This is a genomic window from Paenibacillus sp. HGF5, assembly GCF_000204455.1.
Taxonomy (GTDB): domain Bacteria; phylum Bacillota; class Bacilli; order Paenibacillales; family Paenibacillaceae; genus Paenibacillus_AQ; species Paenibacillus_AQ lautus_A.
Map to the genome: position 1 here is coordinate 1 of NZ_AEXS01000066.1, position 115,343 is coordinate 115,343.

Sequence of the window (115,343 nt, forward strand, 5' to 3'; positions counted from 1 at the left end):
AACAGGGCCTGGGTTCTCCGGCTCTGGAGTAGGGTTAACAGGGCCCGGTCCGCCGCCAGTGTTGATTGGCTTCATTGGCACGTCGTATCTTACAATGTCAAAATCGACAGAAATCGTATCACTCCTGTGCGTCTCGTATCCGTCCTTCGTTACGATCAGATAGTAATCCGCCTCAGGAAACACCATGTATGCATAGAAGCCATTGGCGTCGCTATCCTGCTCCGGGCTCTTGTTGTCATGCGGCGCAAAATTCGGAACCGGAGGGAGCGTTACTTTCGTATCCGGAATGCGGCCGTTATCTCTATTCCGCTGCGTATCCGCATAATACAGCGTAACTTTGGCTCCAGCAATTTTCTTGCCAGTGGTGGCATTTCCTGTCGTTTCATCATAAACCGTACCGTAAGGGTCGACCAATGCCTCGGAAATATTCAGCTCTCCGTTAGCCTTCACGTCCAGCTGCGTCACTTTGAAGAGCAGTTCCTCGCCGTTTTCAGCTTGATAGCGAACTTCCATGGTGTATTGCTGCGCGCTCAGCTCTTCGTCTTCTATGGAGAAGGTGCCGTTCGAAGCCAGCGGGAACGCCTTAGGACGACCGTTCTCCTGAATATAATTGCCGTCCTTGTCCTTCAAATAGATACGCATCTGGCTGGTGAACGAATCGTTGAATAGCGCTGTTGTCCCATCCAACTGCTTGAACAGAACGATCCCTACCGCCGTTATGACCGCCGGAACGGTTTCGTCTTTCACGTTGCCGTCCACATTTGCTTTTTGCGTGAACTCGATAGGCACATCTTTTCCGCCTACCGTATACACCTTCGTATACGTGATCGTATAGTCGGTGTCCGCCTCGGCAGGGACGAAATATTCACCCTTCTCACTCGTCTGAATCGTCTGCTTCTCACCTGTCTTCAGATTGGTCACCGTGATGGATGCATTCGGAATGACTTCTCCTGTGTTGTTGTCACGCAGCACGCCTTCCAGATACGGGCGAGTATTTTCGAAGTGTGCCTCTGCCAATGTTTTCTCCGGAATGGTGCCTGTGTGAACGAGACTTTCAGGATCCGTCACATAGCCGTCTTTCGTATAATCATCCTGGGTCACCTCATACTGAAGATACGTCGGGAGTCCCTGCACAACAAGCGTCTGGCCATCAGTAAGCTCGAAGGTCTCTCCGCTCTTAATCGTGCCCTTGCTGCCGTCCGATTTCTCATAGGCGTAGGATTTGTCCGATCCCTCGCCTGTGAAGATGAGCGTGTACTGGAACGGCTTCGACTTGTCGTCTTCTTTGCCTTTAACCGTGTTGCTGATAAGCAGGCTGCCTTCGATAACTCGCACATTCGTGAACGGGGCAACTTCATCTTTCCCCACCATGACCCCGGTATACTGCCGTTCCTTAGGCGTGGTCACGTATTCGTCGGTTGTGTAGTCCTTCTGCGTCAACGTGTATTTTAGATCCTTAGGCAGTCCTACAATTTCCAGCGTCTCTCCATCCTTGAGTGTGAAGGATTCGCCAGACTTGATCGTGCCCGGTGTACTCGTCGCGCCATCCGACTTCGTATACGCATAGCTTCCATCCTTGCCTGCTTCTTCAAAGATGACAGTGTACTCGAAGGTCTTCGTCTTGTCGCCGCCATTGCCCATGACCGTATTGCTGACGGTCAGCTTGTTGACGGTCCGTTCATTGATGAAGTCCGCCTTATGGTCGCCTTTATTCTCGATTGTGCCGGACAGCTCTCTGGTCCCCGGCGTGGTGATATAACCGTCAACGGTCGTATAATCGGCCTCGGTTACGGTATAGACTAAATCCGCAGGCAACGTCGGGAGCGTCACAGATTCCCCGTGCTTGAGGGTAAACTTGCCTCCGCTCTTGATCGTGCCAAACGTATTATCCGACTTCTTATAGGTATACTCTCCGTCCTTGCCTTCGCCGGTGAAGGTCACGGTGTATTCAAAATCCTTGGAAGCATCGCTGCCGCTGCCTTCCACCTTATTGCTGATGGTCAGCATTCCTTGCGCCGGCGTAGGCACGACCAGCGGTTTATCGGAGGTTACTTTTACGCCATCTACCCAGATAGGCTTGCCTGGCGTATTTCCTACATACACCTGATACACATGGGTGATCGGCAGCCAGGTATTTGTGTCAATATAGGTTTCCTTCAACTCATAATACCCCGGATCCGGGAACAGCAGATTCAGTTTCCCTCCGCTATCGGTTGTACCTTTGGCGATTTGAGTTCCGTCGTCTTTCTTATAGAGCGTAAACTCCACGCCTTTTAGCGGATTGCCATCGGGATCTACCTTTTTCAGGGGCAGCAGGGCATTGGAGCTTGAACTGCCGGCTACGTCTGAACTGTCCAGCGTGCTTTCACTTTTGGCACTGACCGTTTTCAGCTTATCATCGCCCATCAGCTTTACCTCGTTGCCCATTTTATCTCCAGCTTTCGCTTTAGAAGGGTCAACCTCGGTTTGGTACACAAACTGGTAAAACTTATTAGGGTCTTTCATTTTGAATATGAGAACGGTGGTGCCTCCCGCGCCTGGTGCAGCTTCTACTTGAACTTCACCATTCGGGTCGCTGAGGTCCAGCGCTGCGCCCTCTCGTTCCAGAGCACCGCTGGCAGTCAGTTTAGCAGGATAGACTGCCATACTAGGCGCTGTCAGCACAAGCTTTCCGTTTTCTTCATAGCGCAGATTCATACCTGAACCTAGGGTATCCTGCAAATAAACACCCTGCGTCATGTTGAATGGCGGGGTATAGTTCACCGTCCATTCCAGCACGCCTGGAACTGGCTTGGTTACCGACTTGCCCAGAGTCTGAATAGGCACCATAACTTTGCGCTGTTCGGTGAGGACCTTTTCTACCCCACCCCATGTCATATGAAGGTCGGCTTTGTTATACAGCACCTGCTTGTCTGTGCCGTTCGTGGTGTATTCCTCCAAATATTTCTCCAGAGCCGCATTGGAAGGTCTAGCCTTTACTAAAATGACATAAGGGCTCTCCAGCTCGGAGAAGGTGAAGGTGCCTACGTTGCCGCTATGGGAGAAACTCACCACATGTGCACTAGTACCTGGTTCAATAAGTGTTTTGGCATCGTTTCTAACACCATATTCTGTACCCGAACCATTGTCCGAATATCCTTTCCAAAGCTCAAAATCCTTACCTTCAGAAAACGGCACGAATTCCCAGCCTTCGGGCAGTGTGTCCACTAGCTTGATATTGCTAATGACTCGATTACCGCCGTCCTTAGCCATTTCCCCTGTGTTATATCCAGGCATATTTACCCCTAAACGGAATGTGACCGTCTTGGTTCTCCTGTCATAGGCAGAAATCGTCCATGCCTCATTGTTGTCGTTTCTAATGTAACTGCTAACGTGATTCGGAGTAACATTTTCAGGCGTACCATCAGCTTTCAATGGCTTTGACGCAAAAAGCATATCCTTGTTCAGCATACGCAGATGCAGGTTGGTGCTGTTTTGCGCTTGTTTTACGGTTTCGCCGTCAATGAGCAAAGCCCGATTCCAGCTTGTTTTCCCTGCGTTAATATCCTGCCTGAAGAGGATGTCTGGGTTGGTCTCAAGTGCACGGAAGCTGAAGGATGCAGCTTTGTCGGTGTATCCGGTCACCTTGATCAAATCCGCCACCACTTTACCGTCTACGGTTAAAGGAATAGCCTTCATGGTCAGGCCGGTTGCATTGGTCTTCAAGGTGCCCTCATGATACTTCTTCCAAAGCTGCGCGGAATTTACATTTTCTTTGATTTTAGCAACTGTTTCCGCGCTCACCTCGCCGGTTTCATCCACAGCGTTGTCCAAGACGCTCAAATCTCCGTCATGCACCAGCACATCGTATACCGTCGCATTTGACAGGGCATACTGCGGCGTTAGATTAACGGTCCACGTGATGGCGCCCAGGTTATAATCCTCTATCGAAATAGAGCCTGTTTTTGTAAAAGCGTGCGCGCCGACGGTAATGGTTGCCTCGTCAGTTACTGCAACAGGATATCTCCCGGTAGTTACATCATTGTTCTGAATACCGCTTGGTGTATCCAAGTTCCAGTTAGCACGTGGGTCGATTCTGAAGCTGGAACCGCTTTGTACTTTAGACTTAATGATTAGTTCCACTTTACCGTCAACATCGTCAAAGGAATAAACGCCGTTAGAATCTGGTGTAATTGGTGTTTCTCCAGATGCAGCGCCATTCTCCCATGTCTGCCATGTAGCTGAGGTAAACTCCAGCCCAGCAGGCAATACATTGGTGATAGTAAAATCTTTTAACCCTTTTTTGTTATATTGGTTCACCGTGACCTTCCATGTAATGGTTTCATTTGGATGGTCATAAGAGCCCGATGCTTGTATCCAGTCGGGAGCAAAAGAAATCTCCTGACTCGCCTGCGCCAACGTATTATTGTCCTGTCTCAGTTCCACTTTGCCATTCATATCCCGATGGCTGCGACCAAGATTGCTAGGCGGGTTTCGATACTCGTAATAATAGGCTTCCTTTGGAATCCATGTTTTATATTCAACCTTTGGATCTAGACCTGTCCCTTGTGGAAAAGTGTAAGTCAGCGATCCGTCTGCCCCAATAACCGGAGTTACCTTCTGGTCGTTTACTTTGAACGAACCCTCCATATAGATACCGCGGACATTTCCAAAGCCGGTATTATAAGTAGCTGGATTTGTGTAAAATATCTTCCCGTCTAACGGCAATTTAACTGTTTTATCAAACTGATCGTATGCAGATACAGGGGACTCCCAAGTAATTGTGCCTTCAACGAATTGTGCCGGTTGAATTCCGCGATAGCCATACTGATCCCACCTGATCATTCCAGGCGAGCTTAAAGTCATGCTATACGCTGCTGTTACATCCGGGTTTAATAGCTCATACGCCCCCCCGAAAATCGAGATAGGCTTTGTATCACCGTAATTCATGCCCGTTACATCCGAATTGGCCGTGGTTTCAAAACCGAATGTAACCGCACGTCCAATACCGTTAAAAAACCAATCGTCACCATTAAATACAATCTTGATGCTATCCGGGGTGAAATGGGCGATGCCAAGCTGCTTCTGGCCCGTTTCGGTTGTTGCCATTAAGGGTTTGTTAGCTGTTGGCAATATCACATCCGCGAAGTAGTCATCCCTTTTTAGTTCGATCCAATCACCCTTCTGAATGTATAGACCTGGATCCGCATTAGTCGGATCAGCGTCATCACCATTCACCGGCACCTTGAGGCCCTCAGATTTAAGGGTAAATGCCTGTCGGCCCTGGATCGTACCGCCTGGAGCAATGTCCGTTCCCTGCGTCACCATAAGCGGAAAGGTTGCATTGGCATCCATGAATACCACCGTTTTGTCCGTCGGGGCTGCCGTCATCACTATGGAATTGTTCGGCACATCGTACACCGCTTCAGTTACTGACGGCGGTTCGTCCGCGCTCGGCAAATCGGCTTCGCTAACAGCCGCTGCCCCGGAATCGCTTAGCGCGCTATCCGCATATGCAGTGACAGAGAGCGCCACCGTTTGCAAGACAAGCATAATTGCCAAGCATAAAGAGAGTATTGCTTTACCAATGCTGCGTTTTCGTTTCAAGAAACCCTTCTCCTCCATTCCCGAAACTGCTGAAATTGTTAACGACAACAAGATCATCGACCCGATTACGCTCAAGTCGAGTAGACATCTTCCGTTTGCTAGATCCCAGCAGCCCTTTGCATCATCGAAATCTTGCGGAGTTCCCTCCTTTTATACCTCCTCCCTTATTCCGAATGTCCACACTTTCTTTTTCATAGTTTAAAAACCTGATCTCTACAAAATCTCTACAATGTGAAGAATTGCCTTCTACCTTCTCCTTGCAAATCTCAATAATAGATTGTGAGGGATCATGAGGGAGGAACTCCTGAAGCCTTCTCAGTTATCGGAAAATGAAAATGAGCCCGGCATCATGACCGGACTCATTTCATTCAACTGCCTAATACATATGGTGCCGTTCAAACGATCTCATGGCTTCCTCCGCCATGAAGGCAGGAGGGTGCGGCATCTGGTTCGCGCTCCACCACTCCCCCGTTCCGATTAAGGCCGAAGAAGTGAACGGAAGCGTGACTTCAGAATCCATGGTGTCTCTCTCCATATCGATTTGCTTCTGAATCAAGGTTTTTAGCTCATAGGACGAAATCAAGCCATCATACTCTGCCGTGATGAGTACGGTTCCTTCCGACTTCGCCGTTACTACACCGCTAGCGCTGATCTCCGCTATACTTGGATCACTGCTTGTATAGATGACGTTTATCTCTACCTTTTCGCGGCTTCCGTCACTGTATACTGCAGTAGTCACCGTTTGATCACTCTCTCCAACGGCCAGCGTAAGCAGCCCCTCGAGCTCAAGCCCAATCAGGCTAACGGGCTCTTCTTCGTTGCCTTCTGATACCGATTGTAAAACAGGTCGTTTACCCATACCGTCCCATCTCCAAATTGCGTTAAAGTCCCACCCTAACCTGTCTGTATAGGTGGATGGAGTTTCTATTTCAGTTTCAGATAGGCCTAATCCTTTAAGGGTTGTTAATGCTCCTTCAGCGACACCCTCTTTATCAACAATCATGCCGTCAAATGCATAATTATTTTCGAGCGTGGCGGTGTGCCCGGCAAGAACCCGTCCCATCACCCGGTTAGCCATCGTTGGCGCCGTAACCGAAGGGCCCAGGGCAATGACATTTTTGACGACCGTATCATTGTATCCGTATCCAGTTACTCCGCCCGCATTGCTCGTCATCGCCCGAACGGTTCCAGACGCATACACGTTTTCTGTTAGGCTGCCCGAGTTCGTAATTCCGATTAGGCCACCGGCCTGGCTTACCTGAGCGGTTACATCCGCGGTAGAATAGCTGTTTCTTACGATGCCATTGGAATAGCCCACTAGACCGCCGACTGTGCTGGAGCCTGTAATGGAGCCTGTTGAAAGACTATTCTCTATCTCGCCATTGTTCGTGTTGACGAGTATGCCAATTCTGCTCCCGCCAGTGACGCCGGCATCAATCATGGCTATATTTTTAATCACTCCGCCATTAAGATGGACTAAGCCACCGCTCGAGGAATTAAAGTTCACTATTTTCTTCCCGCCGCCATCCAAAACACCGGTGAACGAAACATCTTTAAAAAGTGACTCAGCCGGTTGTCCGGCGTAATCCAAATCATTGTCCAAAATATACTTTTCTGCCGGGAAGGCTTCCATAACATTCAGATCAGCAATGGACTTGATTCGGTAATAACCGGCTTCATTTCTTTCCAAAGGTACGACAGGCTCGCTTGCCTCTTCAGGGTTACTGATCAATACCGGACGCTTTAAAGCATCATTCCACATCCAAACCGACTCAACATCCCAGTTCAGCCTATCGGTATACGTGTTAGGGTCTTCAACCTGTTGCTGGGATAGCCCTAAACCCTTTCTGTTGTCAGCAGCGGCAATACTCTCGCCTTCTTTATCCACAATCATGCCATCGAACGCATAATTATTCTGAAGCGTTGCGGTATGCCCGGCAAGGACTCGTCCCACCACGCGGTTCGCCATCGTCGGCGTCACGACGGAAGGGTTAAGAGCAATCACGTTTCTAACGACCGTATCATTATAACCGTAGCCAGTCACTCCGCCTGCGTTGCTTCTAAGCGCCTGGACGGCTCCGGATGCATACACGTTTTCCGTCAAGCTGCCTGAGTTTGTAATTCCGATTAGACCACCAGCTTGGTTCAGCTGGGCCGTTACATCTGCCGTAGAATAGCTGTTTCTCACGATGCCATTGGAATAACCCGCTAGACCGCCCACGGTGCTGGAGCCTTCGATTGTGCCCGTTACATAACTATTCTCTACCGTTCCGTTGTTCGTGTTAACGAGTATACCGATATTACTCCCGCCAGTGACGCTTGCATCTACCATAGCTATGTTTTTAATGATTCCACCATTGAGATGAAATAAGCCGCCATACTCTGACGTGAAGTTAGTTAAGGATTTATTGTTCCCATCAAAAGTGCCAAGGAAAGGCGTCGCCTTGAATAAAGGTTCAAATAGCTTCCCTTCAAAATCAAGATCATTCTCCAATATATAATTTTCATTTGGGAATTCGGATATCGTCTTTAATTCTTGAATTGAACGGATGATGTAGTACCCATCTTCATTCCGATCAAGCTTCGGCTTTGGAATATGATCTTCGTTAATTTTCTCCAAATTACTTTGCAGTAATGGACGTTTGGCATCTTCATTCCAGATCCAGATCGAATCAAAATCCCAACCGAGAGTCTCCATGAAAAAAGATGGCTTCGTGAATGTTTCTGCACCGACCCCCTGTCCTTTCTCATTGTTCGGATCATTCACCGTAACGTTCTCACTGCTAACAAACATATTTTCATCGGCGTAATTATTGACTAAGGTTGCCGTCTCCCCTGCTAGAACTCTGCCGACAATTCGATTCGATGCCGTACCTGTAACAATAGATGGATTTAATGCCATGCTATTTCGAATGACCGTATGGTTATATCCGTATCCGCTGATGCCGCCAGCATTTGATTCTTCTGCTATTACGGCTCCGGTTGCATAGACCTGTTCTGTTGTACTCCCCCGATTCGTAATCCCGATCAAGCCGCCGGCTTGCTTGCCTCGTGCATGGACTCGAGCTGTTGAATAACTGTTTCTAACGATACCGTTCGAGTAGCCCACAAGACCGCCGACGGTAGAATTGCCTCGAATAGATCCGGTACTGTAGGCATATTCTACGATCCCATCATTCTGATCAACCAGGATCCCAATATTACTTCGGCGAACATCAATGTCAGCATGGGTGATTCCTACATTACGAATCGTCCCTTCATTAATAGCAAAGAGACCCGCGCCGCCCGAGGAGACTATAACGCCTGTAATCGTATGCCCTTGCCCATCAAACGTACCCGTAAATGGCGTGCCACTCGCGCCAATGGCTTCAAAAAACATGCCCTTACCGTCAATGTCTTGAGCTAAAATAAAATGTTTGTCCGGGAACTCATGCATTTTATTGAGTCCACTGGCACTTTTAATTTGATAGGGGTTGCCTTCCGAACCATCGCCCAGCATTCCTTCTTTAGCGATTAACGGTTCCGTTAACGGCTCTTGATCGATTGGATTATTAACTACTTTTACGACGATCGTATGTTCATCGCCAAATGCAAGAGGATTATCAAATAAAATGATTTGTTCACGTCCGAGGTGTTCCAGCGTTGCTTCTTGAATTACCGTTTCCAGCAGCTGTTCACCTGTATGATCGCGCTTTTCCCCGATAACGGTGACACGTTCAGGCGAGCTCGGGTAATTCAGGACCCCAACGCCCTTCAAGACGTTATTTTCTATTATTGCGCTTGTTAAGTTCATATAATTTGCAGGCTGTTTAATCGTAAATGAATCAATTTCAACACCGTCGCTGTTGTAGGCTTTCAACGTGAGAGATTGATCGTTTGATTCCAAAATAACACCGGTCTGCTTATTTTCATCATATACGATATGATCCCAGTCAAACGATTTGTTATCATTGAACGTTGGACCTGATGAACCAACTGTCACAAAGGTTGTACCTAGATTCATCGCTTCTTCCGATATATTTTTTACACCGTTTCGTATGGTTGTCCGTTTATACACATGATCATGACCGCCAATGTACAGACTGACACCAAGCCGTTCAAAGGCTTGAGACAATTTCACTCTCATCATGTCCATACCGGTCTCATCGCCTGATTGACCGCCATAATAAGGATAGTGTCCCATAACGATTTTCCACTTCTTGTCGGTTGCCCGCAAATCTTTTTCCAGCCATGACAGCTGTTTGTCGAAATCCACCACGGAATTCAGAACAGCAATGTGCATATCGCCATAATCAAACGAATAATTCGTCTCCCGATAAGTGCCCTCACCGTTCTTCGGCAGGTTGAAAAACCCGGAGTACGGCCCGAATTTCCGTTCCGTCGCATGTTCACGATCCCCGACAATATGAGCAGAAACTAGCCCCATATCGTTGTTGTAAATGTTGTTAAACACATCATCCCAAGCGTACATATTGCCGCCATTCTCGACCAAGTCTCCGACTTGAATCACCGTCTGCCCGTTTGAATTTTTCTCCTGCAGAACGTCCAGCATATGGTTAAAGAGCTGGAAGCTTTCCGGATTTCGATCCGGAACTCCCAGATCCCCCATCACATACATAACGGCTTCCTCTGAAGCTGGTGCGGTCCTAAAGCTATAACTGTCGCTCCAAGGTCCAGTCGGCGACATTCCATACCGATAGTCATACGTAGTCCCTAAGCCGAGTTCTGTTACATTCGCTTCATGAGCTGCAAGCACCCGATAGTTACTCTTTGCAAATGTATCGCCATACGCGACTTGAAAATAAGAGACTCCCGCTTGTACTACTTCCGCATTGTCCCACGTCGTCTCGGACTCAGGTTTGTACTGAACATACGACGTCTCTAATGCCTTATCCGTCACTACATTTATTCCTACTTCACGTTCATTCCCACCTACATTAACAATGGGTTGAAACTCATTTAAAATTTGTTCGGCATCCAGATTTTGCTGATCAACAAGGATTCGAATAAGTTCAACACGCGTATTTCCTTGAGCGTCGGTTGCTACATACTTAATGAAATACTCTCCATAGATGTCGACCTTGAAATGCTGATTTTGAACCGCTACTTCTCCCTTATCATTTAGAACGATGGCTTCCACCGATAAAGATTGACCGCTGTGATCTGTCGCCGAAGCGCCCAGCACTTCTACTTGATCCCCAAGCTTAATAGTATCCGGATATTGTCCATGAACCTTAATTTCAGGCGCATGCACCGTGCCCCTCGTTTCATCACCAATCCATATTGGAGCACTTATAGCCTCTTCACCGTCCACTTGGAAAGCTCTCACGAGGAAGTAGTCCCCATCTTTACTTGCTAAGGATACTTCCTGATTAAATTGATTGCTGGCAATATTGCCGTACTCCTTGATGATTTCACCGCTGTTTTTGTAAACAACAACTTTATCCAACACATCGTTAGCATCAGGGTCACTTATCTGTATCTTGAGATTAATTTTCTTTGTTTTGGCCGGAAGAATCGACCCCATCATCTGACCTTTGGCTGAAACCGCCATTTCTAAGTTGCGATCAAATGATACATAGGTGCGGTGGTTTCGCATCGCCTCGTAAAGGCCTTCTCTAGTAAGCTTTTTTCCCCACATACCGGTCACATGGGGCTGAACCATTCCCCAATTTCCTTTGTGCTCGTCCCCGCCAAACACAGGAGAAACATGCCAGCCTCGATCTAATGCTTTGGTATAGATTGCAAAATCATTGGAGGACTTGTATTCGATCAGATTAAGGTTTCTGTCAACTTCCCGGTTATAGTGTTTAAATTCATTGAAACTCCAATTTCCTGACGAACGTGGATGATTAAATTGCGCAATCGCATTCGGATCTTGGGCAAGTCTTGCGTAAAAGGTTGGCAGATCATATTTGATGTCGCTCCAGCCCCAAGTGCCGTCCGCACCTACTCCATGTGTTCTTGCAAACCATGGAGCATTAAATAAATTGATATGGCCTGCTTCATCATACCAAGTCACTTCCGTACCAGGCAGCGTAATAAATTCGTGATCACGATTGTGAGCATCTGATTGCTCATGCAGCAGCTTGTATTCTTCTGAATAAGATTCTTGAACATCTGTAATAAAATCACTGCCCGTACTGATGTCATAAGTGACGTCGTGTTCCGTCACTGCAAAAAAATCAAAATCTGTATTACCTTTCACAAAATGGTAAGCATCATTAGGCAGCAATATCCCATCACTGAGAGAAGTATGGGAATGCATGTGACCTTTAAACAGTGAAGTTCCTAAATACTTAGCTCTGTCTTTTTTAGAAACACCCTCTTCTTTATCTGAGGACGCGAATACATTCATGCCGTAACACAGACTAACAACCCCCGCAATAAAACAAGCCATCACAATAAAAGGCAGACTTCCTCTTTGGGACTTCAATTAAAATCCTCTCCTTTTTCGGCTTAAATGGTAAGACAGGTGTCTGACGGATAAACAAACAGCCCCTAAACCAAAAAATACAGTCTGAAGGCTGTTCATATCATCTGTCTTGTTCATCACAGTCGCAACAATCGCTTAATGATAGGTGCAAGCGACTGTGCCATGCGCAAAAATCCGAGGTCCGTTGGATGCGTTCCGTCAACCGTACAATCATTGATGAAATCATCGCCTAGCAGCTTAAAGCCGTCAACGAAATGGATATTACGGTCTCCTTCTGTCTGCCTCTGTTCCACATTCTCGATCTGAATCAGCCTGCGGCGATCATGAAGGCCCCTTCTCTCTGTATAGAACTGGTCTTCGGCAGTGTAAATCCTAGAGACTACTAATATAGGAACTTCAGGATGCCGCTCTCTCAAAATTTGGATGAAGTCAGGCAGCGTTCGTGCGATGTTTCCGGCCTCGCCCGTATTTCCTTCATAATCAAGAATGAACAGCGCCGGATCATCGATTTCCGACATGATATGCGCGAGCTCCGGCTCGCCCTTTCCACTCCCCGAGAAACCAAGATTGACGAACTCCACCGGGATCATACGGCTGAGAATATTAGAATAGGCCATACCCGGCCGGGAGGCACATCCCCCTTGCGTAATCGAAGTTCCATATATAATGACGGGTCTACTGCTTGCATAGGCGGGTGCTTCGCTTATGACCGCATCCTTATCTACACCGATCCACACCTCTTCTACCCCTTGATAGAGGGGCAAGTTTAAGGTGACGGCCACATCTTTTTGGGTATCCCACTGATAAAGCTGTGATTCATATTCTCGTTCCGTTGGCTTGAATTTAGCTGTGGTGATAAAGCTCTGCTCTCCCGGCTCTCCAAGATAGCAGTCAACCCCGCACTGCCCTGTAGGCGGCATATGATACATATTGGCCGGTCCGGCAAGACGTACCCTTATGACCAACCTTGAAGAATTGGTGCGAAAGCGAATTTGCCCGCCTGCCGTACAATAAGCAAGCGTATCAACCGCGGGAGGCAAGACCGCCTCGGAAGCCAAGGGCAGGCGTCTGTATATCCCATCCTGCGCAAGCCAAGGGAAGCCCGCGATGTGAAAGGGCGCTTCCAGCGGAGAATGCCATCTCAACTCTTCGCCATTCGTTGTCTCCGGGTATATCGTTCCGCCCAGTTGATCTAAGTTTATCTCTTTCGATTGAACGGTCATCTATTTCTACTCCCTCATTATATTTACTAGTAATCGTTCGTGTTTACTCCATCTGGAATACATACTTCCGAATCGCCTGAGCAACGCCGTTCTCGTTGTTGGTAGCCGTGATTACGTCCGCTATGGATTTGATATGCTCTTCACCGTTGGCCATCGCCACACCGAGACCTGCCGCCTTCAGGAGCTTCGCGTCATTATCACTGTCTCCCATAGCAATGACATCGGACATCGAGAAGCCCAGCGTCTGACAAACCTCGCACACTCCGCTTTCCTTTGTAATGCCTTTAACTGAGATCTCCATATTAGTAGGAGCCGAATGGGTAACCTCGAGCGTGCCCCAACTGAGCAGCTCTTCCTTAATTTCCGCGAGCCTCTGTTGATCATTGCTGCCAATGCCGAATTTCATCCAATCCCGTTCGAACATCTCAGGCGTCCAATCCTTGTCGCCCGTCAAGCTTTCCACGCTGTAGCCCCAGTACCACTCGCCCCGCTTGGCAGCAATGGTGTGCATATCGCGGACCGTGTCCCGAGGGAGGAAGACTCGCTTTTTAAGCCTGCCCGGTCCCTCCCAAATCTCTGCTCCATTGAGCAGCACCATGGGGGAATCGAGCCCAAGCTCATCCCAGAAGCCCTTGGCAGTTTGCAAGCCTCTCCCGGTGGAGAACATGACTTTAACACCGTGATCTACTGCATATTGAAGCCACTTTTTGGTCTCTTCCGTAATGTGCTTTTCATCCGTCAGAAGCGTCCCGTCCAGATCCAATGCAATCAGCTTATATTTCGCCTTCACTTGCTCTGCAGTATTCATCCCTTCACCGCCCCCATGGTCGCGCCTTCCATCAGAAGTTTTTGGAATAGGATATAAATAATAATGGACGGTACCATCGCAATGGTTACACCGGCAAACAAAGTCACCCAATCCGCAGTAAACTCCATTTGCTTGTTTGCAGAATACATTTGCACCGCAATAGGATATTTTTTGGGATCGCTCAAATAGATGAACGGCGCTAAGAAATTGTTATAGTACCCTAGGAACTTGAATACGCCAACGGTTACAATTCCCGGTGTAGACAACGGAACGATAACACGCCAAAACTTTTGAAATAATGTAGCGCCATCCATCGTTGCGCTCTCCTCAAGCTCCATCGGCAAAGAGCTCATAAACCCTCCGAGCAGCATAAGATAGAACACGCTTTCACCCAGACTGGACAGAAGAATTAATCCGGTCAAGCTATTGGTCAAACTCAGTTCCCGCATAATGACATACTGGGGTACAAGCGCATTGATGCCCGGCAGGAACAGGGACAACATAATCAAGCCCCAAATCAATTTTCTTCCTTTGAACTGCATTCGAGTAAGCGCATAGGCGTTAATTGTCGTGAAGAACAGTCCAAGCACCAGACTTCCGCCAACATAATAAAGGGTATTTAAGAGTGATTGCCCAAAACCGTATTGATTCCAAGCCTTCGAATAATTCTGCCATCTTAGTTCCGCAGGCAGCGCCCATATATCTTTAAAAAACTCAGGATTGCTTTTTAACGATTCATAAATAACCCAGATTAAAGGAAATAATATAGTCAGCGACCAGGCATACAGCACCACACGCCACACAATGTCCATTAACGTTCGTTTTTCCTTCAACTATATCCCTCCGAACCTTCCTATGGAAACTAATACTCGTAGCCTTTGTTCGGCACGAATTTATCGATTAACAGCTTGGCTGTTACTAGAATGACGAACAGAATCATACCGACTGCGGAAGCGTAGCCGTAATTTCGATACTCTACGCCAAAAGCTAAGTTAAACATGTAGAGGCCGATAACATCCGTCGACCCGAATGGCCCCCCATTCGTCATAATGAGGATGATTTCGAAGCCCTTCATCGTGCCGACGACGAGGAATAAAGCGCTGACGCGGATAATGGGCGTAACGAGCGGCATTGTAATTTTAAACAAGCGTGTCATATGTCCGGCCCCTTCAAGAATCGCCGCCTCGTACAATGACTTCGGAATTCCCAGCATCGCATTGGCAAAGATAATGACGTACAAGCCGACACCGCCCCAAACCCATGCCGGGATAATGGAGGCAAGCGCCGTGCTTTCATTGCCCAGCCAATAGAAATTCCCCATATCAATTCCGACGAACTTTAGAATCCCATTCAGCAAACCGTACGATCCGTCATAAATGAAGGCCCAGAGGAGAGCGACTACGACCGTAGATAACACGTTCGGAAAGAAAAACAATACCTTCAAAAATTTATTTTCTTTATACGTTTTATTGGTAATTAAATAGGCAAGGAGCAGGGAGATGACAATAACAAAGAAAGGCACGGTTATCATAAAAATCAAGTTGTGGGTAAGCGCACGCCACACATATTTATCTTGGAATGCGGTGACGAAATTGGACAGCCCGACAAACGTTGCATCCGTAAACCCATCCCAATTGAGCATCGCATAATAAATGGATAAAATGTTCGGAAACAACGTAAAGAGCAAATAGCCGCCAAAGGGAGGCACGATGGCTATGAACAGAAATATCCACTTCTGCGTATTCGCTTTGTCTAGACCCAAGCGCTTGCGCATAGGGGTCTTTAGTGTCGTCACAACGGTTGAATCAGACACAAGAAGTCAACTCCTATCTTACTGGACGTTTATCAGAGGTTGTTCAAAAAGTCGTCTTTTGATCACGAAGTGAGTCAATAAGTAACTCGGCATCGAATCTTGAATTCAGCCGGGCCTTCCGGTGCTCACGTACCCAAAACGTACGCTCCGCTCCTCACTCCCTAGCTTTATCCAACCTTCTCGGTGCTGAAAATCCGACTTTTTGAACACGTACTATAAGTCGCTTTCAGTGTGAAGCCTATAGGATCTCAGAAGTTAAAACGGAAGAGCGGAGATGAGTCCTCCCCGCTCCAACACGTCTTATTATTTCTTCTCAGCCTCTAGAGCTTTCTTCAGCAGCTCTTCGGCTTGCTCCAGAATCGGTTTCGGATCCTGCATACCCATAGCAAATTTCACAATATTCTCATTCATTAATTTTTCGGCTTGAGCAAGATTCGGATCGGAAATGTTGATAGACCGGCTTGCTTTAAAAGTCTGAGCATTATTGTCTGCAATGTACTTCAGAACAGATTGAGCAGAGCTGGAAAGGTTAGCCGCCCTGGAAGGATCCTCCATCAAATCCTTGCGCATTGGCAAAGCACCTGCTTTTTCGGCTGCAAATTGTTGATTTTCCAGCGTAACCAGCCATGCGATCAATTCTTTGGCCCACTTTTTGTTCAGTTCCGGCTTAGCTGCCCAGATATAATTGAAGTTTGAAGTTCCGCTTCGAATCCAAAGCGTTTGATCCGTGTTATCTCTGAAAGGAACAGCCATGAAGCCCCAGTCGAAGTCCTCAGGCGTTGCTTCCTTCATCTCATTCTCGACATGCGTCCCTGTCGATACCATCGCAGCTTGCCCCTGAATAACCTGCATTTGCGATTGCGTATGGTTCAGTGCCGGGAGTCCTTCTGCAAAATATCCTAGCTTGCCAAGCTCATAGAAGCGCGTCCAGGTTTCAACCGTCTCTGGATTTGTGTATTGCGGCAGACCATAGGTTCTATAATCCTCGATAAATTCATCGACATGGCCATTGATATCAGCCAGCTCAAAATTTTTGGCTGTTCCGAAAGCCCAGTTATGGTAACTTGGATGAATGCCCGGGAACGTAATTGGAGCAATGCCATCCGCTTTAATGTCTGCTAGAAGCGTTTTAAATTCGTCCCATGTGTTCGGGTTTTGGTTCCAGCCATGCTCCTCGAATAGCTTTTTGTTAAAAAACAACCCGCCAAAGCTGCTCGCCGTCGTAAATTCATATCTTTTCCCATTGATCAGCGGTGTTGACTCGTACATGCCTGGCATCATAAGATCCTTGACCTTTTTGTCCGGTACGTCTGGAAGAGGGAATTCCCAAATGTCATCCATGGGTTCAAGCTTTCCGGCTTCAGCGAGCCCTATGATACCTCCAGACGGGTCTGTATTGAATAGATCAAACATGTCATTATCATTGCCTGCAGAGATTTTTGTAGAAAGAATCGTCTTCATATCAGCTGAAGCGGTGATGTCTACTTTGACATTGGGATACTTGGCTGTGAACGATTCAACTGCATAATCGAACCACTCCCGGCCATATCCTCCTACAAAGAAGCCTACCTTTAGCGTTACTTCCTCATTCTTCGGCAATCCATTCTCATAAACTTCGACTTCTGCAGATACACCCGGCTTATCCGAACCAGCAGGAGTAGTACTTGGACTAGCCCCGTTCTTTCCGCTGTTTCCACCGCAACCAGCCAGCATGGCTAAAGATAATGCCGCTGCAACACCCGTGCTCATGAATCGTTTCATTTTCCCATTAAACATTATTCCGCCCCCGTTAATTAATAAATAAATTGGATTAACTATTTAAGCATAACTGTGATTTGTTAATCAGCAATCAAATCCGGGTAAATAATTTGTAAACAACTTTTGGCTTATAGCCACTTAAGCATCACCTCCCATATATTCTGTAAACGCTTACATTCTAATCACTTATCGGCCAGTTGTCAACCTTTTTGTCAATCGATTTGATCATTGATGACCCTCTTAATAATGGGGAGAGTTAATCGAAATGCCCGAATCTCCAGAAATGTTAATTTAAGCTGGAATCCCACGATGCTTCTAAGACTTCGATTAGCGCAGAATCCGCCTTTTATGCCAAGACGATGCATAATATACTTCGTGCGGCGGACATGAAATAAATTGGTTATGATAACAAAAGATTTTAGATGGTACTGCTCCATCAATTGCTTGCTAAAGATCAAATTTTGAACGGTGTTGTTTGACTTGTCTTCTTTTAATACTCTTTTTGCTGGGATGCCCTTCTCAACCAGGTACTTCTCCATCAGCTCCGCTTCCGAGCGACGTGAACCAACCGCTCCCCCCGATACAATAATATATTTGTGCCCATACTGCCGAAATAGTTTGTAAGCTTCATCCAGTCTTTCTTTAAGCAAAGGGTGTATTCGGCCGTCTTTAGATACATAGCCAAGTACAATAAGTGCATCTGCTTTACCAGGTTGTAACATAACTGCATGCAGCCAGCATATGTAAGTCAGCACCGTCATCGCTGCTATTGCAATTATCCATCCAATCCATACCATTACTTACTCCTCTAGGCGTCAATTTGTTGTATTTAATCAAATCATTTTACAAATATAATATCCTTTTTTATTACAATGTCAATACAATTGGCTGCGTTTTTTTCAGTGTCTTTGGATTAAAAGATTTCGTGCTGATCGTATCACGCTGCATAATACGGCCATTTATCATTGTTTTTGGACATTTAAAAATGTACGTTAGTTGAATTAAACGAACTTGCAACTTTTATTCGCCTCGTATTAATGCTACACTTGAAGCAAAGTATGTTCCTAATTTGTCAAATGTTTTGAATCTATATTATATAAAACGTTGTTGGAAAGAGGATGCATATTGTGAGTGATTCTGTTAAACAAACCAGCCATATGTTATTAAAATCAATAAATCAGCAGAAGGTTCTTTTTCTCATTTATTCAGAGGGGCCGATCTCTCGCGTAGAGCTTGCGGAAAAGACTGGGCTAAGCAGACAAACGGTAACCAATATCGTCAATCGCCTGTTGAAGGAAAAAATAATCGTGACAGGGGAGCTTATCGACTTGGAGGCAGGCAGCGGAAGGAAAAGAGTCGGCCTTCATATCAACAGCGGCCATTTTTATGCCATCGGGCTTGAGCTCGCCGGCAAATACATTCGCGGAAAAGTGTTCAACCTGCGTCAAGAAGCTGTCGCATCCGCAGAACGCACGAGCAACAAATATGGTTCTATAGATGTGCTGATGCAGCTGTTACATGAAGTTATCGATGAGCTGCTCACCCAGGTGCCCAACACCTCCAAAGTAAAAGGGATCGGAATCAGTATGCAGGGCCTGGTCGATTCTCAGCATGGCATCGTTCTGCGGACACCCGGCATAGGCGTTCATCGCCTGCCGCTCAAGCAGCTGCTTGAAGACAAATATGACATACCCGTGTATATCGAGAACGATGTCAATCTTCTCTCTGTCAACGAGAATATGAACGGCTGCTTGAAGGATTCCAATAACAATATCACCATCAAGTTTGATTATGGTACAGGCGGCGCGATCGTCCATGATAAACAAATTATTGCAGGATCAAGCTTTGTTGCAGGTGAATTCGGGCATTATAAAGGCTTCTATGGAGAAGATGCCTATCCATGCCATTGCGGCAGATCCGGATGCTTAACGACGCTGGCTTCCAGCAGCGGACTTAGTGTCTCCATCAAATGCACACTAGAGGAGTTCGCAGAAGGCATAAGAACAGGAGATCCTAAGTTCCTTGGTTTATACGAAAAAATTGTTGATGGCATCGCGATCGCCGTTACCAATATCATTACATTTATAAATCCAGACAGTCTGCTTATAACGGGCCGAGTCATTCATACCATCAGTCCCGAAATGTTCAATGAGATTAGAGCCAGGGTGATGCACCAGTTGCCTGTAACAGTTAATAACGTACAATTGATCTATCTTCATAACAAACCGGATGAAACCAAGCTTGCTGCCGGGTTAGTTATTAAACGCGCATTTGAAATACCGCTGGATACTTTATCTCTTTAATTGCGCCCCGTTTTTTGATGTCATGCCTAAAATGGATAAGTCGATCGTACTCAATAAACAGAACTCTCCAGACTCGGAGAGTTCTTTCTATGTTATCCATATACTTCGCCCATATCGACAGTACATTGGTATTTCCCCTGGTAGACGCTAGTGCGTCGATTCCGTTTGCGTATCAACTCAGCGTTAGATTAGCCAATCGTCGTATCTCATCGCTTAACCTTCGATTGACGGGATACCCTTCTTCTATGAAATTTAAAATGCGAAGTGCCGATTCGGGAACATGATCATATCCCTGTATCATGTCTCCAATGATTTCCGCAAAACGGGGGTATCTCCTCTCTAACCGCCTCTCATTGCCGAATGGGTCGGGATAGTAGTCCACCTCTTGCTCCAGCAGATGGAGCACGGATAGAATCCTGTCCACTGCGTATCCTTGAACAAACCTCGCCGCGGATAGACGCTCTCCCCTAGCATAGCGACCGAGCCCCACGTATAGATTTGTTAAGGCTTCATTCAAAGGAAAGTCCAAGGAATCCACTTTTAGGCTGGGGACCGGGTTGGAAGGTTTGGCGATTGCCGTATTGGCATACATGGGGTCCTTCCAAATGACCCGGCCTTCCGTATAGGTGGCGTTCGCCAGCTCCCATTCCTCGAATACAGCATATTCCCCGAAAATACCGTCCTCGAACAGTACTTTGTAGCCAATATCCGAATTCTTAAACGAATAGGCAAGAGGGTGTACGTCCTCGAGCCAATCCAACCGGTCTATATATCTGTTTTTCTCTCCGGGCTTTACAATGACAAAGAAGTCTAAATCCGAATATTCATCCAACCGTTCTGTCTCGACCCCAACGGAACCGACTCCTAATAATAAAAGAGCTCCCCCTTTGCGTTCGAGCGACATGCCGATCTCGCCCAGCCGCTGTAACAGCGATTCTGTTCTCAACATTACGAATCCTCCCCTGGTTTTGGAATGCAAAAAGGGTCCAACCCACTTCTCAGCGAGGTTGAACCCGAAGGTTGCATTGCCTTTATTATCCTACCGTGAAATTATCACGTATACTTATTGCTGTCAATCGAAAAACTTGCCGTTACTTGTGATGAGGTTCAGCTTAACGGGTCTATCGGCGAAAAGTTATTCTCCGATCACTGCCGCCCGATACACATGAGTTGAGTTGCCATCTGAAATACGATGTCATTAAAGTACGGTAATCCACTTTCAAAAATGGCTTTCAAATAGTCACCCTCAATCCTGCCAAAAGGCTATCCCTGCAGCAACTCGTCCCGCGCTTCGGTCAGCGCGAACCCCAGCAGGTTTCGGCCCCGCCATTTCACGGGATTCTCCGCATCCGGATTGGACTGGCCCATGCCGATCCCCCATATTCGGTCCCGCGGGCTTGCTTCGACGAGGATGCGGTTCTTCGTCGACTTGAGATAATCGCCGAGCTCCGGATTCTGCGAAAACTTGGCCAAGCTGGCTCTTTTGACGATGCCGTAGCATTCCTTGTCCCAAGTATCCTTGTCAAAGTTTCGGACCGCGCGCCCATAAGCCTTCATCTCCTTGGGATGCTTAGCCGTAAGGATCGACTCCAGCATTTCGTTGTCGCCGAACAGCCTTGCCTTCTCGGCCATCATAAACTGCTCGGCACAGGAATACTCCGTTCCCTCTACCGTGAACGGGCACATCCACCACTGGCTGAAGCAGCTTTTGTCGACGCTCCCGTCCTTAGGCGGCGTATGGCCCCAAAAGAATATATACTTGAACGTTTTTCCTTCGTTATAAGCTTTTCTTAGCTCATCGAGATTGTAAATCATCCTTTAATCCTCCAGTTTTCTCCGATACAACCGGGATGGCCGATGTCCCGCATTTTCGGTGTAATGATCGGTCTCCGCCACGAGATCGGCCACCTTGCGCCGGAAGGCCGCCTTCAATAGCTCTTTATCCATAATAACCTCATAAACCTGCTGCAGTTCCGTCAAGGTAAAAAGCTTTGGCATTAAGTGCAGCGCAATATCGGTATAATTCACTTTTCCCCGCAGCCGCTCGATCGCGCATGCTATAATCTTTACATGGTCGAAGGCCAATCCGTCATTCGATACGATCTTATACTCCGTGCTAGTCGATGTCGTCTTCACGGTCAACGTTCTGGCCACGACCGCCGAAAGCTCCTCTTCACCGCTTAGCTTGAGTTCATACTCCAGCGTCTTGACGTATCCGTCCTCCATCAACTCTTTCTGCTCCCGCAGCAGCCGATAGGAGACCTTGAACCAAGAAGCGTCGGCCGCATCGTCTCCCGCTCTAAGCTCCAACTTGTCGCTGTTGATCAGAGCCATGTAGCTGCAGCTCATCACCCAGGTTCGGGGATCTCGCCCGATATCGCTGAACGTATACAACTGCTCCAAATAAACGTCGTCCACGCCGGTTTCCTCACGCAATTCCCTTGCAGCGGCCTGCTCAGTCGTCTCGCTCGGCTGGACAAAGCCGCCAGGCAGCGCCCATTTACCCAGGAAGGGGTGACCTCCCCGGCGGATGAGCAGGATGCGGAGCTCTTTTTCCGGTAATTTGCGATAACTGTCAGCCTCCTCATCCGTAACCGTGAAGATCACCATATCGGCTGCCACCGAAGGCCGCTCGTAATCTCCTGCCCGGTACTGCTCCAAAAATTCGCGTTCCGTAAGCCCGTTCCGATCCAACAAATCCATTGGGGGCGCCTCCTTATTTTTTGATTCTAATGAGCTGTGGTTATGGGTTCATTTTACTCCCTGCCTGCATCGAATTCTAACCGTTCAGCTCCCCGAAATAGTTTCGATAGGGCTCGAACTTTGCCAGCACCTCGTCTACCTTGCGCATGCGTTCCTCCAAGCTCCCCCGCAGCGTAATGTAGGGAATTCGCCGCTCCTTCAAATCCGCGATGATCTGTTTATGAAAAACATGCCGCTTCTGATCCCCGCTTCGATCCCACGTATCGTCGTAAGGAATATCATCGTCGCACAAGAAGAACAGATCGTAGCGCTGCGCGTTCTCCAGAGCAATTCGGGTCAATAGCTCCGGGACCCGACCGTGGTAATCCAAGGCGAACATATATGTCGTAATCGCATTGGTATCAACGAACAGGAATCGATTCGCCGCAAGCAAAGCCTGCTCTTCACGCTCGATATGACCCACTGCGATTTCATCGAACGCCTCTAGGCCGATTCTGCGGTCCACCTGATGCTCGGTCCAGTAATCGCGTCCGTATTCGCTCGCGTAGGTCGTGTTATACCGTCTTGCCAGCGCTTCGGTGATCGTCGACTTTCCCGTCGACATCGCCCCAACAAATACCACCTTCGTGATTAAGTCCCGGTACACGATATCACTTATGAACTCCCTATATTTATATGGGTTGGAACGGATCATCGTTGCAGAGATTGGAACCCGCTCCCGGGCTTCATCGACCCGCCGGTCGACCGAGCCCAAAGCGAGACTCATATGCCTGCCGTAAAATTCGCTCGAGTAAAAATGCGTGACTTGCTCGCCGTTCAGTAAACCGAGTATATACTGTTCTTCCCGAATCTCATGCGCTCTGTCATTCGAATACCCGTCCGGTCCGTCCCAAGCTTCGATGACCCGGACTGCCGGGTATAGTCGCCGTATCCAATTCGCCCGGATATGAAGCGGGATCGGAGTGACCGTCGTCTCGTAAATGACCACGATCAACTCATCGACCTCTTGCAGCGCCGTTTCGATCATGAACTGATGCCCTTTATGCAGCGGGGCAAACTTCCCCAGCGTTAATCCGAGCGTTTTCATGCCGCCACCTCCCTGGCCCCTTTGTTCCAATTGTAATAGCCGTATACCGCATTGACCAAATACGCGCTCCACATGACGATCATCAGCATGCCTTCGCTGCTGCCCTCCAGCAATCGAATCGCCCACAGCAGCACCGTAAACAAATTCAACACAATATAGACCAGCCATTGCTCCTTGAATCTGCGGACCATTAAGAAGGTGGCTACAACGGACAGCACCGTCGTAGTCGCATCGATGTAAGGCGAGTTCTGTCCCGGGATGAACGAAAGCCCATATCCCAGCAGCAAACAGCCTAATACGCAGACCGCCCCAACGAGAAGCAGACCTCTAAGCTCCATTTGACGCATGATCAGCTTGCCGTCTTGGCGGTTATTTTTCCACATGTAGAAGCCAATGACGTTCATCGGAACGAAGAATAGCAGATTCAGCATGACCTCTCCAAACAACCCGTTAATATAGGCGAGATAAGCGTAACCGACGGTATTGTACATGCCGAAAACATAGCTCATCAGGTTGCCCTTCGCCGCAAGCACCACGCATAGCACCCCGGTAATAAAAACGGTAAATCCGAATAAAGAGTCCTTTGAAATCACCGTAAACCCGACAGCAATCGAGGTAAACAGCGCCAACCAAGCTATTTCGAACAGGTTCCAGCCACTCGCAACCTTCTTCACATTGCATCCCCTCCGTCTTCTCCACTGAGTTTACAGAACGAAAACGCCTAATCAAACTTAGTATCATTTTGTTAATAACATTTTGTTACTATCAAAATAACAGAAAAGCCCGCGTAGGGCAAGTGAAATCTCCCCATTTATCGGAGGCTTGATCTTTTAGCTTCTGTAGTCCCTTCAACAAATAGCGAAAATCATGGGAGAGGACGAACACCACTTGTTACAACGCGGAATATACAAATGAATAGGCACTTATCCCAATCATGCTGTACACTTTGCGAATCGGAATAAGGTACAAAGGAGTGTTTAGGTTGGTAGTAAAATCATCTCACTATTTTGCCCACGGCAACACTGCACGCGGGGCTCATTTCTTGTATAACTCCGCATTTGATGGGCTGAACAAGATTTTTGTCCTTACGGGGCCCCAAGGCACAGGGAAATCGACGGTCATTCAAAGCTTGGCGGATAGCCTGCTGGATCAAGGCTTGCATGTGCAATGCTTCCACTCCCCTCTCCGTCCCGACGAGCTGGATGGCATTATTTTTACGGAATTGAAGGTTGGTATTGTCGACGGGCGGGTCTGCAAGGGGATTTCGGATAGCGGGGCCGGGGAAATCGTCTTTATTCATTTCGAGGAAGCGTTTAATAACAGCCTTATTTTACCGAGAGACTTCATAACGATAGAAGATCTTAGTGGCAAGCTTGAGAGAGCCTATTCAAATGCGTATGAAACGTTCGCAACGGCATTGCGGATTCATGACGAGTGGGAAAAATTTTATATCGATAACATGGATTTCTCGAAGGCCGACCAGATTGCGCAGGAGTTGATTCAAGAATTATACGCCGGTCATGAAAGCGATACGCCAACCGCTCCGCGTCACTTATTTTTTGGAGCTGCGACTCCGAGGGGGGCACTCGATTTTATTCAAAGCTTGACCGCTCAGCTGGAAAGACGGATTTTCATCAAAGGAAGGGCGGGATCCGGCAAATCGACGCTGCTGAAAAAGCTTGCCTCCGCTGCCGAACAGAAAGGAATCGACGTTCAAGTGTTTCATTGCGGCTTTGATCCGAACAGTCTGGATATGCTGATATTCCCGGAGCTTCGAACAGCGATCTTCGACAGTACCGCTCCGCATGAATACTTTCCGGATCGGGACGGGGATGAGATCCTGGATATGTATATACGGACTATAGCTCCTGGAACAGATGAAGCCCACGCTGCCGAAATAGCCGGTATCAAAGCACGCTATTCGGCAAAAATGAAAGAGGCCACCTCCCATCTGGCAGAAGCCGAAGCCATCGATTCTCAAATTAAGGCCTACTATGTTGCGGCCACCGATTTTTCGATCGTAGAGAAATTTCACCTGCAATTACAGTCCGAATTGAATGAACTGATCGGCTCCATTCAGCTTTCATAGTAAGATACCACCCAAAAGCGTCAAGGACATTGAAATGTTCCTTGACGCTTCAATGAATGTGTTCAAACCCACATACGATATAACATACTTACAGCCTAGTTCCTCCGGTAGCATCAATAAATTGCCCCGTGATCCATCGCGCCTCCTCAGATGCTACAAACGCAACTACATCAGCAACGTCTTTAGTGGTGCCAACTCTCCCGAATGCAGACATTGAAGCTGCTTCAGCATGAGCTTCTGGGTTTGCGAGCCAATCCTTGTTCATGTCAGTAGCCGTAGTTCCCGGCCTTACTGCGTTAACAGTAATACCTTTTGCTGCATAAAGTGGAGCTAATGCCAAAGTAAGTGTCTCAATGGCTCCCTTGGAAGCCGAATAAATGGAATGCGTTGGACCGGCAACACGAGTAAAGCCAGTAGAAATGTTAATGATTCGTCCACCGTTCCGTATAAACGGACCAGCTGCTTGAGTAATAAAGTATGGAGCTTTAAGATTAACATTAATGACATCTTCAAACGTTTCAATTGACGTTTCTTCAAAAGGAATGGCCGGTGCAATACCTGCGTTATTGATTAAGATGTCCAATTGCACAGATCCGATTTCCGAGCGAACAGCATCTTCAAATGCGGCCCAAAGCTTTTTTACACCGGAAATACCAGTGGTTAATTCTGCTTCCAGAGCCACAGCCTTTGAGCCCAGCGCCTTAATCTCTTCAACAACTTCTAATGCAGCATCCCTATTACTGGCGTAATGAACGCCTATAAATTCCGCTCCGCCGGCAGCTAATTTTTTGGCTATTTCAGCGCCCATCCCACGACTTGCCCCTGTAATCAAAGCAACCTTACCACTGAATCTTCCTTCATTTGTCGACATATAATCTACTCCTTATAAGAGAATTTAAATGATATTTTGGTTAAAACTTCTCAGCGCGGGTTTAAAATTATTTAGCTGGCGGTACCCCCATGTTGTAAATAAATCTTCGCTTAATCCATCAATGTTTCTACATAAAAAGAACCCCCTTTAACGTTTTCTGTATGAAAAAGAATCTCTATGCACGTCGCTGGACAACCTCGATCTGTGATCCAATTAAATAACGACCATTACGTTAAATTATATTATACCCTCTTATTTCCATTGTCAATATCATAATGAACATTACGTTAAATGGTGTTGTACATTTTGATGCACACTGTCATTCGTTCCTTTACAGGGGCGTCAGGCAGCGTCACGTTAGGACGATGCGCCGCGCTCTGACGAGATAGATCATCAGCGCAGGCCGGGTATGGCGCCTGATACGTGACACTAGATCCAGACGGCCGAGATTTTGGCCGATCGTGCGCTGACGCAGAACCCCGGTGGATTGGCAGCATTCTGTAACGTGTGTTATGATAACGTGGAGTAAATGAAATTTTGGATAGGAACCGTTTTAATATCGATCGTTATAAAAAAAGTTGAGGTGATCTGACTGATGGGACGTAACCGCGAATTCGATGTGGATCAGGCATTGGACGCAGCGCTTTGCGTGTTTTGGCGCAAAGGCTACGAGGGCGCGTCGTACACTGACCTGACGCAGGCCACAGGTGTTGAACGCCCCGCGCTCTACTCGGCGTTTGGCAACAAGGAGGCATTGTTCCGCCGAGTTCTTGAGCGCTATTACGAGCACTATCATGATTTCTTCCCGGCGGCGCTGGAGCTGCCGACCTCGCGGGAGGTGGTCGCACACATCTTTCGCGGTGCGGCCGAATTGCAAACTCGTTACCCGGATCACAAGGGGTGTCTATATGTCCACGGTGACTTGGCTGGCTCGGACGATGCCGAACCTATTCGACGTGCACTGATCGATGCCCGTGCGGACGGAGAGGCTTCGCTGCGTGATCGTTTCGAGCGGGCAAAGCAGGAGGGAGATCTGCCGGAGACCGCAAACTGTGCTGCGCTAGCTGCATTCGTGATGGCTGTGCTCCACGGTATGGCCGTTCAAGCCAAGGCCGGCTTCAGCCGCAATATGCTAGAGGCTGTTGCCGAGCAGGCGCTCTCCACCTGGCCTGCCGGCAAATCCACTCCTTCCACAAAGTCTTCCTAAACCTTAGCGCAGAGGAATATCGTTATATAAACACGCAAGGTTGGCTCCCATGAACCCGAAGTCTCTGCAATCGGAAACAGTGCCATGGGGTTCCATCGAGTATATGGCTCCGCCGATGAACAGGACGGACTAAAAACCATTCACTAGCTTAGCAAGGAAATACAAAAAGGCTACCCAATAAGTGGGAGCCTCTTAACGCTCTTTCATAACGGCTTATAATAGAAGACTCAGCTTATAATTGAGCGATAGGTACAGGGGTAGCGGATAGGTGATTTGCTATTGGACGTGGTTTCTCTGGAGCAGCAAGCTAAATAATGAACTCTTTTGCTCATCGAGCTAACTTTTGATGAGAACGTTGAGGAGTACTTTTAAGCCATTGACCCCTCTATTGATGAAACAGAGAGGTCTTTTTGTGTTCCTAACTTATACAATATGTAGTTCTTGATTGCAGTCTAGAAGTTGTACCTATTGTATTAAGTATGACGAAATGACACATTTTGCCGGGAAAGCACAGAATTGTCGAGAGAAAATCAAATATTTTACGAGGTGTCTGAAATGACTGAAAAAGAAAAATCACATGCTGGCTTGTTGTACCAACCTAATGACCCAGAGCTTGTTGCGGACCGTGATGTCACTGTGAAGAAACTGTACGACTATAACAATCTGCACCCACTGGAGCGCGATTTACGACGTGCCGCTATACGCGAATTGCTCGGTAAAGTCGGCGAAAATTGTGTTGTGGAGCAGCAGCTTTTTTGTACTTATGGGTATAATACCACGCTGGGCAATAATTGCTTCATTAATCTCAACTGCAAACTTATGGACAGCGGATTCATTACGATTGGAGACAACGTATTTATCGCCCCCAATGTTTGTATCATAACGGAAAATCACGCGATGGATGTGGAGCAACGTTTGGCGGGACTAGAATACACAGCTCCTGTCAAGATTGGCGACAATGTCTGGATCGGTGCTGGAGCCATCATATTGCCAGGCGTAACGATCGGCGCGAATAGTGTAATCGGTGCAGGCAGTGTTGTTACTAAGGATATTCCGCCGAACACTTTGGCTGTCGGCAACCCTTGTACGGCAATCCGCTCACTTTAATTGTCACACAGACTTTATTATGCCGCATAGTTTTAGTTGAGCCTTTGTGGCATAAGGTGAAGTAGATACTTGATAAGAATCAGTGCTAGTAAGGAGGGAGGGCGTACACACTCCCTCCTATTTTCGCCCTATTTGTGATACGGTTCCCCCCGATTAATCTTCACCGCCCGGTAAATCTGCTCCACCAGCACCAGACGCATCAACTGGTGCGGCAGGGTCATCCGTCCGAAGCTGAGCTTCGTCTGGGCACGCTTCAGGACGTCCTCGGAGAGGCCGTTAGAGCCGCCGATGACAAAAGCCACGCTGCTGGTCCCGTACGTGCCCAGCTTGTCCATATGGGCCGCCAGGTCCTCGCTGGACCACAGCTGGCCGCCGATCGCCAGGGCGATGACATGGGTGTCGGGCTTGATATGGCCGAGAATGCCGGCGCCCTCCTTCTCCTGCACTTGACGCATCTCCGCTTCACTCATGTTCTCCGGCGCCTTCTCATCCGGCACCTCGTGCACGGTCAGGCGCACATACGGCGCAAGACGCTTGCTGTACTCCGCAATGCCCTGAACCAGGTACTTCTCCTTCAACTTGCCTACGCATACAATCTGTATATTCATGGCGCTGTTTCGCTCCTTAAACTCGACTTTATGACGTTCATTCTAACATGGTGCCACTGCCAATTAAAGGACATACCATACGCATCCCACCTCCTAAAAGAGCGCTCACCCTCATTCGATTCCACTAAACTCAAGCCGCATATTAAAAAAGAGCCCTCTCCAACGGGAGCGACTCTTCTTCACTTCCTATCTATTTTAAAATGACCGGCAGCTCTTTCAGCGCAAACATCATCGTGCTGTCCATCCGTGCCAGCTCTACGGAGCGGTCCCGACGGTATTCGGGGTAACGGTCCAGCAAGGTCTGGAGGGCGATTCGGGACTCCATGCGGGCTAACTGAGAGCCCATGCAGTAGTGGATGCCGCTGCCCAGACCCAAGTGAGGGTTCGGATTCCGATGGATGTTGAATACGTCCGGCTGATCAAACACATCCTCGTCATGGTTGGCCGAGGCCATCCAGATATAAACGAACTGTCCCTGCTTCAGCTCCTGCCCCCGCAGCACCGTGTCCTGCTTCACGCTGCGGAACATCAGCTGAACGGGCGAGAAATAGCGGAAGACTTCCTCGATGGCCCCAGGAAGCAGCGCTGAATCTCCAAGCACCTCTGCACGGACCTCAGGCAGACTGTCGAAGGCGAGCACGGCCGAAGAGATCAGGTTGGTCGTCGTTTCGTTGCCGGCTACGAGAAGGAGAATGCAGAACCCGATAATCTCCAGTTCGGTCAGGTGTTCATTGTCGATGCGGGCCTCGACCAGCTTCGTGATCAGATCGTCCTGCGGATGCCGGCGACGGTCCTCTGCGATCTCGGAGAAGTATTCGCTCATCTCGCGCTGGCATTGGTAATAGGCATCGGGATTGTCGCCCACCAGAGCATCCGACCAGGCCTTGAACCGTTCCCGGTACTCCATCGATACGCCGAGCATTTCCGCGATCACCGTGATCGGTAACGGACTTGCGAGATCAGCCACGATATCCATCTTCCCCTTCTTCTCCGCTTCGTCCAACAGGGAGGTCGTGATCTCCTGGATCTTGGGGGCAAGCGATTCGATCATGCGAGGCGTAAAAGCATGGGATACCAGCTTGCGCAGCTGGCGGTGCTTGGGCGGATCCTGCCGCAGCACACTGGATTCAATAGGGTCATCGGAGGATGAAGAGCCCTGGGAAGAGAACACTTCGTAATTCGTGAAGACCGCTTTGACATCCTCGTATTTAAATACGTTCCAGGCTCCGCCACCATCAATGGCCGCCACCGGAGATTCCGTCCGCATCTGGCGGAACCATTCCAGCGGAAGTAAACCGTTCTTATTCCATTCCATGCTTAACACCTTCGCTTTCCTCATCAAATTTGAACTGACTGGTCAGTTATACACATGTAAAAAAAGAAGGCCTTGCTTATTCTAGCGATATAAACAGGCCTTGGGTAATCATCGTGAATGCAAACTGCTCCAGATCCTGGCGCGAATACCGATCTTGATGATTCAAGTAGTAATTGCAAGTGCTCTCCAGCGTACCGACGATGCTGGCAGCGGCCAGGTTGGGATCCACGGCACGGCACAGGTTCTCCTCACACTGTCCTTCCTCAATCATGCTTGCCAGAAAGCTTAAATAATTCCGCTTAAGCTCCTTTAACTCATCCAGGACATCCTGCTCGATACCGTTCGAAATCTCATTGAATACGATATGCGAGAAATGTCGGGATTCCAGAAACAAATCCAGATGATGGCGAATCGTCCGCTCAATCTTCTCCTTCATCGGCAGCGAGGAATTCAGATCCGCTTCCGTCCGTTGCATGATATCCTCAAAGCCCTGCTTCACCACCGTCTTGAAGAGCTGGGATTTGCCCGGGAAGTTGTAGTACAGTGTCCCCTTGGCAACCTGGGCGCGGGCGGCAATCTCGTCCATGCTTGCGCGGTGGTATCCGTTCTCGGAGAATACTTCAATGGCTGCTTGGATAATTTTTTCTTTGCTCACAATAGGGTCGGCCCCTTCACAGCTAAATTTAGTTCACCGTTCTTATTCTGACTGGTCAGTTCAAAAATAAGATACCATGCTGGCAAAAATTAGTCAACGGATACGCTTTTCCTCCATATGAATGTTGGATTCATATCTCGATCTATTTCGATTCTTAGGTTTATTTCCGTGGTATCCTATACATATGGACAAATACGGTGTATATTTCAACAGGGCTGGTAAAGAATCAGCATATAGGGATAAGAATATAGTGTAACGGAGTGATGGGTTGAGTAAATCCAAGGGCAAGGGCGGAACAGGCAGAGGCACAGGCAAGAAAGGCTGGAGCCGATGGGATGCAAGCGCAAGAAGAGCCAAGAGTAAACCCAAACCTTATACCAGTAAAGGGACCAAGCAGGCAAACAATACAGAAGACGCCGGTAATCATAAGGGTACCCCATAATGAACATATGGTTTTATGAACCCCTGACACAACTATGAAGGAGATGAACGGATTGGACAATCAAGAAGTTTTGACGGACATGCCGTCGAATTATGAGGAACTGAAAAGCTCCGCCAACCGAAACGCCAATTGGAGAGAACGCTTAAATGCCGTTGAAGAGCTGGGAAATTGGAAAAATCAGAAATCCATCGATATTTTGCTGCATAGACTGAATACGGATGCGGTTCACCAAGTGAGGGAGGCAGCCTATCATAAACTCCGGGCCTTTGGCGAGGACGTGCAGATGCCCGATAGACGTAAAGGCGAGCTGATGAAGGACGTTTCGAAGGTGCTCCTGCGCATCAAAAAAAGCCTTCCCCGTGACCACACGTATGAAGACTTCAAAGAGAAACTGAAGAAGATGAGAATCGACATCTACGATACGTACGAGGGCGACAAAGGGGAAGAATTCGACAGCTGGCTGGAGCAAACCTGGTCTTCACTGTTAAGAAGATAACGGTGCACCCAGCCTTCCGGATGCTAACCATGTATATGAGAATTCCGGTTATGTTATACTGAACACAAATATTAATTTATAGGAGTGGTACTCTGAGAAAGCAAAAGCCCATGTCGTTTGATGATCTGCTGAAGGAATTGCAAGGCCAAAAATCGGTACAGGAGGATCCGGATAACATCTCTCTGGAAAAGCTGTTCAATGAATCGTTTATGCGTAAGCATTCATCCCATAGCAGCTTTGGGGATTTTGTCGTAAAAGGCAACTTCCAAGTGGAAACGCACGAAGATATCGATAACATTCCGGACGAACTGTTTGACCGTCATGTTTCCAGAGAAACCGATTTCCCGGATTGGAAATCGATGCTGGAGCAGGCCAAAGCCGATCATGCGGCTGCCATGAAGTAAATAATGATAAATATCGCTGCTATGACGCAGCTATGATCAGGGGCCGAAGGCCCCTTTTTCTATTCCATCCGTTTAAAGTGGTATGCATTCGACATTAACTTGCTTACTTCGACTCGGACTTGGATTCCGATTCCGATCCTGTCTCGGCCTTCTCTCTGAATTTCTTATAAAGCTTTGTAATATTCGCCGTATTGATCTCGATGTTGTGCTCGTAAGCGTACTTCACTGCATATCCAAGCGCCAAGGTTGTAGCACCCGCTACCGTCGCTCCGGCGACCGATCCCGCGCCAGGGAACACCTTCACGATCTGCCGGAAAATGCTCTTCCCGATATTACCGAATATCGTGGCAATGACGAGCTCCTTCGCCGTCTCCTTGCTGATCGGCTTATTGTACAGCACCGCAAGCCGGGTAAGCAGACTCACTTGAATGCCGGTAATCGGAATGATATCCGATCCCGGAATGGGGGATGCGCCTACCGCTCCTGCCGAGATCGAGGCACCGATGATCCACCCGTTGGCGGTCGCCGACTTTTCCTTGATGCTTTTGGCAAAGAGGATGTCTTTAGACTTTTTTTTAAGTATCTCCAGAATGCTGCTCCGCAGCCGATCGATGTTCTGGCCCGTCCGTGAGGACACCGGCACAACCTCATAGCGCCCTTCGGTCTCCTTCCGGATACGCGCCACTAGGCGATCGATTTCATCCGCGGCGTCGATTTTGTTCAGCACGATCAGAATGTTCGAGTTGACGCTTTGAATTTTGTCAAACGACTTCTTCTCCGCCTCCGAGAAGACGGTGCCTGCAGCGTTCAGAAAGAACAGCACGATATCCGCCTGTTTATAGTAATTCAAGGTCACCTCCGAATTGGCGGTGTTCACATCATTCAGTCCGGGTGTATCGATAAAGGATATATGGTCCTTGTACTTGTGCGGATGAATCACCGTCGTTTCCCCGGGCTCGGCCCCGACGCCAGCCACCTCTTCGCCCACGATCCGGTTCATGGTGGAAGACTTGCCCGTATTCACGTCGCCAATCAGTGCAATGAGGATTTCCTGCTTCAGCTGGCGGTTGATTTCATCCATTTCCTTCTCGTAGGCCTCATCGGCTGCCCGCTTGATCTCTTCTTCCCAAGCTTTTCCGTAATCATCCATGTCTGATCGTCTCCATTCACGATAGGTTTTCGCGCCTCCGTGCAATCTATACATTCATCATACACTACGCAGGACTGTCCACCGAAGCTGCGTTTCTTCGATTCCCTTCATGATTCTCTTAAACAAAAAAAGCGTGAATTCATCACGCTTTCCCATTCGCATTATTTATTGAATTAAAAAGTTCACATTACACAATTAAAAATTCAGCATGCTTCTCGCACTCCGCGCACTTCACCGGTGGGTCCCAGTCCGAAAACTCGGTCTCCTTCAGATCAACAATATCCGGGGCATCCTCATATTCATCCACGAAATTTTCGATCGCTAGTTCCACATGTTCCTTGCATACGACGTACATTCTATGCATCCTTTCTATCTTTCGCCTCATGTTGTGTTTTCCTTCAAACCTGTATAGCCACTCTTCTGTTCTACCACACTCTACGAGAAAAAGAAATGTTTTTAACCCAATTGCCCATCCCCGCTGCATTTCAATCCACAAAAGCTTCCGATCCATCCATGGATTTCACATCCCAAGGCCTTCCGCCCAACTTAATTACAGGTGAGCAGCAAAAAAAGAGCGTGTTTCACGCTCTTCTTTCGCGGCCGTTTCAACGGCTCGTATCTAACCTTTTTCAATCTCTCTATATATGGATACTATTCCATGCTAACGATAATATATACCCGCTATTTGTTTCTATAAACAACGAACAAGCACATCTTTGCGGAAAAATGGTACACTCGCGGATTGTCCGCCAAGGGCAGCCTGCGTTATTCTCCAGGCTTCTCTTCCAGCTTGACCTTCAGCGACTGCAGCTTGCCGTCACGATAGAAGGTCACGTTCAGGTCTCCGCCCACCTTCGTGTTGTAGTACAGGTGCTTGCGGAGCTCGAGCGTCGTTGTAATCGGTTTGCCATCCAGCTTCACGATCACGTCGTTCAGCTGCAGACCGGCATCCAGCGCAGGGCCAAGCGCATCCAGCACGACCACGCCTTCGGTTACCGTCTTCGGCAGCTTGAGATCCTCCTTCTCCTTCTTGCTCAGCGGAGCATACGGATTGCTCAAGTCGACGGTGTATACGCCGAGATAAGGGCGGGCAATATGCCCCTTCAGCATCAGCTCGGTTACGACCTCCGTAATTTCGTTGACCGGAATCGCGAACCCGAGTCCTTCGACGCCGGTGTCGGCAATCTTCATCGTGTTGATGCCGATGACTTTACCGTTCAGGTCCACCAAAGCGCCTCCGCTGTTGCCCTCGTTAATGGCTGCGTCGGTCTGGATGACCTCCTGCTCCCAGTCGTAAATGCCGTCCTGGTTCAGGGATACCGGAATGATACGGTTGGTATAGCTGACAATCCCGGAGGTCAGCGTATCGCCCAAACCCAGCGGGTTGCCGATGGCGATTACCGTTTCGCCGAGACGAAGCTTGGAAGAGTCCCCAAACTCGGCAACCTCGCCGATGCCTTTGCTGTCAATCGACAGAACGGCAATATCGCTGACGTTGTCCGTGCCGACCAAGGTCGCTTTTTTCTTCTCGCCGCCTACCAGCACAACCTCCAGGGAATCGGCGCCTTCCACCACATGGTTATTCGTAATCACGAAGGCTTTGCCCTCGAGTTTCTTGAAGATGACGCCGGATCCAAGGGCATCCTCTTGCGAGCCGCCGAAATCTTCGCCGAAATCAAAATCATCGCCGAAGTCGAACCCTTCCGGAAGCTCGAAGTCACCCTCTTCCTCAGGCAGCGTTCCGGATTCCTCTTCCAGACCTTCACCCTCGATCCCTTCCTCTTCAGGCAGCGGTGTCTCTTTATGCGTCAATACGCTGACAACCGCAGGACGCACCTTCTGGGCAGCGCTAATAATTCGTTCATAAGGATCCCCATCCGACGTGGACAGCTGATGACTGCCATTGATCATGGTAATCGGTGACGACGTCGCAGGATGACCTGTAATGAAGCTGAACAGCATCACCGCAATCAAGGCGCTGCACACGGAACTGATCGCGGAAATCTGGAATGTGGATAAACCCTTCCTGCGGCGGGTGGACCGCCACTTCGTTCGCTCAGATCGGTCCTCGCTGGTATTTTTGCTCCGTCTGGAAATTTTAGTTGAATAGAAATCATCGTCAAACAATCCCATTGCGATCCCTCTCTCCCCTTGGTTGCTACGCGTCAAGATACTTTACCAGCTTCAGACCTACCGCCATTACCGACTGACCTACTAAAACCATCTTGTCGTCATAACAACCGCCTTGCACCGCATGTATCTATCTCTCTATGAATCGGCAGCGTGCCACCTGTTAAATATCTCTCTATTGTATGACTCTTCTGCGGCTCAAAAAGTTGCATTTTTGAGCTCTGTCTTTGAACTTTTAGTGAAATATCGCTCCTTATCCAATATTTGAACCCACAGCCAGAAATCTAGTTCCAGAAAAGGTATGTATTGACACCCGACCGTTCAAAAAAGACCCTGTATCCTTCTATTACCACAAACAGGGCGTTTTAAGCGCGAAACATCCGTTTTTTTCTAAAAAAGATGGGAATACCTGGGTCGTCTGCATTTGGCGTATATAAGCACCCCGTGCTCTAGTTCGTTGCTGGTGCTTAACCACAGCCCTCGGACCTTCCGGTGCTCCTATTGTACCACACGAACACAGGTTCACGTCAGCTTTCTTTGGTAAAAACAAATGCTAAATTGATGGCAATTTTAAGAGTCTGTGTAAAGAGAGATTTTACATTTGATCGTAGCGATTGTCCGGGTGAACACAATACCCTTGTATACGAGCCAGACAGCCAAAAGGTTCCATTTTTCGAGGATATTCCATGATCCCCTATTCCCTCATACCCGCAATCCTGGCAGCGGCAGCCCTTGATTCGTGCATTCCCCCTTTAAAGACTATACCGAAGAAATGTGTTAAGAAAATGGCAACAGAGTTGGTCTTTCAGGCCAAATATATTCATTTCGGAATGCCGTTGCCACAGCTCTCCGGCGACCCACACATCATTCCTATTTGGATTCACCGTCACTTATTCTTTCCTAAGCTCTCCGCTGCAAAAATACTTCCCCTTCCCCTCTGCAGTATGCCTGCAAACAAGGCTCACCTACCCTGTTTGACCTATCAAAAAAGCACATTGCCTGCGCAAGCCATAGGATTTCGACCTGCCCCTCCGTCTCCTGGCACTGGTTAGGTTATCCATTCATCTGCAGGTTGCCCGCAGGGAATGTTATAAAGGGGAAATCATATGCAAGGAGGGTTAAGGATGGCAAGAAGATCACGTCGGCACCGGAGTCCCGAAATGCAGCAGTTCATGACAAGCGTGATGCGAAACGAAGGCTATCAAGTCGACCCCCAGCGGCAGCAGGACGTCAAATATGAGGTGGCCAAATCACTCGGCGTGCCGTTGAAACCCGGCGACAATCGAGACCTGACCACCGAACAGGCAGGTAAAGTCGGCGGTGCCATCGGCGGTTCCATGGTTCGGGAAATGGTTCGTATGGCGCAAGAAAGCCTCAGCAAGCGTTAGAGACGATCCGTAACTCAGCATGTGATACGCCCGTAACAGCAAAACAGCCCCATGTCATCAATCATGACCGTGGGGCTGTTTTTTATAAAAATATCCATGTTAAGAATGCTAAATTCGTGTCAGGCAAACGGTCCGCCTAAACTATTCCCCGACTTTATCCCAAGGGGTCGGACGGTCATAATACGTATCGCACAATTTAAATTCGCTGTCCTTGAAGAAGCAGCCGCGGTCTTCCATCGTATCGCGTACGGTCATTCTTGCCAGGTCCATCATGTTATGATCCAGGCTGAGATGGGCCAGATACGTCCGTTTGGTATCGCCCGTCAGCAATTCGCTTAAAGCATCGCCTGCCGAATTATTCGACAAATGCCCCATATCGCCGAGAATTCGGCGCTTGGTATTCCACGGATACCGTCCCATCCGGAGCATCTCGATATCGTGATTGGCTTCCAGCACCAGCACATCCGATCCATCCAGCGCTTTCTTCACCTTGTCGCTGACATAACCGAGGTCCGTGGCAACGCCGAGCTTCTCGTCGCCGTCATAGAAGCAGTAACCGACCGGTGCCGCAGCGTCATGGGATATTTCAAACGGCTCCACCCGCAGCGTGCCAAAATCCTTGACCTCATGACTCTCCAGCACAATCCGGTTCTCTTCCGCAATCTTGCCCAGCGACTTGCTCATCGCTTCCCACGTCTTCTCATTCGCATAGATCGGCAGATTGTATTTGCGCGCCACCGCGCCAAGCCCCCGGATATGATCCGAATGCTCATGCGTGACCAGGATTCCGTCGATTTCTTCTCCCATCATTTCGCGTTCCTTCAACAGCTCATCGATGCGTCTTGCACTTAGGCCCGCATCAATCAGTAGTGTCGTATCCTCATTGCGGACAATGGTCGCATTGCCCGTCGAGCCGCTCGACAGCACGGAAAATGAAATCCCCATAGTCTTGTTACTCCTTTGTCGTATCGCTTTTTGGCGTCAGCACGTCCCCGCTGATGCCTTGTACATAGATCATTTCGCCATGATCCAGCGTAAACCGCCAGGTCGGTGCTGCCAACTGATCCTCTGTATTAAACAACTGCCCATAATAACCAAGCTGAATATCGCGCACCGCCGAATCAGGCGGGATGAAATTACGTTCGATAAGGGTTTCCAAGGCCTTCGATGCAGGGAGAACCTTCTGTTCCTCCATATCGCTGCTTGGCAGAATCTCGAATACGGGTTCGCGAAACGCATGGATCTTCTGGGCTTCGTGGATAAACTCCAACTCCACATTAAACAGCGGCCATTCCTTCTGGACCAACGGCCGGAATATGAAAACATTCTCCTTGTCTGACGGCTCGTCATGGCGATAGTTCCCAAGATCCGCAATCTTGCCTTCCAGCGCATTCCGCAATTCCTTCTCATCGGCATAAATCAGCTTCGTATCCACCGGCTGCTCCAGCCCTACGGGCTCTCCCTGGGCTTCAGCGCTGTAGATATAATTAATTTTGGGCAGCTGCGGCGTTTCCGTCGGGATCGGACTCAGCAATTGAATCCCATTCTCCTCCATCACCTGCTGGGTACTCTCGGAAAGCGAGGTGAAATCCAGATTGGAGCCGACCTGTTCGCGGTAATCCATCCAGAGCTGATAGCCCAGCACCAGATTCAGCAGCAAAAACGCGTAAATCAGAACATTTTTGGCACGGCCCCAATCCATGAATATCCCTCCTTGTGATCCAATGTACCCCGTATGATTACTCGAGTATGACAACCGAGCCGTTCTGGAGCTTTAAAGCCCATACCGGCTTCAGCAGCAGCCCTTCGCCCGTCCTCACCGGCAAATAGGCGGGATCCAGACCCGTAACCACACTCTCCTCGTAAGGCTTCAGCTTCGCTTCCAAGGCTTCGCCTCCCGTAAGCTTTACCATCTGTTTCTTCAATGAGGCCGGCTCGAGATATAACAGCGAGCGCTCATAGGAGGTTACCGTTCCCTGCTGCAAATCCAATTCCATGACGCCATATTGGAAGCCTGGCGTATTCAGGATCGGGAATCCACCGTAGTATTGCTGGAATTTTACCAGTGTCCGATCCTCGGATTCACCCGCTTTAGCCAGCCTGTATGTGCCATTCCAGCCTCCGTGCTGATTCACGAAATCGATAGCGGACAGCACATCCTTGCCGGGACTGCTCTCTCCGGATGGCGGTGCAGCCGGATCCGTATAGCTGATCCATTTCTGCCCCTGGTCTACTTGGAGGCTCCGCTTACTGTCCGTATAAATTTCGGAGCCGTCTTTTTCCCGGATGTTACGGGTGATGCTCGGGTCAAAGAACAGGCTGCGCTGCATTTGATCAACCGTATATTCGCCGATCGGCAGCTCAACACTGACCATATTCAGCTCCTTCTCGGGGGTATAGTACCGGCCATCCACCATCTTATACGGCGTCCAGCTCAGCCCGAAGTCCACCAGCTGATCCACGTCCTGTACGGTCAAATCCGCCTGGGCGGCCTCATAGACGACATCGCCCTCCGTACTGAAAAACATGACATGGATCTTCGCTTCGCCTTCTACGCTGTACAGCCACATTTTGTTGATGCTTTCCCCTTCAAACAGGGTGTCCGGGACGATCTGCATCACTCTCTGGAGCAGCGTTACCGGAATGCCCGAATCAAAGCTCAGCTCAATGCCTCGATTCTCGGAGCGAACCTTGGCCCAATCGATGTTGCTGACCATCCGCCGCTGGAAATTATCAAAGGTTCGGCCTTTAAGCCGATTATACACGAGATTATAGAACGTATCGTTCGGATAGAACACCGTATGCTTGTCTTCGCCCAGATGAATGACCATTTTGTCGGGAAAGAGCAGATTCTCGGGCTTCTCTTCCGGCCCCATCTCCTCGGTTCGGATATAGGCGTCCTTCGATTGCACAACCGAGTCGCTGCCCGGAAAACGGAAAATCAACACATAACTCTGTACCAAGCTGCCAACGACCAACAGGACCAGCAGCACGGTCTTCATTCGCTCCTTCACGCTAACACCCTCCCCTCATCGTCCAGGGGCAAGGTAAAGGTCACCGTGGTGCCCTTCTCCAATTCAGATTGAAGCGTAATGAAACCTCCATGTGCCCTGACAATTTCCCGGGCAATGGACAAACCGAGGCCCGTTCCGCCCAAATTGCGCGTCCGTGCTTTATCCACCCGATAGAAGCGCTCAAAGATCCGGTCCAGATCCTTCTTCGGAATACCGATCCCGGTATCCTTAACGGATAAGGATAACATGCCTTCCTCCGTTATGCTTGCATCCATGGTGATGGTGCCACCGTCCGGCGTATATTTAAGGGCGTTGGATATCAGGTTATCGAGAACCTGGTCAATGCCGTCCCGGTCCAGCATCGCCGTGGATACGCCCGGCTTCACTTCGATAATGGTACGAATATGCTTTTGCTTCATTTGGAAAGAGAATCGGTCCTCTACATCCTCCAGCATTTCCACGATGTCCGTCCGCTCCTTATGCAGAGCGGCCTCCTTGGAATCCAGCCGGGACAAATGCAGCAGGTCCGTCACCAGCCGGATCATCCGGCCTGTCTCATTCTGGATGACGCCGACGAATCTCGGCCCCATCTGTTTATCCTCCAGTGCGCCATCCTCCAGCGCCTCGGTATAACTCTTGATGGTTGTCAGCGGCGTGCGCAGCTCATGGGATACATTCGCCACGAACTCCCGCCGGGATGCCTCCAGCTTCTCCTGCTCGGTGACGTCCTGCAGCACGGCAATCGTGCCCGTGATGCCGATCTCCCGCCGGTGAATCGGCGTGAAGGTCACGCGCATCATGAACGGCTCACCGCCCTCGCGCGGCGTAATCTCAAGCAGCTTGGAATCATGGCCTTCGCCGCGCGCCAAAGCTTCGGATTCGGATTGTTCCAGACCCAGCAGGGACACGATATCGTGTCCTGCCAGCTCTTCCCCCTCCACGCCCAGCATTTCGCCGGCGCGCCGGTTCATCAGGATGACACGCCCCGCTTCGTCGGTTGCGATGACGCCGTCGCTCATATTCGTCAGGATGGAAGCAAGCTTCTCCTTCTCCTCTTCGTTCTGCGAGAGGGCTTCGCGCAGACGGCTGGTCATATAATTGAACGCCTGGCTGAGCTGGCCGATCTCATCGCTGCCGAATACCGGCGTTTTCTCGGTAAACCGGCCGTCCGCGACAGCCCGCGCATGTTTGGTCAGCTCCTTGATCGGATGGGTAATCGTATGCGACAGGATGACGCCGAGCACCGCGGTCAAGCCGAGGGCCAAGAGAATCCCCGATATAAAAATATTGTTGATCCGCTGCATCGTGCTGTACAGCTCGCTCATGCTGGCTACGATATATATCGCGCCGACGATTTTCTCGTTGTACATGACGGGCTTGGCCACCACTTTTTTGCGGATATTATCATCGTCGATGATGTACTCCTCATTATCCTGTATTCCCTGCAGCGCCCGGCTGACAACCGTCTGCGTATTCTTGGTGCTCACATAATCGGCGTGGGAGGGCAACGAGGTGGTCAACACCCGCCCGGTGGAATCCAGCACCTGGATTTCGGCGCCGTTCAGGTTGAACAGATTGTTCACCATGACGCGCAGGCTCTCGATCGGATCCTCTTCCGTATCATTCTCGCCGCCAAGGGTTTTGGCCGCCAGAACCGACATCAGCTCTGCGCGTTCCTGCAAGTCCTTCGTGAAGTTGCTGGTCAGCGAGTTCTTCATCGCACTCACAAAATACACCCCGATCAGCTGCATCGCGATCAGAATGAGAAGGACATAAATGATGATGACCTTCGCCTGGATGGTGCGGAAGAAGGACAGCCACTTCATTACAGGCCTCCGTTTTTCGCGCTGCGCATCAGGTAGCCCAGTCCGCGCCGAGTCAGGATATATTCCGGTTTGCTCGGGTTCTCTTCAATCTTCTCGCGAAGTCGGCGAATCGTAACATCCACGGTCCGCACATCGCCAAAGTATTCAAAGCCCCATACCGCCTGCAGCAAATGTTCCCGAGTCATCACTTTGCCGGCATTACGGGCCAAATAATACACCAATTCATATTCGCGGTGCGTCAGATCGAGCGCTTCCCCGCTTTTGTATACCATGTACATGTCCGTATCAATAAACAGCTCAAACAGCCGCAGGCCTTGTCCGCCTGCACTTGTGCCGCCTGTGTTATCCGCCGAGTTGTCCGGCTTCTGCTGACGTCGCAGATGCGCCTTCACGCGTGCGAGTATTTCTCTCGTGCTGAACGGCTTCGTCACGTAATCATCCGCCCCGAGCTCAAGCCCAAGCACCTTGTCGATCTCTCCGTCCTTCGCCGTCAGCATGATGATCGGGATCTGCAGGTTAGCGGCACGTACCTCGCGGCACACGTCCATTCCGTCTTTGCCGGGCAGCATCAAATCAAGCAGCATCAAATCCGGCCGCTGCGTGAGCGCAATCTCCACGGCGCTAATGCCGTCAAAGGCGCAGATGACCTCATAGCCCTCTTTTTCCAAGTTAAACTTTAAAATATCGGCGATGGGCTGTTCGTCATCCACCACCAGAATGGTTCCCTGCATCTTCCTGTTCACCTCATACCTTCTTAAAGAGGATGTTCAAAAAATCCCTTTTTGAACTCACACTTAAACGGTCTTCTTTACATTTTACCACACCTGCCGCCGCTACACACCCACTGGTCCCGCCATTCGGAGAGCGGCAGCGATCGCCTTTGGATTCGGAAAATCTCATCGTAAGCGGCATTCCTATTTTCCGAATTCAACAGCGACGGAGGAGGACACCGCTTGCGACACCACTGCAGACTATTTTCCCGTTCTGTCCCACCCACACCGCCTCCCCTACGGCCGTCCCGATTCAGGGGGCGGCCTCCCTTCGCAGCTTAGTCGAAAATAAGGGGATGGATCCGACAGATAAGGGAAAACGCCCTCTCCTGCAGCAAGCGGTGTCATTCGGAGAGCGGCAGCGATCGCCTTTGGATTCGGAAAATCTCATCGTAAGCGGCATTCCTATTTTCCGAATTCAACAGCGACGGAGAAGGACACCGCTTGCGACACCACTGCAGACTATTTTCCCGTTCTGTCCCACATCCCCAAACACCCCCTGTTAAAGACGCAAAGATGGCCGCCCCCGTTAAGGAGCGGCCATCTTCACTATTATGATATATGAACCAATAATGGCTTATGTCGCATTGGTTTACCTAGTATAACACAGAACTACAGATATTTCATCGGATTTTGGGCAACTCCATTTTTTTGCACTTCGAAATGCAGATGCGTTCCGGTGGAACGGCCCGTATTACCCATGACGCCAAGCTTGGACCCTTGTCCAACAGACTGGCCGTTGCCGACGGAAATCTTGCTCATATGCCCGTACAGCGTGCGATATCCATTGCCGTGATCGACAATGACGACGTTGCCGTAACCGCTCTGCTGACCCGCGAAGACCACTCTTCCGGAGGCCGCTGCCATAATGGTGCTTCCGCCAACCATATCAATGCCCTCATGGCTTCTTCCCCAGCGATGTCCGAAGGAGCTCGTAATGCGCGCCCCGCTCACCGGCCAAGCGAACATGCTGCCGCTGGACTTCTGGGTCACCGCTGCCGCTTTTTTCTTCGGTGCTACCTTGGTGCCTTTATACACAACCTCCGGCAGGGATTCCTGAACCACCTGTTGGCCTGTCCACTGCTTGGAGATAACCTTGCCGTTCTCTTTGGTCACGATGTAATCCACCGTCTTCACGCCGTCCCGTCCGGGACGGACGACCTTCCGTTTGCCCAGCGGGAGCTCGCTGCTCTTGCGAACAATCGTCTCTGGTTTGCTCGGCTGCTTCACCGACACCGTCTCCACCGTTCGGACCGTCAGCGGCGCTTCCGGCTTCGTCACCTGCAGCTCGGCCCCGATCTGAACGTATTTCTCTTCGAGTCCGGGATTGAGGGCCATGACGTCAGCAGACTTCATGCCAAATTGCTGCGCGATCGAGGAAATCGTATCTCCCTCTTTTACCGTGTACACCACCGGCTTGTCCTTCGTGCCCGTAAGCACCTTGACCGCTTCTTCCACGTCCAGCACCTTGTTCGGGTCAGCCTTCGTGTTGGCAAGCGAAATCTTCTCCTTGATGTCCACGGACTGGAGCCCGCTTGCGTCATCCTTCTTCTGGCTCGATGCCGATGCGGACGTTTTCGTGAAAGCGACTTTCTGCGTCTTCTCCTTCTGCGCAGCAGCTGGAGCGAACTTCAGCTTAGCCGCTTCGACGGCAGCCTTGGCCGTCTGTTGATCCTTCACGATCGCCACCGTCTTGCCGTCCACCTTCAGCTCCACGCCGCGGGCATATGCTGTCAGCATGCCATCCAGCTTAGAAAGCGTCTCCTCGCTGTTCACGTCCGGTTTATAGGAACGGTCGGCCTTCGTGGTGATGCCGTCGGTATGAAGCGCCATGGGCACATCAGGATACTTCTCCTGATATTCCTTCCGCTTCGCTTTCAGCAGCTGGGCAAGCTGGGCATCATCTTGAATGGTACCGATCGATTCCCCATCTACATACACATGATAGAACGGAATTGTATTCGCGTTCACGTAAGCTTTTCCGCCGGTATATATCGATCCTGCTATGAGCAATACCCCTGCCGACATCCAAATCCATCTGCGCGGTGATGTCCACCCCCGCTTTGACGGATTCGACGACATCGGGGACTCCTGATTTGAGTTGTGATTGAGGGTAGAATGATCCGCCGCTTGCTTGCGCAAGATGCTGTCCATCCACCGTTTCCCCTTAGAACCTTTCATGTCTCTCTCCTTTAAGCCTTGTCCATATGTAAGAATCCATTATTCGTTCATCTGAACGTGCTGACTTAGCATTGAATGTGACACAACCTGTCAAAAGGTATCAAAATTTTAACCTTTTCGATCTTCGTATACTTTAACATAGCCTTTACAATCATTTCAAGTTTACGAAAACAGCGAAAAACCCGCGCCCCGCGCGGGTTTCCTGATATTTTCCAGTATGGGGCTTTTGCATGCCGGTGACAAAACGGTGACAGAGCCTGCCTGAAACCCGTCATACCGTTATTCTTTGAGCATGGTGATCAGTTTATCGAATTCTTCCGGATTCAAATATTTGGATATGCCCTGCTCGATATCCGCAAGCTCCGCAGCGGTCAGACCGTCCTCCATCGCCTCGGAGATCTTCTGCATTTCCGATTGGGGCAGCTTGTTCATCAGCATGGTGAAAATCTCTTCCTTCTCCTCCGTTGGCAAACGGTCCTTCCGGTCCACGATGTCCCCCGGTGTCATGACAATCTCCTGATCTTCCAGGGAGGAGCCGCCAGACTCTGTCGTATTCGTGCCCATGACGGGCAGGGAATTATCCGGTGCCTCTTCATCGTTCGAAGTCTCCCCTGACGTTCCCGTTGATCCTGAACTCGTCTCTTCGTCCTCCTTGGCCCCTCCATTCGTTTCGGTGCCGGCTTCCGATTCCGGTTTATCGTCCGCTGCGCCCAGATCTTCGTCCAATTGGCGATTGTCCTTCGCGGCATTGACGCTGCCTGCATCCGGCTTGGTGCCGGAGCCCACGCCCAGCATGGACTTCATAATACCTCCCACCCCCATCGGCTCCGCTTCCAGCTGAATGTTAAAGCTGGATAACACCGATTGAATATAGGCATTGACGACGATGCCCGTGGTCACAATCGTAAGCGTGCTCACCAGGATGGCGGTCAAGCTGAGTTTTAGCAGCCATTTCATCCACTTCATCCGTATCTCCTCCTTCCTCATGCATGCTGCAATGACATGACGATGATTGCTTTCTTTTTCCAGTATTGACCGCTCGGTATCGCTTCAATCGTGGGGATCGCCAATTTTTCTACTTCGATTTGATATATTTCATGATTCGGTTCCTTTTCGGCCACACTACTTCCATGCGATAGAGCGCTCCATCGACCGCACCAGGGAATGTATGATACATATATAGTCATTGGAACTGCATATGAAGGAGGTCAATCTAGCAATGATTCATATATTGATCGCAGATGACGACGCGCATATTCGAGAGCTCCTGCAATATCATCTTCAAACCGAAGGATACACAGTATTAACTGCATCTGACGGGGAAGAAGCTTCTGTCCTTTTGGCGGAAGAACAGGTTCACCTGGCTGTCGTGGATGTCATGATGCCGAACAAGGACGGGTATCAGCTCTGCGAAGAAATCCGGCGTTATTATGATGTTCCCGTCATTCTGCTGACCGCCAAGGATCAGCTTGTAGACAAAGAGAGAGGTTTTGCCGTAGGCACGGATGATTACTTAACCAAGCCGTTTGAACCAAGGGAGCTGCTGTTTCGAATCAAAGCCCTGCTGCGGCGGTATCAAATGGTCAGCGCAGACAAAATCCGTCTGAACGAAACAACCATCGACCGCAAAAGCTACGAGGTTCAAGGACACGGAAAGGTACTGATGCTGCCGATGAAGGAGTTTGAGCTGCTCTCCCAGCTTGCGAGCTATCCGGACCGGACGTTCTCGCGCGAGGAGCTGATTCAGCTCATCTGGGGAACGGATTTTGACGGAGATGACCGGACCGTTGACGTTCATATCAAACGACTCCGGGAACGCTTCGCGGACCGACGCGGCGATTTCCGGATACGGACCATCCGGGGCGTAGGGTATAAATTGGAGGCGGCGCCGAAGTGAAAACCCTCTATTCGCGCATCGTCCTCACCACCATCGCCATCATGGTGATCAGCAGCTTGATTGCTTTTGTGCTGTCTAATCTGTACTACCAGTACAATCTCAAGCCCTTTAACGATCAGAAGGTCACCACCATGGCCAAGGATATCGGGGACTTTTATGACAGCCACCCGGAGACGGACATCCATGATTATCTCCATCACATCGGACAGCTCGGTTATCAATTCTATTTGGTAAACGATCAAGGCAAGGAGTGGTTCTATGGCGGCATGTTCCGTGAACAGGACCTTTCGCCCGAAACGGTGCGGCAGGTGCTGAACGGGAAGGTGTACCATGGCATCGCGGAGTTTCCGTCGGAGCTGTTCATCACCGGCTTTTTCGACAATGTCCTAAGCAACTCCATCGGCATCCCCATACAGGTAGAAGGCAGCCCTCACGCACTCTTCATCAGGCCCGATATTACCGTCCAGTTCGGGGAGATGCGTATCTTCTTCTCCATCATCATGGTCATTGCCATCCTGCTGAGCATCCTGCTTGTCGGCATTATTACGCGCTATATCGTGAAACCGATCGTGAAGTTAACCGAGGCCACCCAGAGCGTGGCGCAGGGCCAATATGACATTAAGCTGAACGTTACCCGGCGGGACGAGCTGGGGCAGCTTGCGGACCATTTTTCCCAGATGGCTAAAGGGCTAGCGCAGTTGGAGCAGATGCGCCAGGAGTTTGTATCCAATGTCTCGCATGAAATCCAGTCGCCGCTGGCCTCCATTCAGGGCTTCTCGCAGACGCTGCAAACGAAGCGCTTGTCCGAGGAACAACAGCAGCATTACTTATCGATCATTGAGGCGGAGAGCCGCCGGATGTCCCAGCTCAGCAAACAGCTGCTTATGCTGGCGTCCCTGGATAAGGAAGAAAATATTCTCGATAAATCCACCTTCGACGTGGCCGAGCAAATCAAGCAGGTGCTGTTCCACACCGAATGGAGCTGGCGCAGCAAAGATTTGACCATCGATATGTCGCTGCCGCCGACCTATGTCTATGGCGATCAACAACTGCTGCATCAGGTATGGACGAACCTCATCACCAACAGCATTAAATTCACCGTACCTGAAGGCGCCATCTCCCTGCGTGTGATCGAACACAACACACAATGCCGCATCGAGATCTCCGATACGGGCATTGGTATTCCGCCAGAGCACCTGCCCCACATCTTCAACCGGTTCTACCGCGTGGATGAGGCTCGCGACCGCTCCGAGGGCAGCAGCGGATTGGGTTTATCCATTACCCAGAAAATTGTCGAACTGCATGGCGGACGTATTGAAGTCACGAGTCAGCCTGGAAAGGGAACCACCTTCACCGTGATCCTCCCTCACGTATAATGCAGCCTAATCTCAAGTTCATGCTCTGTTCATAATCCATTCCTATACTTGGGGCATATCCCGCAGAGATTAAAAACCGAGGGATGTGCTGCTTAATGATTAGGAATGGAGATGGGAAACATGTTTCTTGCACTGCGTGAACTTCAGCATGCGAAGCTGCGCTATCTGCTGATTGGCTTCATTATGGTTCTGATTGCCTGGCTCGTTCTGTTCGTCACGGGATTGGCCCAGGGGCTCTCCTCCGATAACGCCTCTTCCATACAAAATATGAAAGCCGACTACCTGGTGCTTCAGGAGGGATCCGATCATCGGATCAATCGTTCCGTACTAACCGGCGAGATCTGGAACGAAGTGCAGAGCCGCCCGGGTGGAAACCCGGCCACTCCGCTCGGCATACGCATGAACACCTTGACCAAGGAAGGCTCCGCAGCCAAATTCGATGCAGCTTTTTTTGCCATTGATGTGGAGAGCATGCTGGCACCCCGAGTCGTTGAAGGCACCATGATTAGCAATACGGATGCCGACCTTGTGATGGCCGACCGCTCCTTGAAAGAGGACGGGTACCAGCTGGGCGACCGGATCGTGGATCAGGCTACAGGCGCCACATTTACGATTGCGGCCTTTACGGAGGGACAATCCTTCAGTCATGCCCCGGTCATTCACATGAACTTTGAGGGATGGAAGACGCTTCAATCAAACCCGGCAAAGCTAGCGCCTATCTATAATGCCATCGCTTGGAAAGGAACTCCGGAACAGAAGGAGGCCTTGGCCCGGGACGTATCCGGCATCGAGATTATCACGAAAGAGGAAGCCCTGCAGGGAATTCCCGGTTTTCAGGAGGAGCAGGGTTCACTCATCATGATGATTGTGTTCCTGTTTGTGATCGCAGCCTTCGTGCTGGCCGTGTTCTTCTACGTCATGACGATTCAGAAAATGAATCAGTTCGGCGTCCTGAAAGCCATCGGCGCGGGGACCGGCTATCTGGTGAGGAGTCTGATCTTTCAGGTCCTGACCCTTACCATCGTCAGTCTTGCGATCAGCATCGGCCTGACGTATGGGGTTTCGCTCCTATCGTCCGGCATCGTGCCCTTTTCGTTAACGCCTTCGGTCGTTCTGCTCTGTTCCTTGCTGTTCCTGGCGGTTTCCCTGATGGGATCGCTATTGTCGCTATATCGGGTCATCAAGATCGATGCAATCGAAGCTATCGGGAGGGCTGCATAATGACATCATCCAAGCTGTTGATGGATCAGGTGAGCAAAGAATTCGGTGACGGTGACACCTCCGTTAAAGTACTGGACAACATTTCGCTGGATATCAAGGGTGGGGAATTCGTCGCGGTGGTCGGACCCTCCGGTTCGGGCAAAAGCACCTTTCTCTCCATTGCAGGGGCACTGCTATCCCCTACCCGGGGACGAATATGGATGGGCGATCAGGAGGTCACACGGCTCCCCGCCAAACAAATGAATCAGCTGCGGCTGCGCCATATCGGATTTGTCTTTCAATCCTCCAATCTCATTCCGTATCTGACGGTCCGGGATCAGCTGCTCTTGATGGCCAAGCTGGCAAACCAGCAAGGCCAGGAGCCGCAGCGGCGGGCAGATGATCTGCTTCACCGGTTGGGCCTGTCGCATCGAAAGTCTCGTTATCCCGAGAGCCTGTCCGGCGGCGAACGGCAGCGGGTTGCCATTGCCCGGGCATGGATGAACGATCCGGAGCTCATATTGGCAGACGAGCCGACGGCAAGTCTGGATTCCGAGCGCGGCCGGACGGTCGTTCAAATGCTCGCCGATGAGGTGAAGCTGCGCCGGAAAGCTGCTATCATGGTCACGCATGACAAGCGCATGCTGGATCTATGTGACCGGGTCGTCTATATCGAGGACGGCAAGCTGTCCGAACGGCCGCAGCCGATTGTGTTGTAGCACGACAAAAACCGGATTCATCCCTAGGCAGCCTAGTCGATGAATCCGGTTTTTTATTATGCTGGACCGCCGTGTACCTTGTCCAGCGCTCAAGAAGGCCATACGTCTATTCGAAGGTTCGTATGGCTTCTGTCCCCCCTACATGGATCTGACTGCATTCATCCGCTGTTTTTAGCCCCAATTCCAAATGATCAGCGTGCTGCCCTCTATGTCTATCTCCATTATAGGGTGGATGGGCGAATGACTAGGGGATAATATTCTTTAGCTGAAGGGACAAATTCTTCTACCTATTGACCAGCGATGGTATGCTCGAAAGCCATCTCCTAGCCCGGATCTTTCACAGCCATAAAAAAAGCCCGCCGAACCCTATCTTCGGCGGGTGTATTTCACATATCTTAAGGTTGAACTTTCACTCTCTCTATTCTTGGTCCAACGCTTGATTACTTCTCGTAAATCGGCAGCACTTGATTCGTCTGCTCCCGGTTGCGGCCTACGGAGAAGATGGCAATCGGAATGCCGGTCAGTTCGGATACCCGCTCAACATAACGGCGAGTGTTCTCAGGCAGATCCTCCAGCGTCTTCGCGCCGGTAATGTCTTCGCTCCAGCCTGGCAGCTCTTCATAGATGGCTTCGCATTCGGCTAACATTTTCAAGCTGGCCGGGTAGTGCGTAATCTCCTCACCGCGGAATTTATATGCGGTACAGATCTTCACGGTTTCCAGTCCGCTGAGCACGTCCAGCGAGTTCAGGGACAGGCCGGTAATTCCGCTTACGCGACGGGCATGGCGCACAACTACGCTGTCGAACCAGCCTACGCGACGAGCACGCCCGGTTACCGTGCCGTACTCATGTCCTTTTTCACGGATATATTCGCCGATTTCATTATCCAGCTCCGTTGGGAATGGTCCGTCTCCTACACGCGTCGTATAGGATTTGGCCACGCCGATGACTTGTTGAATCTTCGACGGCCCTACGCCGGAACCGATGCAGACGCCGCCTGCAGAAGGATTCGAAGACGTAACAAACGGGTACGTACCTTGGTCGATATCCAGCATGACGCCCTGAGCGCCTTCAAACAATACCTTTTGATTCTCATCGATGGCATCATTCAAGACAACGGAAGTGTCGCGCACATATTTACGAATAACCTCGGCGTACTCCAGGTATTGCGTTAGAATCTCTTCAACATCAAGCGCTTCCCCGCCGTACACTTGGGTAATCACTTGGTTCTTCTCCTTCACCAGATGGCGAAGCTTCAATTCGAACTCTTCCGCATCCATCAGATCTGCGATCCGGATGCCGTTGCGTGCCGCTTTATCCATGTAGCAAGGGCCGATCCCCTTGCGTGTTGTACCGATTTTGTTCGGACCTTTGCGGTCCTCTTCCAGAGCATCCAATACCATATGATAAGGCATGATAACATGAGCACGATCGCTGATTACCAGATTGTCCGTGCTGAACCCGTTATCATGAATATAATTAATCTCTTCAATGAGTGCAGCCGGATTAACGACCATACCGTTACCGATTACACAGGTTTTGTCTTTATAGAATACTCCGGATGGAATCAAGCTAAGCTTGAATTTTTTACCGTCAATCAGAATGGTGTGGCCGGCATTGTTGCCGCCTTGGTAACGGGCTACCACGTCGGCGCTTTCCGCCAAATAATCCGTGATTTTCCCTTTCCCTTCATCTCCCCATTGTGTTCCCACAACGACTACCGTTGACATATTCATTCCTCCGCCCGGGCTGTTACACCCTTATGATTTCGCGTAACACTGATGAAATAAAACTATGCATGCTGATTAAGTTCAACCTCACTGCACTAAAGCAGCAATACCAGTGTAACAGTCCCCATTTTTAAAGTCAAATATAAAAACGAACAATCGCACATGAGTGTGTACGATTGTTCGGAATTAGGACGAGTTTATGGATTGATAACCGTATTATTGGGGAACTGCCATAAGAAAAACGACTGTCGAAATACTTTCTCAGAAGACAGACCGCGGTTAGAGGAAGTTTTTCTTGCGATATCAGGAAGGCTCAAGCTTCGAAGTTTATACTTGATATCTTAAGAAATGCCCTTAACTTACAGCAGCGGCAGGTATCCGCCTGATCTTTCGAACTTTATTAAAGCAGCCTCGTATTTCGTTATGACACCAAAGAACTTCGGCCATCTGTATTGTCGTTACCCGGCCGCAAAGGCATCGGCATGCGTTCGCTCGTAATTGACGAATTTATTAAAGTTCTTCAGGAAGACCAATTCCACTGTGCCTACTGGACCATTACGCTGTTTGGCAATGATGATCTCGATAATATTCTTCTTCTCGGTTTCCTGATTGTAATAATCATCCCGGTATAAGAACGCAACGATATCGGCATCCTGCTCGATCGAACCGGATTCCCGCAGGTCACTCATCATCGGACGCTTGTCCTGACGCTGCTCAACGCCCCGGCTGAGCTGTGACAGCGCGATGACCGGCACTTCGAGCTCACGGGCAATTTGTTTGAGCGTACGCGAGATCTCGGATACCTCCTGCTGCCGGTTCTCTCCGGGCTTGCCTCGCCCATGAATGAGCTGGAGGTAATCGATCAGAATCATGCCGAGCCCCTTCTCTTTTTTCAAACGGCGGCATTTCGCACGGATATCGGCTACCGTGACGCCAGGTGTATCATCAATGTAAATCTCCGCTTCGGATAGAGCGGCAATGCCCATCGTGAGCTTGGACCAATCCTCGTCACCTTTGAAGTCGCCGTTTCGCATCACGCCCGCATCGAGGTTTGCCTCGGCACAGATCATACGCTGAACGAGCTGCGGCGCCGACATCTCCAGACTGAAGATGGCTACCGTTTCTTTGGCGCGAATGGCCACGTTCTGGGCGATATTCAGTGCGAAGGCCGTTTTACCTACGGAAGGACGAGCCGCCACGATAATCAAGTCGTTGCGCTGGAATCCGCTTGTCATTTTGTCCAGATCCACAAAGCCGGAAGGAATTCCTGTCGTATTCCCCCGGTTCTGATGAAGGACCTCCACCTTCTCGAAGACTTCCATCAGCACGTCACGGATCGCAATAAACCCGCTGCCCGTGCGTCGATTGGAGATCTCCAGAATGCGGCGCTCCGCCTCGCTGAGCATACCGGATACATCTTCTCCTCCGGTATAGCCTTCACTGACAATCTGCGTTGCCGTTCGGATCAAACGCCGCAGCATCGATTTTTCTTCGATGATTTGGGCGTAATAATCCACGTTCGCAGCCGTCGGGACGGCATGGGCCAGCTTCGCTAAATAGCTGACTCCACCGATCTCTTCCAGCTGTCCTTTATCTTGCAGAAGAGATGTAAGGGTCACCAGATCGATCGGTTGATTGCTTTCCCCGAGCTGCACCATGACCTCATAAATCATCTGATGTGATTTATCGTAGAAGTCCTCAGCCTGCACCCGCTCCATCGCCGTGATCAGCGCTTCACTCTGCAGCAGAATGGCACCCAGCACGGCCTGCTCTGCCTCAAGGTTCTGCGGGGGGACCCGATCGAAATAGAGTTCTCCTCCCATATTACTCCTCCGTAATTTGAACCTTGAGCGTCGCCTTGACGTCAGGATGCAGCTTCACCGGAACCTGGGTAACGCCCAGGCTGCGGATCGGATCGCTAAGCTCAATTTTGCGTTTATCGATTTTGATCTTCTGTCCTGCCAATGCTTCCGCAATTTGTTTGCTGGTAATGGCGCCGAACAGACGACCGCCCTCTCCAGCCTTGGCTTTCAGGACCACCGTCATCTCTTCCAGCTTCTTGCCGAGGACCTGCGCCTCTTCCTTCTCCTGAGCCTTGCGCTTCTCCTCGGAGGCCTGCTGCTGCTCCAGCGTTTTCATGTTCCCGTCGGTAGCCGGACGAGCAACTCCCCGCGGAATCAGGAAGTTTGTTGCGTATCCTTCCGAAACTTCCTTCACTTCGCCTTTCTTGCCTTGACCCTTCATATCTTTTATGAAAATGACTTTCATTCAAATAACCCCTCTTTCGCTTCGATGTCCTTCAGTACCTCCATCAACTTCTCCTCGGCTTTCTCAGGCGTCGTATCCAGTTGTACTGCGGCGTTCGTTAAATGTCCGCCTCCCCCGAGACGTTCCATAATCATCTGAACATTCATCTTGCCCATCGAACGGGCGCTAATGCCAATCTTGCCGTCGGTGCGCTCGCTAATGACAAAGGATGCCTGCACATCCGTCATATTCAGCAGCATATCCGCCACTTGAGCGATGAGCAGCTGCGGCATGGGCTCCCCGCTCTTCGCCACCGCGATAGCGATATGGTCAAATACCATTTTAGCATGTTTCACGATTTCTGCCTTCGCTATAAATTCTGTCAGATCTTCCTTGAGCACCCGCTGAATCATCATGGTGTCAGCTCCGTGACGCCGCAGGAACCCGGCCGCCTCGAACGTTCTCGATCCCGTGTGGAGGGCAAAATGCTTGGTATCCACCGTAATCCCTGCCAGCAATGCCGTCGCCTCAACCGGAGTAAGGGATACCCGGTCGTGAATATACTGCAGCACCTCCGTCACCAGCTCGCAGGTTGAAGAGGCATACGGCTCAAGATAGATCAGCACAGCGTCATTAATAAATTCTTCGCCGCGCCGGTGATGATCCATCACGACCACCCGGCTTGCGCGATGAACCAGCCTCGGCTCCATCGTCATGGAGGCTTTATGGGTATCCACGACAACGAGCAGCGTGTGCTCCGTCATCATCTGCATCGATTGTTCGGTCGAGATGAATCGGCTCATCAAGGCTTCATCCTTGCGGACCTCTTCCATAATCCTCGAAATGGACGGATTCATTCCCTCCATCACGATATAAGCCTCGACTTTATACATTTGGGCTGCTTTCAGGATGCCGATCGCAGCGCCGACCACGTCCATATCCGGCAGCTTGTGGCCCATGATGATCACTTTGTCGCTCTCCTGCATCAAATCGCGCAGCGCATGGGAAATGACTCGCGCTCTTACGCGCGTTCGTTTCTCTACCGCGTTGGATTTACCGCCATAGAAGGAGAGCCTTTGGCCGGCTTTGACAGCGGCCTGATCTCCGCCCCGGCCCAGTGCCATATCCAAACTGGATTGGGCAAGCTGCCCGAGCTCCGTGATATCGTCTGAACCAAAGGCAAGACCGACGCTTAGCGTAAGCGGTACCTTCAGATCGGCCGTCATCTCCCGGACTTCGTCCAAAATGAGAAAACGGCTGTTCTCCAGTGCATCGAGCGACCTGTGGTTCAGCATCATCAAATAACGGTCCGAGGAGAGCCTCCGTAAGTAGACATTGAACTCCCGGGCCCAATTCGTAATCTCGCTGGTGACCTTTGCAATGAGTGCCGTTCGCTGTTGATCATCCATCCCCTGCGAGGCCTCATCGATGTTATCCATCATGATAATGCCCAAGGCCAGCCGCTCATCCTCGTACCGCTGCCTGAGGACCGCCAGCTCGGTGATCTCATCCAGATAAATGAGTCGCTCATCCGGAATTACCGTAGCTCCATAGAACTTATCCTCATGGGAAATCTCCAGCCGAATTTCCTTCGGCGGCTTCTCTTTGCTATCCTTCTTCTCCTGGATTTCCTTTAGCGCTGTCACCAGCTCGGGGAACAATTCCTGCAATGAAGCGCCGACCAGCGGCTGTTGAGGAAACATATTGACTACGAATCGGTTATGCCATTCCACGGTCTTATCCTCGCTGTACAGCACAATGCCAAATGGCAGCACGCTGACCGCTTCGCCCTCGACCCGCTGAATCCGAAACGACAGATCTCCGATATAATCCACCAGCTCGCGGCGAAACTTCATCTCCGCCTTCAGCATCGCGTAGCCGCCTACCACCGCAAGCAGCAGCCCGACCAGCCCCAGAATCGTATTGTAGAACGACAGAAAAATAACAAGCAGAAGCACCAGCGCAAACGCCCAGACGGTATGATAGCCGTGCCAGCGTTTCTGCAGAAATTTAGGCATGACTCATCACCCTATCTTTTGTTTTTACTAAATGCCTGACGAAGCGGGAACGCCAGATCCAGGATTCCGATAATCATTGCCGGCGGAAACAAAACAATCGGTATGGCCGTCAAAAGCGGCGCGATGGGATGCCACTTCCGCTCGTGTGCCAGATAATAGAAGAAGCTCAGCGCTTGAATCATGAAGCAGATCTGCAGCAACGGCGTAGCGTTGGCTACTATCATCTTCATGAAGGTATTGTCCGAATTGACGGTTGCTATGTTGATGAAGAAAATGAGCAGGTAGTACCAGATCAGGGAACGCGGGAGCATCCATTCTCTGGCCGGCTTCAGCCGCGGCACGGATAGACCCATGCTGTTAAGGGTGGGCCGTGCCAAAGCATGCGTGACCACCGTCATAAGGAACGAGCTGATAATCATCGCGAACGGAACCAAACGCATCGTTTGATCTTTAATGAGTTGTGTATCGAGTTCGGTGCCAAGGAACTGGCCGCCCAGGCCGCCTTCAACCCCCATCTCGGTAAGCGGAGCGGTTGTCATCTTTACGATCTCATCCACATATTCCGACAGATTCAATTGGAAGAAGGCCGTGCTGATCATCAGCAGAACAAGCAGTTCCACCAGCATGACGGCCATGCCATACTTCAACACCTGCATGGCTGCCTTCCGTTTCCGGTATAAATACCCCATCACGATCCCCGGAATCGCAAAATAGATCGCGAGCAGTAAATAAATGGGATGAATCAGGAGCGCAATCAGCCACACCGGCACCACATGCATGATAAATGATTTTGTATTCAAAGCCGTAAACAGAATCGCAACCGGCAGAACCAACAAGAAAGCCGTTACGATCGAAAAGGGTGTGAGTAGTGACAGCAGCAGCAGCAAATATACAACGCTCCATACCGCCGTAGTCCAGCGCAATTTCAATATGTTCACCTCTTACGCAAATGTTCTTCGAGCGCGGAAATATCCTGGTACCAATCCTCCAGCTGATGTCCTTCCTGCTTATGCTTTTTCAATTTCTCCAACAAGAGATCGTCCAAATCCCGATAGGTCAAGCCGAGCCTTCGGCCCAGTATGTAGGAGCTCATCATCAGGCTTGCCAAACTGTCTCCAACCTTTGTAGTGCTGCCTTCCCATAGAGCTTTGAATAACCGGGATACATGATCAATTACTTCGGTTTTAAGCCATTCAATCACTTTGGCGCGTTTCGCTACATCCAAGTCCTTCGGCATATTTGGCATATCCATCTCTCCCTGAAAACAGCTTTATTCTCCATTATAGCATAAAAAAAAGCCGCCCACACAAAGGCCCCGGGGCACCCTGTCCAACCTTAGTCCCCATGGCAGAGATAACTTACCTTCTCTTTGTACTCCAAACGGCTCCCGGTTATTCCCCTGCATGCTGACTGCTGCCCCGCTTCTATAGAAATAGGACGTGTTACCCACGATGTCTCGTGGTCCCACGCCCTTTGTTGTTTGCGTTCCTACATGATTATGTTGCCCCTTGGGATTCCATCGTCTCCTTGGAAACAAAGCGTTCACAGTACTCGATGATAAGGCTTCTGCGGACAATCCCGATAAATCGGTTCATGTCGTCCACCACAGGCACAAAGTTCTGTACCTTGGCCAAATTAATCAGATCCTCCATCCGGGCATCGATCGATACTGGCTTGATATCCATGCGGAACGGAACATCCTTCAGCAAAAATTTCGAAGCGTTCTCAAAAGTGATTTTGCCTTCCGAGTTCTTCATATGCCATAACAGATCGCCTTCGGTTACGGTGCCTGCATATTGACCGTTCTTATCCAGCACGGGCACCGCCGTGTAACGGTGAAACTCCATCCGTTCCAGCGTCTGCCTAAGCGTGGAGTCCAGCGTTAAACAAATCACTTCCTGCTTCGGTAATAGAAAAAAAGCGATATTCATAATGCATTATCCTCCTTATGACTCCAACCTCATGGAATCATGTTAAGTAACCTTCCTGATCCAAAAGCTTGGTATGCAGGTTACTCCTTCCCCTATCCATACTCATACATACGTTAACTCCGTCGTTTCGATTCCCTTGTATAGGGCACAAAATCAGCAGCCAGGCAATCCGGACTGCTGATTGAGATGAAGCAACGTACTATGACATCATCCGGATGTACCGGTGTTTATGTTATTGCAATTTCTGTTTCTCTGCATCTTTAGGCTGCAGCAGCTGGTCTGCCGGCGTATCCGGGTTCATCCAGTTGTCGATTAGATCGCGGGCTTCCTGCACGTCCTCCATGTCGGCCTCATTATAATAGATGCCGTTAATTTTCATGCCTTCTCCCATGATCGTATAACTGGTCATATCCACTTTGCCTCCGGTCAGCATCTGCTTCGCCAGGTCAATAATGAATTTAGGCTGCATATCGGTCTGAAAATTATCTCCCATAATCTCGATCAGTTCAGGCACCTTGCCGATCTGATCCAGCTTCATGACCCGCTTAGCCGCTACATCCAAAAATACTTGCTGTCTCTTCGCCCGATTAAAGTCGCTATCTTCACGATAACGGACATAATTCAAGGCTTCCTCGCCATTGTAAATCGGTTTGTTGGCTTCAATCGTGAACTTCTCATGATCCCTGCCTTTGTTGACGATATCCTTGCGGATCGGCAGCTCGACGCCGCCAAGGGCGTCAACGACATCCTTCAAACCTTGAAAATTAATGGAGGCATAATAATCAAGTTCCTCATCGAAAAATGCTTCCATCGTATCTTTCGCCATTTGATGACCGCCATATGCAAACGCATGGTTGATCTTGTCTTTCTTGTCCTTGCCGATAATATCGACGTACGTATCCCGCGGTACCGAGATTAGGAGCACTTTCGACTCCATGGGACGCACAACCGCATAAATCAACGTGTCCGAACGGGCCGGCTCGTCTTCCCGTTGGTCGCTTCCCAGCAGCATGACCGAGAACGGCTTGCTCTGGAGTACGACCGGCTCAGGCGTCTTGTCGCTCTGGAGCGGCTTATACGATTTCTGTAACGATTCCTCTACGTCCTTTGCCATAAACAGATCAAATGCCACGACCGCAAGCTGCGTTCTGAACAGAAATGCGGAAGAGCCCAGCAATATGACAACAGCGAGCGTAATATATAATGATTTCCTCTTCATGAGTTCAATTCCTTCTTTATTATAAAATAAATTAATGGATAAGTCAGATCGTTAAAGGTCTTTGCTTGCACCCTAAGCTGCTTGGCTCACCCTCCTCTCTTATTAAACGGGAACTCCTCCCGTTGACTCACTTCATACTAGTAGGCCAGTTATAACACATCATCTATTGTAAACCAGAATATTGTCAAATGTGAACCCTTCACGGGCAGTTCTATAAATCTACCAAATCCTCATGGATCCGTTAAACCGGTCTGTTCTCATGCTGAAGAGCGGCTGCGGTTCCCAAATATTGGAACCAGTCGTCCAGCCGCTCTCTCCACGTCAAGGTCTTGGAAAATCCGTAATCGAACAGCTTCCGCGTCTCTTCAAACCTTGCTTCTTTGGATTCGGTACCCATGACAACGGCAATAAGCCGGCTGCCTTGCTTCTCGGCTGTTCCCGTAAAGCAGTACCCTGCATTCGCCGTGTACCCTGCTTTTAATCCATCGGTGCCTTCGTAGGAATAAGGGCCGCCAAGCGAGGGCAGCATCCAATTGGTGTTGCTCAAATATAAATTGCGTCCGCTTATCTTCGTCTGCGTTTTGCTGGAAGTGCTTAGAATATCCGGGTGGCTTCTAATGAGATGCGCGGCTAGTTTAGCCGTATCTTCTGCGGTCATTACCGTTTCTCCATCCGAGGACCAGGCATGACCATTGGCGGTGCCCTGCTCGACGCCTGATGCGTTCACGAAACGGGTCGCGCTGGATAGGCCAATCTCTTTGGCCTTGGCATTCATCTTCCGGACGAACGCTTCCTCGGAGCCCGCAAAATGCTCGGCAAGCGCCACGGACGCATCATTGGCCGAATAAACCGTTATGCTCTGGAACAACTCGCGAACCGTCAAAATTTCGCCGGACTTCAAGGCGATTTTAACGCCTCTGACATCGCTTGCGGTATCGCTTATCTTGACTTCATCGTCCCAGGATCTCTTCCCGGTCTTAATGTCATCCAGGATAACCAATTCGGTCATCAGCTTGGACATGCTAGCAGGCGGTAAGGGTAAATCGCCATTCTCGCTGAGCAAAATACGCCCGGTATTTAAATCCATTAAGACGACGGCTCGCGCGTCGACCTTCGGTTTAAACCCCGCTCGTTCTATATTTCCTATGACAACCGCCCCTATGGGGACGATAATTAGCAACATCATGACCAGCCAAAGCCACCGTTTTTTCATAGAATTAGCCCTCCATAGTTATAGACGGTTGAAAGAGGCATTTGGTCTGCTTTTTTTTGAATTTTCTGTTTAGAAATTTTTGTAAATGAAACGAGCGTGTCCGAAAAACGAAAAAGACCTCCAACCGTCCGCAGACGATAGGAAGTCCTTCTATGAATCTGTAAATCTTAATCATCACGCTAATTGTTGTCAGAAAACCTGGATATGAAGAGTCCTATTAAGCGTAGTGACAAGCAACAAAGTGATCATTACCTACGTTGCGGTATTCCGGCACTTGCTGTTTGCACAGGTCCGAAGCCAGCGGGCAGCGTGTGTGGAATTTACAGCCTGAAGGCGGGTTCGCCGGGCTTGGAATGTCGCCTTTCAGTACGATCCGATCGCGCTTCAGCGTTGGGTCCGGTACCGGCACGGCAGACAGCAATGCTTTCGTATAAGGATGCAGCGGGTTGCGGAACAGCTCTTCCTTGCTTGCCATTTCTACCATCGATCCCAGATACATTACCCCAATTCGGTTGCACAAATGCTCTACAACACTGAGATCATGAGAAATGAACAAGTAAGTCAGCTGCTTCTCGCGCTGCAAATCACTCAGCAGATTGATGATTTGCGCTTGAATCGATACATCCAGTGCAGATACCGGCTCATCCGCGACGATAAAGTCGGGATTCAGAATCAACGCGCGGGCAATCCCGATCCGTTGACGCTGACCGCCGGAGAATTCATGCGGATACCGATCGTAATGATAGGCGGCAAGGCCGCAAATTTCCAGCGTTTCAATCACGCGGTCTTTAAGTTCCTTACGATTAACTAACCCATGGTCAATGAGTGCTTCGCCGATGGCTTCGCCCACTTTGATTCTTGGATTCAGCGAGCTGAATGGATCCTGGAATACGATCTGCATCTTCGGACGCAAGGCACGCATCTTCTCCTTGGATAAGGAATGGATGTCGGTACCATTGAAGATGACTTTGCCTTCCGTTTTTTCCAGCAATCGAAGAATGGTTCGTCCAATGGTGCTCTTGCCGCAGCCGGATTCACCTACAAGTCCAAAGGATTCCCCTTTGTTGATGGTAAAGCTGACTCCGTCAACGGCCCTTACATTGCCCACGGTTCGTTGAAATACGCCGCCGGTGATGGGAAAGTATTTCTTCAAACCGTCTATTTCGATCAGTGCTTGACTCATTAGGCTTTCCCCTCCTCTTCATACAGCCAGCAAGCGACCTTATGGCCGTTAGGATCCGTACCGAGCGGAGGCGTTTTCTCCTTGCAGATCTGCATGCAGAATTCGCAGCGATCATGGAAATGACAGTTGTCTCCAAGATCTACCGGGTTAGGCACTTGTCCCGGAATCGAATACAAACGTTCTTGCGTCTGATTAATGACCGGCTTCGCTTTCAGAAGACCTTTGGTATATGGATGCTTCGGCTGTTTGAACAGCTCGATGACCGGAGCTTCTTCTATGACTTTGCCTGCGTACATAACGACAACATAATCCGCCATCTCGGCAACAACGCCAAGGTCATGCGTGATGAGCATAATCGAAGTGTTGAGTTTACCCTTAATGTCTCGCATCAAATCCAAAATCTGGGCCTGAATCGTAACGTCAAGCGCGGTTGTAGGCTCATCCGCGATCAGCAGCTTCGGATTACAGCTGAGGGCAATCGCGATCATGATCCGTTGGCGCATACCGCCGCTGAGTTCATGCGGATAAGAGTCGAAAATCTTCTCCGCACGCGGGATTCCAACCAAATTAATCAGATCGATGGCGCGTTGTTTTGCTTCTTTACGGTTAACGAGTTGATGAAGCAGGATCGGCTCCACAATCTGCTCCCCGATCGTTAATACCGGGTTGAGCGAGGTCATGGGTTCCTGGAAGATCATGGCGATATCATTGCCGCGAATCAAGCTCATCTCGCGCTTGCTCATCTTCAGCAGGTCCTTGCCTTCATACAGGATTTCTCCCCCTACCGGAGGCGTATCGATCAAACGCATAAGAGACATGGCTGTTACGCTCTTGCCACAGCCCGACTCACCCACCACGCACAGTGTTTCACCTTCACGGATTTTGAAGCTTACATCGTCGACGGCTTTCACGGTGCCTGCGGAGGTTTGAAAATGCGTTTTTAAATTGCGGAATTCTACTAATTCTTTTGCCATATTCGCATCTCCTACTTCTTCATTTTCGGGTCAAGTGCGTCGCGAAGCCCGTCACCGATCAAGTTGATTGCAACTACGGTAACAAGAATACACATGCCTGGCGGTATCCACAGCCAAGGCCGCTTACGGAAATCAATCAAACTGTTTGCGGCCGAGATCATGTTCCCCCAAGAAGGAGTTGGCGGAACGACCCCAACTCCCAAGAAGCTTAACGCTGATTCGTAAATAATGGCTCCGGCTACGCCAAGCGTTGCGGATACGATAATAATCGGAATTGTATTCGGCAGCAGATGACGGAAAATTTTGCGTCGGTCTTTAAGGCCCAGCGCTTCCGTTGCCTGCATAAACTCTTGTTCACGAAGTGTCAATATCTGTCCGCGTACAAGGCGGGAAATTCCACTCCAGCCTAAGATACCTATAATCAACATCAAGAAATAGATTCGCTCAGAAGGATCAACCTTTAAGTCTGACAGCACCGCACCCAAAATGATCAGGATCGGGAGCGTCGGGATCGCCATAAATATATCGGCAATACGCATAATCAGAGTATCGACCCATTTCCGATAGAACCCGGCCAGCGCGCCAAGCGTCGCTCCCACGATAACCGAGATTCCAGTTGCGACAAGACCGACCGTCAGGGAAATCCGGCCTGCAAGCATCATACGCAGAAGAACGTCGCGGCCGAGCTTATCCGTGCCTAGCCAATATTTGGCGCTTGGAGGCAAGTTTTTATCTTTTACACTGTAGTCATACAGTGAATATGGCGAGAACAATGGACCAATAAAACACAGCAAAAACATAAATACGATTATGATAAGTCCGATGACAGCAAGACGGTTTCTGGAAAAACGGCGAATAGCGATCCGCCACGGGGAATCCGGCTGCTTCTTCGGTACTGGTAGATTCGTTTTTAATGGTGCAGCCTCTGCGGACAAATGAATCTCCTCCTACTTTAAGCGAATTCTTGGATCTGCAGTTCCATACAGAACGTCAGACAACAGGTTGCCCAGAAGTGTCAGTACGGATATGAACACCGTGAAACCAAGCATGAACGGATAGTCCCGCATATTGATCGATTCCAGATAAACTTGACCGACCCCTGGCCAAATGAAAATTTTCTCCATGATGATGGCGCCGCCAAACAAAGCTGGCAGCTCAAAGCCCATCAGGGTGATCGCAGGAAGCATGGCATTACGCAGAGCATGCTTGAAAATTACCGTACGTTCTTTCAACCCCTTAGCACGAGCCGTCCGGATGTAATCCTGACGAATAACTTCCAGCATGCTTGTACGGAAATACCGCGTCAAGCTGCCTGTGCTAAGCATCGTGAGTACCGTAACCGGCAAGAACATATGCCAAGCGATATCAACCAATTGTTCCCACGTATTTCCATTCATTCCGGATGTCTTCATACCGCCAACCGGGAACCACCCTAGATCCAACGCTAAAAATTTGATGAGAAGAAGTCCGATGAAGAAAGAGGGCAGTGACATACATAAAAAGATTAATAGCGTAATGATTTTATCGAATAAAGAATACTGGAATTTAGCCGAGAATACGCCGGCAAAAATAGCAATAATCCAACTCAATATCAAACTGAAAATAGCGATGAAAAAGGAGTTCCATACATAATTGCCCATAACGGTTGTAACAGGTTGTTTGTGCACAAGGGAATCTCCGAGATTACCCTTCAGCATATTGCCGACCCATGTAAGATAACGCTCTACTGGCGGCTTATCTAAACCATAAATTTCCCGAAGCTGAGCTGCCTTCTCAGCAGTCATCGTCGGGTTATTCACTGCAGTGATATAGTCACCTGGAACCAATGCTGATATTGCAAATATGATAATCGAAATCCCGATCATTGTCGGGATAATCTGCAGCAGCCTCCGGATAATGTACTGCTTCATAATATTCCTCCCGGCTTATAAGTGGATATGCCCAGCTCTTGCGAGCTGAGCATATGTTTCCTGCTGTTATTGTTGAATTTCGGCTTTATAGAGATCGATGGTGAAGTCTTTGTATGGAGTGATGTCCATGCCGTTGATTCTGCTGTTAATACCCCACATATCGCGTCTTTGATAGATCAAGAGATCCGGAACGTTTTGGTTCAGCACTTGATATGCTTCAGCGTAAGCTGCTTTACGTTCTTCAAGATCAAACGCGTTCAGACCTTTTTTCATAGCTGCATCGTAATCTGGATTGGAGAAGCCGATATCGTTCTGCTGTCCATCTGTAATGTAAACCGTGGAATCCGGATCCGGAGTCAAGCCCCAAGCCGCGAAGAACATTTCGAACTCGCCTTTGTCCTTCTTATCCATGATAGCGTTGAAATCCAACGTTTCAGCAGTCAGTTTGATGCCAAGTTCTTGGTAGTTTTGCGTCATAACCGGAATCAGAGCATCGATAACCGGGTTGTCAGCTGTTGCAGAGAAATGAATTTCGAATTTCTTGCCGTCTTTTTCGCGAGTACCGTCTGCGCCGGCTACCCAACCTGCTTCATCAAGAAGCTGCTTCGCTTTTTCCATGTCGAAATCGTACGGCTCAATGCCTTCGTCCGTGTAAGCCCAGGAAACGCTGGATTGCGGAATATTCAATACGTTCGCATAAGGACCATAGATGATTTCTACTACTTCTGCACGGTTCAAACCGTACATCAATGCTTGACGAACCTTAACGTCTTGGAATTTAGGATCATTGTGGTTCATGGCAACATATCCGTAACCGTTGGTTGGGAAGATGTTGACGTCCAGGAAGCCCATGCCCTTCAATTCTTCTACGTTGTCTTCGTTAACGGTAACCATATCCATATCGATTTCGCCGGATTGGAACATGGCCAATCTGGTTTCTTCAGTTGTAGTCTTGTAAATAACGTTCTTGATTTTCGGTGCGCCCAGGAAGTAGTTAGCGTTAGCTTCGAGTACTACCTCTTGACCTGGGGAGTAGCTCTTCAATACATATTGACCGCTTCCGATTGGTTTAGCGTGCAGATCTTTCATGTACTCCAGGTTGCCTTGCTTGTAACCTTTGCCATAGTAGGCTTCTGGTGCAAAAGCAACCGTACCGAGGTTATCCTTGGTCATTGCATTTGCTTCGGTAACTTCGATTTCAATGGTATTGTCGTCGATGACTTTAATACCGGAGATATCGGTAGCTTTGCCTTCGTTGTACTCTTTACCGCCTTTGATATGAACGGACAACAGATCGGATTGGCCGTCATAGCTGGAATCATGATAAACTTTCATTGCAAAAGCATAGTCTTTTACAGTAACAGGAGTGCCATCGGAATACGTCACGCCTGGCTTCAATTTGAACGTGTACTTCAATTTATCCTCGGAGACTTCTACGCTTTCCGCCAAACGGTTCTGGTACGTTCCGTCGCCTTGAACTGCGAAGAAAGAATCAAAGATAGCGTCTACGACATATTTGTCATAAGCAGTCTGCCAGTAGAACGGGTTAAATACCCCTTTAGGTGCAGTCATACCTACAACAAGCGTGTCTTTACGATTCAATGCAGTTGCTGGATTCAAAGATGGGTCTTCAGCTTCAAAATAGCCTTGGCTTTCGTCACCAGATTCAGCTGGCGGTTCTGTAGTTTCTTCGCCATCGCCTTCAGCTGGTGGAGTTTGCTCCGTTTGATCCCCTTGACTTGGTGGCTGTTCTGCTGTTCCTCCGCCTCCGCAAGCTGCTAATACCGTGATGGCCAGAAGCATGATTGCCAGCAGGAGTGACATTCTTTTCTTCATGCGAATCCTCCTCTTAAAAAATGTTGTTGCATTATAAATTATCAGGACGAATATTGAAATCATCCTTAAATAATTTCGGTACTGAACTTTACGTTCTCTTGGATGTCATTGCATGATGTGAAATAACTTGAAAGTTTTACAGAAAATATACCATTGGTCAATTAGTGCCAAAGTCTCTAGCAATATCTTCTTGCCTATAAAATTAATGTTATGATACGTGTAAATTTAGGTAACGTCAATTACTTTTTTTCATATTTCTCAAAAATCATGTTTTTATCGTCGTTTTCGAGGTTAATAATTAAGTTTATCTCCGTTGTATATCCTTAGTTTACTGAAAATGTATGTAATACCAAGATTTATTTACAATTTATAACTATAATCGCTTTCGGTTTTGTTGAAATTATGTAATGTTATATTACAAATAATTTGAATTCAGCTCTAATATTTTGATTAAGAGTACTAAAAAGTGATTTTCATGTTAAATTATATAACGCCATTCAAGTCTATCTCTGCTCAATCTAGATAAAGTCCATTTTTATGTAATATTTCATCCTAACCGTAAGCTTCAATTCCGTATTAGATGACGCCTGTTTGGAGGTTTTGCCTTTCATGGTTTCGTCCCTCTACTGCACTAAAAGCTTAAAAAAGCAATCCGGGAGCATCTTCCGGATTGCTTTCTCGTTCTGTTTCATGTCAGATTAATCAACCTCGTTCTTTCATACTTACGAACTACAGGTTCTTCACCCAGGCAAGCTTCAAATCCATTTCTTCAATGCACTGCTGATGATCATGCGTATCGTCGGCCACTAAAGGCGTTACCGGATATGTGCGCATCTGTCCGCGGTAAGTATGAAGCAGCGGATGAACCGCATGCCTTCCCTGGATTTCCGGGTCCAGCCACTTGGCCATGTTATCTTCCGACAAGATTGCCGGCATCCGTGTTTCGAACTCCGATATCGCTTCATTTGCATCCGTCATCAGAACCGTGCAGGTTCTCATTTCATTTCCCCTGGCATCCCGCCATGTCTCGTATAGGCCCGCCATACCGAATATTTCATTCTCTCCGATCACGGTCCGTACGGCATAACTCCGTTTGCCAACCGTCCTCCAGTAATATAGTCCGTTGCAAGGTATAACGCAGCGTCTTGTATCAATCGCTTTGCGATAAGTGGGATTCTGATCAACTGTCGTAATATCGGCATTGACCGCGTCTTTTCCCCAATATGGAACCAAGCCCCACCGATACTCATCGAGTACCCGCTCCCCCTGTTCCTGTACAATGACCGGCATGGTTTGGGTAGGACTAATGTTGTACCGGCTCTTGTAGTAATACATGACCCGTTGGATGCCAAAGCGTTGATTCACTTCTTCGAGCCCTGCGGACAGCGAAAATCTTCTGCACATACGACTACCTCCTTTTTCCTTTATCGTTTGGATAATGGAGGAGGAATATGCATAATAAGACTAACATCATGGAGCTTCCACTCCATGTACGCTTGTATCCCTGGAGAGGACATCATTAGATTGAAAAATTTCTGCAATTTTAATGTAATCGCATTATTAAATTTTCCTTACCGCACGGTCGTAACGATGTTCGTCTATCATGTTTGTACACGATAGACATCAAACTTCATACGAGAATAAGAAATAGGCCTCTACCATTCTCTTTTTTCGATATATGAGAAGGATCGCATTCTATATACAAGACAAATATCATGTCGCCCTTCATGCGGAAAGGCGACAGATACTTATATATAATAGAAGGAATTTTTTTAGCCTACTTTGCGATCGGCCTACATTCATGGATTCCTTTATAGCAGGAGCGCCCATTGTTCTTATCATTGTATTGCTTACAATAGACACTGTCCTTTCGAAGTAGACATGATTTCAGGGCTTTAAAACTGGAAAGCTTTACACTAGGCTTGTATTTATCGATCGCTGCTACGCTTTAATAATGTACACTCAGGGGAGACACGATTCTTCCGTGAAGACATTATATCCCAACATTTGGTTAAGCCTGTTTGAAACCGAGGAGGTCTGTCACTGCTCTTGCTTCATATATGATTTAACCTCTGCCTCTCACATGGATACTTTCACGATTTCGCAATGGGCAGCGACGTGGTCTTGCAAGCATCTGCTGACGTTGTTTTCTCAATGACAGTCCGTCACATGACTGAGGTATCCCTTGCGAGATGTTGAAGTAAGCACTTGTGTTGTATACCTAATAAAAAAGCGGCCCAGCCTATGATTAGGCTGAACCGCTTTACACACAAAGGATTACTCCGTTGTGTATGGAAGCAATGCGATTTGACGGGAGCGTTTGATCGCAATCGTCAGGGCACGCTGATATTTAGCGCTAGTACCTGTTACACGACGAGGCAGGATTTTTCCGCGCTCGCTGATGAATTTCTTGAGCAGGTCTGTATCTTTATAGTCAATGTGAGTAATTTTATTCACAGTGAAGAAACATACTTTACGACGCTTGTTGCGGCCGCCGCGGCGTGCCGGTCTTTTGTCGTTGTCTCCGCCTTCTCTTTGTTTAAAAGCCATGTGTTGTCAGTCCTTTCCGTATTAAAATGGCAAATCATCATCCGAAATATCGATCGGTTTTCCTTCATCGGAAAAAGGATCCTGATTGTTGTTTCGCGAGTAGTTATTGTTCCCCCGGTTTCCGCCACCGCTATTGCTGTTGCTTCCTCCGTTGAACGATGATTCCTCACGATTTCCTCCGCCACCGCTTGTTTCACGGTTTGACTCCAAGAAGCGAACATTATCGGCAATGACTTCGGTGACGTATACACGCTTACCTTCGTTATTCTCGTAATTCCGCACTTGAATGCGCCCTTCTACAGCCGTCAGACGGCCTTTGCGCAGATAGTTCGCACAAGTCTCCGCAAGCTGTCTCCAGGTCACGACCGGAATGAAATCCGCTTCGCGCTCCCCGCCTTGTCCAGTAAACGGACGATCAACAGCAAGTGTAAATTGCGTTACAGCAACACCTGAAGGAGTATATCGCAGCTCGGGATCCTTAGTCAGTCGGCCAATCAAAATGACACGGTTCAACAATCCAATCCCCTCCTTAGAACGAAATCAATTACAAAGTTTGGTTCGTATTAAGCAACGTCGTTCGTGATGAGATAACGAATGACTTCGTCAGAAATCTTCATGAGACGCTCAAGCTCAGCTACAACTTCAGGTGTTGCGTTGAAGTTTACCAGAACGTAGACGCCATCACGGAATTTCTTGATCTCATACGCAAGACGGCGTTTACCCATTACGTCATGCTTTGTAATTTCTCCGCCGTTGGAGATGATGCCTTGGAATTTATCGACTGCAGCTTGAACAGCTTCTTGTTCAATGTCAGGACGAATAATGTACATCACTTCATATTTGCGCATATGTTTCACCTCCTTATGGACTTCGGCCCTCAATCGATGTTGAGAGCAAGGAGCGAGTCTAACTCGCACCATAATACTATATCAGAACGGATGATCGGATGCAAGTTTCTTTTCGATTCCAAACATGCCCTCTTCCCTTTATTACCGCGCCTTTCTCTCTTTCCCTGCAATGATTTAAGGTCTGATGGCGCATGATAATACATGCAGTCCATCCATCATAATGAGGAGGAATTCCATAATGGGAGAACAGACCGAATTTCGTGCAGGCGACAAAGCGCCAAACAACGGCGTTTATATGGAAGTTGGCGTTAGAGACCATATTATGGGCATCGAGAACCCGCGTCAAATTAAAATGAGCAAGGGCGACACCTTTCCTGAAACTCAAAATGATGATCGCGTATGGTTAAACAAGCGTCGGGTGCAGCCTAAGTAACAGCCTGGAGCGTTCCAGACCCATGTATTGTTCGGCGCCCTATTGCATCCTGAGATTGCCCCAGGTCCGAGCTTTGTCAAAATGGCTGTGGTCCAAGCAATGAATGCTGACCATTTACTCTAAATTGTCATTCGTTGAAATTAGCATGTATACAAACAGCCCTTTATGCGCACATTATAATCAGGCGGTGCATGAGAGAGGTGTGGTTCCGTTGAACGTTGCAACTGAACAACGCAGAAGGTTTCTGATCGTCGCACGAATTGCAAGCTGAGGAAATGAGCCGAATGCTTGACCTTTAGGACAAGTGAAGCTGTTGACAAGGTTCGCAGAAGTGCTGATAAAATGATTCCAATTCACAAGCACCGCCTACCCAGAAAGAAGGGCCCTAATGGGCCCTTCTTTTTATGTTCATATCCGCTTCCTGATCTGGAGTCATCCTCTCGACAACGAAAAACACCCTCATGCAAGTCATCTGTCCTGCATGAGGGTGTTTTATTCAAAGGCGTTGGTACAGCTTATCGCCTCGGCTTATGTAACAATATCGTCTGTATCCATAACAGCGGAACTTAGAACGATTGGTGGCGGAAAGGGTGGGATTCGAACCCACGCACGCCTTGCGACGCCTAGCTGATTTCGAGTCACATTTTCGTTATCGTTTCCGGTATAACTGGCGTTGTATCAACGTTCAGCTTACGGCCACATAACGGATTGATTCGGTCTCATCTACGCTTATCAGATTAGTTTCTACTATTATATAGTGTATTCTTTCCGGAGACAAGCGCGGATATCCCGAGTTTAAAAAACTTGGCGGAAATTTTTAGCGAATCGGACTTCGTTAGGTTTACCATATATTGGGTCCATGAGTTATTTTTATTGCGCGGACGGTGGGGTCACCTGATTTCGGGTTCGTTCGCTGCCTACCCGCCCCCCCTTTCGCGGGATCTACCGTTATGCATACGTTATTCATCGCGATACCTAGCTGATTGATAATCATAACGGTGTCGTCTAACGCTGCAATCCGCGTAGTTACGCCATTAGTCCGATAACGTCCGATTATGCATCGAATTCAAGCCGTTTATACACCGTTTTAGCGCATAAATATGCGGATTGACCCCCTGAAATTTTCGAGGACACGTCCGTCCCAGGCATGCGGCGGATAATTTCGCTAGTAGTCGTGCGCAGTCGGCTACGGAAAATTTCCGAAAAGTGTAGTTTTGTAACAGGTTAATCGCGATTAGATTACCGCCAAATCATCGGCTATTCCTCGTAAATACAGCCGTTTTTAGCCATTCCGCAGACATTTCGGATAATCCGACTAAATTGTCCGTTTTTGTTACAACCATCCGGAAGCTATAAAGAATCGTTCTACTTGCGCAGGCGTATCGAGATCCCATCGGGCCTTTCTGCGAGGATGTCTAGCGCGTACCTTCCGCATTATGACTTTGTGCAATTCCTTGTCGAAGTCCTCACGTTGTCGCCACCGGTATAAAGTCATACGGCTAATCCCGAGAATATGCGCTATGTCTTCGTGATTGCGCGATGGTACATCCGATAATAACTCGATCGCGGCAAAATGACGCTCATTCAACGGCAGCCTACGTGAACGGCGTTTCTTCTTCTTCGCCATACTAACGTACCTCCTTCGTAAATAAAAAAGGCGGAACCACTAGCGCAGTGTTAAACGCCAATGATTCCGCAAGTGTTAATTATTGCGCCAGCAAGCGTGCAAGTCCTCCCGCAATCTTTTCGATATCGGCTTCTTCACGCACAACCATACTGCTAATGTTAATCGTAAATGGGCGCGCAGAACTGCCACCATTGGCGCCGCTCTCGCCCCTCCAGCGTTTGGCCTCTTCGCGAGTTAATACGGCCTCACCAGCGTGTAATCTCGCTGGCATATTATTGTACGGAACATTCCGGATACCTCCGTTAAAGCCAACGGCATCAGTTAACGAACCCCATAGCGATTTAGGTTGCGGCGCCCTCATTTCGGATGGACCACCATACATAGGCGTATTGTTATCCGCTTCGCTCATCTTCTGATTGAACTCGACAAGACGTTTAGTTTGCGCAGTATTTCCACCAGGCACGAGGCTCTTCACAGCCTCCGGCAGCTCGAACGTGCTCATAATACCCTGGCGTATGCCTTCGCCTATCCCTGCGCCTAATCTTATAGCCGCGTCCAATACCGGTTTGGAGTTCTTGAGGACGCTCGCCACGACTTCCGTAATTTGCTCGGCTGCTGCCGTCACTGTCGTTTTACCGCTTGCGCTCCACCAATTTCTAAACTCGTCTCCGAACGCATCAAAGACGAATGCAATTTTCTGTTTGATTGTTTCGAGGTTTTGGAACTCTGGATTGTTAATAAATTTCTCATTAATCCATGAAGTAGCTCTACGTACGGCATCAACTGCGCCTGAAACGAGGCCGCTAAAGACGTCCGTTCCCCACGCTTTTAACTTTGCGAAGTCCGCGCTATTTAGCCACTTATTGAAGTCCTGCAACAGCGGATTTATCTTGCGCAAACCCTCCGTACCCATTTCGCGGAATGCGCGGTTTATCTGGCCGATTGATTTGCGGTACTGGCCAAGTGTTGTTTTCGACTGGGCTTCGAGTAGCTCGTTGGATGCGCCGATCTTTGTCAGATAGCGATCTAGATTGTCTAGTTGCTCGTTTAACGGCAGGTTCTTCCACTGATTTAAGACCGATCGAGGTAATTCGAATCGCTCAACCAATGAAACAGCATCTCCACTAAAATACTCACGCAATGCATAAGCACCACCGGCTATGCCAGCTTCACTGTCCATCGCCCCGAGGCGCTCGGCCAGGTTCACCATACGCTTAATTTGTCCGATATCCTTTGTCGTCGGAATGAACGATTTACCTGCGTCTAGGAAGTCGTCCATCGTAAACATCGAGACATCTGCACGGCTCTGCACGAAATCAAGGTACTGCCTGGCGTTCTTCTCGCTCTCCTTGCCAAACATTGCCTTGACGGTTACCTCTCTACTCTCGTACTGACTTGCTGCGCCGATCGTTTTATCGAATAGCGATTTAGCACCTCTCGCCGTCACATAAGCCGCCCCAAGCGCAGCCACCTGTCGAGTTAAGCCCGCCGTTGAACGTGCGGCACCGCTCATCATGCCGGCGCTCGACCTTACGGCCCTTCCGGTACCAATTGCGGCCGACTTAGCGTGATCCAGCATACGAGCGAGGCCTCGTGTTTCCGCCGCTGCGTGTTCCTGCGCTCTGGCCGCCATTCGGCTCGTTTGTGCAAGCTCATCTGTCGCTCTTCTGGCTCGATCCGTCTGCCTGCGTACCTTGTCCAGCGTCCGGGTTGCGCCATCATCCTTTATCCGAATTTTCCCGAGTAATTCAAACGACAATGTATTTCGCCTCCTCGCAATAAGCTAAGTAGCGCCGGGACTTCTTAAATATGCGTTCTCTTTGGCGCCTCCATCCGCGACTCTCGTATCTGTAACTGCGTAGCCCGTAGACCGCCGGCAGCAGTCCGAAGATATCAACGTCGTCATACTCTTTGCGTAGCCTGGCGTATTCTTCTTCCGTCGGCTTGCCGCTTATCAGCATGTCGTACAGCTCCGCGGCTTCGATCGTAAGTTCATCGGCCTTTTGTAAATCAATCATTCGTCACACCTCCATAATTAAAGAAGCGAGTCGTTAGACCCGCCTCTGTCTCTGCTTCTCTCTTTCTGCTTGCTTTCGCGCCTTCTCTTCTTCCTCTAGCACGAGCAACTCAGAAGCGTACATGAATATCTGATGGCGCTTCTCCTTCGCATAAACTTCGTCCGGCGGTATGTGGTGTCGCTGGTAGATAACATGGAGTAAATATGGGACACCTCCCGCCTTGATTAGTTTTTTGCGTCTTCGATTAGCTCTTCCTCGTTGCCAAATCCGGAAAGGTTGAGAATTGCCTGCAGAACCTTCGACATTTCGCCAGGTAGTAGTGCCTTGGTCACACAATCCGCATCGTCAGCCGCACCATAGTGAGCCTTTAGCGCCTTGTCGTTAAAGTCCGGATCAACGCAGCCTTTGACGATTACCAGCGTGTTAAACAATTGGTCATCTGATGTTTTGCCTCCTTTACCGTCCGGTTTCGATGCGCGGTCGCCAATCTTGCGCATATCTTCATTACCAAGTGCTTTAATCGTGAAATGTGTTTTCAATCGCGGAATATATACCTCGTTCGTCAGTTCAAGCGTTGCGCCAAGTAATGCGTCTAATCCTGGTTTTGTCTGTGTTTGCTTTGCCATTTAAAATTCCCCCTGATAATTATTAGTTGAAATAAAAGAGCCGTCCGAAGACAGCTCCCGTGAATAAGTCCATTATTCAAATGTAATCGTCGCGATAGTTCCGTCCGCTGTATACCTCGTTGTCACTTGCGTCTTATAAGCGTCGGACAGCGTCACGCCTTGCGGCAACTTCACGGCAAGATTGACGCCCGTTTCCTTGCGGTCGGTCAAGAAGATGAGCGCGCCGTCTAAATTTTCCTCGATAATCTGCGGTACGTGCTTTTCGAAGCCGGTTCCGCCGTACTTGCCGAGGTAAAGCGGCTTTACTCCGTTATCAAACTCGATAGATGCGCCCCAGGAGTACGAGTCGTATCGTTCTTGAAATCTCTTTGTTATCGTAATTGTTCCGTTCATATTAATTCCCCCTATTATAATTTTCCGCGCAATCTACCGCGCGACTTTAAGCTCTGATACATATCCCGTCCGACTTGTCCGAGATCTCGCGGTTTAGGTTCTGGTCTACGACCGTTCCCCGGATTCGGGTCAACCCCGTGCGTTTCTTTCTGTTGTAACTGCTTAACACGAACTAGGATCGGCAAGTCATCGCCAAATTCAGATATCGCGGCCAGGATATCCCGTTCGTTATCCGCGTCAATGTGTTCGATTGCGTAGTCGATTTCCTCCGGTTTTAATCCGAGCTTAGCGAGCGTCTGGCGCTTAATTGCCGTTGTTAACTCGCTGATCTTATCAGTTAAGGCCTCGACCTCTTCCGGCGTGTGCGTCTTCTCGGCTGGCGGCTGCCCCTCGCCTTCTACTTCCTCCGCGAATAGCTGCAGGTTCAGCGGCAGCCTGAAACGTTTATCCATATTACTCACCTGCCTTTAACGCATACTCGCGATCCGTCTTGTACTGGCCGGATACCTCTGCCGCAAGATAACCGTCTTTATATGTCCGGTGTGTCTTCGTCAGTTGATCGTACATAACATCTGGCGTATGGTCCTTTTGAATCTGCGTGAGAATCTTATACTGCAGTCCGGAATCTCCCGTTTTAAGCTGCGCTACCATCGCGTCAAAGTGTTTGGCCTTATCGCCGGCCAGCGTTTTAACCTCGTCATATCGACGCAATAGCTCCGTCTTAGTCGGCCCATCCATTGCCGGCAGTTGTGCGCGCAGGAGGGCGGCGACGTCTTCCGGATTACTTGTCCGCAGGTTAATAAGCACGCCGTCTACGAACGCTTTGGCCTCTGGCGTCACAGGCTCCGTTTTAAAGGCGTCCTGTGCGGCGACAATGGATAGCGCCTGCAGCTCCGTTTGATACTTCTGCTTAAGTGCGGCCACCGTCTCGTCCAACTTATCGCGCGCCTCTAAGACGCGGTACTGGCGCTCATGGGGACTTAGAACGACGTTCTTATCGATTTGGTCCGCATGTGACCGGTAAGCCTCTACCGCGCGATTAATCTGCATCTGGTAATTGTTCAGCGTTGGGAAGTCCGCCTTAACGGCGCACCCTTCGCTCACTAACTGCGCCGCCTTTGCCGTGTCGACATCGTAAATCCTGCCGGATTCGCGTCTAATATGGCCGTCAGTGTGATCTCGAAGCATGTAAACGTTATTCATATACTGTTTCCTCCTCGTATTGTGTTGCGTTGAGTGCGTGCCAATCTACGTACGGCGACCCGTTGGAATCGATAATACATGTCGCGTCTTCGCCGATCGTCTCCTGGGCAAGAACTACTGCCTCAGACAGCGAGAAGTTAACAGCCTCTTCCGGTTTTACGTTGGCGTATTCACGTTCGAATCGCGTTGGCTGCTCGTCAATAAAGACCGTGGTATCCGTGGCGTACTCGCAGAATCCAACCTCGTAAACCCGATGATGCACGTAGTAATCCGCCGGTTTTGTCATTATTTTCTACCTCCGATTAATTTGATTTTTACGGCATGGTTGCGGCCCTTGGCGTCTTCTCCGATTTCAAACGAAATTCTCTCACCATATGAGAGCCACCCGAGGCCAGGTTCTATTGACTCGTTAATATGAAAGAATAAGCGCTCGCCCGTGCCGTCGACATCTACGAAACCATAGCCCTTCGGGTCGTTAAATTTGCGCACGGTGCCGGTTAAACGCTTCGAGCTTGTTTCAGCTTCCATTATTCCAGTGACGATAGCCTTTCCGATGTCTTTGCCGAGGTTACTTGCGGCTTTCTGCAAACTATTTCCGCGAGTGCTTTTTCCGAGGCTCGGTCCTATGGTTTCTATCTCATCCCCTGTTCCCGGCCCACCACTCCAGGTTTTTGTGTTGATAAATGACTTAAATTCTTCGATAAATGATTTCATTGCTCATTACCTCCGTTTTTTATGTTTTGTGGTAACCATCATCGGCGCGAACCGGTGTATGAACTCCTCGGAGACCGCCTCGCCGTAATGAATCGTATACTCGGCTCCGTCTTCATCTCGCAAGGTGACGAGTCTTCGGTAATACTCGATGGGCTCGATTGATACGACCCGTATTTGCTTAGCCACTGACTGCCGCCTCCTCCGAATATGTCCAGCGCTTCAATAATGCCGCCACGCACCATAGCCTGGCCGACACCATATGTCTTCTTAGGCGAAGTTTCTTTGCAGAACTCGATTGTAAGTTTCTCGATTAGCCGGCATCGTTTAACGTCATCCAGGTCGCACCAAGTTTCGATATTGATCCGGCTGCCTACGAACCTAATCAACTCGTCATATAACTCCGGCACCTCATCTACTGGAAACGGCTCGAACTTAATCGGCCAACGTGCGCCGTATTCAACACTAATCATCTCAATCGCTCCTCTTCGCAACTTGAGTGTCTAAGAATCTGCAGCGGATACTTTCCTCGCCGCGCCAGACCTTGCAACGAATATCCGCCTTACTCATCGCCTGAAGCAAAACGCACCCGCAATCGCTTCGAAAATAAGGACAGTAATGCTTTGCGTCGGCTTGTTTGTCATTCATGTTCCACCTCTCTTCCTAACGCTTTAGAAGCCTCTTTTCAGCTTTCCGGTATAAACACCCTACCTCGTTAAATTAGCGTCCGAGAACCCGCATCACTACGCGGTTTTTCACGTCCTAAAACGTTAGACTTTGGTCGCCCAATATCGATTCCTAGCCCGATCAGCCGCGCATTGTTTCCGTCTGACCTCGCGACACTCTCCGCAATACTTCGTACGGTTCGACGTCTTAACGATCGGAGTTGAACAGCGCTCGCATGTCGCCGTGTTCTCTTCAAGATTGAAGTAGCGCGATTCTAATTCGGGATCTATCGGCAGCACAGCGCGTTCAAATTCCAGACACCGCATATCACCGGCCTCAATGAACGGTAGCGCCTGCGGATCTTCGCGGAACCATTGGCAGCGTGACTGGCTGTTGGGTTCGTAGCGGCAACCGTCTGTACCGGTGAAGGCTGCGCAGTGATTGCGGGCGAGCGTTTGGATTCTTTTAAGGTTGTTGTTCATGCGTACGCTCCTTTTTGGGCATAAAAATAGCGCTCGGCGTGTGTGCCTGCGCTTATAACCATTCTATTAGTTCGCGTATCGCTTCGGATTTCTCCGGCGTCTCTCCCGGCGGAACAGGGTCCGGCTTTTTCACTTCGCTAATTTGGAATTTTGCCTTTCTCTTCTCTTCGAACTGTTCCTGGTCCGCAGCGCGTCGTCCGTAATACTCCTGTAGCGCAGCGTCGAATCTCGCGATCTGCTCCGGATATAATGCTCTAAACTCGGCTTCGGTTAGCGGCTCATTTACAACGAAAACCTGTTTGTTAGGCTCTCGTAGCCTCCCCTTCTCCATTCTAACCAATCCGCAATCCGTCAGCGCTCTTAGGTGGCGATCAAACGGCTTCCGTCCTATCCCAGTCTGCGCATAGATTTCTTCGCGTGATAACCATACGCAACTATACAGCTTGTGATTCGGATCGTTTTGGCGCCAGGAACGGAGATAAGCGTACAGTCCGGCAGTCTCAATCGTGAAGCCGTCGAGAAGCGTGTACATTCGAAGAACGACGTCCTCAACCATTGTAAACGAATCCTTACCCGTTAGCGTTTGATTAACATTTATCATTTGACTAGTCTCCTTTATTTGAATTGGCGCGTGGTGGCGGCCTAGGGTTCCGTCCGTTTTGGGCGTTACCCCTGTTTGTATATTTGCCTTATAACTTCTTTGCGCAAAGTCATATATGTTAAATACTTATATTGCGATAAATAGTCCGCTAGGAACGTAGTGACGACGCGAGTGAGGAATAGTGTTCTTCTATTCCGAACTATGCCCTTTCGGTTGTATCGTTTTAACCGCGGTATTATTTGTATATATTGCTTAGTAAATATTGCTTAGTAAATATTACTCTGTGTTCCTTTTGGACGTTTTATAATGTCCGTTTTGGGCGTTTTAAAATGCCCTTTTTGGACGTTACCTTGAAAAGTCGCCCATAGCGCTCCTTAACTCATCGCTATCACGGAATACGAATACGTTAAGATGCGGGAATTTTTCATTCTGGCGCAGGTCCTTCAATACAAAACCGCGCTGCATTAAATATCCGGCCAATCGTTGGTAGTGAATGACGCATTCTTTCATTTGACATCCTCCTTATTGCGTTTGAATTATCGTCTCTTCATAAACGGCCATAAGCCGCGCCAGCTTGTCCGGTGTCAACTCTAACTCGCGGACCAGCATATCCGCTCGATACTGCGGTAGCTTGCGATCGCCCGATTCAACATACGAGACAAACCGTCCGGTAACGTTCATCAGTGCGCCAAAGTCCTCGCGTGTTGACCGGTATACTTCACGTAGTTTGCGGAGAGTAACGCCGTCGATCATCATTAATAACGCCTCCTTCGTTCGATTTTAGGAACTAATATGGTAAATAAAAACGCCGCCTTCACGTCGTCAGGCAGGCGACGCGGTGGCAGACTGGATTCCATAGTGCGTAACCGACTGCGTATTTAAAATATACGGTGTCCTTCAAAATAAGAATCTAACTGACTCCTTAAAATATGGGTTGCAAAACTGTGATTTTTGTGATATGGTTAATTAGAATATCTATAATTTTTACTTCTCTCACTGTTCTAAATATACTGTCAACTTGGGACACTTATAGTAAATATTTCTCAAGTTTTTTTCTTATTCTCGTCAATCTCTTCCGCGCAGTCTCATACGGTAACCCGCTAACCCGCGCTACATAAGTCCCCGAGACGATATATTCCCCGCCCGCTGTGACGTTATAACCCTCTTCTCTTCCTTCGCGTATGTCTTCTTCCACCGAATTAATCAACTTCTGCAGAAATTCCGCTTGCTGTACGTTTAATTTCTTCGTTAATACCCATTCTGGCACTTCAAACCCGATTACCGTTGCCATTGAGTTAGTAAAATGCGGCTTCACCCTGCGATCACTCCCAGACTTACGAAGACGACGCAGGCCTTTTCGATCTGCTTGTATGTCATGGTAACGGGTCATGATTGCGTCATTAATATAGCTGACGATCTCCCTATCGCTTCTACTCGCGTCAACATACTTGAGAACGTACATTAACGCCTGGCGCATATCTCCCATAACTTCTGTTCGGATACGGGTTTCCTCTTCCGCAGCTTCATTTTCTATCGCGCTAACCCTCTCTATCAAACTACGATATATCTTGTATTCCGATTCATTGTGATACTCTTTAAATCGTTGTTCTATTTGTATATCGTTGCTTGCGAGCCACTCAAGCATTACGGTATTGATATCAAATGTCCACACAAATCTGTCCGTAGCGATCGGCTCAAACGGTATCTTCATTCCGTAATCAAGGATCAAAATCGATAAGTAGCGGTTAATCTCGGGATAGGAATAACGTAAGGGCTGGCGAATATACCACGCGTGTTTAACGGCCTTCTCGCGTATTGCTTTTATTCTATACACGATATATAAATGCGGTTCAGACAAGTTAATCCGGATTTCGCTCGTTTCAGACGATATGTATCTTCGAGTCGGGTCCTCGGTAAAATCGATTTCTTCAACGTCCTCCATAATACGGTCGATTAATGACGTATCACCGTTTTCCTGATATGCTCTGATAGCTTCGTTCAGATTCAAATTCATGGTCGCGCCGCCTCTCTCATGTGGTTAGATTCAATATAACCCGTCCACCATGATTTGTTAACAGAAGAAATTTTAAATATATTTCCTCAAAAAAAGTGGAACGCATGTTCGTCCCGATGCGTACTATATAACAAAAGCGGACGAAGGTTGCCGCCTCCATCCGCAATTGCCTCACCGGTCAGCCTGTTACCAGCGATATAACCGCGATACTTTCCGGGAGAGCTTGCAGTCTCTCATATCGCGATTGTTCTCCGACTTGTTGGCGCAAGTCAGACAGCGGTCACGTTTGCAGCCGCGACCATTACCACGCATGGCGATCCGACCGGTTGCCGCCGGTTGGTACGTGGGTCTTACGTGTTACATACGACCTGGGTAGATCATTCCGAACTTGTCCTCCGGTCATCAGTCGCTGTTAGCGCAGCGGCCGCCATCATCGGACGAAGCTTATAACGAAAACTCAACGTCAACGCCCGTATCAAGAATGTCGCGGCAAAGGAACTGCAACGCCGTAGTGTTGGCGAGTTTTGCGCGGATATCCGGAATAGCGTCCGGCCCCTTATCTTGCGAAATAATGACCGGCGGAGCATCAGCGGTCCATACATAGTGGTCGCCTTGTGACTTAACACGCGCTACCCACAAACAATTATCAACCATGTACATGACCGTAGTCGGCGCGGTATGAACGATCCAGGCTTCAACCATTTCATGCTCAGCCGGCGTATAAATCAGCAGTAATGGAACGCGTTCGAGGGTCATGACAACGCCTCCCGTATAATGAGGCCGATAGCCCAAACAAGGCTTCTTATTACGGCTTGTCCGGCGAGTTCTAGGCGGATAATACTGCGTTGTTTGCGGCATTGTTGGCGACCTCCTTCCGAATAAAGCCGAGTTCGTCGAGCTGCGCGCCAGTCACGTCCATGCAACCGTCGGTAGCCCGTTCATGAGCGCCAGTAATGCGGCGGAAGGCGGCCGGCACGATCGCGATTGTTTGGCCGAGATGAAGCGCGTTGACTATGTAGTTCGTAGCGCATGGGCGGCCGTAAATGTCGTAGCCGATTTCGACCGTGTAACGGATTTGGTGGCGGTCCTTGTTCATAATCTTCGCGATGGTAACGAGTGCTTCGTATTGGCCGTTTGTGGCTTCGATAGTGCCTCGGGATACCTTGCGGTTCATATGTGGGAAGATTGCATAAAACAAGTGATACGGAATATAACTGCGTTGGCCTTTGAGTGTGACGCTGTAAAATCCGCGGCGACCGGTGCGTTCGAATACGACGATGGATTCTTTTTTATTCATATTTGAAACCTCCTGTTATGATTTAACGTATTACGTTTATCGTCTGTCGTTAATCTATAAACGAAGTATATATCGACTAACGTTAAACGTCAATAGATTATTTTAAAAAGTTTATCGAGAGGATATAATAGGAGGTGAGAGGTGAATGTCCGTGGCAATTTTAATCAAACTCGATGACGCGTTAAACGGTGCGGGCGTTACCAAGAACGCACTCGCTCGTGAGGCTAAAGTAAGGCCGAATCTTATTTATGAAATGTGCGAGGGCAAAACGAAGAGGATTGATTTGGAGACGTTGAGTAATATTCTCGATACATTGAACTCAATGACTGGACGCCAATATACCTTAACCGATGTCCTTGAGTACATGCCTCAACAAAAAGAAGACCGCTAACCCGTAAATGGGCGCGGTCTTTATCTACTTAATGCGCGTCTTTCTTCAATAAGTCCTCTAGTATAGCTAGTGCTCGATTGATACTTTCTTCCCTTAGAGTCTTACGCTTATTTGCTTCTTCCGTAATATCCGAATAATTAGATAATATTCCGGAATCTATTATTTCTTTCTTTCGTTGTTGAAGTGTTCTGATGGAATGGCCGGTGTCCTCTGCGACTATCTTGATATCCTCTTCCTCAATAAAAATACGTCGAAGAGCCTCCGACATTTCGGTCTTTTGTGACTTCTCATGTTGATTTTCCTTTTTCACCGCGCAGCCTTCTCTCCACTTTTTTCGTTTATGTAGTTCCAAATCGCGTCTTTCGCGCTGGATACGCATCGATTATATCGCCAATGTCTTCAGCCTGTCTTGCGCCAAATTACGGTAGACGTATAACACAGTCTTTCCGCCCATCACGCGTAAACAAGCGAAATTCTCAACGCAACTATTCGTAAAGTTCCGCAGATAAACGAAAGTATTTACGTACGGAACATCGCAGGTAAGAACCGTGACGATCGCGGGTGAGCCGTGGTTTGTTGCATCAGACGTGTGCAACGCAATCGGGATAGAAACAACAGCCGTTAGAAGGCTCGATGAGGACGAAAAGAATACTCTGCGTTTAACACAGGGAAATACCCGAGGCAACCCAAATCAGACAGTAGTTAATGAACCTGGTCTCTATTCATTAATTCTAGGCAGCCGTAAGCCGGAGGCGAAACAATTCAAACGCTGGATAACGCACGAAGTCATTCCGTCAATCCGCCGCAACGGCATGTATGCGACCGATACGCTCCTGGACGCCCTTCGGTAAGGAGGCGATAACATTGAGCGAAGTAACAACGCAGCTATCAGCGGATCTTCCGACGATAACCGCGGAGATCAATGCGTACAAACGTGTCGCAGGCGAGGCAATATTCGAGATTGGCAGGCGGTTGAAGCACGTTAAGGAGAACGATCTGGCGCACGGTCAGTGGATGCGCTGGCTTGCGGAAATTGAAATTGATCATAGCACCGCGCAGAAGTTTATTCGTGCGTTCGAGCAGTTCGGAAACCTGGCGACGTCGCCAACTATTCCGACCGGAAAAATATTCGAAATGCTCTCGCTCCCATCGGACATTGACCGCAGCGACTTCGTATCCCAGCCGCACACAATTCCGTCAACGGGCGCCACGAAGACCGTGGACGAAATGACGGTGCGTGAGTTGCGCGAAGTCAAGGCGGCATTAAAAGCAGAAAGAGAAGCGCGTGAGAAAGCGGAGGCGGATTACGAGGCGGTGCGAGATACGCTCGAATCGATGAAGCCGCAAGTTGACCGATAGACCGCGACACATCAACGGTTTACCGGGTTTACGCGGATTACCGAAGTTGTACGCAATCAACGAATTCACCGCGATATTAGCGACCGTATACGTCGGACGTCCGCTAGTATTCCGACGCCATTAGAACGGCTAATTTCACGGCTAGAATCGCTAATAGCTTGCGGAATATGACGTCCGTTAAGCACCGCCAGCCCTTCGTTTAAACTGAACCGCCTCCCACTCCGCCAGTGCCTCCGCATAAGCATCATGAAAAACCCCCACCGGTGAATAAACGCTAGGTTTCGGCAATCCCGTCCGTAGATCAACGGCCTTCGTAAAATACCGATCGGCTGCCAGCGCAATAACCTCCGCCTCAAGTTGACCACTAAATCTACGCGTCAGCATCGCGTAAGTATCTTCGAAATAGTGGTCGTATAGGGTTGCGGTATCGTTGAGCGGCAGCTTGCGCAACGCTTTAGCCAGCGCTTGTAATATGGCGTCATTAGCGCTCTTATCTATTTCTCTCTTAAAGTCATTATTATTTAAATCATTAATTACTTGTGTCGGTTTATCCGTGCGCGACTCTTCCATATACGGAATATCCGTTTGTGGAAAATCCGGATCTGGATCGTCGATAATCGGCCGCTCGTAAATTACCGTTTCCATCCCCGTTATTCTGTTCGATTCATCGCGAGTTTGCCGGCGCTCCACATAACCGCAGGTCTCGAGTTCCTTTATTGCGGAATATACGGCGTCACGTCCGTCCTTTGAGCGCTTGACTAGGTCAGCAATATACACGCGCCAGTTTGACGGTTTAGATAGGAGATACGCGAGCAGACCCTTCGCCTTCCACGTTAGGCGGTCATCGCTAAGAAAATACGGATCTAGAATCGTATAACCGCTATCCCGTTTAGATACGCGGACAATGCCGCCTGATGGCTTCGTCATATCAACGGCCTCCCTTACGGCTTGTCAGGCGCGTTAAAGGACTGAACCGCTTATGCTCTTCCGCCAGGCTGCCCTCGCTAATTTGGACGTACTTACGCGTTGTGGCGATATCTGCGTGCCCCATGAGCTTCTGCAGGTGGAATATGGACATACCATTCTCGGCCGCCATTGTCGCGAAGTTATGACGTAGCACATGCGGCGATACTGTCCGGCCTAGCTTCGCCCTCTCCGCATAATTATCGAATGACTTCTGTATCGTCTTCTCGCTTAATTGCTCGCCGTAATTAGTAGTAAATACATATGTAGTGTCAAAGTTGCGTTCCGTTTCCGCAATAAGCTGCTTTAATAGGCGCGCTGTCTCTGTCGATAGAGGTAACGTCCTCGATTTACGGTTCTTATTCTTCGATGCTGGCAGCGTAATCGACTTTTTAACGAAGTCAATCTCCGGCTTTTCTAACGCGCAAATCTCACCTAGCCGCAGACCGGTATCCAGGATCAACGTCATGATAACGTAATCTCTCCATTGCGCCCATTGCCGTTGGTCTGGCGCCTTCATGAAGCGACGCAGCTCCTCGTCACTTAGCGGCATAACCGTATCGACATCCTGGCGCATTAGGGAGACGTTAGCAGCCGGATTCCGATCGATGACTTCTTCCTCAAACAGTACCGCAAAGAACGTCTTTAACACGCGGATTCGGACGTTGACTGATGCCGGCGATAACCCGAGCTTCCCCTTCTCATACTCCGCTTTAAACGGATGGCCTGCGTAGTATTCCTTATCCGTCGCGCACCATAAAACATACTCGCGTAATAGATCGGCCGTCACCTCGCGGATAGTGATTTCGCCGTACCTCTCCGTAACCCATTCGATAAAGTAGTTCATATTCTGTATGTAGCCGCTTATCGTCCGTTCCTTTAAGTTGTTGGCGCGCTTTATCTTAACGACGAAATCAACGGCTTCCTGTAGCGTATAAGACGGCAAGGCTACGTTAACGATTGGTTGCCGCGTGCCTACCGTTTTACGACCGGTTCTTTTATCCATAACGAAAAAATACCCCCTACGCGATATCACGTAGAGAGTATTCCGGAATCAGTTAGGCGCTTCGTAATCAGCTAGCGCCTTAACGTATGTATTTCGAACAGCTTGCGCATCACATATCGTATTGTAAACCGCGTAATGACGGGTAAAAACGATTGGTGGCGGAAAGGGTGGGATTCGAACCCACGCACGCCTTGCGACGCCTAGCTGATTTCGAGTCAGCCCCCTTGGGCCTCTTGGGTACCTTTCCACAGCAAGATTGATTATATCATGGAAACGTTCTCTGGTCAATAGCTTGTCTCCATCTGTTTTTAGCTGCTAGATCAGATTCGCCTTACCGGCTGCTTCATGAACACTGGCTTGGGAAGCTTCCGGGGAGGAAATATTAAGGTGTATCCCCTGCCCCTTCCGATTCCCCCGCCGAACGTAAAACCTTCTTCATATTCTTCTCGAACTTTACACGGGGGATCAACACGCTGTGCTGACACTTCGTGCATTTAATCCGAATATCCATCCCCATGCGAATAATCTCCATCTCATTATTTCCACAAGGATGGGGCTTCTTCATTTGAACGATATCCCCTAACTGAAAAACCTTGCGCTCCATGGTTACCGCTCCCTTTTGTTTCGTCGCTTTTTATCTATTATATAACACCGGATCACCGAATAGTTCAACCCTGAACGCGTTCTTGCCCCAGCTCGCGTGCTTCAATGGCCTGTTTGATATCGGTAAAAATCTGGCGTTCCACTGCTTCCCTGGCATTCGGATTACACTCGGCTACGATGCGAACCACATATTCCGACGTTGTCAAAGATTGGATCCCAAGCACATCCGGCGTACGCTGCACCTCGGGCCGGCGGTCCATGATTCCCGTAAGTGCCGATTGAATCAATGTTATCGTATCCTTCACCTGCTGATCGTTCTTCACAGGCAGATCCACTATCGCGAGCGAGTTGGAAAGAGAGTAGTTCGTAACGCTGGTAATCATCCCGTTCGGAATGATATAGGTTTCCCCGTTCAGACCCCTGACACGCGATGTGCGCAGTCCGATCATTTCAACCGTTCCCCGGTACTCGCCGCTCTTGATCACGTCACCTACGGCGAACTGATCCTCGAATATAATGAAGAATCCGGTAATAACGTCCTTCACCAAACTCTGTGCACCGAAACCGATGGCAAGACCCAGTACACCGGCACCAGCCAACAGCGGTCCTAGCTTGAAGTTGAACTCCGACAGAATGATTAAGATCATCACAAAATTACATACGACGGAGGTTACATTTTTTAACAATTCCCCTACCGTGACAAAGCGTCTTGAGTTCACCTGGATTCGGCTCTTCTCCTGCCGGAGCAGAAACTGATCAATCATTTTATACACAACCCGGATAACGAGACGCGTCAGAATAAATATGATGATTACCCGAATGCCGGATGACAGAATATTCATCCACATCTCCTCATTCGTTAGCCATCCCCAGATCTTATCTTTCAAGCCCTCTGCCTCCTCAGCTATCGTTTGCAAGTCTACTCCATCTTCTGTAGTTTCCCCTGACAAGTAACCAAAGCCCCTCATCCCTGATGTCCTCCCTTACTCCTCGATGTTGATATACCTCTCGTTGTCATCAAGCACAAAAATGCCCCGGATCTCCACATGCTCCAGCCGGATGATCTCTTGAACTTCCTTTAACGCATCAGGGGGGAATTGAATCGATAATGCACAGCCAGCCGTGATCTCTTTCGGCGTAGGGAACAGATCTATTTCGATATCCGCATACTCCAGCAGCATTTCCGCGCGCAGCGCCTGCTGGGTAGAATCGAATGCGATCACCATCGCACCTTCCACTGCCCAATCCTCCTTCATGCTGCCTATCATTTTAGTTGTATGTATCTCTCATCATCATGTCCGGCAATTAAGGGTTTTATATAAAACTCTTAAAATAAATCAACATTTCATAGAACTTCTGCACAAGGTCCATGTCCTTTACGTATTCAAAGCATGGCCACTGCTCAAAATGATTAAATCGCATTTTAGCAAAACGCAAAGTATAAAAACAGTCTTTCATCCATATACTGATACTACCAAATGCAGACGAAAGGAAGATTCTATGAACCGTCTATCTAAAATCACGTCTCGCCCGGAGGCTTCCAGCTTAAAAATACCACACACGGACCCTAATATCCATTCTGCTATTATACATCGCTTGCTCTTTCATCTTTCCGACGCCCGTATTCAGCATCGGCCGCTTGTCATTGTCTGCATCGGCACCGACCGGTCCACCGGTGACTGCCTGGGGCCACTGGTCGGCACTTCACTTGCCCGCTACAACAGTCCGCTGTTCCATCTTTACGGGACGCTGGACGAGCCTGTCCACGCCATGAATCTCAAGGATACGCTGACCGCCATATATGAGAAATTCGATAACCCTTTTGTGATCGGGATTGACGCCTGCTTAGGCCAATCAACCAGCGTAGGCTCCATTCAGATCGCAGATGGCCCTCTTAAGCCTGGAGCCGGCGTACATAAAGAATTACCGCCGGTTGGCGATATCCACGTCACGGGAATCGTCAATGTCGGCGGCTTTATGGAATACTTCGTATTGCAGAACACTCGATTAAGTTTGGTCATGCGGTTATCTGACATTATTGCCACCTGCCTGTTTGCAGGGATCAAGGAGTGGAACCGTTCTTCCCTTCTTGCAGCGCAAGAGTAACGGCCTCCTTTTCTTCTGGAGACAATGGATATTTGGATTGCCCATCCTTCAATGGTTTGGCGTACACATAGGAGCTCTCCCGGTTATGCAGACCGGTCAGAACGATTCCTTCCTCCTCCTCACTCAGGATAGCCAGGGAGAAGCTCATTTCGTTCCCCCGCTCGCCAAATGCATTATATCTGACGATGCCAACTTTGGATTTCATTCCTTTCAAGCTGCCGTTGATGGAATCCAGCATTTTTTGATGACTGGCATGCCCTTCTTCAATTTCATCCATTTGGATTTTCAACTGGACCAGCAGAGATTCGATATCTTCTACCCCGCTGCCTGCCATCATCGCATCGTATCTGCGCTTCATCTTGCGCAATTTTGCCCCTTGAACAATTAAGGTTATCCATAAGATCAAGATGATCATGACCATTCCGACGACAAACCAATGAAGCTGCTCCATGATCAATTCATTTAATTCAGACATGCTTTCTTCCTTCCTCTTCTCCATCTTGATCTGTTTGTTTAACTGTGAATTTCCTTGATCGCTTTTCGCATGAATTCGATTTCGTCACGGCTCGTAGAAATCCCAACGCTCGCTCTGACTGCACCCGTATGTTCCGTTCCTGATGCCATATGGGCAAGCGGTGTACAATGATAACCGGCACGCACGGCAATCCCATATTCCCGGTCCAGTCGAAAAGCTATTTCGGACGCGTCGAATTTTTCAGACACAAAAGCCACGATGCCTGTCCGTGCTTTTCCAAGAGCAGGACCTAGTAAACGAAGGCCTCTCACCTCTTGCAGGCCCTCCATCATATATTGCGTTAATCCCCATTCATGCCGGTAAATACGCTGTGGCGTCCATTCAAGCACCTTCTGCACACCCGCTTGCAATCCCGCATATCCAATCGTATTCGGCGTTCCTGCCTCATATCGATCCGGACGCACTTTCGGCTGTTCAATAGCCTCCGATTGACTGCCGGTACCTCCATGCAGCAATGGTTCCAGATCAATATCAGGCGAGATATACAGCCCCCCTGTTCCTTGTGGCCCCAGAAGCCCTTTATGCCCGGGGAACGCCAGCATACCCACATGCATCTTCTCCACATGAATATCCAGCACACCGGCACTCTGGGCAGCATCCACGAGCAGTATAGCCCCTTTCTTCTTCGCCAGTTCTCCTATCTCAACAAGTGGAATAATGGAACCAAGCAGATTGGAACTATGACTGCACACAACAAGCCTAGTATTAGAACGAAAGGCTCCCTCGATTAGTTGCAGATCAAGCTGACCTTCCTCATCAACAGGAACATAGTCTACTTGTATCCCCCGGGTGCGCTTCAAATATTCAAGCGGCCTGCGCACAGAATTATGCTCAATCATCGTCGCAATGACATGATCGCCTTCACGCAAACACCCTTTGATGGCTAAATTAAGCGCTTCGGTTGTATTCGATGTCAACGCAATATCGTTGGGGTTCTTCACTCCAAACAAATCTGCCAACGTTTTCCGAGTCCCATAAAGGACACGGGATGCCTTCACCGCCATTCGGTGACTTCCTCGCCCCGGGTTTGCAGCCGCCTCTTCCATGGCCCTCTTCATTGCCTCAAACACTTCAGGAGGCTTGGGCCACGTAGTCGCGGCATGATCCAGATAAACGATCGGGTCCATGATGTTTCCCCTTCATTTTTCCGTAGTATTTTTCCTTTACAATACACATTCAAACATCTTCAACTTCCGCTGCCAAATGAAGCGTCTCACGTTTAGTTAAATAAAGACATATCTCATTCCCTTTCAGGAACGTCGACATGTCTTTGGTTTTAATCTAACTCACTTTTTAACCAGCCACTCATCAACGGAGCCTTCAGATACCAAGCCTGCTCTTATTGAAGAAGTTCCAACAACCGCTCCAAATCCTGCTTGCTATAATAATTAAGCTCAATCTTCCCTTTATCCTTATTGTGCTTAATTTTGACGGTCGTTTTAAATCGTTCTCTAAGATCCTCTTCCAGATGATCAATATAAGGATCGCGATTCTTGACCTTAGGCTTCGCTTTATCCGCTGGTTTTCGGTCCAGATTCTTAACCGCTTCCTCCAATTCGCGAACACTCCATTCCTGCTCCACGCATTGTTTCGCCAGCTGTTTAACAAGAATCGGATCCTTAATTCCCACGATCGCTCTGGCATGTCCCATCGACAATGTTCCACGTGAAACATTTTCCTTCACTTCTTCTGGTAATGAAAGCAATCGCAAAAAGTTAGCGATATGGGAACGAGATTTACCGACCTTCAATGACAACTCTTCTTGGGTCAAGGAAAATTGTTCCATGAGCCCTTGATAAGCTACCGCAATCTCCATGGCGTTCAGATTCTCGCGCTGCAAGTTCTCAATGAGGGCGATTTCCATTACTTGTTGGTCGCTGAAGGAACGAACCACCGCCGGAATCGTTGCTTTGCCGCAATATTGAGACGCCCGGAATCTTCGTTCCCCGGCAATAATCTCATAACCCTTCAGCACGCTGCGGACGATAATCGGTTGAATCACGCCATGCTGACGGATCGATTCCGCCAGCTCCTGGATCGCCTCATCGTTAAAAGTCTTTCGCGGCTGATACGGATTCGCTCGCAATTGACTGAGCGGAATTTCCACTACCTTGTCATCATCATGAATAGACAAAGATGGAATCAGCGCATCCAGCCCTTTTCCCAAACGTTTACTCATAAGAGATCACTTCCTTTGCCAGCTCCAAGTATACTTCCGCTCCCTTTGAACGGGGATCATACGTAATGATCGACTGCCCATGAGACGGTGCCTCACTCAAACGAATATTTCTCGGGATAATCGTTTTGTACACTTTTTCCTGAAAATACTTCTTCACTTCTTCAATCACCTGAATGCCCAGATTCGTGCGCGCATCCAGCATCGTCAGCAATACGCCTTCTATCTTGAGTGATGTATTCAGATGTTTCTGAACGAGGCGAACCGTATTCAGCAGCTGACTCAAACCTTCCAATGCGTAATATTCACATTGAATCGGGATGATGACCGAATCGGCCGCGGTCAATGAATTGATCGTTAAAATGCCAAGCGATGGAGGACAATCAATCAAAATATAATCATACTGGGGTTTGACTAATTGGAGTGATTTCTTCAATCGTACTTCACGAGAAATCGTAGGAACAAGCTCAATCTCGGCGCCAGCCAATTGAATGGTGGCCGGAATGATGTCCAAACCTTCGATATTAGTCCCACAGATGGCGTCCTTCGGGTGTACTTCATTGATGATAATATCGTAAATGCAATTTGCAACATCGGCTTTGTTAATGCCAACCCCACTCGTTGTGTTACCTTGGGGGTCTATATCCACCAAAAGCACCCGTTTGCCTAGCGAAGCCAATCCAGCTCCCAGATTGACGGAAGTCGTCGTTTTGCCGACACCGCCCTTTTGATTTGCTATGGCAATTATCTTTGACACTCATTTCACCTCAATGTAGGAAGACTCTTCTAAGTAGTCGCAATAGATGATATACAGCGAAAGGCTGTATATGTAATATGTGAACGATCCCGTAAAATACGGGATGTCCAGGATATAGCGCTCGATGAAAATGAGTAATAATTAAAATTACATATTTCTCATCTGCAGCATAAAACCTAACAAGCAAAGATATCGCTGCTGCAGAGAATCTCGATCTCTTAATCAACAGAAAAAGCGGTACGATGCATACCGCTTCACACCATATCTTAACGTTTAGGTATTTTTATAACGATTTCATAGTGATCTTCGTGATCATTCTCCGTTGTTTTGATAGCCATACCGGAACCGGATACCATATCAATCGATTGACGAATCGTATTCAGGGCCAGGCGAACATCTTTACTATACGATATGCGCTTGGCCTTCTTCATTGTCGTTACTTCTTTATAAAAGGCGATACGTGCCTCCGTCTGTTTCACATTCAGTTCTTTGGTAATAATTTCGTCCAGCACTTTAAGCTGGGTTTCTTCATTATCCAAGGAAAGCAGTGCACGCGCGTGACGCTCCGTCACCTTGCGTTCCATTAAAGCCACTTTGGCTGCTTCCGGCAGCTGCAGCAAACGAATCTTGTTTGCAATCGTGGACTGGCTTTTGCCTAGTCGCTGTGCCAGGCTCTCCTGCGTTAATTGGTGAAGATCGATGAGCTTCTGGTAAGCTACTGCCTCTTCAATCGAGGTAAGACCTTCACGCTGCAGATTCTCGATTAACGCAATGGAGGCTGCTTGTGAATCGTTGAACTCCCGAACAATGGCCGGAATCGTGTCCAGACCCAGCTTCTTAACCGCACGCCAGCGGCGTTCCCCTGCAATGATCTCATACACGCCATTTCGGACGCGAACGACGATAGGCTGAATAACTCCATGGGTTTTAATCGTCTGAAGCAGCTCATCAATCTTCTCGTCATCAAAAATCGTCCGTGGCTGGTATGGGCTGCTGACAACCTCGTTTACCGGGATTTGTTTCACTTCATCCCCTTGGTTCCGCTCTGCCGCTAAGCCAAACAATCTCGAAAATTGTTCTTTCATTCCGTATATTACCACCTAATTTCATGATAGCACGGATAAGCCTCCGGTTTATCCCGGAATCGGTTAAACGATTGAACAACCACAATGTGGAGCATACACGGATCGTTCCAGCCACCATGTAGAACTAGTCATTCAAGTTGTTACGGTACTGGAAATCATTGTGATGTCAGGCATTTCCCTGCAAAAACAGATTTCATGCTGATTAGAGAAAAACGTCTGTGTCGATAGCCGTGTTTTCTCTGACCGAACCCGCTGCATGAAGCGGTTGCTTCTTGAGAGATAGATCAGGAGGCAATATCATGATGTTTACTATCAATCGATATCTCACAAGCGGTATATATTTTGTTCTACTTCGTATGAGGCCAAGAACCCCATTGGGCTAACTTGGCACTTCCAAAAAACAGCAGTCAAAATGATCAAAGGTCGTTGACTGCACGAAGCAAGGATGGAAAAGTCACCAAACCAGGATTTATACTCTTTCATCCCTTCAAGGATCGGGCAATAGGGCCCGCCAGCTCAAATGGATACTACGATTCTATTCTACCACTTTTTGTCCTATAACTCTATTCTCCAATATCACCTTTTTTCCTCATTTCTCGCTTGCTTTATACAGGATTTGTGCACAGTTCCAAAGTTTATCCGTCAAAATCATGCTCTTGAACCGCATCTCCCCTTCAATAGCCTTATCTATGATCACATCATCCATAATAATTGTGGGATTTGCCAATCATGAACTCGCTTCTATCATCATCTTCAAAGAAAGCAATTGACTCTCTTAAACGATTAATATAATGGAAGCTTTCATTCATGAGAGTTCCATCCAACTTATTCCTCAAAAATATTTTGCGCAGGTTACAACTCTAGCAGGAAATATAATCCTGCCATAATAATAGATATTATTTATTCAGCGTACTTCAAACACTTAAAATGTTTCACGTGAAACATTTAAAGCTTAACAGATATATCCAAGGGACAAATGCGTAGCAGCCAATGTGTTGCACCTGTTTTAGAAACAAAACATTTCCGATATCAACTTTCGCTATTCAACGACTGACTCTCCTATTATTCAAGACGATGGCTAGCCGACTAAACACCCGGAATTAAAATGAGAGCCTCGCGATATTACTCCATATTAGGAAGGATGAATGAATGCATCAGTTCAAAAACATCCCCTCCCTAAATTACGAATACAGTAAATAAAAAAAGGAGGACTCTTATAAGAGTCCTCCTCTATAATCCGTTCGTATCTCATTTCCGAAGTTGCTATTGCTTATACGATCGGCGTTTTGCTGGCCGTACCCGCCTTGCGAGGGTACTTGGTAGGCGTCGCTCCCTTTTTATCGATCACCACGATATGCCGGCCAGATTCCTCTACAGGCAAAGAGAACGAATGAACCTTGTTCAACGCCCCTCTCAGCTCTTTCAAACTGCGGGCCGCCTCCTTCACCTCTTCCGTAGGGTCGCTGCCCTTCATCGCCGCGAATTGTCCCCCTACCTTCGTGAAAGGCAGGCAGAACTCATTCAATACAGCCATTCGAGCTACCGCTCTTGCCGTGACCAGGTCGAACCCGTCACGGTACCCATGTTTGCGGGCAACCTCTTCCGCGCGCCCATGGATCAACTCAACCTCGGACAGCCCGAGGGTATCCGCAACATGCTTCAGAAACGTAATCCGTTTATTCAGCGAATCAACAATCGTCAGCTTGAGATGCGGAAAACATATTTTCAGAGGAATACCAGGGAAGCCTGCGCCTGATCCGATGTCGGCCAGATTGCCGATCTTGTTCATATCCACGTAAAAGGCGAGCGTAATCGAATCATAAAAATGCTTCGTATAAACCTGCTCCCGTTCGGTTATCCCGGTTAAATTCATCTTCTCATTCCACTCCACCAGCACTTCGTAATACATCTCAAACTGATGAAGCTGTTTCTCGTCAATCTTGATCCCGTGCTCGCCGAGCCGGTCAACAAAAGCTTTCTGAATGTCGTCCATTCCTTATCCTTTCGCTGCGGTTACCCGGTTATAATGCTCCAGGTAAACGAGAAGTATCGAAATATCCGCTGGCGTTACGCCGGCAATGCGCGATGCCTGGCCGATGGAAATCGGGCGGATTTTGTTCAGCTTCTGCCGAGCCTCCATGGCCAGTCCGTTGATCTCGTCGTATACGATATCTTCCGGAATGCGTTTCTTCTCCATCTTCTGCAGCTTTTCCACATGTCCCAGCTGTTTCTCAATATAACCCGCATATTTGATTTGGATTTCGACTTGCTCCTTCATTTCCTCATCCAGCTCGTAAGGAGACGGCGAGAGCGACTCCACCATGGCAAACGTAATCTCCGGACGACGCAAAATGGTCAGCATATTGCTTCCGTCCACGATCGGTGCTGACCCGGCGGCTTCCAGCATCGCATTCACCTCAACCGGCTTCACCTTCGTTTGACGAAGACGTTCGATCTCCTGCTCAACAAGCTGCTTCTTCAGCAGGAATTTGGCATAACGCTCTTCCGAGATCAGTCCGATGTCATGACCGATTTCGGTAAGTCGCAGATCGGCATTGTCATGACGGAGCAGCAAACGGTATTCTGCACGGGAGGTAAGCAAACGATAAGGCTCGTTCGTCCCTTTAGTCACCAGATCATCGATCAGCACTCCAATATACCCCTGGGAGCGATCCAGAATGACGGGCTCTTTGCCCTGCACTTTACGTGCCGCGTTGATTCCCGCCATGATGCCTTGGCCAGCAGCCTCTTCATATCCCGAGGTTCCATTGATCTGACCGGCAGTGAACAGGCCCGGCAGTTTCTTGGTTTCCAAAGACGGCCACAGCTGCGTTGGCACCATCGCATCATACTCGATAGCATATCCGTTACGCATCATTTCTACCTTCTCCATTCCGGGAATGGAACGAAGCACCGCAAGCTGAACATCCTCAGGCATGCTGGTGGATAGACCTTGCACATAGTATTCTTTTGTATTTTTACCTTCAGGCTCCAGGAAAATCTGATGTTTCGGCTTGTCGGCAAAACGAACGATCTTGTCCTCGATGGATGGGCAATAACGCGGACCCGTTCCTTCTATAACGCCAGAGAACATCGGAGCGCGATGAAGGTTGTCATTGATGATCTTATGCGTATCTACCGACGTATACGTCAACCAGCAAGGAAGCTGCTCATTGTCGGAGGATTTCGTTTCGTAAGAGAAGAACTTAGGATTCTCATCCCCAGGCTGAATTTCGGTCTTGGAGAAATCAATCGTATCCTTATGCACCCGCGGCGGCGTACCTGTTTTGAAGCGAACAAGATCGAATCCAAGCTCACGCAGGTTATGCGCAAGTTTTACCGAAGGCTGTTGATTGTTTGGACCGCTCTCATACATGAGTTCGCCCATAATGACTTTACCGCGCAAATACGTACCGGTAGTCAGCACAACGGCTTTCGCGCGATATTCCGTACCCGTCTGCGTCACGATCCCCACGCACACGCCATCCTCCACGATGAGCTGATCCACCATACCCTGACGAAGGGTAAGCTTCTCTTCCTTCTCCATCGTTTCTTTCATCGTATGCTGATAAGAAAACTTATCCGCTTGAGCGCGCAGCGCGTAGACGGCCGGACCTTTTCCCGTATTCAACATGCGCATTTGAATGAAGGTTTTATCGATATTGCGGCCCATTTCTCCGCCCAGCGCGTCGATTTCGCGTACGACATGTCCTTTGGCAGGACCTCCAATGGACGGGTTACAAGGCATAAAAGCAACCATATCCAGGTTGATGGTAACCATCAACGTTTCAGCACCCATACGCGCGGAAGCCAGTGCAGCCTCGCAACCGGCATGGCCCGCACCGACTACAATCACGTCATAAGTGCCACCCATATAACTCATAGCTCACCCTCCTGTTCTTATTGTGTTATATACGTAATCAAAGGGCATCCATCTCGGATCCCTGAAATTGCTGAGCTGTTCCTACTCTATATAGTAAGCCCTGGAGCTTATTTACCCAAGCAAAACTGTGAAAAAATTTGATCGATGAGCGAATCGCCAACCGCTTCGCCCAGGATCTCGCTTAACTGTTCCCAGGCCATTCTCACATCGATTTGAATCATATCGATCGGAATGAGCTGGTCGGCCGCGTCGTAGGCATCCTGCAGGGACTGCTTGGATTTCTTCAACAAGGCGATATGCCGCACGTTGCTCACATAAGTCAAATCCCCGCCTTCAATCTGGCCGCTGAAGAACAGGTTCGATATGGCCTCTTCCAGCCGGTCAATCCCCTCCTGCGCCTTCACCGACATCGGAACGATCAATTCATCGGGATAATACCGATGTAGAATGTCCAGATCGAGATTAGACGGTAAGTCCATTTTATTCATAATGACAATGCATTGTCTACCGCGTATTTGTTCCATCAATTCCAATTCGTCCTGATGCAGCGGTTCGCTGGCATTCAGCACGAGCAGAATGAGATCCGCCTCGTTTACCGCATGCTTGGATCGTTCCACGCCGATCTGCTCCACCACATCCATCGTCTCCCGAATGCCTGCGGTATCCAGCAGCTTCAACGGAATGTTGTTAATGGTGACAAATTCCTCAATCACATCGCGAGTCGTGCCCGGTATATCCGTGACAATCGCCCGATTATCCTGGGCCAGCGTGTTCAGAAGCGAGGATTTGCCCACGTTAGGACGCCCGACAATGGCAGTCGTAATCCCTTCCCGCAGAATTTTCCCTTCTTGCGCGGTCTTGAGCAGTTTATCGATTTCCCCCATCACCAGTTTGCTTTTCTCTTTAATGAATTCCGAAGTGAGCGACTCCACGTCATGCTCGGGATAATCGATATTCACTTCGATATGGGCCAGCGTTTCGACCAGGGTATGGCGCAGCTCGTTGATTTTGCGGGATAACGTACCTTCAACCTGCTTGAGGGCAACGGAGAAGGCACGGTCCGATTTCGAACGGATCAGGTCCATGACGGCCTCGGCCTGAGACAGGTCAATCCGGCCATTTAAGAAGGCCCGCTTCGTAAATTCTCCGGGCTCAGCCAAACGGATGTTTAATTGAAGCAGCAGGTCCATGACCCGCTTCACGGAGATGACGCCGCCATGGGCGCTGATCTCCACGACATCCTCGGTCGTGAACGAACGAGGGGCACGCATGACGGTCACGAGCACCTCTTCCAGGTTTTCCCCCGTTTTCGGATCCACAATATGACCGTAATGAACGGTATGGGACTCCACCTGCGTTAGCTTGTTTTTACTTTTGAATATACGCTCCACTTCCTGAACGGAGTCCGGCCCGCTGACGCGAATAATCGCGATGCCGCCTTCACCGACTGCCGTAGAAATGGCTGCAATCGTATCGCTAAACATCGTTTCCTTCACCTCTTTCTATTTAAAAAACCTCGGGATTACACCCCAAACCGTGTACTACCCCGCTGCTTGATCTATCATCTTAAACAAAAACCTCCGGCGGAAGTCTTTTGCGTATAGGTCTCTCTAAAAAACAATGACTCCCTCTTGAAGCTTAAGGAGTCATTGTTTATATAGGCTCTTCAACTCATTTAGGACGACTTGGGCGTGATGACAACCCGCCGGTTCGGCTCTTCGCCCTTGCTGTACGTCTTCACGGCTCCATGGGACTGGAGTTTGGCGTGAATCACCTTCCGCTCCGCAGCAGGCATAGGCTCAAGCACAATCTCTTTGCGGGTCTTCAGAACCCGTCCCGCCAATCGATCGGCCAGATCCTCCAGCGTTTTCTTGCGGCGATCACGGAAGTTCTCGGCATCCAGTACGATGCGCAGATAACTATCGGAGTACCGATTCGCTACGATATTCGCCAAATACTGAAGTGCATCCAACGTCTGGCCCCGGCGGCCGATCATCAATCCGAGTCCGGCTCCGGAAATTTGAAGCGTCGTAAAGTCTTTTCCCTTCTCCATCTCAACGGAGATATCAAGCCCCATGGCTTGTCCAGTTTCGATAAGAAAGGCGATGGCTTCCTGATAAGGGTCCTTGCCTTCAAGGGAAGCTGTTCCGGGGCTCTCGGCAATCGCGGTGCCCGCAGGCGCTGCCTGCGTCGCCACGGAGGCATGAGAGACCTGAACCGTTTTGGCCGGAACAGCTTGCGTACCCGAAGGAGAAACTTCCTTCACAGATGGTTCGCCGCCGGCGCCGTCAGGCAGGAGCGTTAGTTCGACTTTCGCTTCCTTGACCCCGAACAGGCCCAGGAATCCTCTTGATGGCTGACTCAATACTTGAACCGATATACGGTCTTGACTTACACCCAAGCGGGCCAGCCCTTGTGCGACAGCATCTTCAATGGTTTTTCCTGTTGCGACGATTTTACTCATCTCGACTTCTTGGCTCCCTTCGAACCTTTTTTCCCGCCTTTGCTGCCACTCTTCTTCCCGCCCTTGTTACCGCTCTTGTTGCTCTTATGACCTTCGGTTGCGCTGGCAACGCTTGCCACGACTGCAGCCTTGTCATTGTTGCGGTACAAGAAGTAGTTCTGCACGATCGTGTAGAGGTTACTGTAGAACCAGTACAACGGAAGTGCGGATGGGAACTGGAAGGACATTACAAAGATCAGAATCGGATAAACGAACAGCATGAACTGCATCATCCCCATTTGCGGAGACGGGTTCATCTTCATCATCATTTTGGTTTGGAAATAAGTGGTTGCAGCGGCAAGTACCGGCAAAATAAACAACTTGTCCGGTTGCCCTAATTGCAGCCACAGGAATTCGTGATCACGAAGGAGATTGTTATAGTAAATCGAATGATAGAGTGCGATAAATATCGGCATTTGTACGATCAGCGGCAAACATCCCGCCATCGGATTAACCTTATTCTCCTGGAAGAGCTTCATCGTTTCCATTTGAACTTTTTCAGGCTGATCTTTATATTTCTCGCGAATTTTCTGAATTTCAGGCTGGATGGCCTGCATTGCCTTCGAGCTTCTGACCTGTTTCAGAGTCAGCGGTAAAATCAAGGTACGGACGATAAGCACCATCACGAGTACGGACAATCCGTATTCGCCGTTAAACCATGTCGCAAACGTATCAAGTGCCCATGTAAAGTAATAAACAACGTTGCTCTGCCAAAAGCCTCCATTTTTCAAGTCTTCAATGGTACGCGTTTGGTCAGCTCCAGGCGCACAACCTGATATAACGGCCACTGCGAGTATTACAGCGGTGAGGAGGAACCATTTTCCTCGTCTTGTCTTCATGAACGACACTTCAAAACCCCTCTCTTCGCCATTCCATTCCACGGTAAATCATAACATATTTATATGGACAAATAAACACATGGTTCAACCCCTCTTCGCTTTCAAAAGGGACGATTTCCTCAATACATGAAGCACGCTTTTCTCCAGCTCCTGATAGGACTTGTCGAGCGCTCCCTTTCGAACGATAAAGATCAGGTCGATATGCTCGATAATCTGGTGCTGATGGTGCCTGACAATCTCTTTAACCAGCCGTCTCATCCGGTTGCGGACAACCGCATTGCCGATCTTTTTGCTGCACGAAACGCCGACGCGAAACTGCTCTACCTCTTTTTTGCGCGACCAATAGACAACAAATTGATGATTGGCGAAGGACTTTCCGTGTCGATATACCCGGCTGAAATCAGCGCGGTTCCGTAAACGAAGTTTTCTATGCACAAGTTTCTACCGCCCTGCCGTTAATCAAGTTCATTACATTCTGCGCTGCTGTGGCATCCATACTATTATAATAGTATAGGCATGCCAAAACCGCGCTAAACACCCGATTGCACCTTTACCACTCCATGTAGCTTATATCCTGCCGGTTCTAAAGGAAACTCCTCACACCGCAGCAGATATTACGAAAAAAAGACCACCTCGGTGGTCTTCGTGGCACAATATTAAGCGCTCAGTACTTTTCTGCCTTTTTGACGGCGGTTAGCCAATACTTTGCGTCCGTTCTTCGTGCTCATTCTTTTACGGAAGCCGTGTACCTTTTTGCGTTTGCTTACATTCGGTTTGAAAGTCGGTCTCATGAATTAATGCACCCCCTTACAGGAATATCGCTTACCCATATTTTAAGATCATAACGTCAATCGACGCACTTTCACGGAAGAATAGACCGCGATTTGTTGAACCGACGTCTATGGACGTATCTCTTGTAAACAGACCGCTACTTGCTAGCGGATAATGTTCTCATCTTCACAGAAAATGCCTTTATACATTTAATCACGTTCAGGCCCAAAAGTCAAACCAAACTTGACTTCGACCAGCTCATAAGTTTTCCACAAGTAGTCATTATTGCTAGTTTTGAATTATCCACATGGGGATAACCTATTTGAACACGTTGTGGATGGTCCCTTTTAGGTCAACATTATGCCCTCCAGCCCTCTTAATCCCCCATGTTTACACCAGAGCCATAAAAGAGTAGTATAAAAATTGAATTTAAGTTGTATACAAGTATACACCTAAGAAGGAGCTGCATTGTTTTATGAAAATAGGCATGATCGGTCTGGGGAAAATGGGCCTCAACCTGGTTCAGAATCTGATTCATCATCAGCATCAGGTCGTAGCTTACGACTTAAATACGGAACTGGTCGCTCAAGCCGCCGAGTGCGGCGCGGAAGCTGCCGCATCCACCGAATTGCTCGTAGCTAAACTGGAGAAACCACGCATCGTTTGGATGATGGTGCCGGCCGGTAAGATCGTGGATTCGGTCATCGAATCGCTTACGCCCCTGCTCGAGTCCGGTGATATTTTGATTGACGGAGGCAATTCGCATTATAAAGATTCCATCGCCCGTGCAGCACGCCTGGCGGAACAAGGCATTCATTATTTCGATGCCGGCACTTCCGGCGGCATGGAAGGCGCGCATAATGGAGGCTGCTTCATGATTGGGGGCAACCGCGACGTATTTAGCGGCATCGAGCCCCTGTTTAAGGATATGGCTGTCGAGAACGGTTACTTGTATGCCGGTGAAAGCGGCAGCGGTCATTTTCTGAAGATGGTCCATAATGGCATCGAATACGGCATGATGCAGTCCATTGCGGAAGGTTTTGAAGTGTTGGAAAAGAGCGCGTTTGATTTTAACTACGAGGATGTCGCACGGGTATGGTCGAACGGCTCCGTCATTCGCAGCTGGCTCATGGAACTGACGCAAAACGCTTTTTCCAAGGATCCGAAGCTCGAAGGCATTAAAGGCGTGATGAAATCATCCGGCGAAGGCAAATGGACGGTGGAAACGGCACTCGAGGTTCAAGCCAGCGCGCCGGTCATCGCCATGTCGCTGTTCATGCGCTATCGCTCCCTTGACCAAGATACGTTCCACGGCAAAGTCGTTGCCGCGCTTCGCAATGAATTCGGCGGCCATGCCGTTGAGAAATCGGAATAACATATATTCTCTTATATGCACCCTGCTGTTTCTTTAGGGCATGTTCCCTATGGTCATTATGACCAGGCTGGGCATGGTCCCTCTTTCATTCATTGTGGTATGATGATCACTGGAGAACTTCAAGAATCAGTACTGGATTGGAGAATTATGCTATGAAATTTCCCTCAACGTGGCTTCAGGGAGCCTCTCTCGGAGAGGCCATTGCCAGCGAACTGAGATTGCAGATTATCAGCGGCACCATCAAGCGCGGAGAAATCCTATCCGAGAACCGGATCGCGGGTGAATTCGGCACGAGCCGATCTCCTGTGCGGGAAGCGATGAAAACGCTGTCCAGCGAAGGTTTGATTCAATTGGAGCGCATGGGAGCCGTCGTCATGGGCTTATCCCTCAAGGAAGTCGAGGAATTATACGATGTCCGTTTTCTTATCGAGAGCTTTGTTCAAGGACATGTGTTTGCGAATCCGCAGCCGGAACTGATCCAGCATTTAAAGCAAATCGTCGATCGGATGGAGCTTGCCGCCAAACATCAGGATCCGGTGGAATTCTCCTATCAGGATTTGGCTTTTCATGAACGGATTATAACGGAAGCGAACCATAAACGAATTCTTCATCTGTGGAAGAGCATTCGCCCCATCGTGATCACGGTGATGCTCATTACGACGCGGCAGGTATTCGGTGGCGGGGGCGCCAAGGTTCGCTATGTCATGGACAAGCATCTTCAGCTTATCGCGGAGATGGAATCCCTGGATCCGGCACGGATCCAAACGGCGGTTCAGCATTACTTCGATGATTCCCGTCAGACGCTTCATCTTAGTTTTCCGGAGGGTTAATATAATCCTCCCTTCCTCCGCACTGACATTACATGTGTAAGCTCTAAGTTGTCGACAAGTATACAATAGAATTCGCTTTTGTTTTGGGTATACTACCGCAGAACAGCCCGATGATACTAACCATTTCCCAATTCAAATGGGTAATCTATAGGAGGAAGCAAGATATGAATTCACTATTCGGTCTCAGTCATAACGCTACCTTAATGATCTGGACACTGCTGACGATCGTCTTCCTGATCGTGCTGATTTCCAAATATAAATGGAATCCTTTCGTTACCTTACTGATCTCCGCACTGATCCTCGGTCTTTTGACGGGCATGCAGCCTGCGGATGTGATTACTTCGATAACCGGCGGTCTTGGCGGAACGCTCGGAACGATTGCGATCGTTATCGCCCTTGGTACCATGCTGGGTAAAATGATGGCCGAATCCGGCGGCGCCGAGCAAATCGCCACCACCCTCGTGGACCGCTTCGGCGAGAAGCGCGTCCACTGGGCCATGATGATCGTCGGCTTTATTGTCGGTATTCCCGTATTTTTCGAGGTTGGCGTCATCCTGCTGATTCCAATTGTGTTCACGGTTGCACGCAAAACGAAAATGTCCCTGCTGCACATCGGCATTCCGATTCTGGCCGGATTGTCCACCGTTCATGGGCTGGTGCCTCCGCATCCCGCTCCGATGATTGCTATTGAAGCTTATGATGCGGACCTCGGCATGACCATTCTCTATTCGTTCCTGGTCGGAATTCCTGCAGCGATACTCGCCGGCCCGGTATTCGGTAAATTTATCGGGAAACGGATTCGAACCGAACCGCCCGAAGAGCTGGCCGAGCAGTTTTCAAGCAAAGCGGAACGAGGCTTGCCAGGCTTCGGCATCACCTTGTTTACGATCCTGCTGCCGGTCATTCTGATGCTTATCGGATCCGCGGCCGATATTATCGATCCGGAGTCCACCAGCTTCATTTCCGTGTTCTGCAAATTTATCGGTCATGAAATCATTGCCCTGCTCATTGCTGCGGTCTTCTCCTTCTTCTCGCTTGGATTCGCCCGCGGCTTTAATAAACATGATCTTTCCCGCTTCACCAGTGAATGCCTCGCTCCGATCGCTTCGATTATTCTGATCATCGGTGCAGGCGGCGCTTTCAAGCAGGTTCTGATCAACAGCGGCGTCGGCAATGCCATCGCCGAAATTGCAACCGGCGCCAATATCAACGTGATTCTGTTCGCATGGCTTGTCGCGGCGCTCATTCGCATCGCAACCGGTTCTGCAACCGTAGCCATGACAACCGCCGCTGGAATCGTTGCTCCTGTACTTGCGATGACGCCGGGCGCCAATGTGGAGCTAGTGGTACTCGCTACCGGAGCAGGCTCCATCGTACTGTCCCACGTGAACGATGCCGGCTTCTGGATGGTAAAAGAATTCTTTAATATGACAGTAGCCCAGACGCTAAAATCCTGGACCGTGCTGGAAACGATATTGTCCGTGACCGGGCTCGTGTTGGCTCTTGTTCTGAATGTAATTGTATAATGAAGCAATAAGACACATGAGGGCTCCCGAAGCGCTGTTTTTTAAGCAGCTGCCGGGTGCCCTTACGTAGAAAGAAGGTAGGTCTCTTGAGTACACATAACTATATGATCGGCGTCGATATCGGAACAACAAGCACCAAAGCGGTCCTTTTCAAGGAGAACGGTGAGGTCGTTGCCAAGGCCGGCGGCGAATATCCGCTGCTTACCCCGACGCCCTCTACGGCCGAACAAGACCCGGAACAAATCTTTCAAACCGTCATCGCCTCTGTTCAAGGTGTCATGACGCAGAGCGGGATCGATCCGGCTCAAGTGCTGTTCGTGTCCTTTAGCGCAGCCATGCACAGCGTCATTGCCGTGGACAGCCAGGGCACCCCTCTGACCCGCTGCATTACCTGGGCGGATAACCGCAGTGCAGCCTGGTCGGCGAAGCTCAAAAAGGAACTTGGCGGCATGGAGCTGTACCTTAGAACCGGAACTCCGATACATCCCATGTCACCCGTAACCAAGCTGATGTGGATGCGCCATGAGCTGCCCTCCCTCTTTTCGCAAGCAGCCAAATTCATTTCGATCAAAGAATACGTTTATTTCAAGCTGTTCGGCCAATATGTCGTTGATCATTCCATTGCTTCCAGCACCGGGATGATGAACCTTGAAGCGTTGGCATGGGATCCGCAGGCGCTGGAGCTTGCCGGCATCACCGAGGACCATTTGTCGACCATCGTCCCTACTACACATATCATGGAGGGCTTAAAAAGAGAGTATGCCGCAGCCATGGGGCTCTCCGCCTTCACGCCGTTCGTGCTCGGCGCTGCCGACGGAGTTCTGTCGAACCTGGGCGTGAACGCCATCCAGCCGGGCGTCGTTGCGGCCACGATCGGTACGAGCGGCGCCATCCGTACGGTCGTCGACAAGCCGATGACCGATCCGAAAGGACGTATTTTCTGCTATGCATTGACGGAGAAGCATTGGGTCATCGGCGGCGCGGTCAATAATGGGGGCATGATTTTCCGCTGGGTTCGCGATGAATTTGCCGCCTCCGAGATCGAAACGGCCAAGCGTCTGGGCATCAATCCCTATGATGTGCTGACCAAAATCGCGGATCGTATTCCGCCCGGCTCGAACGGACTCCTATTCCACCCGTACCTGACGGGAGAACGCGCGCCATTATGGGATCCGAATGCCCGCGGCTCGTTCTTTGGCTTAACCCTCAATCATAAAAAAGAGCATATGATCCGCTCCGTGCTGGAAGGCGTGATCTTTAATATGTATACCGTTCTGCTGGCGATGGAGGAACAAATCGGCCGGCCGGCCAAAATTCATGCCACCGGCGGTTTCGCCCGTTCACCGATCTGGCGACAGATGATGGCGGATATTTTTGACCAGCAGGTGATCGTGCCGGAAAGCTACGAGAGCTCTTGCCTTGGCGCAGTGGTCCTTGGACTGTACGCCACAGGCAGAGTGGAATCGCTCGATATCGTCGAGACGATGGTCGGCGGCACCCATGAACACCAGCCCGTGAAAGAAAGCGCCGATATTTATAAAGCGCTGCTGCCGATTTTTATCCGCATTTCCCGGAAGCTGGAGGAAGATTATGAGGCGATTACCGAATTCCAACGCCGATTCGAGAACGCATAAGCTTACTATAGTAAGAAAAACACCGTTTGACGTACCTTCTCAGAAAACAGCAGGCATCCGATGTTGTTTTCTTCGATAATAGTCAGGGTGGCCCTGCTTCTAAGTTATAAACGTTCGTATATCTTAAAGAAAAGCCCGTTCTCGCTGGATCCGATCCATGCCGAAAACGGGCTTTTTTTGTCATAATGCATGCGCAAAAAATATCCACAATGAGAATCCCATACCGAAAATTCCCCCTGCCTTGCACATAAAGAAGTAGAAGTCGCTGGGCTCCGGATTATCATACATCCAGTTTGATGGCGAAATATGAAACATAAACCGCTGGAAAGGCTCATATCTGAAGAAGCTCCAGTTCATGATCCCTATCCCGAGCGCCAACAAAAAGAATCCTATGCTGCCATTCGGGTCATGAAACCGCTCGTCAGCAGCCTTGGCCAGCTCCGTGGGGAAATAGCGGGGCTCATCCGGATCGGATCGATAAACTTGGCCGCTGCCGTCCGTGAACCTCATGCCGGGTATCACCATCTCCCCCTTCTCGTCGTATGCAAGAAAGCTCCGGTCTCCAAACGGTTCCACGCGGTAGTTACCGTCAGGATAGATCACTTCATATGATGCCGAATGTCCCGATCTGTGACCATATGCCCGTATTTCATATATTTCGCCGGCAATCTCAACCCTATTCCCCTCTTCACCGGCATGGACATAGATTGGCTCCCCGCGGCCAAATGATCCTGTACTCGATGGTCCCGTTTCCCGAATCGGCATATTTCGAGTACTTAATGTCTTCCATATGGAACACTTTCTTCGAATAATAGCTCTGAGCCCATACCGTGATCAGAACCAATAGGGCGGCCAGTGCAAGCAGCACCCCTATTTTTCTCCAGCTCAAGCCCTTCCCTTCGGTCCGCATCCATGGTTCCCCCGCTCCATTTTTCCTTATAGTACGGTCGTTCGCAAAGAAGGTTGCAAGGGAAGAGCCTATAAACAGATGCTTTTAAACTTCTTCACTTATTGCGCGGGTGCGGTCCGAGTCATTCTTGAACGGTCGCCGACCATTCGACGCCATAAGTTCTGAATCTATCATCTGAGATCGACTAGAGAGCCACTATTAAATTGAGTCACAACAAAAAGCCCTCAAATGGAAACTTGGAGATTCCGTTTGAGGACTTTGGATGACTATCCACAGCTATTTTTCACCTTTGGTCGATTGTGCGGCTGCTAGAACATTCAACCAGAAGTTATGAACAGATGGTGAGACAAGAAAATTCTGCTTGCCAATCGGACAAGCTGTGAATAATTTTTCGCGCTTTGAGGCCAATGATGTCGAATGCCGAACAGATTATAAACAATATATAGTGGTGTGAATAATAATTATGCACAACGTATTGAATTTGTGGATAAATTAGCGACATACATTGAAAATAAGGCCTTCTTTTGCTATGATGATATTACTTTTGGTTGTGAATATGTGAATGAAGCTATAATATTATCAACAGGCTGTGGATAAAGTTGTGAACAATTTCAATTTATCCATATTTTTTTGTTTCCACAGGAGTTAGTTCTGGGGATAATTAGACATCATTCATTTTCTTTCGACAATTCCACACATGGCTCTAGCCACATTTGGAAGATTTAAAGGAGTGACAGTTTTGGAAAGCCATACTTCCGAATTATGGCAAGAAATATTATCGATCATACAAACCAAGCTGAGCAAACCGAGTTTTGACACTTGGTTTAAAGCTACCAAGGCATTGACCATTAACGATCACTCCGTCGTCATTTCCGCGCCGACAACGTTTGCTGTGGAATGGCTGGAGAGCCGATACACCAAGCTGGTTAGTGCAACCGTGCTGGAGGTGGTGGGCAAGCAGGTCGACGTTCGCTTCGTGATCGAAGAGACGAAGGCACATGAACCTGCTCCGCAGCAGCCCTCGCCGCCGCTTGAAATATCCGGTGAAGAAATTCAGTCCCATATGCTGAACCCGAAGTATACGTTTGACACATTTGTCATCGGCTCGGGCAACCGGTTCGCACATGCTGCCTCGCTCGCCGTTGCCGAAGCTCCGGCTAAGGCGTATAACCCGTTATTCCTATATGGTGGAGTAGGCCTTGGAAAAACGCACTTGATGCATGCCATCGGCCACTACATTTTGGAGCACAATCCCAGCAGCAAAGTCGTGTACATTTCCTCCGAGAAATTCACCAACGAGTTCATCAACTCCATTCGGGACAACCGCGCAGAAAGCTTCCGCAACAAGTACCGCAACGTTGATATTCTGCTCATTGACGATATCCAGTTCTTGGCCGGGAAAGAATCGACGCAGGAGGAATTTTTCCATACGTTTAACGCCCTGCATGAAGAGCGGAAGCAGATTATCATATCCAGTGACCGTCCCCCCAAGGAGATCCCGACGCTGGAAGAACGGCTCCGTTCCCGCTTCGAATGGGGATTGATCACCGACATTCAACCGCCGGATCTGGAGACTCGGATCGCCATCCTTCGCAAGAAGGCCAAGGCCGAGAATCTGGATATTCCAAACGAAGCCATGATGTATATCGCCAATCAGATCGATACGAACATTCGTGAGCTTGAAGGTGCCCTTATCCGTGTCGTCGCTTATTCCTCCCTGACCAATCAGGACGTTACAACGCATCTGGCAGCCGAAGCCTTGAAGGATATCATTCCGTCCAGCCGGCCGAGAATGATTACGATTCAGGATATCCAACAAAAGGTCGGCGAGTATTACAACCTGAGACTGGAAGACTTCAAAGCCCGCAAACGGACCAAAGCCGTCGCGTTTCCGCGGCAAATTGCCATGTACTTGTCCCGCGAATTAACCGACTATTCCCTTCCCAAGATCGGAGAGGCATTCGGAGGCCGGGATCATACCACTGTCATTCATGCCCATGAGAAGATTACACAATCTCTGAAAACGGACCAGGAGCTTTTCAAAGTGGTCAATAACATTACGGAGAAAATCAAAAATCCAACCTGAACAAGTTCAAAGCCTATGCACAATCTATACACATGTGGATAGGCTTAATTTTATGCCTTTTACGAGGCTTATCCACATATTCAGTGTCCCTATTACTATTACTAATAATAATTAATAAATAAATTAACCATAAAGAGGGGAATCCCCTTGGCTTTCGCCAAGAGAAAAACCCCCTCTCATTTTTCCGTAAGGAGTGAACTTGATGAAAATCAGCATATTAAAAAATGTATTAAACGAATCCATTCAACACGTATCGAAGGCGATCTCCAGCCGAACCACGATTCCGATCCTCAGCGGCATTAAACTGGATGTCACGTATTCGGGCGTCACGCTAACAGCCAGCGATACGGATATTTCCATTCAATCGTTTATTCCTGCGGAGGATGAGAAGCATACCATCGTTCAGGTAGAGCAGCCTGGCAGCGTTGTGCTGCCAGCCAAATTCTTCGTTGAAATCATCAAGAAACTGCCTTCCCAGGAAATTCAGATGGAGGTCAAAGAAAACTTTCAGACCTTTATTTCTTCGGGGGCCACGGAAATCCAGATGGTCGGCTTGGATCCGGAGGAATTCCCGGTATTGCCTAACATCGAGGGCAGCCAAACCGTTTCTTTGCCAGGTGATCTGTTGAAAAACATGATCAAACAAACGGTATTCTCCATTTCCACCCATGAAACCACGCCTATTTTGACGGGTGTATTATGGAGTCTGAACGACAATGAGCTGAAATTTACGGCCACGGACCGTCACAGACTGGCTACTCGCTCCGCCCATCTTGAGGGAGCTGACGGCATTACGTTCAACAATGTCGTAATTGCGGGCAAAACGCTGAACGAGCTGAGCAAAATCATTCCAGACCAAAATACGCTGGTTGATATCGTTGTCGCGGATAATCAGGTATTATTTAAAATTGACCGTGTTCTGTTCTATTCCCGTATATTGGACGGTATTTATCCCGATACTTCTAGAATTATTCCAACCTCGCATAAAACAGAACTGGTTTTGGACACAAAAAAATTAAGCGAGTCGATCGACCGTGCCTACCTGCTCTCCAAAGAGGAGAAAACGAACATTGTTCTCCTGCAAACGATGGAACATGGCGGCATCGAGATCTCTTCCAGCTCTTCCGAGCTTGGTAAAGTGCGTGAGGAATTGGACCTGATCGATTTCAAAGGGGAGCCGCTGCGCATCTCGTTCAACTCGAAATACATGCTGGACGTGCTCAAGGTGGTTGAAAGCGAACAGCTGATGATCGCTTTCATGGGCGTCATGAGCCCGATCATCCTGAAGCCGCTCGACGACAGCAAGAGCCAATATATTATTCTGCCGTACCGTACGGCCAATTAAAGTTATCCCCATGTTGATAGGGATGAAAGGACGAAGTCATGAAACAAATTTTTATCCACAGTGAATATATCAAGCTGGATCAGTTCTTGAAGCTATCCGATTGCGTATCCACAGGTGGGATGGCGAAGGCGCTGCTCGCGGAAGGGGCAGTTCTGGTCAACGACGAGAAGGAAGAGCGGCGCGGACGCAAACTGGTTCCCGGCGACATCGTCAAGGTAGAGGATTGCGGGACGTTTCAGGTGGCAGCACAATAGACAGCCTCCCGCAGCCGCTTTGGCGCTAAGCGCGGAAGACGAGGGAGAGGATAAGCTTGTTTGTCAAAAATGTCAGCCTGCAGCATTACCGAAATTACGAGAAGCTGCAGCTTGAGGCATTTGGCGATGTCAATCTGATCATCGGACGCAATGCCCAAGGAAAGACGAATTTGATGGAGGCGCTCTTCGTGCTTGCTTTAACGAAGAGCCACCGTACCTCCAAGGATCGCGAATTGATCGGCTTTGAGCAGTCCAGTGCCCATATATCTGCCGAGATTGACCGCAAGTACGGCACTCTGAGGCTGGAACTGAGCTTGTCTCAGCAGGGGAAGAAGGCAAAAATCAACGGGCTTGAGCAGCGGAAGCTTAGCGATTTCATCGGCTCGCTCAATGTCGTGATGTTTGCGCCCGAGGATCTGGAGATTGTCAAAGGCACGCCGGGGGTCCGCCGCCGGTTTCTTGACATGGAAATCGGGCAGGTGGCCCCCAGCTACCTGTTTCATCTGCAGCAATACCAGAAGGTGCTCGTGCAGCGCAACAATCTACTGAAGCAATTGTGGGGGAAGGGCAGCGCCGAGCAGGCGATGCTTGAAATTTGGAACAGCCAATTGGCAGAACATGGTGTTAAAATCGTCAAGAAGAGGAAACAATTTATAAAAAAGCTGCAAAAGTGGGCGGAAAGCATCCATCAGGGGATCACCAACGGCCTGGAAGACCTCTCTTTGCACTACCTTCCATCCTTTGCCGACGCGGAGGAAGAAGATGAAGCTGTCTTATTTGAGACATTTATGATAAAATTATCACAAATGAAAGAGCAAGAAATACGGCGTGGTATGACATTGGCAGGTCCTCATCGAGATGATCTGGCTTTTTATATTAATGGCAAAGAAGTCCAAACGTATGGATCTCAAGGTCAGCAGCGGACGACGGCGCTATCTTTGAAACTGGCTGAAATCGAGCTGATACAGGAAGAGATCGGTGAATATCCGGTGCTGCTTCTGGATGATGTGCTTTCTGAATTGGATCCGTACCGGCAGACACAATTGATCGAGACATTCCAGAGCAAAGTGCAGACATTCATCACGGCGACGGGCATTGAGAGTTTGAATACCGACAAATTGAAGGGTGCCAGCATTTTTCATGTCCATGACGGACAGGTGGGCTCTTAAGGAGTGATTCCATATGTATATTCATTTGGGCGGAGAGAAGATCATCCGTTCGTCAGAGCTGGTTGGGATATTCGATATCTCGATAGAGAAATCCTCGAAAATCTCCAAGCAGTTCGTCACGCATGCCCAGCAGCATAAAGTCGTGGAGTTGATTGGCGAAGAGGATCCGAAATCCATCGTGGTGACGAAATCGATCGTCTATTACTCTCCGATTTCCTCTGCAACACTTAAGAAACGAGCGAATCATTTTGTAGCTCAGGCATAACAGAATCTGTAGAAGTAGGTGAAGGCATGTCTATGAATCAACCGACATATGATGAGAATCAGATTCAGGTACTGGAAGGATTGGAAGCCGTTCGTAAACGGCCGGGTATGTATATCGGATCTACCAGTGCCAAGGGTTTGCATCATTTGGTATGGGAAGTTGTGGACAATAGTATTGACGAAGCGATGGCGGGAATATGCGACCATATCGAAATCATTGTCCATGAGGATAACAGCATAACCGTTATCGATAACGGTCGCGGCATTCCGGTCGGCGAGAACGCTAAGCTGAAGAAGTCGACGCTGGAAGTGGTTATGACCGTCCTTCATGCCGGCGGTAAATTTGGCGGCGGCGGATATAAAGTATCCGGCGGTCTGCATGGTGTCGGCGTTTCGGTCGTGAATGCTCTGTCTTCGAAAGTCGTGGTTCAGGTCAAACGTGACGGGAACATCTACCAGCAGGAATATCATCGCGGCGTACCCCAATATGACATCAAAATCATCGGGGATTCCGACGATCACGGGACGACGGTAACCTTCCTGCCGGATCCGGAGATTTTCACGGAAACGACGGTCTATGACTATACAACTCTCCTGACGCGGATCCGTGAGCTGGCGTTCCTGAACAAGGGCATTGCGCTTACGCTGACGGACGAACGTACCGGGGCCTCCGACTACTTCAAGTACGAGGGCGGTATTATCGAATACGTCAAATTCCTGAATGAGAAGAAGGAAGCTCTGCACGAAGACCCGATCTATGTGGAGGGTTCCCGGGATAACATTCAGGTGGAAGTGTCGCTTCAGTATAACGACAGCTATACCGAGAATATTTATTCTTTTGCCAATAATATCAACACGCACGAAGGCGGAACGCATGAATCCGGCTTTAAGAGCGCGCTCACCCGGATCATCAATGACTATGCCCGCAAAACGGGATTGATCAAAGACAATAATAACAACCTGTCGGGTGACGACGTGCGCGAAGGATTGACGGCGATCATTTCGGTCAAAGTGCCGGAGCCGCAATTCGAAGGACAAACGAAGACCAAGCTCGGCAACAGCGAAGTGCGCGGGATCGTGGAATCCTTGTTCGCGGAGAAGCTGCAGGAGTTCCTGCAGGAGAACCCTGCGGTTTCCCGCCGGATCCTGGAGAAGGCGCTCCAAGCATCGCGTGCCCGCGAAGCGGCGCGTAAAGCCCGCGAGATGACGCGCCGGAAGAGCGCCCTTGAAGTCAGCGCATTGCCGGGTAAACTGGCGGACTGCTCCTCCAAGGACGCTTCCATCAGTGAGCTGTACATCGTCGAAGGTGACTCTGCCGGCGGTTCCGCCAAGCAGGGGCGCGATCGGCATTTCCAGGCGATTTTGCCGCTGCGTGGTAAAATTCTCAACGTCGAAAAGGCGCGGCTTGACCGCATCCTGTCCAATGCGGAGATCCGAGCCATCATTACGGCTCTGGGCACGGGGATTGCGGAGGATTTCGATCTCTCCAAAGCCCGTTACCACAAAATCATTATCATGACCGATGCCGACGTCGACGGTGCTCATATTCGTACCTTGCTGCTGACGTTCTTCTACCGTTACATGCGTAAGCTGGTGGAAGCGGGTTATATCTACATCGCCCAACCGCCGCTCTTCAAGATCGAGCGCAACAAGGTGATCCGGTATGCCGGCAGTGAGAGAGAACGCGACGAGATCATCAAGGAATTTGGCGAGAACGTCAAAATCAACGTACAGCGTTACAAAGGTCTCGGCGAGATGAACGCCGGTCAGCTGTGGGAGACAACGATGGATCCCGAGAGCCGTACGATGCTTCAGGTGACGATCGAGGATGCGATCTTGGCCGATACCTTGTTTGATACCCTGATGGGCGATAACGTGGAGCCGCGCCGGGATTTCATTCAGGAGCATGCGAAGTCGGTCCGGAATTTGGACGTATAAAGTACTGCAAGCTAAAGAGGGGTATCCCCAAGGTCTGTGAAGGCCTCAGGGGAATACCCCTTTTTTCGTTAATAACGGGCACAGGCCGTGAGTCGTCGCATAACAGGACCCAACCATTCAGAGAGACTTGCTAACCGGTTTTTTTGGCTTTCTTCTTGCCGGATAAATTACGTCCGTAAGCATTGGCGTATTTTTCTACCTGTTTGTAGATGCTGGGATCCTTGAAGAATTTCTTGAACGGGAACAGGGCAGGTTTGGTATTAACCTCCAGGATCCAAATGTTCCAGCGATTGTCAATCGCAACATCCAGGCCGATTTCTTTCAGGTTCGGATACGTTTTTTGCAGCTGCGAAGCGACGTTCACTCCAAGCGTATTCAGTTCTCTACGGATATTCCCCGCTTCTTCAGCCGTCATATGCTCGAGCATCAGCGGTTTGTAGTGATGAACCACGCCGCCGCTGTGATGGTTGGTAATGATTTTATTTTTGGCCGCGACCCGGCCGATTATTCCTGTGCTCACCCACTGACCGGAAGGACTCTTCTGGGTAAGTACACGAAGATCAAAGGGACGGTCCTTATGGCGGAGCAGGTGGATGCCTTGCTGAACCAGATAGTCCTTGCCCTGAAACAAGGCGCTTAATGTTTTATGGAGACTCTCCAGAGAGGTAAATACTTCGGTTTTATGGTCGTAACGAAGCATGTAGGAAGCATCCTTTGTTTCATCAGTATCCGCGGTTTGGGAA

General features: G+C 49.1%; 110 protein-coding genes and 1 tRNA gene (1 of these 111 running past the window's edge). 27 read left to right on the forward strand and 84 right to left on the reverse strand.

Annotation, left to right across the window (positions count from 1 at the left end; all coding sequences use genetic code 11):
* From HMPREF9412_RS10515 to HMPREF9412_RS10550, 8 genes are all read right to left on the reverse strand, one after another.
* Window positions 1-5,586: DUF7601 domain-containing protein (locus tag HMPREF9412_RS10515; RefSeq protein WP_050802807.1), on the reverse strand; the 5,586-nt coding region annotated here is incomplete at its 3' end.
* A 376-nt stretch (window positions 5,587-5,962) separates the two neighbouring features.
* Window positions 5,963-12,022 carry a CehA/McbA family metallohydrolase gene (locus HMPREF9412_RS10520; protein WP_009591494.1) on the reverse strand — a complete coding sequence of 2,020 codons (6,060 nt, stop codon included), beginning with the start codon at window positions 12,020-12,022 and terminating at the stop codon, window positions 5,963-5,965.
* 116 nt (window positions 12,023-12,138) lie between these two features.
* A complete protein-coding gene (locus tag HMPREF9412_RS10525; protein ID WP_009591457.1) occupies window positions 12,139-13,245 on the reverse strand; it encodes an SGNH/GDSL hydrolase family protein in 1,107 nt (368 codons plus the stop codon).
* Between the two features lie 43 nt (window positions 13,246-13,288).
* A complete protein-coding gene (locus HMPREF9412_RS10530) occupies window positions 13,289-14,053 on the reverse strand; it encodes a Cof-type HAD-IIB family hydrolase (RefSeq protein WP_009591455.1) in 765 nt (254 codons plus the stop codon).
* A complete protein-coding gene (locus HMPREF9412_RS10535) occupies window positions 14,050-14,886 on the reverse strand; it encodes a carbohydrate ABC transporter permease (RefSeq protein WP_009591560.1) in 837 nt (278 codons plus the stop codon). Before HMPREF9412_RS10535 ends, HMPREF9412_RS10530 begins: the two co-directional genes overlap by 4 nt.
* Window positions 14,887-14,915: 29 nt before the next feature.
* Window positions 14,916-15,866, reverse strand: coding sequence for a carbohydrate ABC transporter permease (locus HMPREF9412_RS10540; RefSeq protein ID WP_036671889.1), 951 nt, complete (start codon window positions 15,864-15,866; stop codon window positions 14,916-14,918).
* A 303-nt stretch (window positions 15,867-16,169) separates the two neighbouring features.
* A complete protein-coding gene (locus HMPREF9412_RS10545; protein ID WP_009591525.1) occupies window positions 16,170-17,642 on the reverse strand; it encodes an ABC transporter substrate-binding protein in 1,473 nt (490 codons plus the stop codon).
* 194 nt (window positions 17,643-17,836) lie between these two features.
* Window positions 17,837-18,421 carry a YdcF family protein gene (locus HMPREF9412_RS10550; RefSeq protein WP_009591537.1) on the reverse strand — a complete coding sequence of 195 codons (585 nt, stop codon included), beginning with the start codon at window positions 18,419-18,421 and terminating at the stop codon, window positions 17,837-17,839.
* A 321-nt stretch (window positions 18,422-18,742) separates the two neighbouring features.
* Between HMPREF9412_RS10550 and HMPREF9412_RS10555 the strand changes: the two genes are divergently transcribed.
* On the forward strand, window positions 18,743-19,927 hold the full coding sequence (locus HMPREF9412_RS10555; protein ID WP_254664027.1) for an ROK family transcriptional regulator: 1,185 nt from the start codon (window positions 18,743-18,745) through the stop codon (window positions 19,925-19,927).
* A gap of 172 nt (window positions 19,928-20,099) precedes the next feature.
* Here the strand turns inward: HMPREF9412_RS10555 and HMPREF9412_RS10560 are convergent, their stop codons facing one another.
* From HMPREF9412_RS10560 to pnuC, 5 genes are all read right to left on the reverse strand, one after another.
* Complete coding sequence (locus HMPREF9412_RS10560) at window positions 20,100-20,876, reverse strand: hypothetical protein (protein WP_009591550.1); 777 nt, start codon at window positions 20,874-20,876, stop codon at window positions 20,100-20,102.
* A gap of 314 nt (window positions 20,877-21,190) precedes the next feature.
* Window positions 21,191-21,742 (reverse strand): NADAR family protein, encoded by a 552-nt coding sequence (locus HMPREF9412_RS10565; protein ID WP_009591480.1) that lies wholly within the window; start codon window positions 21,740-21,742, stop codon window positions 21,191-21,193.
* Window positions 21,743-21,745: 3 nt separating this feature from the next.
* Window positions 21,746-22,630 carry an NUDIX hydrolase gene (locus tag HMPREF9412_RS10570; protein ID WP_009591527.1) on the reverse strand — a complete coding sequence of 295 codons (885 nt, stop codon included), beginning with the start codon at window positions 22,628-22,630 and terminating at the stop codon, window positions 21,746-21,748.
* A 76-nt stretch (window positions 22,631-22,706) separates the two neighbouring features.
* On the reverse strand, window positions 22,707-23,717 hold the full coding sequence (locus HMPREF9412_RS10575) for an AAA family ATPase (RefSeq protein WP_009591520.1): 1,011 nt from the start codon (window positions 23,715-23,717) through the stop codon (window positions 22,707-22,709).
* On the reverse strand, window positions 23,714-24,391 hold the full coding sequence (gene pnuC / locus HMPREF9412_RS10580; protein WP_009591497.1) for a nicotinamide riboside transporter PnuC: 678 nt from the start codon (window positions 24,389-24,391) through the stop codon (window positions 23,714-23,716). The genes HMPREF9412_RS10575 and pnuC overlap by 4 nt, the downstream gene beginning before the upstream one ends.
* Window positions 24,392-24,690: 299 nt before the next feature.
* On the opposite strand from pnuC, the gene HMPREF9412_RS10585 reads away from it, so the two are divergent.
* On the forward strand, window positions 24,691-25,806 hold the full coding sequence (locus tag HMPREF9412_RS10585) for a PRK06851 family protein (protein ID WP_441295366.1): 1,116 nt from the start codon (window positions 24,691-24,693) through the stop codon (window positions 25,804-25,806).
* Between the two features lie 88 nt (window positions 25,807-25,894).
* Here the strand turns inward: HMPREF9412_RS10585 and HMPREF9412_RS10590 are convergent, their stop codons facing one another.
* The gene (locus HMPREF9412_RS10590) at window positions 25,895-26,677 is read right to left on the reverse strand and encodes an SDR family NAD(P)-dependent oxidoreductase (RefSeq protein ID WP_009591470.1); all 783 of its coding nucleotides are present in this window, start codon (window positions 26,675-26,677) and stop codon (window positions 25,895-25,897) included.
* A gap of 595 nt (window positions 26,678-27,272) precedes the next feature.
* On the opposite strand from HMPREF9412_RS10590, the gene HMPREF9412_RS10595 reads away from it, so the two are divergent.
* Together HMPREF9412_RS10595 and HMPREF9412_RS10600 are read left to right on the forward strand one after the other, a co-directional pair.
* Complete coding sequence (locus HMPREF9412_RS10595; protein ID WP_009591481.1) at window positions 27,273-27,884, forward strand: TetR/AcrR family transcriptional regulator; 612 nt, start codon at window positions 27,273-27,275, stop codon at window positions 27,882-27,884.
* Window positions 27,885-28,439: 555 nt separating this feature from the next.
* Window positions 28,440-28,991: a sugar O-acetyltransferase gene (locus HMPREF9412_RS10600; protein ID WP_036671893.1), complete on the forward strand. Its 552-nt coding sequence runs from the start codon at window positions 28,440-28,442 to the stop codon at window positions 28,989-28,991.
* 128 nt (window positions 28,992-29,119) lie between these two features.
* On the opposite strand, the gene rlmH is transcribed toward HMPREF9412_RS10600, so the two are convergent.
* The 3 genes from rlmH to HMPREF9412_RS10615 form a co-directional block, all read right to left on the reverse strand.
* Window positions 29,120-29,599, reverse strand: a complete 480-nt coding sequence (gene rlmH, locus HMPREF9412_RS10605) for a 23S rRNA (pseudouridine(1915)-N(3))-methyltransferase RlmH (RefSeq protein WP_009591459.1) — start codon at window positions 29,597-29,599, stop codon at window positions 29,120-29,122.
* 190 nt (window positions 29,600-29,789) lie between these two features.
* Complete coding sequence (locus HMPREF9412_RS10610; RefSeq protein WP_254664028.1) at window positions 29,790-30,914, reverse strand: cytochrome P450; 1,125 nt, start codon at window positions 30,912-30,914, stop codon at window positions 29,790-29,792.
* 76 nt (window positions 30,915-30,990) lie between these two features.
* Entirely contained in the window at window positions 30,991-31,569 is a 579-nt protein-coding gene (locus tag HMPREF9412_RS10615; protein WP_009591502.1) for a TetR/AcrR family transcriptional regulator, read from the reverse strand.
* Between the two features lie 268 nt (window positions 31,570-31,837).
* Here HMPREF9412_RS10615 and HMPREF9412_RS32020 point away from each other — a divergent pair, with 268 nt between their 5' ends.
* The 3 genes from HMPREF9412_RS32020 (at window position 31,838) to HMPREF9412_RS10625 (ending at window position 32,911) form a co-directional block, all read left to right on the forward strand.
* Complete coding sequence (locus HMPREF9412_RS32020; protein WP_009591458.1) at window positions 31,838-32,011, forward strand: DUF3934 family protein; 174 nt, start codon at window positions 31,838-31,840, stop codon at window positions 32,009-32,011.
* 52 nt (window positions 32,012-32,063) lie between these two features.
* Window positions 32,064-32,507 carry a HEAT repeat domain-containing protein gene (locus tag HMPREF9412_RS10620; protein ID WP_083829918.1) on the forward strand — a complete coding sequence of 148 codons (444 nt, stop codon included), beginning with the start codon at window positions 32,064-32,066 and terminating at the stop codon, window positions 32,505-32,507.
* Between the two features lie 110 nt (window positions 32,508-32,617).
* Window positions 32,618-32,911 carry a hypothetical protein gene (locus HMPREF9412_RS10625; RefSeq protein WP_009591495.1) on the forward strand — a complete coding sequence of 98 codons (294 nt, stop codon included), beginning with the start codon at window positions 32,618-32,620 and terminating at the stop codon, window positions 32,909-32,911.
* A 103-nt stretch (window positions 32,912-33,014) separates the two neighbouring features.
* Here HMPREF9412_RS10625 and HMPREF9412_RS10630 read toward each other — a convergent pair whose 3' ends face one another.
* The 3 genes from HMPREF9412_RS10630 to HMPREF9412_RS10640 all read right to left on the reverse strand — a co-directional run bounded on the left by HMPREF9412_RS10630 (window position 33,015) and on the right by HMPREF9412_RS10640 (window position 36,194).
* Window positions 33,015-34,061, reverse strand: coding sequence for a GTPase (locus tag HMPREF9412_RS10630; protein WP_009591484.1), 1,047 nt, complete (start codon window positions 34,059-34,061; stop codon window positions 33,015-33,017).
* Between the two features lie 187 nt (window positions 34,062-34,248).
* The gene (locus HMPREF9412_RS32025; RefSeq protein WP_007129186.1) at window positions 34,249-34,416 is read right to left on the reverse strand and encodes a CxxH/CxxC protein; all 168 of its coding nucleotides are present in this window, start codon (window positions 34,414-34,416) and stop codon (window positions 34,249-34,251) included.
* A gap of 410 nt (window positions 34,417-34,826) precedes the next feature.
* Complete coding sequence (locus HMPREF9412_RS10640; protein ID WP_036671897.1) at window positions 34,827-36,194, reverse strand: S1C family serine protease; 1,368 nt, start codon at window positions 36,192-36,194, stop codon at window positions 34,827-34,829.
* Window positions 36,195-37,315: 1,121 nt separating this feature from the next.
* Here HMPREF9412_RS10640 and HMPREF9412_RS10650 point away from each other — a divergent pair.
* Window positions 37,316-37,579: an alpha/beta-type small acid-soluble spore protein gene (locus HMPREF9412_RS10650; protein WP_175320757.1), complete on the forward strand. Its 264-nt coding sequence runs from the start codon at window positions 37,316-37,318 to the stop codon at window positions 37,577-37,579.
* Between the two features lie 141 nt (window positions 37,580-37,720).
* On the opposite strand, the gene HMPREF9412_RS10655 is transcribed toward HMPREF9412_RS10650, so the two are convergent.
* The 7 genes from HMPREF9412_RS10655 to HMPREF9412_RS10685 form a co-directional block, all read right to left on the reverse strand.
* Window positions 37,721-38,524 (reverse strand): MBL fold metallo-hydrolase, encoded by an 804-nt coding sequence (locus tag HMPREF9412_RS10655; protein ID WP_009591509.1) that lies wholly within the window; start codon window positions 38,522-38,524, stop codon window positions 37,721-37,723.
* 7 nt (window positions 38,525-38,531) lie between these two features.
* Complete coding sequence (gene yycI / locus HMPREF9412_RS10660) at window positions 38,532-39,281, reverse strand: two-component system regulatory protein YycI (RefSeq protein WP_009591504.1); 750 nt, start codon at window positions 39,279-39,281, stop codon at window positions 38,532-38,534.
* A gap of 37 nt (window positions 39,282-39,318) precedes the next feature.
* Window positions 39,319-40,593: a YycH family regulatory protein gene (locus HMPREF9412_RS10665; RefSeq protein ID WP_009591532.1), complete on the reverse strand. Its 1,275-nt coding sequence runs from the start codon at window positions 40,591-40,593 to the stop codon at window positions 39,319-39,321.
* Window positions 40,590-42,419 carry a cell wall metabolism sensor histidine kinase WalK gene (gene walK, locus HMPREF9412_RS10670; RefSeq protein ID WP_009591510.1) on the reverse strand — a complete coding sequence of 610 codons (1,830 nt, stop codon included), beginning with the start codon at window positions 42,417-42,419 and terminating at the stop codon, window positions 40,590-40,592. Before walK ends, HMPREF9412_RS10665 begins: the two co-directional genes overlap by 4 nt.
* Complete coding sequence (gene yycF / locus HMPREF9412_RS10675; protein ID WP_009591483.1) at window positions 42,419-43,150, reverse strand: response regulator YycF; 732 nt, start codon at window positions 43,148-43,150, stop codon at window positions 42,419-42,421. The genes walK and yycF overlap by 1 nt, the downstream gene beginning before the upstream one ends.
* Window positions 43,151-43,801: 651 nt before the next feature.
* Window positions 43,802-45,370, reverse strand: a complete 1,569-nt coding sequence (locus tag HMPREF9412_RS10680) for a peptidoglycan DD-metalloendopeptidase family protein (protein ID WP_009591464.1) — start codon at window positions 45,368-45,370, stop codon at window positions 43,802-43,804.
* Window positions 45,371-45,649: 279 nt separating this feature from the next.
* On the reverse strand, window positions 45,650-46,336 hold the full coding sequence (locus tag HMPREF9412_RS10685) for a hypothetical protein (protein ID WP_009591454.1): 687 nt from the start codon (window positions 46,334-46,336) through the stop codon (window positions 45,650-45,652).
* A 253-nt stretch (window positions 46,337-46,589) separates the two neighbouring features.
* Here HMPREF9412_RS10685 and HMPREF9412_RS10690 point away from each other — a divergent pair, with 253 nt between their 5' ends.
* From HMPREF9412_RS10690 to HMPREF9412_RS10705, 4 genes are all read left to right on the forward strand, one after another.
* Window positions 46,590-47,267, forward strand: a complete 678-nt coding sequence (locus tag HMPREF9412_RS10690) for a response regulator transcription factor (protein WP_009591488.1) — start codon at window positions 46,590-46,592, stop codon at window positions 47,265-47,267.
* Complete coding sequence (locus HMPREF9412_RS10695) at window positions 47,264-48,643, forward strand: sensor histidine kinase (protein WP_009591514.1); 1,380 nt, start codon at window positions 47,264-47,266, stop codon at window positions 48,641-48,643. Before HMPREF9412_RS10690 ends, HMPREF9412_RS10695 begins: the two co-directional genes overlap by 4 nt.
* Before the next feature lie 120 nt (window positions 48,644-48,763).
* A complete protein-coding gene (locus HMPREF9412_RS10700) occupies window positions 48,764-49,864 on the forward strand; it encodes an ABC transporter permease (RefSeq protein WP_009591513.1) in 1,101 nt (366 codons plus the stop codon).
* Entirely contained in the window at window positions 49,864-50,562 is a 699-nt protein-coding gene (locus HMPREF9412_RS10705; protein WP_009591547.1) for an ABC transporter ATP-binding protein, read from the forward strand. The genes HMPREF9412_RS10700 and HMPREF9412_RS10705 overlap by 1 nt, the downstream gene beginning before the upstream one ends.
* A gap of 440 nt (window positions 50,563-51,002) precedes the next feature.
* On the opposite strand, the gene HMPREF9412_RS10710 is transcribed toward HMPREF9412_RS10705, so the two are convergent.
* From HMPREF9412_RS10710 to rpsF, 18 genes are all read right to left on the reverse strand, one after another.
* A complete protein-coding gene (locus HMPREF9412_RS10710) occupies window positions 51,003-52,292 on the reverse strand; it encodes an adenylosuccinate synthase (RefSeq protein ID WP_009591501.1) in 1,290 nt (429 codons plus the stop codon).
* 458 nt (window positions 52,293-52,750) lie between these two features.
* On the reverse strand, window positions 52,751-54,115 hold the full coding sequence (gene dnaB, locus HMPREF9412_RS10715) for a replicative DNA helicase (protein ID WP_009591500.1): 1,365 nt from the start codon (window positions 54,113-54,115) through the stop codon (window positions 52,751-52,753).
* Window position 54,116: 1 nt separating this feature from the next.
* Window positions 54,117-54,560: a 50S ribosomal protein L9 gene (rplI, locus tag HMPREF9412_RS10720; RefSeq protein ID WP_009591490.1), complete on the reverse strand. Its 444-nt coding sequence runs from the start codon at window positions 54,558-54,560 to the stop codon at window positions 54,117-54,119.
* Entirely contained in the window at window positions 54,557-56,557 is a 2,001-nt protein-coding gene (locus tag HMPREF9412_RS10725; protein ID WP_009591530.1) for a DHH family phosphoesterase, read from the reverse strand. The genes rplI and HMPREF9412_RS10725 overlap by 4 nt, the downstream gene beginning before the upstream one ends.
* Before the next feature lie 11 nt (window positions 56,558-56,568).
* Complete coding sequence (locus HMPREF9412_RS10730; protein ID WP_009591515.1) at window positions 56,569-57,486, reverse strand: DUF2232 domain-containing protein; 918 nt, start codon at window positions 57,484-57,486, stop codon at window positions 56,569-56,571.
* A gap of 5 nt (window positions 57,487-57,491) precedes the next feature.
* Window positions 57,492-57,794, reverse strand: coding sequence for a MazG-like family protein (locus HMPREF9412_RS10735; RefSeq protein ID WP_175320760.1), 303 nt, complete (start codon window positions 57,792-57,794; stop codon window positions 57,492-57,494).
* A gap of 259 nt (window positions 57,795-58,053) precedes the next feature.
* The gene (locus HMPREF9412_RS10740) at window positions 58,054-58,488 is read right to left on the reverse strand and encodes a CBS domain-containing protein (protein WP_009591456.1); all 435 of its coding nucleotides are present in this window, start codon (window positions 58,486-58,488) and stop codon (window positions 58,054-58,056) included.
* Window positions 58,489-58,720: 232 nt separating this feature from the next.
* Complete coding sequence (locus HMPREF9412_RS10745) at window positions 58,721-59,707, reverse strand: LCP family protein (protein WP_009591478.1); 987 nt, start codon at window positions 59,705-59,707, stop codon at window positions 58,721-58,723.
* Window positions 59,708-59,948: 241 nt separating this feature from the next.
* Window positions 59,949-60,920 (reverse strand): D-alanyl-D-alanine carboxypeptidase family protein, encoded by a 972-nt coding sequence (locus HMPREF9412_RS10750; RefSeq protein WP_009591486.1) that lies wholly within the window; start codon window positions 60,918-60,920, stop codon window positions 59,949-59,951.
* Window positions 60,921-61,137: 217 nt separating this feature from the next.
* Window positions 61,138-62,103: an ABC transporter ATP-binding protein gene (locus HMPREF9412_RS10755; protein ID WP_009591536.1), complete on the reverse strand. Its 966-nt coding sequence runs from the start codon at window positions 62,101-62,103 to the stop codon at window positions 61,138-61,140.
* Window positions 62,103-63,077, reverse strand: coding sequence for an ABC transporter ATP-binding protein (locus HMPREF9412_RS10760; protein ID WP_009591511.1), 975 nt, complete (start codon window positions 63,075-63,077; stop codon window positions 62,103-62,105). The genes HMPREF9412_RS10755 and HMPREF9412_RS10760 overlap by 1 nt, the downstream gene beginning before the upstream one ends.
* An 11-nt stretch (window positions 63,078-63,088) precedes the next feature.
* Entirely contained in the window at window positions 63,089-64,012 is a 924-nt protein-coding gene (gene opp4C, locus HMPREF9412_RS10765; protein WP_009591529.1) for an oligopeptide ABC transporter permease, read from the reverse strand.
* Window positions 64,013-64,024: 12 nt separating this feature from the next.
* The gene (locus tag HMPREF9412_RS10770) at window positions 64,025-64,987 is read right to left on the reverse strand and encodes an ABC transporter permease (protein WP_009591558.1); all 963 of its coding nucleotides are present in this window, start codon (window positions 64,985-64,987) and stop codon (window positions 64,025-64,027) included.
* Between the two features lie 66 nt (window positions 64,988-65,053).
* Window positions 65,054-66,823: an ABC transporter substrate-binding protein gene (locus HMPREF9412_RS10775; protein ID WP_009591538.1), complete on the reverse strand. Its 1,770-nt coding sequence runs from the start codon at window positions 66,821-66,823 to the stop codon at window positions 65,054-65,056.
* 729 nt (window positions 66,824-67,552) lie between these two features.
* On the reverse strand, window positions 67,553-68,227 hold the full coding sequence (locus HMPREF9412_RS10780; RefSeq protein WP_009591531.1) for an SOS response-associated peptidase: 675 nt from the start codon (window positions 68,225-68,227) through the stop codon (window positions 67,553-67,555).
* An 873-nt stretch (window positions 68,228-69,100) separates the two neighbouring features.
* A complete protein-coding gene (rpsR, locus tag HMPREF9412_RS10785; protein WP_006207333.1) occupies window positions 69,101-69,373 on the reverse strand; it encodes a 30S ribosomal protein S18 in 273 nt (90 codons plus the stop codon).
* Between the two features lie 21 nt (window positions 69,374-69,394).
* Window positions 69,395-69,889, reverse strand: a complete 495-nt coding sequence (ssb, locus tag HMPREF9412_RS10790) for a single-stranded DNA-binding protein (protein WP_009591476.1) — start codon at window positions 69,887-69,889, stop codon at window positions 69,395-69,397.
* Window positions 69,890-69,936: 47 nt separating this feature from the next.
* Window positions 69,937-70,221 (reverse strand): 30S ribosomal protein S6, encoded by a 285-nt coding sequence (gene rpsF / locus HMPREF9412_RS10795; protein WP_009591503.1) that lies wholly within the window; start codon window positions 70,219-70,221, stop codon window positions 69,937-69,939.
* A 238-nt stretch (window positions 70,222-70,459) separates the two neighbouring features.
* On the opposite strand from rpsF, the gene HMPREF9412_RS10800 reads away from it, so the two are divergent.
* A complete protein-coding gene (locus HMPREF9412_RS10800; RefSeq protein ID WP_009591448.1) occupies window positions 70,460-70,654 on the forward strand; it encodes a YjzC family protein in 195 nt (64 codons plus the stop codon).
* A gap of 1,333 nt (window positions 70,655-71,987) precedes the next feature.
* On the opposite strand, the gene HMPREF9412_RS33650 is transcribed toward HMPREF9412_RS10800, so the two are convergent.
* From HMPREF9412_RS33650 to HMPREF9412_RS10880, 17 genes are all read right to left on the reverse strand, one after another.
* Window positions 71,988-72,281, reverse strand: coding sequence for a phBC6A51 family helix-turn-helix protein (locus HMPREF9412_RS33650; RefSeq protein ID WP_036671904.1), 294 nt, complete (start codon window positions 72,279-72,281; stop codon window positions 71,988-71,990).
* 79 nt (window positions 72,282-72,360) lie between these two features.
* Window positions 72,361-74,040 carry a hypothetical protein gene (locus HMPREF9412_RS10810; RefSeq protein ID WP_009591564.1) on the reverse strand — a complete coding sequence of 560 codons (1,680 nt, stop codon included), beginning with the start codon at window positions 74,038-74,040 and terminating at the stop codon, window positions 72,361-72,363.
* On the reverse strand, window positions 74,030-74,299 hold the full coding sequence (locus tag HMPREF9412_RS10815; RefSeq protein ID WP_009591542.1) for a hypothetical protein: 270 nt from the start codon (window positions 74,297-74,299) through the stop codon (window positions 74,030-74,032). The genes HMPREF9412_RS10810 and HMPREF9412_RS10815 overlap by 11 nt, the downstream gene beginning before the upstream one ends.
* Before the next feature lie 224 nt (window positions 74,300-74,523).
* The gene (locus HMPREF9412_RS10820; RefSeq protein ID WP_009591505.1) at window positions 74,524-74,925 is read right to left on the reverse strand and encodes a phage tail assembly chaperone; all 402 of its coding nucleotides are present in this window, start codon (window positions 74,923-74,925) and stop codon (window positions 74,524-74,526) included.
* 72 nt (window positions 74,926-74,997) lie between these two features.
* Window positions 74,998-75,318, reverse strand: coding sequence for a hypothetical protein (locus tag HMPREF9412_RS10825; RefSeq protein ID WP_009591508.1), 321 nt, complete (start codon window positions 75,316-75,318; stop codon window positions 74,998-75,000).
* A gap of 14 nt (window positions 75,319-75,332) precedes the next feature.
* On the reverse strand, window positions 75,333-75,770 hold the full coding sequence (locus HMPREF9412_RS10830) for a hypothetical protein (protein WP_009591477.1): 438 nt from the start codon (window positions 75,768-75,770) through the stop codon (window positions 75,333-75,335).
* A gap of 1 nt (window position 75,771) precedes the next feature.
* Complete coding sequence (locus HMPREF9412_RS10835) at window positions 75,772-76,521, reverse strand: hypothetical protein (RefSeq protein ID WP_009591526.1); 750 nt, start codon at window positions 76,519-76,521, stop codon at window positions 75,772-75,774.
* The gene (locus HMPREF9412_RS10840) at window positions 76,514-76,807 is read right to left on the reverse strand and encodes a hypothetical protein (protein ID WP_009591523.1); all 294 of its coding nucleotides are present in this window, start codon (window positions 76,805-76,807) and stop codon (window positions 76,514-76,516) included. Before HMPREF9412_RS10840 ends, HMPREF9412_RS10835 begins: the two co-directional genes overlap by 8 nt.
* Window positions 76,807-77,235 (reverse strand): cold-shock protein, encoded by a 429-nt coding sequence (locus HMPREF9412_RS31685; RefSeq protein ID WP_050802808.1) that lies wholly within the window; start codon window positions 77,233-77,235, stop codon window positions 76,807-76,809. The genes HMPREF9412_RS10840 and HMPREF9412_RS31685 overlap by 1 nt, the downstream gene beginning before the upstream one ends.
* A gap of 6 nt (window positions 77,236-77,241) precedes the next feature.
* Window positions 77,242-77,421: a hypothetical protein gene (locus HMPREF9412_RS32525; RefSeq protein WP_009591549.1), complete on the reverse strand. Its 180-nt coding sequence runs from the start codon at window positions 77,419-77,421 to the stop codon at window positions 77,242-77,244.
* 581 nt (window positions 77,422-78,002) lie between these two features.
* Window positions 78,003-78,380, reverse strand: a complete 378-nt coding sequence (locus HMPREF9412_RS10855) for a hypothetical protein (protein ID WP_036671908.1) — start codon at window positions 78,378-78,380, stop codon at window positions 78,003-78,005.
* A 52-nt stretch (window positions 78,381-78,432) separates the two neighbouring features.
* Window positions 78,433-78,981: a hypothetical protein gene (locus HMPREF9412_RS10860; RefSeq protein ID WP_009591545.1), complete on the reverse strand. Its 549-nt coding sequence runs from the start codon at window positions 78,979-78,981 to the stop codon at window positions 78,433-78,435.
* Window positions 78,982-79,326: 345 nt separating this feature from the next.
* Complete coding sequence (locus tag HMPREF9412_RS32870; protein WP_009591517.1) at window positions 79,327-79,491, reverse strand: DUF5659 domain-containing protein; 165 nt, start codon at window positions 79,489-79,491, stop codon at window positions 79,327-79,329.
* A 12-nt stretch (window positions 79,492-79,503) separates the two neighbouring features.
* Entirely contained in the window at window positions 79,504-79,737 is a 234-nt protein-coding gene (locus HMPREF9412_RS10865; protein WP_009591555.1) for a helix-turn-helix domain-containing protein, read from the reverse strand.
* Window positions 79,738-80,008: 271 nt separating this feature from the next.
* Window positions 80,009-80,995 (reverse strand): hypothetical protein, encoded by a 987-nt coding sequence (locus tag HMPREF9412_RS10870; protein WP_009591450.1) that lies wholly within the window; start codon window positions 80,993-80,995, stop codon window positions 80,009-80,011.
* A gap of 444 nt (window positions 80,996-81,439) precedes the next feature.
* Complete coding sequence (locus HMPREF9412_RS10875; protein WP_009591557.1) at window positions 81,440-81,751, reverse strand: hypothetical protein; 312 nt, start codon at window positions 81,749-81,751, stop codon at window positions 81,440-81,442.
* Window positions 81,752-81,821: 70 nt separating this feature from the next.
* Window positions 81,822-82,292 carry a hypothetical protein gene (locus HMPREF9412_RS10880; RefSeq protein ID WP_009591467.1) on the reverse strand — a complete coding sequence of 157 codons (471 nt, stop codon included), beginning with the start codon at window positions 82,290-82,292 and terminating at the stop codon, window positions 81,822-81,824.
* Window positions 82,293-82,437: 145 nt separating this feature from the next.
* Between HMPREF9412_RS10880 and HMPREF9412_RS10885 the strand changes: the two genes are divergently transcribed.
* Complete coding sequence (locus HMPREF9412_RS10885) at window positions 82,438-82,683, forward strand: helix-turn-helix domain-containing protein (protein WP_009591462.1); 246 nt, start codon at window positions 82,438-82,440, stop codon at window positions 82,681-82,683.
* Window positions 82,684-82,711: 28 nt separating this feature from the next.
* On the opposite strand, the gene HMPREF9412_RS10890 is transcribed toward HMPREF9412_RS10885, so the two are convergent.
* On the reverse strand, window positions 82,712-82,993 hold the full coding sequence (locus tag HMPREF9412_RS10890) for a hypothetical protein (RefSeq protein ID WP_009591485.1): 282 nt from the start codon (window positions 82,991-82,993) through the stop codon (window positions 82,712-82,714).
* A 238-nt stretch (window positions 82,994-83,231) separates the two neighbouring features.
* Here HMPREF9412_RS10890 and HMPREF9412_RS32030 point away from each other — a divergent pair, with 238 nt between their 5' ends.
* Both HMPREF9412_RS32030 and HMPREF9412_RS10900 read left to right on the forward strand, forming a co-directional pair.
* Window positions 83,232-83,534 carry a BRO-N domain-containing protein gene (locus HMPREF9412_RS32030; protein ID WP_083829919.1) on the forward strand — a complete coding sequence of 101 codons (303 nt, stop codon included), beginning with the start codon at window positions 83,232-83,234 and terminating at the stop codon, window positions 83,532-83,534.
* Between the two features lie 13 nt (window positions 83,535-83,547).
* Window positions 83,548-84,042: a DUF3102 domain-containing protein gene (locus HMPREF9412_RS10900; RefSeq protein ID WP_009591554.1), complete on the forward strand. Its 495-nt coding sequence runs from the start codon at window positions 83,548-83,550 to the stop codon at window positions 84,040-84,042.
* 177 nt (window positions 84,043-84,219) lie between these two features.
* Here HMPREF9412_RS10900 and HMPREF9412_RS10905 read toward each other — a convergent pair whose 3' ends face one another.
* From HMPREF9412_RS10905 to HMPREF9412_RS10930, 6 genes are all read right to left on the reverse strand, one after another.
* Window positions 84,220-84,969, reverse strand: coding sequence for a helix-turn-helix domain-containing protein (locus HMPREF9412_RS10905; protein ID WP_009591519.1), 750 nt, complete (start codon window positions 84,967-84,969; stop codon window positions 84,220-84,222).
* A gap of 1 nt (window position 84,970) precedes the next feature.
* Window positions 84,971-86,011, reverse strand: coding sequence for a tyrosine-type recombinase/integrase (locus HMPREF9412_RS10910; protein ID WP_009591466.1), 1,041 nt, complete (start codon window positions 86,009-86,011; stop codon window positions 84,971-84,973).
* Between the two features lie 156 nt (window positions 86,012-86,167).
* Window positions 86,168-86,258 (reverse strand) — tRNA-Ser (locus tag HMPREF9412_RS10915).
* A 135-nt stretch (window positions 86,259-86,393) separates the two neighbouring features.
* The gene (locus HMPREF9412_RS10920; protein WP_009591512.1) at window positions 86,394-86,615 is read right to left on the reverse strand and encodes a DUF951 domain-containing protein; all 222 of its coding nucleotides are present in this window, start codon (window positions 86,613-86,615) and stop codon (window positions 86,394-86,396) included.
* A gap of 64 nt (window positions 86,616-86,679) precedes the next feature.
* Window positions 86,680-87,582: a mechanosensitive ion channel family protein gene (locus tag HMPREF9412_RS10925; RefSeq protein WP_036671911.1), complete on the reverse strand. Its 903-nt coding sequence runs from the start codon at window positions 87,580-87,582 to the stop codon at window positions 86,680-86,682.
* A gap of 15 nt (window positions 87,583-87,597) precedes the next feature.
* Window positions 87,598-87,852, reverse strand: a complete 255-nt coding sequence (locus tag HMPREF9412_RS10930; protein WP_009591553.1) for a DUF3343 domain-containing protein — start codon at window positions 87,850-87,852, stop codon at window positions 87,598-87,600.
* A gap of 262 nt (window positions 87,853-88,114) precedes the next feature.
* On the opposite strand from HMPREF9412_RS10930, the gene yyaC reads away from it, so the two are divergent.
* Window positions 88,115-88,720: a spore protease YyaC gene (gene yyaC, locus HMPREF9412_RS10935; RefSeq protein ID WP_036671913.1), complete on the forward strand. Its 606-nt coding sequence runs from the start codon at window positions 88,115-88,117 to the stop codon at window positions 88,718-88,720.
* On the opposite strand, the gene HMPREF9412_RS10940 is transcribed toward yyaC, so the two are convergent.
* From HMPREF9412_RS10940 to rpmH, 12 genes are all read right to left on the reverse strand, one after another.
* Window positions 88,677-89,195, reverse strand: coding sequence for a DUF4446 family protein (locus HMPREF9412_RS10940; protein WP_015738124.1), 519 nt, complete (start codon window positions 89,193-89,195; stop codon window positions 88,677-88,679). The two genes, yyaC and HMPREF9412_RS10940, sit on opposite strands and share 44 nt — an antisense overlap.
* Before the next feature lie 38 nt (window positions 89,196-89,233).
* A complete protein-coding gene (locus HMPREF9412_RS10945) occupies window positions 89,234-90,382 on the reverse strand; it encodes an aminotransferase class V-fold PLP-dependent enzyme (protein ID WP_009591556.1) in 1,149 nt (382 codons plus the stop codon).
* A 212-nt stretch (window positions 90,383-90,594) separates the two neighbouring features.
* Window positions 90,595-91,434 carry a ParB/RepB/Spo0J family partition protein gene (locus HMPREF9412_RS10950; protein WP_009591559.1) on the reverse strand — a complete coding sequence of 280 codons (840 nt, stop codon included), beginning with the start codon at window positions 91,432-91,434 and terminating at the stop codon, window positions 90,595-90,597.
* Window positions 91,427-92,188 carry a ParA family protein gene (locus HMPREF9412_RS10955; RefSeq protein WP_009591460.1) on the reverse strand — a complete coding sequence of 254 codons (762 nt, stop codon included), beginning with the start codon at window positions 92,186-92,188 and terminating at the stop codon, window positions 91,427-91,429. Before HMPREF9412_RS10955 ends, HMPREF9412_RS10950 begins: the two co-directional genes overlap by 8 nt.
* Before the next feature lie 266 nt (window positions 92,189-92,454).
* Complete coding sequence (gene noc, locus HMPREF9412_RS10960) at window positions 92,455-93,273, reverse strand: nucleoid occlusion protein (protein WP_009591452.1); 819 nt, start codon at window positions 93,271-93,273, stop codon at window positions 92,455-92,457.
* 1,270 nt (window positions 93,274-94,543) lie between these two features.
* Window positions 94,544-95,266, reverse strand: a complete 723-nt coding sequence (gene rsmG / locus HMPREF9412_RS10965) for a 16S rRNA (guanine(527)-N(7))-methyltransferase RsmG (RefSeq protein ID WP_009591475.1) — start codon at window positions 95,264-95,266, stop codon at window positions 94,544-94,546.
* A 3-nt stretch (window positions 95,267-95,269) separates the two neighbouring features.
* Window positions 95,270-97,156: a tRNA uridine-5-carboxymethylaminomethyl(34) synthesis enzyme MnmG gene (gene mnmG / locus HMPREF9412_RS10970; RefSeq protein ID WP_009591518.1), complete on the reverse strand. Its 1,887-nt coding sequence runs from the start codon at window positions 97,154-97,156 to the stop codon at window positions 95,270-95,272.
* A gap of 107 nt (window positions 97,157-97,263) precedes the next feature.
* The gene (gene mnmE / locus HMPREF9412_RS10975) at window positions 97,264-98,640 is read right to left on the reverse strand and encodes a tRNA uridine-5-carboxymethylaminomethyl(34) synthesis GTPase MnmE (RefSeq protein WP_009591551.1); all 1,377 of its coding nucleotides are present in this window, start codon (window positions 98,638-98,640) and stop codon (window positions 97,264-97,266) included.
* Window positions 98,641-98,831: 191 nt separating this feature from the next.
* Window positions 98,832-99,620, reverse strand: coding sequence for an RNA-binding cell elongation regulator Jag/EloR (gene jag, locus HMPREF9412_RS10980; RefSeq protein WP_009591534.1), 789 nt, complete (start codon window positions 99,618-99,620; stop codon window positions 98,832-98,834).
* Window positions 99,617-100,507, reverse strand: coding sequence for a YidC/Oxa1 family membrane protein insertase (locus HMPREF9412_RS10985; protein WP_009591548.1), 891 nt, complete (start codon window positions 100,505-100,507; stop codon window positions 99,617-99,619). The genes jag and HMPREF9412_RS10985 overlap by 4 nt, the downstream gene beginning before the upstream one ends.
* Window positions 100,508-100,582: 75 nt before the next feature.
* A complete protein-coding gene (rnpA, locus tag HMPREF9412_RS10990; protein WP_009591465.1) occupies window positions 100,583-100,933 on the reverse strand; it encodes a ribonuclease P protein component in 351 nt (116 codons plus the stop codon).
* A gap of 221 nt (window positions 100,934-101,154) precedes the next feature.
* Window positions 101,155-101,289 (reverse strand): 50S ribosomal protein L34, encoded by a 135-nt coding sequence (gene rpmH, locus HMPREF9412_RS10995; protein ID WP_006207379.1) that lies wholly within the window; start codon window positions 101,287-101,289, stop codon window positions 101,155-101,157.
* A 455-nt stretch (window positions 101,290-101,744) separates the two neighbouring features.
* On the opposite strand from rpmH, the gene gnd reads away from it, so the two are divergent.
* The 4 genes from gnd (at window position 101,745) to gntK (ending at window position 106,634) form a co-directional block, all read left to right on the forward strand.
* Window positions 101,745-102,644 carry a phosphogluconate dehydrogenase (NAD(+)-dependent, decarboxylating) gene (gene gnd / locus HMPREF9412_RS11000; RefSeq protein WP_009591544.1) on the forward strand — a complete coding sequence of 300 codons (900 nt, stop codon included), beginning with the start codon at window positions 101,745-101,747 and terminating at the stop codon, window positions 102,642-102,644.
* A gap of 152 nt (window positions 102,645-102,796) precedes the next feature.
* Window positions 102,797-103,474, forward strand: coding sequence for a GntR family transcriptional regulator (locus HMPREF9412_RS11005; protein ID WP_009591472.1), 678 nt, complete (start codon window positions 102,797-102,799; stop codon window positions 103,472-103,474).
* Window positions 103,475-103,638: 164 nt separating this feature from the next.
* Window positions 103,639-105,000, forward strand: a complete 1,362-nt coding sequence (locus HMPREF9412_RS11010; RefSeq protein WP_009591451.1) for a GntP family permease — start codon at window positions 103,639-103,641, stop codon at window positions 104,998-105,000.
* A 104-nt stretch (window positions 105,001-105,104) separates the two neighbouring features.
* Window positions 105,105-106,634, forward strand: a complete 1,530-nt coding sequence (gene gntK, locus HMPREF9412_RS11015; RefSeq protein ID WP_036671917.1) for a gluconokinase — start codon at window positions 105,105-105,107, stop codon at window positions 106,632-106,634.
* Between the two features lie 180 nt (window positions 106,635-106,814).
* On the opposite strand, the gene HMPREF9412_RS33290 is transcribed toward gntK, so the two are convergent.
* A complete protein-coding gene (locus HMPREF9412_RS33290; RefSeq protein WP_009591471.1) occupies window positions 106,815-107,237 on the reverse strand; it encodes a hypothetical protein in 423 nt (140 codons plus the stop codon).
* A gap of 85 nt (window positions 107,238-107,322) precedes the next feature.
* Window positions 107,323-107,544: a hypothetical protein gene (locus HMPREF9412_RS33295; RefSeq protein ID WP_009591449.1), complete on the reverse strand. Its 222-nt coding sequence runs from the start codon at window positions 107,542-107,544 to the stop codon at window positions 107,323-107,325.
* Between the two features lie 697 nt (window positions 107,545-108,241).
* Between HMPREF9412_RS33295 and dnaA the strand changes: the two genes are divergently transcribed.
* The 6 genes from dnaA (at window position 108,242) to gyrB (ending at window position 114,600) form a co-directional block, all read left to right on the forward strand.
* On the forward strand, window positions 108,242-109,630 hold the full coding sequence (gene dnaA / locus HMPREF9412_RS11030; protein ID WP_175320759.1) for a chromosomal replication initiator protein DnaA: 1,389 nt from the start codon (window positions 108,242-108,244) through the stop codon (window positions 109,628-109,630).
* Window positions 109,631-109,832: 202 nt separating this feature from the next.
* Window positions 109,833-110,975 carry a DNA polymerase III subunit beta gene (gene dnaN, locus HMPREF9412_RS11035; protein WP_009591487.1) on the forward strand — a complete coding sequence of 381 codons (1,143 nt, stop codon included), beginning with the start codon at window positions 109,833-109,835 and terminating at the stop codon, window positions 110,973-110,975.
* A 38-nt stretch (window positions 110,976-111,013) separates the two neighbouring features.
* The gene (yaaA, locus tag HMPREF9412_RS11040) at window positions 111,014-111,229 is read left to right on the forward strand and encodes a S4 domain-containing protein YaaA (RefSeq protein ID WP_009591516.1); all 216 of its coding nucleotides are present in this window, start codon (window positions 111,014-111,016) and stop codon (window positions 111,227-111,229) included.
* A gap of 56 nt (window positions 111,230-111,285) precedes the next feature.
* Window positions 111,286-112,398 carry a DNA replication/repair protein RecF gene (gene recF / locus HMPREF9412_RS11045; protein ID WP_009591496.1) on the forward strand — a complete coding sequence of 371 codons (1,113 nt, stop codon included), beginning with the start codon at window positions 111,286-111,288 and terminating at the stop codon, window positions 112,396-112,398.
* A gap of 13 nt (window positions 112,399-112,411) precedes the next feature.
* Window positions 112,412-112,663, forward strand: coding sequence for an extracellular matrix regulator RemB (remB, locus tag HMPREF9412_RS11050; RefSeq protein ID WP_007129241.1), 252 nt, complete (start codon window positions 112,412-112,414; stop codon window positions 112,661-112,663).
* A gap of 26 nt (window positions 112,664-112,689) precedes the next feature.
* Window positions 112,690-114,600: a DNA topoisomerase (ATP-hydrolyzing) subunit B gene (gene gyrB / locus HMPREF9412_RS11055; protein WP_036671920.1), complete on the forward strand. Its 1,911-nt coding sequence runs from the start codon at window positions 112,690-112,692 to the stop codon at window positions 114,598-114,600.
* A 130-nt stretch (window positions 114,601-114,730) separates the two neighbouring features.
* Here the strand turns inward: gyrB and HMPREF9412_RS11060 are convergent, their stop codons facing one another.
* Window positions 114,731-115,343, reverse strand: the 3' portion of a protein-coding gene (locus HMPREF9412_RS11060) for a YheC/YheD family protein (RefSeq protein WP_009591482.1). Its footprint extends 200 nt past the window's final position; only the last 613 of its 813 coding nucleotides appear in the window; its start codon lies off the right edge, out of view — the gene reads right to left on this strand; the stop codon is at window positions 114,731-114,733.

What these genes read in the sequence shown, in the direction of transcription:
- HMPREF9412_RS10525 (WP_009591457.1), bottom strand. Translation starts at nt 13,245, where the DNA reads ATGACCGTTCAATCGAAAGAGATAAACTTAGATCAACTGGGCGGAACG.
- HMPREF9412_RS10530 (WP_009591455.1), bottom strand. Translation starts at nt 14,053, where the DNA reads ATGAATACTGCAGAGCAAGTGAAGGCGAAATATAAGCTGATTGCATTG.
- HMPREF9412_RS10545 (WP_009591525.1), bottom strand. Translation starts at nt 17,642, where the DNA reads ATGTTTAATGGGAAAATGAAACGATTCATGAGCACGGGTGTTGCAGCG.
- HMPREF9412_RS10550 (WP_009591537.1), bottom strand. Translation starts at nt 18,421, where the DNA reads ATGGTATGGATTGGATGGATAATTGCAATAGCAGCGATGACGGTGCTG.
- HMPREF9412_RS10555 (WP_254664027.1), top strand. Translation starts at nt 18,743, where the DNA reads ATGCATATTGTGAGTGATTCTGTTAAACAAACCAGCCATATGTTATTA.
- HMPREF9412_RS10560 (WP_009591550.1), bottom strand. Translation starts at nt 20,876, where the DNA reads ATGTTGAGAACAGAATCGCTGTTACAGCGGCTGGGCGAGATCGGCATG.
- HMPREF9412_RS10565 (WP_009591480.1), bottom strand. Translation starts at nt 21,742, where the DNA reads ATGATTTACAATCTCGATGAGCTAAGAAAAGCTTATAACGAAGGAAAA.
- HMPREF9412_RS10570 (WP_009591527.1), bottom strand. Translation starts at nt 22,630, where the DNA reads ATGGATTTGTTGGATCGGAACGGGCTTACGGAACGCGAATTTTTGGAG.
- HMPREF9412_RS10575 (WP_009591520.1), bottom strand. Translation starts at nt 23,717, where the DNA reads ATGAAAACGCTCGGATTAACGCTGGGGAAGTTTGCCCCGCTGCATAAA.
- HMPREF9412_RS10590 (WP_009591470.1), bottom strand. Translation starts at nt 26,677, where the DNA reads ATGTCGACAAATGAAGGAAGATTCAGTGGTAAGGTTGCTTTGATTACA.
- HMPREF9412_RS10595 (WP_009591481.1), top strand. Translation starts at nt 27,273, where the DNA reads ATGGGACGTAACCGCGAATTCGATGTGGATCAGGCATTGGACGCAGCG.
- HMPREF9412_RS10600 (WP_036671893.1), top strand. Translation starts at nt 28,440, where the DNA reads ATGACTGAAAAAGAAAAATCACATGCTGGCTTGTTGTACCAACCTAAT.
- rlmH (WP_009591459.1), bottom strand. Translation starts at nt 29,599, where the DNA reads ATGAATATACAGATTGTATGCGTAGGCAAGTTGAAGGAGAAGTACCTG.
- HMPREF9412_RS10610 (WP_254664028.1), bottom strand. Translation starts at nt 30,914, where the DNA reads ATGGAATGGAATAAGAACGGTTTACTTCCGCTGGAATGGTTCCGCCAG.
- HMPREF9412_RS10625 (WP_009591495.1), top strand. Translation starts at nt 32,618, where the DNA reads ATGTCGTTTGATGATCTGCTGAAGGAATTGCAAGGCCAAAAATCGGTA.
- HMPREF9412_RS10630 (WP_009591484.1), bottom strand. Translation starts at nt 34,061, where the DNA reads ATGGATGATTACGGAAAAGCTTGGGAAGAAGAGATCAAGCGGGCAGCC.
- HMPREF9412_RS32025 (WP_007129186.1), bottom strand. Translation starts at nt 34,416, where the DNA reads ATGTACGTCGTATGCAAGGAACATGTGGAACTAGCGATCGAAAATTTC.
- HMPREF9412_RS10640 (WP_036671897.1), bottom strand. Translation starts at nt 36,194, where the DNA reads ATGGGATTGTTTGACGATGATTTCTATTCAACTAAAATTTCCAGACGG.
- HMPREF9412_RS10650 (WP_175320757.1), top strand. Translation starts at nt 37,316, where the DNA reads ATGGCAAGAAGATCACGTCGGCACCGGAGTCCCGAAATGCAGCAGTTC.
- HMPREF9412_RS10655 (WP_009591509.1), bottom strand. Translation starts at nt 38,524, where the DNA reads ATGGGGATTTCATTTTCCGTGCTGTCGAGCGGCTCGACGGGCAATGCG.
- yycI (WP_009591504.1), bottom strand. Translation starts at nt 39,281, where the DNA reads ATGGATTGGGGCCGTGCCAAAAATGTTCTGATTTACGCGTTTTTGCTG.
- walK (WP_009591510.1), bottom strand. Translation starts at nt 42,419, where the DNA reads ATGAAGTGGCTGTCCTTCTTCCGCACCATCCAGGCGAAGGTCATCATC.
- yycF (WP_009591483.1), bottom strand. Translation starts at nt 43,150, where the DNA reads ATGCAGGGAACCATTCTGGTGGTGGATGACGAACAGCCCATCGCCGAT.
- HMPREF9412_RS10680 (WP_009591464.1), bottom strand. Translation starts at nt 45,370, where the DNA reads ATGAAAGGTTCTAAGGGGAAACGGTGGATGGACAGCATCTTGCGCAAG.
- HMPREF9412_RS10685 (WP_009591454.1), bottom strand. Translation starts at nt 46,336, where the DNA reads ATGAAGTGGATGAAATGGCTGCTAAAACTCAGCTTGACCGCCATCCTG.
- HMPREF9412_RS10690 (WP_009591488.1), top strand. Translation starts at nt 46,590, where the DNA reads ATGATTCATATATTGATCGCAGATGACGACGCGCATATTCGAGAGCTC.
- HMPREF9412_RS10700 (WP_009591513.1), top strand. Translation starts at nt 48,764, where the DNA reads ATGTTTCTTGCACTGCGTGAACTTCAGCATGCGAAGCTGCGCTATCTG.
- HMPREF9412_RS10705 (WP_009591547.1), top strand. Translation starts at nt 49,864, where the DNA reads ATGACATCATCCAAGCTGTTGATGGATCAGGTGAGCAAAGAATTCGGT.
- HMPREF9412_RS10710 (WP_009591501.1), bottom strand. Translation starts at nt 52,292, where the DNA reads ATGTCAACGGTAGTCGTTGTGGGAACACAATGGGGAGATGAAGGGAAA.
- dnaB (WP_009591500.1), bottom strand. Translation starts at nt 54,115, where the DNA reads ATGGGAGGAGAACTCTATTTCGATCGGGTCCCCCCGCAGAACCTTGAG.
- rplI (WP_009591490.1), bottom strand. Translation starts at nt 54,560, where the DNA reads ATGAAAGTCATTTTCATAAAAGATATGAAGGGTCAAGGCAAGAAAGGC.
- HMPREF9412_RS10725 (WP_009591530.1), bottom strand. Translation starts at nt 56,557, where the DNA reads ATGCCTAAATTTCTGCAGAAACGCTGGCACGGCTATCATACCGTCTGG.
- HMPREF9412_RS10735 (WP_175320760.1), bottom strand. Translation starts at nt 57,794, where the DNA reads ATGCCGAAGGACTTGGATGTAGCGAAACGCGCCAAAGTGATTGAATGG.
- HMPREF9412_RS10740 (WP_009591456.1), bottom strand. Translation starts at nt 58,488, where the DNA reads ATGAATATCGCTTTTTTTCTATTACCGAAGCAGGAAGTGATTTGTTTA.
- HMPREF9412_RS10745 (WP_009591478.1), bottom strand. Translation starts at nt 59,707, where the DNA reads ATGAAGAGGAAATCATTATATATTACGCTCGCTGTTGTCATATTGCTG.
- HMPREF9412_RS10750 (WP_009591486.1), bottom strand. Translation starts at nt 60,920, where the DNA reads ATGAAAAAACGGTGGCTTTGGCTGGTCATGATGTTGCTAATTATCGTC.
- HMPREF9412_RS10755 (WP_009591536.1), bottom strand. Translation starts at nt 62,103, where the DNA reads ATGAGTCAAGCACTGATCGAAATAGACGGTTTGAAGAAATACTTTCCC.
- HMPREF9412_RS10760 (WP_009591511.1), bottom strand. Translation starts at nt 63,077, where the DNA reads ATGGCAAAAGAATTAGTAGAATTCCGCAATTTAAAAACGCATTTTCAA.
- HMPREF9412_RS10770 (WP_009591558.1), bottom strand. Translation starts at nt 64,987, where the DNA reads ATGAAGCAGTACATTATCCGGAGGCTGCTGCAGATTATCCCGACAATG.
- HMPREF9412_RS10775 (WP_009591538.1), bottom strand. Translation starts at nt 66,823, where the DNA reads ATGAAGAAAAGAATGTCACTCCTGCTGGCAATCATGCTTCTGGCCATC.
- HMPREF9412_RS10780 (WP_009591531.1), bottom strand. Translation starts at nt 68,227, where the DNA reads ATGTGCAGAAGATTTTCGCTGTCCGCAGGGCTCGAAGAAGTGAATCAA.
- rpsR (WP_006207333.1), bottom strand. Translation starts at nt 69,373, where the DNA reads ATGGCTTTTAAACAAAGAGAAGGCGGAGACAACGACAAAAGACCGGCA.
- rpsF (WP_009591503.1), bottom strand. Translation starts at nt 70,221, where the DNA reads ATGCGCAAATATGAAGTGATGTACATTATTCGTCCTGACATTGAACAA.
- HMPREF9412_RS10800 (WP_009591448.1), top strand. Translation starts at nt 70,460, where the DNA reads ATGGGAGAACAGACCGAATTTCGTGCAGGCGACAAAGCGCCAAACAAC.
- HMPREF9412_RS33650 (WP_036671904.1), bottom strand. Translation starts at nt 72,281, where the DNA reads ATGGCGAAGAAGAAGAAACGCCGTTCACGTAGGCTGCCGTTGAATGAG.
- HMPREF9412_RS10815 (WP_009591542.1), bottom strand. Translation starts at nt 74,299, where the DNA reads ATGATTGATTTACAAAAGGCCGATGAACTTACGATCGAAGCCGCGGAG.
- HMPREF9412_RS10820 (WP_009591505.1), bottom strand. Translation starts at nt 74,925, where the DNA reads ATGGCAAAGCAAACACAGACAAAACCAGGATTAGACGCATTACTTGGC.
- HMPREF9412_RS10825 (WP_009591508.1), bottom strand. Translation starts at nt 75,318, where the DNA reads ATGAACGGAACAATTACGATAACAAAGAGATTTCAAGAACGATACGAC.
- HMPREF9412_RS10830 (WP_009591477.1), bottom strand. Translation starts at nt 75,770, where the DNA reads ATGGATAAACGTTTCAGGCTGCCGCTGAACCTGCAGCTATTCGCGGAG.
- HMPREF9412_RS10835 (WP_009591526.1), bottom strand. Translation starts at nt 76,521, where the DNA reads ATGAATAACGTTTACATGCTTCGAGATCACACTGACGGCCATATTAGA.
- HMPREF9412_RS10840 (WP_009591523.1), bottom strand. Translation starts at nt 76,807, where the DNA reads ATGACAAAACCGGCGGATTACTACGTGCATCATCGGGTTTACGAGGTT.
- HMPREF9412_RS31685 (WP_050802808.1), bottom strand. Translation starts at nt 77,235, where the DNA reads ATGAAATCATTTATCGAAGAATTTAAGTCATTTATCAACACAAAAACC.
- HMPREF9412_RS10855 (WP_036671908.1), bottom strand. Translation starts at nt 78,380, where the DNA reads ATGAACAACAACCTTAAAAGAATCCAAACGCTCGCCCGCAATCACTGC.
- HMPREF9412_RS10860 (WP_009591545.1), bottom strand. Translation starts at nt 78,981, where the DNA reads ATGATAAATGTTAATCAAACGCTAACGGGTAAGGATTCGTTTACAATG.
- HMPREF9412_RS32870 (WP_009591517.1), bottom strand. Translation starts at nt 79,491, where the DNA reads ATGAAAGAATGCGTCATTCACTACCAACGATTGGCCGGATATTTAATG.
- HMPREF9412_RS10865 (WP_009591555.1), bottom strand. Translation starts at nt 79,737, where the DNA reads ATGATGATCGACGGCGTTACTCTCCGCAAACTACGTGAAGTATACCGG.
- HMPREF9412_RS10870 (WP_009591450.1), bottom strand. Translation starts at nt 80,995, where the DNA reads ATGAATTTGAATCTGAACGAAGCTATCAGAGCATATCAGGAAAACGGT.
- HMPREF9412_RS10875 (WP_009591557.1), bottom strand. Translation starts at nt 81,751, where the DNA reads ATGACCCTCGAACGCGTTCCATTACTGCTGATTTATACGCCGGCTGAG.
- HMPREF9412_RS10880 (WP_009591467.1), bottom strand. Translation starts at nt 82,292, where the DNA reads ATGAATAAAAAAGAATCCATCGTCGTATTCGAACGCACCGGTCGCCGC.
- HMPREF9412_RS10885 (WP_009591462.1), top strand. Translation starts at nt 82,438, where the DNA reads ATGTCCGTGGCAATTTTAATCAAACTCGATGACGCGTTAAACGGTGCG.
- HMPREF9412_RS10905 (WP_009591519.1), bottom strand. Translation starts at nt 84,969, where the DNA reads ATGACGAAGCCATCAGGCGGCATTGTCCGCGTATCTAAACGGGATAGC.
- HMPREF9412_RS10910 (WP_009591466.1), bottom strand. Translation starts at nt 86,011, where the DNA reads ATGGATAAAAGAACCGGTCGTAAAACGGTAGGCACGCGGCAACCAATC.
- HMPREF9412_RS10920 (WP_009591512.1), bottom strand. Translation starts at nt 86,615, where the DNA reads ATGGAGCGCAAGGTTTTTCAGTTAGGGGATATCGTTCAAATGAAGAAG.
- HMPREF9412_RS10925 (WP_036671911.1), bottom strand. Translation starts at nt 87,582, where the DNA reads ATGAGGGGCTTTGGTTACTTGTCAGGGGAAACTACAGAAGATGGAGTA.
- yyaC (WP_036671913.1), top strand. Translation starts at nt 88,115, where the DNA reads ATGAACCGTCTATCTAAAATCACGTCTCGCCCGGAGGCTTCCAGCTTA.
- HMPREF9412_RS10940 (WP_015738124.1), bottom strand. Translation starts at nt 89,195, where the DNA reads ATGTCTGAATTAAATGAATTGATCATGGAGCAGCTTCATTGGTTTGTC.
- HMPREF9412_RS10945 (WP_009591556.1), bottom strand. Translation starts at nt 90,382, where the DNA reads ATGGACCCGATCGTTTATCTGGATCATGCCGCGACTACGTGGCCCAAG.
- HMPREF9412_RS10950 (WP_009591559.1), bottom strand. Translation starts at nt 91,434, where the DNA reads ATGAGTAAACGTTTGGGAAAAGGGCTGGATGCGCTGATTCCATCTTTG.
- noc (WP_009591452.1), bottom strand. Translation starts at nt 93,273, where the DNA reads ATGAAAGAACAATTTTCGAGATTGTTTGGCTTAGCGGCAGAGCGGAAC.
- rsmG (WP_009591475.1), bottom strand. Translation starts at nt 95,266, where the DNA reads ATGGACGACATTCAGAAAGCTTTTGTTGACCGGCTCGGCGAGCACGGG.
- mnmG (WP_009591518.1), bottom strand. Translation starts at nt 97,156, where the DNA reads ATGAGTTATATGGGTGGCACTTATGACGTGATTGTAGTCGGTGCGGGC.
- mnmE (WP_009591551.1), bottom strand. Translation starts at nt 98,640, where the DNA reads ATGTTTAGCGATACGATTGCAGCCATTTCTACGGCAGTCGGTGAAGGC.
- jag (WP_009591534.1), bottom strand. Translation starts at nt 99,620, where the DNA reads ATGAGTAAAATCGTCGCAACAGGAAAAACCATTGAAGATGCTGTCGCA.
- rpmH (WP_006207379.1), bottom strand. Translation starts at nt 101,289, where the DNA reads ATGAGACCGACTTTCAAACCGAATGTAAGCAAACGCAAAAAGGTACAC.
- gnd (WP_009591544.1), top strand. Translation starts at nt 101,745, where the DNA reads ATGAAAATAGGCATGATCGGTCTGGGGAAAATGGGCCTCAACCTGGTT.
- HMPREF9412_RS11005 (WP_009591472.1), top strand. Translation starts at nt 102,797, where the DNA reads ATGAAATTTCCCTCAACGTGGCTTCAGGGAGCCTCTCTCGGAGAGGCC.
- HMPREF9412_RS11010 (WP_009591451.1), top strand. Translation starts at nt 103,639, where the DNA reads ATGAATTCACTATTCGGTCTCAGTCATAACGCTACCTTAATGATCTGG.
- gntK (WP_036671917.1), top strand. Translation starts at nt 105,105, where the DNA reads ATGATCGGCGTCGATATCGGAACAACAAGCACCAAAGCGGTCCTTTTC.
- HMPREF9412_RS33295 (WP_009591449.1), bottom strand. Translation starts at nt 107,544, where the DNA reads ATGCGGACCGAAGGGAAGGGCTTGAGCTGGAGAAAAATAGGGGTGCTG.
- dnaA (WP_175320759.1), top strand. Translation starts at nt 108,242, where the DNA reads ATGGCTCTAGCCACATTTGGAAGATTTAAAGGAGTGACAGTTTTGGAA.
- dnaN (WP_009591487.1), top strand. Translation starts at nt 109,833, where the DNA reads ATGAAAATCAGCATATTAAAAAATGTATTAAACGAATCCATTCAACAC.
- yaaA (WP_009591516.1), top strand. Translation starts at nt 111,014, where the DNA reads ATGAAACAAATTTTTATCCACAGTGAATATATCAAGCTGGATCAGTTC.
- remB (WP_007129241.1), top strand. Translation starts at nt 112,412, where the DNA reads ATGTATATTCATTTGGGCGGAGAGAAGATCATCCGTTCGTCAGAGCTG.
- gyrB (WP_036671920.1), top strand. Translation starts at nt 112,690, where the DNA reads ATGTCTATGAATCAACCGACATATGATGAGAATCAGATTCAGGTACTG.